The sequence below is a fragment of the Pseudomonas kurunegalensis genome, from assembly GCF_030291635.1.
Taxonomy (GTDB): Bacteria; Pseudomonadota; Gammaproteobacteria; order Pseudomonadales; family Pseudomonadaceae; genus Aquipseudomonas; species Aquipseudomonas monteilii.
On sequence record NZ_CP127871.1, the window covers coordinates 2755161 to 2869474 of the forward strand.

The following is a 114314-nucleotide window of genomic DNA, read 5'->3' on the forward strand; positions in this document are numbered from 1 at the left end:
GGTGGACGAGGACGGCTGGAGCGGGCGGACCGGCCTGCAATACGACTTCAACGACAACCTGACCGGTTACGTCACCTATTCGCGCGGCTACAAAGGCCCGGCCTACAACGTGTTCTTCAACATGCAGCCGCGCGACACCGAGGCGCTCAAACCCGAGACCTCCGATGCCTATGAAATCGGTTTGAAAAGCACGGCGCTGGACAATCGCCTGACCGCCAACCTGGCCATATTCCACACCGACTACGACAACTATCAGGCCAACTTCTACGACACCGTGGCCAACCAGGTGGTGACCCGCCTGGTCAACGCGGGCAAGGTCAAGACCCAGGGGGTGGAGCTGGATGCCAGCTTCCAGGCCACCTCGCGCCTGAAACTGTCGACCGCCGTGGCGTACACCAAGGCCCGCGTCGATCACTTCAACTGCCCGGCGGGTGCGGCGGCCAGTTGCAACATCGATGGCGGCCGCTTGCCGTTCACGCCGGACTGGAAGACCTACCTGCGTGCCGATTACGTGATCCCGCTGGACAACGGCCTGGATGTGGAACTGAGCAGCGATTACAGCTGGCAGGACGCGGTGCAGTTCAGCCTCGACCAGAACCCGGACACCGTGCAGGGCGCCTACGGCATCTGGAACGCCAGCATCGCCCTGGCCGACTACAACGACGGCTGGCGCGTGGCGCTGCTGGGCAAGAACCTGGGCGACAAGTCATATGCGCAGATGCTGGCCAGTGGCGGTGACTACATCTACCGCTCGGTACCGCGGGATGACGGGCGCTACTTCGGCGTGCAGCTGCGCAAGGACTTCTAAGCCTCGCATGATCCCTGTAGGAGCGGCCTTGTGTCGCGAAGGGCCGCACAGCGGCCCCAGATTTCAGCGTTTGCACCTAAATTGCCGGGGCCGCTTTGCGGCCCGATCGCGACACAAGGCCGCTCCTACAAAAAGCGACCTGGTTTTCAGGAGAACTCAATGCCCCGCCAAATGAACCTGGGTGCCTTCCTCATGGCCACCGGTCACCATGTGGCCGCCTGGCGCCACCCGGACGTACCCGCCGACCCGCTGGACTTCGCCACCTACAAACGCACCGCGCAAATCGCCGAAGCCGCGTGCTTCGATGCCTTGTTCGTCGCCGACAGCGTGGCTGCGCCCAGTGACGCACTCGCCAGCCACAGCGCCCGTTCGGTGTACTTCGAGCCACTGACGCTGCTGTCGGCACTCAGTGCTGTTACCGATCGCATCGGCCTGATCGCCACTGCCACCACCAGCTACAACGAGCCGTATCACGTGGCACGCAAGTTCGCCTCCCTGGACCACCTGTCCGCAGGCCGTGCCGGCTGGAACATGGTCACCTCCGACGCTGCCGCCGAAGCCGGCAACTTCGGCCGCCAGGCGCATATCCCGCATGCCGAACGCTATGCCCGTGCCCGGGAAATCCAGCAAGTGGTGCAAGGCCTGTGGGACAGTTGGGCCGATGACGCGTTCGTGCGTGACAAGGCCAGTGGCCTGTTCCACGACCCGCAAGCCGTGCGGGCCATCGACCATGTCGGCGAACACTTTCGTGTCAAAGGCCCGCTCAATGTCGCCCGCTCGCCACAGGGGCGGCCGGTGCTGGTGCAGGCCGGTTCGTCCGAAACCGGCCGCGAGCTGGCGGCCCAAAGCGCCGAAGTGGTGTTCACCGCCCAGCCCAGCCTGGCACGCGCACAGGCCTTTTACGCCGACCTCAAGGGCCGCCTGGCCCGCCATGGGCGGGATGAGCAATCGCTGAAGATCATGCCCGGCGTATTCGTGGTAGTGGGGCAAAGCCAAGCGCAGGCCGAGGACAAGTACGAACAGTTCCAGGCGCTGGTCGACCCGCGTGTCGGGGTTGGCCTGCTTGGGCGCATGCTCGGCAACTTCGACCTTTCCGGCTACCCGCTGGATGGCCCGCTGCCCGAGTTGCCGCCGACCGAAGACGGCCAGCGCAGCCGCCAGCAGTTGCTCACAGAACTGGCCGGCAACGAGCAATTGACCCTGGCCCAACTGGGGCGGCGTATTGCCGGTGGGCGAGGGCACTACAGCCTGGTCGGTACCCCGGTGCAGATTGCCGATGAGTTGCAAGCCTGGTTCGAAGGCAGCGCCGCCGATGGCTTCAACGTGCTCGTGCCGCACCTGCCCCTGGGCCTGGAAGACTTCGCCCGCCATGTAGTGCCCGAGTTGCAGCAGCGTGGGCTGTTCCGCCGCCAGTACCAGGGCCACACCCTGCGCGAACACCTGGGCTTGCAGCGCCCAGCCAACCCTTACTTTGCCGAACGAGGCCAACCATGAGCTACACCGCCAACCCCGAGCGCTATGCGCGCATGCCATACCGACGTGTAGGCCGCAGCGGCCTGGTGCTGCCGGCCCTGTCCCTGGGCTTGTGGCACAACTTTGGCGATGCCACGCCTATCACCACGCAGCGTGCCTTGTTGCACACCGCCTTCGATGCCGGCATCAACCATTTCGACCTGGCCAACAACTATGGCCCGCCCTATGGCAGCGCCGAGACCAACTTTGGCCGGCTGCTGCGTGAAGACCTGCGCAGCTACCGCGACGAGCTGATCATTTCCAGCAAGGCCGGCTGGGACATGTGGCCGGGGCCATATGGGCAGGGCGGCAGCTCGCGCAAATACCTGATTTCCAGCCTGGACCAGAGCCTGGCAAGGCTGGGGCTGGATTACGTCGACATCTTCTATTCGCACCGCTTCGATGCCGACACGCCGCTGGAAGAAACGGCCATCGCGCTGGCCGACATCGTGCGCCAGGGCAAGGCACTGTACATCGGCATCTCGTCCTATTCCGCCGGCAAAACCGCAGAAATTGCGGCATTGCTCGATGAGCTGAAGGTGCCGCTGCTGATCCACCAGCCGTCGTACAACCTGTTCAACCGCTGGATCGAGCGCGACCTGCTCGATACCACGGATGCCTTGGGTGCCGGGGTGATCGTATTCACAGCGCTGGCGCAGGGCCTGCTCAGCGACAAATACCTGAATGGCATTCCGGCTGACGCCCGGGTGAACCGCGCGGGTGGTGGTTCTTTGCTTCCCCAGCACTTGTCGGAAGCCAACATCGCCCGTGCACGCGCCCTGAACGACATCGCCCGCCAGCGTGGCCAGAGCCTGGCCCAACTGGCCCTGGCCTGGACACTGCGTGACCCAAGGGTGACCTCTGCCTTGATCGGCGCCAGCCGGCCCGAGCAGATCATCGAGAACGTTGCAGCGCTCGACAACCTGGTGTTCACCGCCGAAGAGTTGGCTGCCATCGACCAGTACGCCGTGGAAGGCGGGATCAACCTGTGGGAAAAACCCTCGACCGACTGGAAGGAGTGACCGATGCGCGTGCTACGCCTTGCCATGCTGTTGTGGGTGGCCCTGGCCGGAGCGGCCCAGGCTGCAGACCCGGCTACCTTGCGTATTGGCTACCAGAAGGGCTCGATCAGCCTGGTGCTGGCCAAGCAGCATCGTCTGCTGGAGCAGCGATTTGCCAATACCCGCGTTGAGTGGATCGAGTTCCCGGCCGGCCCTCAGATGCTGGAGGCGTTGAACATCGGCAGCCTCGCCCAGGCTGCCGGTGCCGACCTGTTGTACATCGGTGCCGAGCCGGCCAAGCCCCAGGCCGAGGTGATCCTGGTGCCGAAAGACAGCCCGATCCGCGCAGTGGGCGAGCTCAAGGGCAAGCGCATTGCCCTGCAGAAGGGGTCCAGCGCGCACAACCTGCTGCTGCGTGCCTTGGCCAAGGCGGGGCTCGGAATTCGCGATGTTCAGCCGGTGTACCTGGCGCCCGCCGATGCCCGGGCGGCGTTCGAGCGGGGCAGTGTGGATGCCTGGGCGATCTGGGACCCGTTCTACTCGGCCATCGACCTGGAGGGTAAGGCGCGGCTGTTGGCCGACGGCCAAGGGTTGGGGCTGATCGGGCCGTTCATGCTGGGCTCACGGACCTATGTCGAAGCCCATGGCGCCTTTGTCGGCCAGCTGCTCGATGAAATCAGCCGGGCCGAGGCGCTGACCCGCAGCGATGAGGCTGGAAGCATCCGCTTGCTGGCGCAGTTCATGGGCTTGCCGGAGGCGGTGGTGCAGCGCAGTTTCAGCCACCGGCCAGCGTCACCGATATCGCCGGTGACTGCTGAAATCGTGGCGGCGCAGCAGCGCACGGCGGCGTTGTTTTTTGACAACAAGATCCTGCCAAAACGGGTCGATATTGCCGGAGCGGTGTGGCGGCGGGAATGAGATACCTGCGAGACACTGGGGGCTGCAAAGCAGCCCCCAGTCCGTTCACCCTTGGGCAAACGCCGTCAGCTTCTCGCCATCCAGCCGGTAGCGCACCCACTCGTCCTGCGCCTCGGCACCGAGCTTCTCATAGAAGCCGATCGCCGGCTCGTTCCAGTCCAGCACGCTCCATTCCAGGCGGCCACAGTTGTTTGCCACCGCTTCGCGGGCAATGTGCCGCAGCAGTTGCCGCCCGGCACCGTCGCCTCGCTGCTCAGGCGTCACGTAAAGGTCTTCCAGGTAAATGCCGTTGCGCCCGAGCCAGGTCGAATAGCTGTAGAAGTACACGGCAAAGCCGACTGCCCGGCCATCGCGTTCGCACATCAGGCTGTGCACCGTGCTGCCCTCGCCAAACAGGCTGTGCTCGATGTCGGCAAGGGTGGCGACCACCTCGTGGCGGGCGCGTTCGTATTCGGCCAGCTCGGTGATAAAGGCGAGGATCTGCCCGGCATCGGAACGAACGGCAGGGCGAATGGTGAGGCTCATGGTGACGGCTTCCTTGATCCGGGTTTGCAGTACAGTGATGTGTATTCACAAAATTTAATGCAACTGTACAGGTCGCAGGGAAGGGCGACTCCGCTAGTGTGACAGCACCTATAACGAAAGTGGAATGCCCGCCATGCTTGCCTCTGCCGATCTGCTGACCGCCTTCGTGCTGTTTGCCTTCGTGTCTTCCATCACCCCTGGCCCCAACAACACCATGTTGCTGGCCTCGGGGGTGAATTTTGGTGTGCGCCGCTCAATCCCTCACGCCCTGGGCATAAGCGTCGGCTTCATGGTGATGGTGCTGGCTGTCGGCCTGGGCCTGGGTGAAGTGTTCAAGGCCTGGCCGCCGCTTTACACCGTGTTGCGCTATACCGGCGCGGCCTACCTGCTTTACCTCGCCTGGAAGATCGCCACCTCCGGGCCGGTCGGCACGGCCTCGTCCAGCACCCGAAAACCGCTGGGTTTCTGGGGGGCGGCGGCGTTCCAGTGGGTCAACCCCAAGGCCTGGGTAATGGCAGTGGGGGCGATCACCACCTACACACCCGCGCAAGGCTATGTGACGAACGTGATTGTGATCGCGGCCTTGTTCGCCTTGGTCAACCTGCCCAGCGTCGGCGTGTGGGTGATGTTTGGCAGCGCCTTGCGCAATCTGTTGCAGAACCCCCGCTGGCTGATGCTGTTCAATGTCCTGATGGCCTTGTTGCTGGTGATTTCACTGTACCCGCTGCTGTTTGTAGAATCAGCGTTTTCCTAGCCCCGCGAGTACAGCAAACCGATGCAGTTGATTCCCTGGTCCCACGAATGCGCCGAAGGTTTCACCCTGCGTGGCTGGCGAACCCCGGCCAGTGGCAAGCCGCTGCTGCATTTCTTGCACGGCAACGGTTTCTGTTGCCTGGCCTACCAGCCATTACTGATGGGCCTTGGCGAGCATTTTGACCTGTGGCTTTGCGACGTTCAGGGGCATGGCGACAGCGATCACGGCGGGGTGTTTCGGGGGTGGAACCGTACAGCCGAGCTGGCAGTGGAAGCTTTTCAGGCCGGGCGTGGCGAATATGGCGATGTTCCCCGGTTTGCCGTGGGCCACAGTTTTGGTGGCGTGCTCACCGGGCTGATCCTGGCCAGTGAGCCGCAACTGTTTACCCGTGCGGTGCTGCTTGACCCGGTACTGTTCAGCCGACGCATGATCGGTGTGATGGGGGCGGCTGCTCTGGTTGGCCTGCACCAACGCCATGCCCTGGCGCGCAAGGCTGCCAGCCGCCGCAGCCACTGGCCCGATCGCGAGGCAGCCCTGGCCTCGCTGAAAGGGCGGGGCATTTTCAAGGGCTGGGCCGATGCGGCGCTGCAGGCCTATGTCGAACATGCCATCGGCGATTGCGGTGATGCCGTGGTACTCAAGTGCCGGCCCAGCCGGGAAGTGGAAATTTTCAGTTCATTCCCCAGGCGCATGTGGGCAAACCTGGCCGCAATCAGCACACCGACGCGGGTGTTGTATGGCGAGCACACTTATCCCTTCGTGCCGCACTCAGTGAACCGTCTGGCGGCGCTCAACCGCAGCGTGACTGCACAGCAAGTTGCGGGTGGGCATTGTTTCATGCAGGAAGACCCGGCTGCGGCGGCTCAGCAGGTGCTCGCCTTCTTGCAGGGCTAACTGTTCCATTTATGGAACGATGCATGCCAATTCAGCTGGCTACCGCCAGATTGTCGTCATTGATAAGGTTAACTCAGCCAAGAGAGGAGCCTTCTCATGAAACAGATTCTGGGTATCCACCGCAGCCCGCACGCCCATTGGGTGGGTGACGGCTTCCCGGTGCGCAGCCTGTTCACCTACGACAACCTGGCCAGCCGAATCAGCCCGTTCCTGCTGCTGGACTACGCCGGGCCCCATGACTTCACCCCCACCAACGCACGGCGCGGCGTTGGTCAGCACCCGCACCGCGGCTTCGAGACGGTCACCATCGTCTACCAGGGAGAACTGGAGCACCGTGACTCCACGGGCGCTGGCGGCCTGATCGGCCCTGGCGACGTGCAGTGGATGACCGCAGCCAACGGCATCATCCATGAAGAGTTCCATTCCCCGGGCTTTGCCCGCAGTGGCGGTACGCTGGAGATGGTGCAGCTGTGGGTCAACCTGCCAGCGCGAGACAAACGTGCAGCGGCCGGTTATCAGACGTTGCTGGCGCAGGACATCCCTGAAGTCCCGCTGGACGGCGAGGGCGGTAGCTTGCGGGTAATTGCCGGTAGCTACCGTGGGCATGCCGGCCCTGCGCGGACGTTTACCCGCATGGATGTATGGGACCTGCGGCTGAACGCCGGCGTGGCCCTGCAATTGCCAGTGGCTGCCGGGCGCAACGCGGCGCTGGTGGTGTTGCGCGGTAACGTGCAGGTCAACGGTGAGCGCGAAGCCGGGCCATCAAGCCTGGTGCTGCTGGACCGAGGTGGCGAGGATGTAACGGTCGAAGCGCTGGAAGGTGCCAGCGTGCTGCTGCTCAGTGGCGAGCCTATCGATGAGCCGATCGTCGGTTATGGCCCGTTCGTGATGAACAGCCAGGCGGAAATTGCCGAGTCGTTCGACGACTTCCATGCCGGGCGGTTTGGGCAGATGCAGGATGAACGTGGAGGTGCGGCGCACTGAGCGGTAGCCAGCCGTACTGAACGCTGCCAAGACCACTCGTCGCCAAGTGTGCGATTGCGACCGAACACGCGGCCCCTGCTGGCAATCTTCCACTAAGGTGCTAAAGGATTCCCCGCATCATCATTGCCCCGGCGCATGGACGCCTGCCCGGGCATGCGCAATATCAATTGGCGCTCCGCCTCACAAAGGCGTAATTCCACACAACAGGCCATCCCACAGAGAGGGTCGTACCATGTCGTTGATTGGAGTTTCGATGCTAGAGATGCGGCAGTTGATCGAGCAGGCCTGCTTGCCTGATCGCTGTGAAGTCAGCTGCCTGGATGGCACCAACCTGACCATCCGCCTGGGTCAGGGTCAGCGTCTCGACGAGGGCGTGACCCTGAGCGGGGTCCCGCTGCAAAGCCTCAACAGCTGCCGTGACCTGGTCCACCTGGTGGGGCAGCTGCACGCGCTGCGTGACAGCCACCCGGTGCCACTCAAGGCCATTGCCTGAGTGAGCCGATGTATACCCGGCCGGCTTGAGCTGGCCGGGTGTATTTGCGTTATCCGACTTATTGCAGCTCCAGCAACAGGTTCAGACCACCATCCCCGCACTTGCCTTGGTCACGTACGACACCGTGGTAACTGCGCCCGTCCCAAACGAACGCCACGCTGTGGGCCCGGTCGACCTTGTCGGGCAGTGGCGGACAAATGTGCAAACGCAACGCTGGCCGGCCCTGCAGGTTGAGGGCGGCGAGTTGGCACTGGCACTCCACGCTTTGCGCCACCGGGCCAAACAGGGTGTCGCGCACGTAATCGAGTTGCAGCGAGGCATTGGGTGCACGACCGGGCATTTTCATGAGCGTGCGGCTGATGAGTCGTGTGGGGGCATCGGGCAAGGTAGGTACGGCATGGCAGGCTCCTGGGTGTGAGAACGCGGCTTATCGTTTGAAGCTTGCCAGACCAAGATGTTCAACGTGTTTCATGCACGTTCATCGTGTTTGTGTCAGCCACCGGCCTTGCGCAAGGTGAGGTTGATCCGCCGCTCGCCCATGCGCGGGTGCACACCGGGCTTGATGGGCTGCACCCCGTGAAAGCGCAAGCGGTCTTCGCCGCCCCAGATCAACACATCGCCATGGCTCAGTGGTACGCGCTGGGTCTTGTCGGCGCGCTGCAGGCCCCCAAGCAGGAACACGGCCGGTAACCCCAGCGACACCGACACGATCGGCTGGCCGAAGTCCTGCTCGTTACGGTCCTGGTGCAGGCTCAGGCGGGTGCCGGGCAGATAATGGTTGACCAGGCAGGCGTCGGGGACAAAACCCTCGAAACCGGCCATTGCCGCAGCGCGGGCGGCCAGGCTCAGTATCACCGGGGGCAAGGCGGGCCAGGGCTTGCCGCTGAGCGGGTCGGTGGCGCTGTAGCGATAGCCGTGTTCATCACTCACCCAACCCAGCGTGCCGCAATTGGTCAAGGCCACGGCCATGTGCAGGCCTCCCGGTGTGCGCATGTGCCGGAACGGCGCGGCACGCAGTACCGGGCGCAAAGCGTCCAGCAGGGGTTCGATTTCGCCCAGCGCGAAGCCGGGCAGCAGCACGGTATGGCTGGCCAGGCGTTGTGGCTGAGGGCCGAACAGGTCGAGGTCGGACTGGATCATGGCACTGCACATGTTCAAGGGTTACGGCATTGTATCCCGGCATGTGCAATCGAGAAAAAGGAACCGCGGCACCAGGGAGAGGAGCACCGCGGTTCAAGGGGGGAGTCGTTTACTTCTGGGTCACGGTGGCCAGGTTCGCGCTGCCCAGCTGGGTGATGGTGGCGGTTTGGGCGATACCGCTCTGGTCGACGTACGCCTTGTTGCCCTGGCCTCCCTGGGTCACGTAGGCGACGTTGATGCTGTCAGTCTGCTTGATGGTGGCTTCGTTGCCGCTACCGTACAGCTGGTTGGTGTAGCTCTGGTTGCTGTACCCGGACTGGTCCAGCGTGATGGTGTTGCCAGTCCCCTGGCTGTTGCCGTAGGCGTAGTTGTCGGTACCGCGCTGGTCGGCGATCAGGATGTTGTCCGTACCGTTCTGCTCGAAATACAGCTCGTTGTTGCTGTCGGCCTGCTTGGTCTGCATCTGGTTGCCTTTACCCGTCTGGGTCAGCGTGGCCAGTTGGTCAGACCCGTTCTGGGTCAGGTTGACGCCGTTGCCGTTACCGTTCTGGTTGATGGTGGCGTTCTGATTGGTGCCGAACTGGCCGCCCATCTTGGCGCCTTTCCAGTTGCTGGCCGTGATGCTGTTGCCATTGCCTTTGGTATTGATGGTCAGGTTGAGGTTTTCACCATTCTGATAGGTGAAATGCAGGTTGTTGTTGCCTGTCTGGGTGATGGTGGTGGTCGAGTTGTTGGTCTCGAACTGGTCCGACCAACTGGCGTTGGCGTTGCCTTGCTGCGACAGGCTGACCTTGTTGTTCATGCCAAAGCTCTGGTCGATATAGCCTTCGTTGGACTGGCCGGTCTGGACCACGGAGGCCTGGCTGCCAATCTGGGTGTCCTGCCACACTTCAACCGAGTTGCCGCCACCGTACTGGCCAATGCCAATGGTGCCACCGGTGCCTTCGCGCTGGTCGCCATAAGCCCAGTTGTCGTGGCCATCCTGGTAGACCTGGATGTCGCCGTCGACATGGTTCAGGTGCTCGGCGGCGGCGTAGTTGTCCTGGCCGGTCTGGTTGGCGGTACTGCGGTTGTTGCTGCCACCGAAGGTCTGTTCGATGAAGGCCTCGTTGCGCTGGCCGGATTGCCAGGTGGTGGCTTTGCTGCCTTCCTGAGTGTCCTGCCACACGGTGGATTTGTTACCGACACCTTGCTGGGTTTGCAGCGATTCGTTGTTCAGCCCTACCGACTGGCTGGCGAAAGCATCGTTGTAGCTGCCTGCGGCTTGCTGTTTGATCTGGCTGCCATTTTCGAACAACTGCTCGGCATAGCCGGCGTTGTACTGGCCGGTGGCACTCTGCTGGATATCACTGGTGCTTTCGGTTTGCACGGCCAGGTGATTGTGGCCCTTGCCGGTCTGGTTCTGGGTGGCCGAAGCGAAGGACGCCTGGGTCTGGCTGACTTCGGCGATGTTTTCCTTGCCGTCCTGGGTCTGGGACGAGGTGCTGTCAGCAGCCATGGCCTGACCAGCGAGGGCCAGGACGATAGCGGCACTTAACGGAGCGAGCTTGTACATGGTGGTGCCTCCAGGTCTATCGGTATTGGGTGATCTGAACATGCTGGCCATTGCCGGTCTGGGTCACGGAGCTGTTGAGGCCCGAGCCGGACTGCACGATGCTGGCGCTGTTGTCGTTGCCGATCTGCTCGATGGCTGCGCTGTTGCTGCTGCCGCTCTGGCGGATCGATGCGCTGTTGCCATTTCCCTGTTGGCTGATGCTGGCCATCAGGTCACTGCCTTCCTGCAAGATGTACGCTTCCTGCGCACCGCCGGCCTGGACGATGCGGCCCAGCAGGGCCTGGCCGTTCTGGTCGAGGGCGGCGCGGTTGCCCGACCCTTGCTGCTCGATCACCGCAGCCTGACCGGCACCGACCGGTAGCAGGCGGATGATCACCGGGTCACCGAGGTCGTTGCCGGGCGCAAGGTCGGCATTGTCCATCAGGTCGTCGGCCCAGCTGGCCTGGCCCACGAGGGCCAGGCTGAGCAGCAGTGGATACAGGCGTTTCATGGCGTTTCCCCGCCTTTACTGCACAACCACGTTGACGGTGCGGGTAGTACCCGGGCTGGTGGTGATGGTTGCCGTCGGTGCGGCGGTCGGGATTATCGTGGTGCTGTTGCTCACTGCCAGGCGCCAGCGGCCGTTAACCGGCACTGTGGCGGTACCCAGCGTCTGCACCCCGGTGGTGGTGGTGACCCGGACGGTGACAACGTTGCCCGTGGTAACCGATGAGGTACCGCTGATATCCCAGTTGTAACGGTTGTTGGAGCGTGCCGTGACGGTGGCTGCCGTGACCGTGAAGGTTTCGGCGGCTGGCCGCGGCGACACGTTGACGGTGACCGTACCCGGGGTGGACAGCGCCCCCAGCGAGTCACGTGCCTGGTAGGTGAAGGTGGTGGTGAAGGCTGCGGTTACCGTGGCCGGTGGGGTGTAGGTCACCGTGGTGCCGTCGGTGCTGACGGTGCCTCGGCCTGCCGCCGGTTGGGTGACGGCCGCAACAGCCAACGGCACGTTGCCTTCCGGATCGGTGTCGTTGGCCAGCACGTTGATGGTCAAAGGCACGCCCAGGGTGGCGACGGTTTCCGGGTTGGCGGTGGGTGCCCGGTTGGGTGCAACGTTGATGGTGACCGTGGCCGGTTCCGACTTCAGGCCCTTGGCGTCCACCGCCCGGTAGCTGAAGGTGGCCACCAGTGGTTGGGTAGCCCCGGCTGGCGGGGTGTAGGTGACCGAGGTGGTACCGTTGAGCACCACGCCGCCAAGGCCGGTGCCTGGTTGGGTGAGGTCGCTGATGGTCAGCGGCACGTTGCCGTCCGGGTCGCTGTCGTTTTGCAGCAGGTTGAGGGTGATGGGCACACCGACACTGGTGCTACCGATATCGGCCTGGGCCAGCGGCGGCTGGTTGGCCGCTTCAACCGGTGCGTTGCCGACCACGATCACCGGTTCTACATCGCTGCCCCCGTGGGCAGACTTGACCGTAACGGTGGCCGGCGGTTGCGCCACGTCGTTGACCGTGATGCTTTGCAGCGTGCCTGCTTTCGACATGCGGCCGTAGCCTTGGGCGAGCATGTCGGGGATGACGACCTCGTCACTGGACCTGGCCTCGATCAGCAGGCGTTTGTTGGCCCAGTCATAGCGTGCAGTGCTGACCTTGACCACATCGGTCAGCTTGCTCGACAGCGCGGTCGGCTGGGTGCCACCAGCACTGTTGCTGGCGGTAACCACCACCACCGCAGGCGGTACGGCCTGGCTAAGCTGCTGGCTGAAGAACAGGCCGTTGTTGTCCGCCGTCAGGTTGAACTGGCAAGGCGAAGGGGGCGTGCCGATCAAGGCCAGGCCATTGCGCATGCACAGGCTGGCCTCTCTCGGGGCCTTGGCGAACACTTCTACACGGGTGCCGCCCCCGTTGCGCGAGTAGGTGGCTCGCTCCAGCGTGACCGGCGTTTGCGCGCGTTGGTCCAGCACCTTGCCCGAAACGGTGAACAGCGCGGTCTCGATGCGCCCGGGCGGGCCGTCGATGCGGATGAAGTTGGTGTTGAACGGGCTGCCGACCACGGCTTCCGGGCGATTCGGGTCGCCGATAAAGGTTTCCGTGGCGCCGGTGTCCGGGTTGACCTCGGTGTAAGGCCCACCAACTCCGCGCAGCCATGGCCCGAGTGCGCCGTTGAGTGCCCCGGTGAAGTTGCCCGGTGCGCCGATGCCGATGTCGCGGGTGATGTTGATCGCCCGCCGGCCTGGCGTGGTGACGTTGACCGTTTCCACCCCATAGGGGTGGGTAATGGTGTAGGTACCGGCGCGCGGCACCGAGACGCGGATACGAATACGGGCGAAGCTCTGCTGGTCGCCGTCTACCGGGTTCTCGGCGGCAAAGGCCGCTTCCAGGCCGGCGACGTAGGCATCCAGCTCATAGCCGCTGTTGCCGACTGCCGGGATGGTGGCCTCGGCCAGGAACCAGAACATCTCTGGCGGCCAGTTGTCGGGGAATACCAGCGGCAATGCATCGTCGTAGATGCCGGGCTCTGGCAGCAGCGTGCACATGTAGGACGGCGCGGCGGGGGTGCCGGGTACCCGGGTGCTGGTGGCGCGTGACTGGCACAGCTCCAGCGACTGGTTGAGGCTGTCCTTGTACCACATGGGGTAGCCGCCCGTGGCGAAGGTGTAGGGCCCCGGGTCGACTGCAGACAGCGCAGCAAATGCGGCGCTGGTAACGGTAAGGGAAAAACCGGCGGCGAACAGCGCACGGCGCGACCAAGTGTTCATGCGGCCTCCTTGAAGGCTGAGCCTTTGTCTGTTCATGGCACCAGCACCACGTCTTCGGTGTCGCTACCGCCATTGGCACTGGTGACCTGCACCTTGGCCGGCGGGATGGGCGAGAGGGTCATGCTCAACGTTTTCACGGCGCCGGTGCCGCCAAGGTTGCCGATCAACGTGCCGTTGCCGGTGTGTGCGGTCAGCACTGGCGGGGTGGTTTCGTCGCTGGTGCTGGCCACCAGGGTCAGCTCGCCGGTGGACAGGCGATACTGGGCTTGGGTGATGGTGACCAGGTCGGTCAACGGCACGTTGCGGGTGGTCAGGCTGCTGGTCGGGATTGCCACGCTGTTGTCGGCAGTCAGCGTCACGATAGTGCCGGCCGCCGGGTTGAGGGCGGATTGGGCGTACCAGGCGCCAGTGCCGTTGGCCTCGGTGAGGTTCAGGCTGGGTGTCTGGCTGGTCAGGGTGACGTGGGCCGGTGGTGGTGGCGCCATCACGAAGATGTCTTGCTGGGCGCGCAGGTTGCCGTTTTCGGTGTGCCGCGAATAGGTACTGCGTTGTGGCATCAGCGGGGTTGGCAGGGCGACGGTCGAGAGCTTGCCGGATATCGAGAACAGCTCGGTACGCAGGTCGATGCCACCGGGGCCTTCGATGCGTACGAAGTTGGTGTTGAATGGGCTGCCGGTTACCCGTTCATCCAGGTTCGGGTCACCGATGAAGCGCTCGCTGCCTTCGGTGTAGGGGCCGTTGACACTGCGCAGGAACGGCCCGACATCGCCCTTGAGCGCGCCGGTGAAGTCGCCTGCGCCGGCAATGCCGATGTCGCGGGTCATGTTGATCGCCCGGCGCCCGGCGGCGGGCACGTCGAACACTTCGACGCCGTAGGGGTGGGTGACCACGTAGGTGCCAGCGGTAGGTACATCGACCCGGATGCGCACCCGGGCGAAGCTGACCTGGTCACCCTCGACCGGCTCTTCGGCGGCGAATGCCGCTTCGATCGCGGTACCGTAGCTGAGGTCGATGCCGCGGGCGGCGTCGACGATGGCGGCGTCTGCAGTGAACCAGAACGCTTCGTCAGGGAAGTTGGTGGGGAAGACAATAGGTTGCGTGTCGTCGAACACGCCCGGCGTGGGCAGCAGCGTACACATGTACGCCGGTGCGCCGGGCGCGCCGGCAACCCTGGAGCTGACCGCCTTGGTCAGGCACAGGTCGAGGGTACGACCGTGACTGTCCTGGTACCAGGCAGGGAAGCCGCCGTTGGCGGGGACGTAGGCGCCTGGATCGACAGCGTTCAGGGCAGCCTGCGCCGGGAGCTGGAGCATGCCGGCGAAAATCGCCACAGCCAGCGGGTGGGGTATCGGTCGGTGCATGAGTCTATTCCTCCTGCAAACGGGCCCATGGACTTGGGGCGTCTGGGAGGAGATCGGCAAGAGCTGTGCCAAAAGCGGGAAAGTGCCTTGCAGGCCTTGCGGCACAAGGGATCCAGTTTTTAAACGGGGCATTTCACAAGCTGTTGACGGTGGGCAGCCTTCCCCCAGGATTGGGGATTGGGGGGAGGCCTTTGCGACCCGACAGGCGGGTGCAGTCCCAACTTTGCTACAGTGCATCGGCCTTCCACCTCCCCACGCCGAGCGATGCAATGCAGCCCCTCGATCACTTGTCCCTGAACCTGTTCATCGTCGTCTGCGAAGAAGGCACCATCGCCCGCGCCGGCGAGCGTGCTTTCATGGCGCCGTCCGCCGTCAGCAAACGCATTTCGGACATCGAAGCGCGCTTTGGCACTGCCTTGCTCAAACGCAGCAAACGCGGGGTAGAGCCCACCCCGGCAGGGCTGGCCCTGCTGCGCCATGCCCGGGAGATGACCCGCGCCATGGAACGCCTGGACAGCGAGTTGAGCGAGTACGCCGAAGGTGCGCGTGGCCATGTGCGGGTGCTGGCGAACGTATCGTCGATCATGGAGTTTCTGCCCGAAGAGCTCTCGGCGTTCATGCTGGAAAACCCGCTGATCCAGGCTGACATCGAAGAGCGCTTCAGCCCCGACGTTGTGCGCGGTGTGGCGGAGGGCAATGCGGACCTGGGGATTTGCCGCAAGTCCATGGCGGTGGGGGACCTGGAGTTCGTGCCTTACCGACAGGACCACCTGGCGGTGGTGGTGGACGCCGAACACCCCTTGGCCGGGCGCAGCCAGGTTGCTTTCGAAGAGACGCTGGCCTACGAACACCTGGGCCTGTCGGCGTTTGCCACCTTGAACAGCTTCATGCGCAACAGTGCAGAGCAGGCCGGCCGGGAGCTGCGCTTTCGATCGTATGTGTCCTCGTTCGACGCTGCGTATCGCCTGGTTCAGTTCGGCCTGGGCCTGGCGGTGTTCCCGCAGGAGGCCGTCGCCCGCTATGCCGCGCTGTTCGACCTAAGGGTGATTCCGCTGACCGACGACTGGGCGCTGGGCGAATTCGTCATCTGCATGCGCGACAGGCACACGCTGTCGCTGTCTGCGCGGCGCCTGCTCGACCACCTGTTGCTGCGCGCACCGGCCTGGCAAGTGGCAGGCTGATCCATCGTGGCTGACGATGGATCAGCCCGTGAAACACGTCTTTTCTGCTTGCCATGCAGCTCTTAGTCTGGCGCAACGCTTCAGACAGAGAGACCGTGATGACAACAATAACAATCAACGAAGTCGGCATGCGCGATGGCTTGCAGAGCCTGCAGACAATCATGCCGACGGCCGCCAAGCGCCACTGGATCGACGCCGCCTACGCCGCTGGCGTGCGCCACATGGAAGTCGCCTCGTTTGTGCCGGCGCGCTTGCTGCCACAAATGGCCGATGCCCGCGAAGTGGTGGCCCATGCCCTCACATACCCGGGCTTGCACGTCACCGTGCTGGCCCCGAACCTGCGTGGTGCCCGGGACGCATTTGAGTCTGGCGCCCACCGCATCGTCGCCCCGGTATCGGTCAGCATGGCGCACAGCCTGGCCAACGTGCGGCGCACACCCATGGAAATGGTCGAAGAACTGGGGCGCATGTGCCAACTGCGTACCGAAATGGGCCTGCATGAGGTGCAGGTCATGGCGGGCATGTCAGTGGCCTTCGGCTGCACCCGCCAGGGTGAAGTGCCGCTGGCCGACCTCTGCGCACTGACCCACCACGTGATCGAAGCCGGTTGTGACCTGGTCTCGTTGGGCGACACCACGGGCTACGCCAACCCGGGCCAGGTGGCGACGGTGCTGCAGGCTGTGCGTGCGCTTGCCGGTGACCGTCTAAAGGCCGCGCATTTCCATGACACCCGTGGCCTGGCCCTGGCCAACAGCCTGGTTGCGGTGCAACAGGGCATCCGCGAGCTGGACGCCTCGCTGGCTGGCCTGGGGGGCTGCCCGTTTGCCCCTGGCGCGTCTGGTAACACCGTCACCGAAGACCTGGTGTTCATGCTGCAGAGCATGGGCTACGACACGGGTATCGACCTGTCTGCACTGATCGAATCACGCCGGATACTGAGCGAAGCGCTGCCGGGCGAGCCACTTTACGGCTGCATTGCTCGCGCCGGATTACCGCTTAATTTCGTCAACGCCGGCCACCACGCCTGACCCGTCCAAACGAGGAACACCACGATGTCCAGACTTCCCTTGGACGGCATTCGTGTCGTCGAGATTTCGCACATGGTCATGGGCCCTACCTGCGGCATGATCCTCGGTGACCTTGGCGCCGAAGTGATCAAGATCGAACCGGTGCGTGGCGACGGCACGCGCCGGCTGCTGGGCGCAGGGGCGGGTTTTTTCCGCACGTTTAACCGCAACAAGCAATGCATCGCCATCGACGTCGAAACGCCTGAGGGCCGTGAGGCCGTGCTGCAACTGATCGACACCGCCGACGTGTTCATCGAGAACTTCAAGCCCGGGCGCATGCGCAAGCTGGGCCTGGACTACGCCGCGCTTCGCCAGCGTAACCCTCGGCTGATCTACGCCTCGCACAAGGGCTTCCTCAGCGGGCCTTATGACAACCGCCTGGCGCTGGACGAGGTGGTGCAGATGATGGCCGGCCTGGCCTACATGACCGGGCCGGTAGGCCGCCCGCTGCGCGCGGGCAGCTCGGTGAACGACATCATGGGCGGCATGTTCGGTGCCATCGGCGTGCTGGCCGCGCTCAACGAGCGCCACACCACCGGCAGTGGCCGCGAAGTGCAAAGCGCCCTGTACGAGAACTGCGTGCTGCTGGCCGCCCAGCACATGCAGCAGTACGTGGTCACTGGCGAGGCAGCGGCGCCGATGCCCAACCGCATCAGCGCCTGGGCCATCTATGACGTGTTCACCTTCGCCGGTGGCGAGCAGATGTTTGTCGCCGCCACCGGTGAAGGGCAGTGGCATGCGCTGTGCCAGGTACTGGAGCAGACGGCCTTGCTCGATGACCCGGCACTGGCCAGCAACAACGACCGCGTGTTGCAACGGCCACGGTTGCTGGCGCATCTGGCCGAAGTGTTTGCGCCACTGGACGCCGGGCAACTGGCGCTTCAGCTGGAAGCCAACGGCATTCCCTTCGCCCCCATCCGCCGCCCGGAAGAATTGTTCGATGACCCGCACCTGCAACAGAGTGGCGGCATGGCCGACTTGCAACTGGAAGACGGCAGCCACACGCCGATGCCGTTGCTGCCGCTATCGCTGGACGGCCAGCGCCTGCAGCCGCGCCGAGCGATTGCGCGGATTGGCGAGCATACCCGGCAGGTGATGCGCGACCTGGGCTATAGCGATGCACACATTGCCGAGCTGTGCGCGGCGGGTGTGCTGAAAACCGACGACGCGGCGTGAGGAGGGCTTGAGATGGCGATCTATCAATACGACACCCTTGCGCCCAGCCTGCACCCGGAAACCTTCGTTGCCGAGGATGCCAGCGTGATCGGGGACGTTACCCTCGAACAAGGTGTCAGCATATGGCCACAGGCCGTGCTGCGCGGAGACAACGAACCGATCCGGATTGGCCAGCACAGCAATGTACAGGAAGGCGCGGTGCTGCATGCCGACCCGGGCTTTGCGCTGACCGTGGGGCAGGGCGTCACCATCGGCCACCAGGCCATGCTGCATGGCTGCACCATTGGTGATGGGGCGCTGATTGGCATCCAGGCGGTAGTGCTCAATGGCGCGGTCATCGGCAAAAACTGTCTGGTCGGTGCCGGCGCCATCGTCACCGAAGGCAAAGTATTCCCCGACAACTCACTGATCCTCGGGGCACCTGCCAAGGTGGTGCGTGAGCTGACGGCCGAAGCCATGGCCAGCATGCAGCGCAACGCCGCCGAGTACGTCGGCAAAGGCCAGGCCTTCAAGGAAAAGCTGATCCGCATCCGCTGAAAACCCTGCAAGTGGTGCCCGCCGAGGCGCTGCTGCTCTCCAATAATTACAAGAATGGAGATCCACCATGGTTGCCATGACCGGCGAACTGGCGCGTGAGCGCACCGACAGCCACATCAACGAACTGCTGCTTTACCGCCGTGTGGCCTGGCGCATCATGCCGCTGGCCATCATTTGCTTCCTGTTCTCGTACTTCGACCGTATCAACATCAGTTTCGCCAAAGCCCAGATGCAGCAGGAACTGGGCCTCAGCGATGCCGCCTATGGCCTGGCCGCAAGCATGTTCTTCGTCGGCTATGTGCTGTTCGAGGTGCCCAGCAGCCTGGGCCTGAAACGCTACGGTGCGCCGGCCTGGATCTGCCGGATCATGGTGTCGTGGGGCCTGGCCACGGCTGCACTGGTGTTTGCCTATACCCAGTACACCCTGTACTTCCTGCGTTTTCTGATCGGGGTGATGGAGGCCGGCTTCGGCCCGGCGATCCTGTTCTACCTGGCGTGCTGGTTCCCCCGCAAACACCTGGCAAAGATGAATGGCTTGTGGTTCCTTGCCGTGCCGCTGGCCGGCGCGGTGGGTGGCCCGGCAGCGGGTTTTTTGCTGGGGACGATGGACGGCGTGCTGGGCCTGGCCGGTTGGCACTGGCTGTTCCTGATGTCTGGCCTGCCGTGCGTGGTGCTGGGCCTGCTGGTGCTGTGGAAGCTGGACCGCGACATCGACGCGGCGAAATGGTTGAGCCGTGAAGAGAAAGACGTGTTGAAGGAAAACCTGGCCCAGGACAAACGCACCGAAAAACCCATCCTCGGCTCGATCTGGCGGGTACTGCTGACCCGTGAAGTCGCGATCATGGCGTTCATCTACTACGTGATCAAAACCGCGTCCTATGGCCTTAACTTCTGGATGCCACACCTGATCAAGTCATCGGGCGTGCAGGACATGCTCTGGGTCGGTGTGTTGTCGGCGTTACCCTATGCGGTGGCCTGTATCGGCATGGTGCTACTGACCCGGCGCTCCGACCGTACCGGTGAACGCAAGCGCTACCTGGTGTACTGCCTGCTTGCAGCGGCCATCGGCTATCTGCTGGCGTGCCTGTTTTCCGACTCGTCACTGGCGATGATGGCCGCACTGGTGCTGGCCACCGCAGGCACCTTCATCGCCATCCCGATCTTCTGGACCATTCCCCAGTCGACCTTCTCGGGGCTTGCGATCGCCACAGGCACCGCTGCGATCAACTCGGTGGGGCAACTGAGCGGCATTGTTGCACCGGTGATGGTGGGCAAGATCAATGACCTTACCGGCAGCACCTACATGGGCATGCTGTCGATCGCCCCGCTGATCCTGATCGCCTGCCTGGTGGTGATGCGCTATGTGCGCAACCCCAAAAGCTGATTGGCGCTGAGTCTTCGAACAACAACAAGAACAAGGCACACCCATGATCATTCTTTTCCGGCGAGCATCGCTGATGCTCGCGGCGCTTTGCTGCGCCTGCCAAACTGCACAGGCTGCCTTCATCGATGACGGCAGCGGTAACCTGGAACTGCGCAGTTTCTACTTCGACCGCGACTTTCACGGTGACAGCGCCACGCAATCGCGGCGTGCCGAATGGGCTCAGGGCTTCATGCTGCGCTTGCAGTCCGGCTATACCGACGGCGTGGTTGGCGTCGGCCTGGATGCGGCAGGCATGCTTGGATTCAAGCTCGACTCCTCGCCAGACCGCAGTGGCACTGGGCTGCTGCCCCGAGGCAGTGACAAGCGTGCTGCGGGCGACTACGCCAAGGCCGTCGCTACCTTCAAGGCCAGGCTGGCGCAGAGCGAACTGAAAATCGGTGGCCTGAGCCCTCAACTGCCGCTGCTGGCGTCCAACAACAGCCGGTTGTTCCCCCAGTGGTTCAACGGTGCGCAGTTGGTCAGCAAGGACCTGGACCGGTTTACTTTTACCCTGCTGCAAGTGGATGCCACCAAGTTGCGCGACTCCACTGATTACGAAGACCTGACGGCCATGGCGCAGCAAGGGGCCTATTCGGCAACGGTCACCACTGATCGGCTGTATTACGCCGGAGTCGACTACCTGCCATCGAACAACCTGACCCTCAGCCTGCACACCAGCACGCTCGAAGACCTGTTCCGGCGTGATTTTGCCGGGTTCAAATTCAAGATCCGCCTGGGGCCGGGGGATGTCTTCAGCGAGTGGCGCTGGTTCAATGCTCGCCAGCAAGGCCGGGCATTGCTGGGTGAAGTCGACAACCGGACCCTCAGCACCAACGTCGGCTACAGCATTCAGGGCCACACGTTCAGTGGTGGTTATCAGAAGGTGAGCGGTGACACGGCCTACGCCTATGTGGGAGGTACCGATACCTACCTGTTCAGTGAACAGCAGGTCAGCACCTTTGCCCTGGCCAACGAGCGTGCGTGGATGCTGCGCTACGACTACAACTTCGCCGCGTTGGGTATCCCGGGGCTTACGTTCAATGTGCGCTACGTGAAGGGCGACCAGGTGGAGCCGCAACGTATAACCAGCGCGAAGGGCAGGGCCCTGGCAGCAGGCGATGGAGAAGGGCGGGAGTGGGAGCGCACCACGGATATCACCTACGTGGTGCAGTCGGGGCCACTCAGGAATGTGTCGCTACGCTGGCGAAATGCGAGCATGCGCTCGAACTTCGCCGATGCGGCGGATGAGAACCGGGTGATTGTGGGGTATACGGTCGATTTCTGATGCTATACACGAGGTACTACGCGAAGTCTGGGGCCCTCGCACTAGCTGTTGCCGGGCTGTGTTCTGGCGCCTGCAACGCGATGCGGCCATAGAAGAACAACGCCGTTACCCAGGTTGTCAGCCAGACAAAGATCCCCGCCCAGAATGTATGGGACATATAGTGCCAGCCCTGCAGTACCCGTGTTGTGCCGTACACAAACCCGATCAGCAGAATGACCGCCAGCAACTTGCGCGCCTGTGCCCAGCGATGACGCAATGCCACGAAATACAGCGCCAGCAAGGTAAACCCGCTGGAGGCATGGCCACCCGGCCAGCAGCGGCCATCGCCGGCCTTGTTCCACCAGGAGAAGTTTTCGAACCATTCAACGCGGGCCTGCGTACCGCCATACAGTGTGGTTTCCACAGGGCAATACACACTGGTGTGGCTTTTCAGGTAATGAATCACGGTCGTGCTCAGTGCAAACGCCACGACCACGAACAGCAAGTCGCGGCGGTGTTGGGTGGTGAAGCGCAGCACGGGTGCGATACGGGCTTTTTCCAGCACCCGGGTCAGGCCCAGTTGAGGGCGGTTGGCCAGGCGCGGCCAGATGAACGACAGCAAGCTGCCGATGACTGCCAGTTCACCTGTCCAGTCCGGCAGGATGCGTGGCCACTTGTGGGTGACCTTCTCGAACCACTGATTGTGCAACAGCGGGAACTGACCGGTGGCGGGGTCGAGCAGCAGGTTGCTGATCCAGCGATCGAGCTCGGTGAGGTCGAATGCCACGAACACGATGGCGGCCAGCAACAGCGGCAGTAGCAGGTTGTTGCGGTAGAACGCGGCGCGGGAGGGCATGTTCACAGCTCCTTGGCATCAACGAGTTTGCGCCATTCACCGGCAGCCATCTGGCCCAGCAGCGTTGCCTTGCCATCGCTGCCCTGGGTGATGAACAGGGCACTGGCATAGCTGTTCGACGTCGCGCTGGCGGGTACCTGGAGCGCTTGCTCCAGCTGTTCCATGCAACCGCTGTGGCTGACCAGCACGAGGTTGTGGCCGGCCCGCTTGTGGCCAAAGGCGTTATCGGCAAAGTGCCCGTCACACTGATTAAGCCAGCTTTGCGTGGCAATGGTTTTACCAAACATGGCTTGCGCGGTTTGTCGGGTGCGCACCTCCGGGCTGGTCCACACGTCGGATGACGCCAGGCCAAGGTGTTGCAGGCCTTGGCCTACAGCGGCGGCCACCTGGCTGCCCGCAACCGTAATGCCGTTGGGGTCGCCCAGGCAGGCACCTCTGGACCGGTCGCAGCGTTCGGCATGGCGCAGTACCACAATCACCGAGCCTTTTGCCCAAGCAGCCTCCAGCCCACTGCGTTGCAGGTGGTGCGGGTTGCCCAGGTTGGGGACGGCCGTGCGGGCATGCGCCCATGATGCTGCCACGCCCAGGATGAACAGCAGGCACAAGACTGCGAATAGCGCCGTGCCCCAAGGGAACCGGTAAACCTGCACACGGCGTGAGGCGGGGGATTTGTCGATAACGCCTTGCAGCATGTTTGCCACTCCAGTCAGCTCGCTCCATTACGAGAGCGTCGGCACTGTAGGTAGCAGGATGTCGGTAGAGAGTGAGGCAGATGTGAAAAAAGCCTTGGCCCGACAGAGCCTTGGCCTTGCTGCAGAGATGAGAAGTCAGCCATGAAACCGGTTTCAAAACATTTCTGAACGCGCTAGATTATTCGGCTGTCTTCTTGATGGCCTATCAAGATCACCTCTCCATTGAAAATCAGATGGCGCTTATCAAGGCCGCCCCAAAGCCGATGAGGATTCCCAATGCCTGAGCATGCCCCAGACAACCCGCGCAGGGATTTTCTGCGCAAAACCTTGACCCTGATCCCTGTCGTTACCGTGGCCAGCACAGGGCTGGGCGTGGGTGCCAGCCAACTGCTTGCGGCCCCGCAACAGCAGCAACAGCCACCGAAAGTGCCGGCCACGCCACCGGCGGGTAACTATCAGCCGACATTTTTCAGCGCCGAAGAGTGGGCGTTTCTGCAAGCCGCCGTGTCCCGCATCATTCCGGCCGATGAGCTTGGCCCCGGCGCGCTTGAAGCCGGCGCTGCCGAATTCATCGACCGGCAGATGAACACGCCGTACGCCACTGGCGCGCAGTGGTACATGCAAGGCCCTTTCAACGCCGACGCAGCGCCAGAGCTGGGTTATCAGTTGCAGCTCAGCCCTCAGCAAATCTACCGCCTGGGCATCGCTGCCGTGGACGGCTGGTGCAAGGCCAATTCCGGGCAGGTTTTTGCTGAGCAAGATAGCGCTACCCGAGACCGTATTCTCGGCAAGATCGAGGCCGGAGAGCTGGTTTTAGACACCGTGCCGGCCAAGGTGTTTTTCAGCTTGCTGGTGCAGAACACCCGCGAAGGGTTTTTCTGCGACCCGATCCATGGCGGCAACAAAGGCATGGTCGGCTGGACCCAGATCGGCTTCCCCGGCGCCCGCGCCGACTTCATGGACTGGGTCGAGCGCAACGAGCCTTACCCGTTCCCGGCTGTATCGATCCGCGGCGAGAGGGCCTGAGGCATGGCGACTGTGTTGAAAAAAGTGGATGCGGTGATCGTCGGCTTCGGCTGGGCCGGGGCGATCATGGCCAAGGAGCTGACCGAGGCCGGGCTGCAGGTGGTGGCGCTGGAACGTGGGCCGATGCAGGACACCTACCCGGAAGGCAGCTACCCGCAGGTGATCGACGAGCTGACCTACAGTGTGCGCAAGAAGCTGTTCGTCGACGTGTCTAAAGAAACCGTCACTGTCCGCCACAGCATGAACGATGTGGCACTGCCCAATCGTCAGCTTGGCGCTTTCTTGCCAGGCAAGGGCGTGGGCGGCGCGGGCTTGCACTGGTCGGGTGTGCACTTTCGGGTAGACCCGGTCGAGTTGCGCATGCGCAGCCACTACGAAGAGCGATACGGGCGAAAGTTCATCCCCGACGACATGACCATCCAGGACTTTGGCGTCACTTACGAGGAGCTGGAGCCGTATTTCGATTTCGCTGAGAAGGTGTTCGGCACCTCTGGCCAGGCCTGGACCGTCAATGGCCAGGTCGTGGGCGAAGGGAAGGGCGGCAACCCCTATGCGCCGGACCGCTCCAGCCCGTTCCCGCTGCCCGCGCAGAAGAACGTGGTGTCGGCCAGGCTGTTCGAAAAGGCCGCCACCAGCCTGGGCTACAAGCCTTACAACCTGCCATCCGCCAACACCTCCGGGCCATACACCAACCCCTACGGGGCACAGATGGGGCCGTGCAACTTCTGTGGCTTTTGCAGCGGGTACGTGTGCTACATGTACTCCAAGGCCTCGCCCAACGTGAACATTTTGCCGGCGCTGCGCCAAGTGCCTAACTTCGAGCTGCGGCCCAATGCCCATGTGCTGCGGGTGAACCTGGACGACAGCAAGCGCAAGGCCACCGGCGTCACCTACATCGATGCCCAGGGGCGCGAGGTAGAGCAGCCGGCGGAGTTGGTGATCCTGGCGGCGTTCCAGTTCAATAACGTGCGCCTGATGCTGCTTTCCGGCATTGGCAAGCCTTATGACCCGGTGAAGAACGAAGGCGTGGTGGGGCGTAACTTTGCCTATCAGAATATGGGCACGGTCAAGGCGTTCTTCGACAAGGACACCTACACCAACAACTTCATCGGCGCGGGTGGCAACGGCATCGCCATCGACGATTTCAACGCCGACAACTTCGACCATGGCCCGCACGGCTTCGTCGGCGGCTCACCGATGTGGGTGAACCAGGCTGGCAGCCGGCCGATTGCCGGCACCGCCAACCCGCCGGGCACGCCGGCCTGGGGCAGCGCGTGGAAGAAAGCCACAGCCGACTACTACACCCATCAGGTATCGATGGACGCCCATGGCGCCCACCAGTCGTACCGTGGCAATTACCTGGACCTGGACCCGACTTATCGCGACGCCTATGGCCAACCGCTGCTGCGCATGACCTTTGACTGGCAGGAAAACGACATCAGGATGAACCAGTTCATGGTCGACAAACTGAGCAAGATCGCCCAGGCGATGAACCCCAAGTCCATTGCGGTACTGGGCAAGAAGGTCAAGGACCACTTCAACACCGCCAGCTACCAGACCACCCACCTGAACGGCGGCGCGATCATGGGCACCGACCCCAAGACCAGCGCACTGAACCGTTACCTGCAAAGCTGGGACGTGCATAACGTGTTTGTCCCGGGCGCTTCGGCGTTCCCTCAGGGCCTGGGGTACAACCCGACCGGGCTGGTGGCCGCGTTGACCTACTGGTCGGCCCGCGCCATCCGCGAGCAGTACCTGAAAAACCCCGGCCCGCTGGTCCAGGCTTGAGGAGCGATGAGCATGAAGACAATGTTGATCGCAACCCTGCTGCTGGGGGCCACGACGGCTGTACAAGCCACCGCGAATGATGATGCCCTGGTGCGCCAGGGCGAGTACCTGGCCCGCGCCGGTGACTGTGTGGCCTGCCATACCGCCAAGGGCGGCCAGCCCTTTGCCGGCGGCCTGCCGATGGAAACGCCGATCGGCACGGTGTACTCCACCAACATCACCCCGGCGACCAGCGGCATTGGCCAGTACAGCTTCGAAGACTTCGACCAGGCCGTGCGCAAGGGCATCCGCAAGGACGGCAGCACCCTGTACCCAGCCATGCCATACCCGTCTTATGCGCGCGTCAGCGAGCAGGACATGCAGGCGCTGTACGCCTACTTCATGAAGGGTGTGGCGCCCGTCGAACAGGCGAACAAGGCCAGCGACATCCCCTGGCCGCTGAGCATGCGTTGGCCGCTGGCTGTCTGGCGCGGCCTTTTCGCGCCCGAGGCCAAGCCGTGGCAGGCAACGGCTGCTGCCGACCCGGTGGTGAACCGTGGTGCGTACCTGGTCGAGGGCCTTGGCCATTGTGGTGCCTGCCATACACCGCGGGCGCTGACCATGCAGGAAAAGGCCCTTAGCCCGGCAGATGGCGAGCAGTTTCTGGCCGGCAGCGCTCCGCTGGAAGGCTGGATTGCCAAGAACCTGCGTGGCGACCACAAGGACGGTCTGGGCAGCTGGAGCGAAGCGCAGCTGGTGCAGTTTCTCAAGACTGGGCGCAGTGATCGCAGCGCCGTGTTCGGTGGCATGAGCGACGTGGTCGAGCACAGCATGCAGCACCTGAGTGATGCCGACCTGACCGCGATCGCCCGTTACCTGAAGACCCTGCCGCCGAGCAACCCTGAAGACCGGCCGCAGGTCTATGACAAGCAGGTGGCAGATGCGCTGTGGAAGGGCGATGACAGCAAGCCAGGGGCTGCGGTGTACATCGACAATTGCGCGGCCTGCCACCGTACCGATGGCCAGGGCTACACCCGCGTGTTCCCGGCTTTGGCCGGCAACCCGGTGGTGCAGACGGCGGATGCCACGTCGCTGATCCATGTGGTGCTGGCAGGGGGCACGGTACCGGCGACGCACACGGCGCCTTCGAATTTCACCATGCCGGCGTTTGGCTGGCGCCTGAGCGACCAGGAGGTTGCCGAGGTGGTGAACTTCATCAGGAGCAGCTGGGGCAACCAGGGAAGCGCCGTCACGGCCGGTGATGTGAAGTCGCTTCGCTGACTTCTCCAGCTGCAGCCTGATCCACTGTGGGAGCGGGTTTACCCGCGAATGCGATGTCGAATCTACCGCCGCATTCGTGGGTGAACCCGCTCCCACAGTTTTTGGTTGAAATTGTATTTGCATCAATCAGTTAATTTGCTTATCTAACCTCGAATATCATGTCTGTTGCAGCATTGCCGACCAACGGAAGGTTGACGAACTGCCGCAGTTTTGCTGTATTGAAACCGGTTTCATCGCAATCACAACAATCATAAGGACTGCCCATGACCGACGCGCCTGCCCATGCCCGCGAACGGGTCACCATCAGCGAAGTAGCGCGTGTCGCTGGCGTTTCCAAGGCCACCGTTTCCCGTTACATCGGTGGTGATCGCCAGTTGCTGGCCGAAGCCACGGCCAAGCGCCTGGAAGAAGTCATCGAGCGGCTTGGCTATCGCCCCAACCAGATGGCCCGCGGCCTCAAGCGCGGCCAGACGCGACTGATCGGCATGCTGGTAGCCGATATTCTCAACCCCTACTCAGTGGCCGTGATGCATGGCGTGGAAACCGCCTGCCGTCAGCACGGTTACAGCCTGGTGGTGTGCAACACCAACCGCGACGACGAGCAGGAGCGTCACCACCTGGTGGCCCTGCAGAGCTACAACGTCGAAGGGCTGATCGTGAACACCCTTGGCCATCACCCCGGCGAGCTGCTCAACCTGCAGCGTGACATCCCCATGGTGCTGGTCGATCGCCAATTGCCCGAGCTGAATGTCGACCTGGTTGGCCTGGACAATGCCGATGCGGTCGAGCAGGCCCTCGACCACCTGCAGGCACAGGGCTACCGCGATATCCTGGCGGTCAGCGAACCCCTCGATGGCACCAGCTCACGCCTGGAGCGGGTGCAGGCATTCGGCATGTCGGTCAGCCGTCGTGCCGGCATGCGCCAGCAGGTGCTGGAAATCGGCGCCGGGCTGGAGGGGCAGCTGGCGTCATTCCTGGCCAGCCGTGGCCATGGCCCGCAAGCCATTTTCACCTTCAACGGCGTTGCAACCTTGGCGGTGACCCGGGCCTTGCACGAAGCCGGGCGCAACCTGTTTGCCGACGTCGGGCTGATCGCCCTCGACGACCTTGACTGGTACCCCTTGGTCGGTAATGGCATCACTGCACTGGCGCAACCCACCGAGCGTATCGGCGTGGCGGCTTTCGAAAGCCTGCTTGGCCGCCTGCGCGGCGACAGCGGGGCGGCTCGGCGCATCGACTTCAAGGCCGAGCTGATCATCCGAGGTTCAACCCAACCCCAATAAGCAACGGCAGGCTGGCGCCTGCTGCTGCCGACTAAAAATGAAACCGGTTTCATAAGGACAAGAACAATGCACACGAACCCCGTTTCCATCAGCCTCTCCAGCTACGGCGCCGACTTCGTGCGGCAACGTGGTCAGGAGCAGTTCCTTGACCTGCTGGCCGCCGCTGGCGTTAGCCGTGTGGAGTTGCGCGAAGAACTGTTTGCCAGTGCGCCGGACGCGACAGCGCTGGGTGCTGTCATTGCCGCATTGCGCCTGGAATGCCTGTACTCGACACCCCTGGAGTTGTGGACCGCGCAAGGCGTACCCGACCCACTTGTGGTGCAGAAGCTGGAGCTCGCCCGCGCGTTTGGCGCGGTAGCGCTCAAGGTGTCCCTGGGGCACTTCAACGCGCGTTGCGATGTCACCGCCCTGGCAGCGCTACTGCCCGCACATGGGCCGCTGTTGCTGGTGGAAAACGACCAGACTGAACACGGTGGCAAGATCGAGCCGCTGCTGCAGTTCTTCCGGCACGCCGACCCGCTTGGGCTGCGCCTGGGCATGACCTTCGATATTGGCAACTGGCAATGGCAAGACGAGTCTGCAAGGCAAGCCGCGCGTCAACTGGGCCGCTGGGTGCGCTATGTGCATTGCAAGGCTGTGGAGCGCCGGGCCGATGGCCGACGGGTTGCCATACCGCCGCAAGCGGCTGACCTGCAAGCGTGGGCAACGCTGATGGCCGAGTTCACCCCCGGTGTGGTGCGCGCTGTCGAATACCCCCTGGTTGGCGAAGACCTGCTGGCGCTGACCCGTGCCCAGGTGCGTAGCCTGTCTGCGCTGGGGGCGGAGGTGGCCCATGCATGAGCATGACGTGCTGTGTTTTGGTGAAACCATGGCCATGTTCGTTGCCGAGCAAACCGGCGACCTGGCCAGTGTCGGCCAGTTTGGCAAGCGCATTGCCGGCGCAGACAGCAATGTGGCGATCGGCCTGGCGCGGCTGGGCTTCAAGGTGCGCTGGCTGAGCCGGGTCGGTGACGATTCACTGGGCCGTTTCGTGCTCGACAGCCTGCAACGCGAAGGCCTGGACTGCTCCGGTGTCGAAGTGGATAGCACCTGTCCCACGGGCTTTCAGCTCAAGGCCCGCTGCGATGACGGCAGCGACCCGGCTGTGGAGTACTTCCGCCGTGGTTCGGCGGCCAGCAAGTTGTCACCCGAACGGCTGCGTGCAGACCTGTTGCAAGCGCGTCACCTGCACGCCACTGGCATTCCGCTTGCGCTGTCGGACAGCTGCCGGGCCCTGTCCCACGCGTTGGTCGACGCCATGCGTGCAGCCGGTCGCAGCATCTCGTTCGACCCCAACCTGCGCCCCTCGTTATGGCCTGATCAAAACAGCATGGTGCGCGAAATAAATGCCCTGGCGGTCAAGGCCGACTGGGTTTTACCGGGCCTGGAAGAAGGCCGGTTGCTGACCGGCCGGCACACCCCGGCAGACATCGCCGCGTTCTACCTCGACCAAGGGGTTGAGTTGGTGGTGATCAAGCTGGGCGACGCCGGTGCCTACTTGCGCAGTGCCAAAGGGGAAGGCCAGGTAGCAGCCGTGCCCGTCAGCCGTGTCGTGGACACCGTCGGCGCCGGTGATGCCTTTGCCGTTGGCGTGCTCAGCGCGCTGCTGGAGGGCCGCGCAGTGGCCGAGGCGGTGGCGCGCGGCAACTGGTGCGGCAGCCGTGCCGTGCAGTCACGAGGCGACATGGAAGGGCTGCCGCTGCGCCACGAGCTGGAGGCCTTCGACCTGCGCAGAAGCGCGTGACCCCTTAACCCCGAATCACCTGTTGCAACAAAAACAACAAGCTCAGGAGAAACAAACCATGCAAAGCCAAAGCCTGGCACCTCGCCGCTGGTGGTACATCATCCCGATTGTGTTCGTCACTTACAGCCTGGCGTATCTGGACCGCGCCAATTACGGTTTCGCTGCAGCGTCCGGCATGGCCGAAGACCTGCACATCACCCCTGTGTTGTCCTCGCTGTTGGGCGCGCTGTTCTTTCTCGGTTACTTCTTCTTCCAGGTGCCTGGCGCCATCTACGCCGAAAAGCGCAGTGTTAAGAAGCTGATTTTTGTCTGCCTGATCCTCTGGGGTGGCCTTGCCACACTCACGGGCATGGTCAGCAACGTCTACATGCTGATTGGCATCCGCTTCCTGCTCGGGGTGGTGGAGGCCGCCGTCATGCCGGCGATGCTGGTGTACCTGTGCCATTGGTTCACCCGTGCCGAGCGTTCGCGTGCCAATACCTTCCTGATGCTGGGCAACCCGGTGACCATTCTGTGGATGTCGGTGGTGTCGGGTTACCTCATCAAGCATTACGACTGGCGCTGGATGTTCATCATCGAAGGCCTGCCAGCCGTGATCTGGGCGTTCTTCTGGTGGCGCTTGGTCGACGACCGCCCGGCCCAGGTGAACTGGCTGAGCGAGCAGGAAAAAGAAGCCCTTCAGCAGGCGCTGGCTGCCGAGCAGCAGGGCATCAAGCCTGTGAAGAACTACCGCGAGGCGTTCCGTTCGCCGCAGGTGATCATCCTGGCGCTGCAGTACTTCTGCTGGAGCATCGGCGTTTATGGCTTTGTGCTGTGGCTGCCGTCGATCCTCAAGCAGGCGGCCAATGTCGATATCGTGCAGGCCGGCTGGCTGGCCTCGGTGCCATACCTGGCGGCGGTACTGGCGATGGTGGGCGTGTCCTGGGCCTCCGACCGCCTGCAAAAGCGCAAGCGCTTTGTCTGGCCGCCGCTGCTGGTGGCCGCGGTGGCGTTCTATGGCTCGTACGCCTTGGGCGGCGAGCATTTCTGGCTGTCGTACGCGTTGCTGGTGCTGGCCGGCGCCTGCATGTATGCCCCCTATGGCCCGTTCTTCGCGATCGTGCCCGAGATCCTGCCGGCCAACGTCGCAGGCGGGGCCATGGCGCTGATCAACAGCATGGGCGCGCTGGGCTCGTTCGGCGGTTCGTGGCTGGTGGGCTACCTCAATGGCGCGACTGGCGGGCCGGGCGCTTCTTACCTGTTCATGTGCGGCGCGTTGCTGACCGCCGTGGCGCTTACCGCCGCACTCAACACGTCACAGACATCTGGCCGGGCCAAGCGCAACAGCTCGCGGCTGGCCATGAACCCTTAGGAAACCTGCAATGAAGAAGCGAATCGTCCTGTATAAACGCCTGTCTGACGACTTGATGACCCGCCTGCAAGATCGCGTCGAGGTCACCTGGGTGGATACCGCCCGGCCCGATGGCCTGGCCCGCCTGCGCGACGCGTTGCCGGGCGCGCATGGCTTGCTGGGTGCCAGCCTGCGCCTGGATGCCAGCCTGCTCGACCTGGCGCCACAGCTGGAAGTGGTGTCCAGCGTTTCGGTCGGCGTGGACAACTATGACATTGCCGAGCTCAGCCGGCGCGGCGTGATGCTGACCAACACGCCCGACGTGCTGACCGAAACCACTGCCGACACGGGTTTTGCCTTGATCCTGGCCACTGCCAGGCGGGTAGTGGAATTGGCGAACTGGGTACGCGACGGCCACTGGCAGGCCAACCTGGGCCCGGCGCATTTTGGCTGTGACGTGCATGGCAAGACGCTGGGCATCGTCGGCATGGGCCGCATCGGCGAGGCCTTGGCCCGGCGAGCGGCTGCCGGCTTCGGGATGCGCGTGCTTTACCACAGCCAGCGGCCCAAGCCCGAGGTGGAGGCGCGCTACGCCGCGCGCCAGTGCAGCCTGGATAAGTTGTTACAGCAGGCGGACTTCGTGTGCCTGACCGTGCCGCTGAGTGCCAGCACCGAAGGCCTGATTGGCGCACGGGAGCTGGCGCTGATGAAACCTGAGGCGATCCTGGTGAACATCTCGCGTGGGCGCGTGGTGGATGAGCCTGCGCTGATCGATGCGCTGCGGGCCAAGCGCATTCGTGGGGCGGGGTTGGACGTGTTTGTGCAGGAACCGCTGTTGACAGATTCGCCGCTGTTGCAGCTGGATAACGTGGTAGCGACGCCACATATCGGCTCGGCAACCCAGGAGACACGCCAGGCCATGGCGCGTTGCGCGGTAGACAACCTGCTCAGCGCGCTGGCCGGCGAACGGCCGGCGAATCTGGTCAACGGCTGACTCGCATCCGAAGGCTTGCGCAACGCCCTGTAGGAGCGGCCTTGTGTCGCGAAAGGGCCGCAAAGCGGCCCCCGGTTTCAGCAGAGATGCATAGAATTCTGGGGCTGCTTTGCAGCCCTTTCGCGACACAAGGCCGCTCCTACAGGGGACCGTGTGATCTCCGATGAATTCTGGTTAACGGCAGTTACCTGCCTTGCGATAGCCAGCTGCCTGCGCTTCACCTTCCGTAGCAAAGGTCACCTGGTTCTTCGCGGCTACCTGGTTGTAGCCCGGGCAGCCAACAGACAGGTGATAAACATGGCTGTTGCGGTTGCCAAGCACAGCCCCGACCGACGCGGCGCTGGCCAGGCTCGGTTTGGCCTCCGCCTTGGCGGCTTTCGCTGGCACTGCCTGAGCAACGCCACTGCCAGCCGGCTTGTAGTCGGCAGTCCATTTGCGTTCGCCACTCACGAACGGGTTGGCATGGCCCATGATCGCGGCAATACGGCGGTCGCGTTCTTTTTCCCAGGCCGACACCGGGTGCTGCTTGTCCCACGCCATCAACAGCTGTTGCTGCTGGCGCGACATGCTCAGTTGGTAGCGGTCGAACATGTAGAACGTGGTACGCGCCACCAGGCCTTTCACTTCATCACGCGGCTCTGCAGCGCGCTGGACGAAATCGACCTTGGTGGTGCACTGGCCGTATTCGCCGGCATTGCCGGCAACCATGCCGTAGTTGAAGTTGCTGCGGTCACCATTCACCTCGCCCACCGCCGGGTACAGGTTGAACAGGTCGGCTTCCATGGCACGGAACACCGGGTCGTTGTCCACGCAGTGCTCGCGGCCGCCGTTTTTCCAGCACTGACGCTGGTTGCCGAAGGTGTAGGCGGGCACGATGTGTTCCCACTCGGTACGCTCGGCGCGGTTCTGCTGCTTGCGGGTCTGGTAACCACACGAGGCCGCATCGATGCGCCCGCCGGACTTGCCCACCCAGGTCCACTTGCAACCGCAGTACAGGTCGCCCATGGCGCTGCTGGCCTGGTCAAGGTACACCTTCTGCTTGGCCACCACCTTGGCTTCGGTGAAGGTTGCCGGCGGGTTGGCCAAGGCGGGCAGGGTAAAGGAAAACAGTAAGGTTACGGCGTAAAGCAGTGATTTCATGAGAAAAACATATTTCAGGATGGGGCGCGCATTGTAATGGTTTCCCCGGGGCTGGCCAGCTCGCGCAGCCACACCAAGGGTCGGCCTGGGTCGTCGCTGGCCATACGGCTGAACGTGGTTGAGTCGAGCATGTCCCTGACCTGGGTGCCCATGCGCAGCAGGCGCTCGATGAAACCGGCGCCGACGTCGCCATAGTCTTCCAGTGAAACGCCGCTCTGGTTGTGCTGGATGGCCAGGTGGTAGTGGCTGACCCCGGCACCGTTGCCACTGCCGCCCAGTACCACCGTGAAGCGCGGGCCGAGCAGGCTGGCCAGGCGCTGCTGGACCAGGTCCAGTAGCGCGAGCGGGACTTCATCGTGTCGCAGTGCGTTGGGAAAGCAAGGTGTGAAAGGTGGCATGGGGGTGTCCTGCTGGGCAGCGTTCGAATGCTGGCCAGCTTAGGCAAGGTGACTGTCAACTTGGGTTAAGCCGGGGTAAAAGCAGGTAATGTGTACCGTCGGTGATCAGAAGGTCTGCCCCAGCGAGAACTGGAAGATCTGCGTTTCTGCGTTGTCCGGTTTTTTCAGCGGTGCCGCCAGGCTGAAGCTCAGCGGCCCCATCGGGCTGTACCAGGTCACGCCAACCCCCAGCGACACGGCCATCTGCGCCAGGTCCACGCTGCCGCAGCCCTGGGTGGTCGACAGATAGCAGGTGTCGGCATACACGTTGCCGGCATCGATGAACACCGAACTGCGCAGCTGGCTCTGGTCCTTCACGAACGGCAACGGGAAGATGTACTCGGCGCCGCCGGTAATCAGGATATTGCCCCCCAGCACATCGGTATCGCGGTCGGAGTAATAGGCTTGGCCGGCGCTGGCATAGGTGCCGGTGGCCGGCGTGTTGCGCGGGCCGAGGCCGCCGTCCTTGAAGCCGCGCACCGAACCCAGCCCACCTGCGGTGTAGCTTTCGTAGAACGGCAGGCCGTCGGTGGAGCCGTAACCGTTGCCGTAGCCCAGGCTGGTGTGCAGGCGCAGCGAGGTTTTGCTGGTCACCGGCAGGTAGGTCTGGCCGTTATAGTCCAGTTTGTAGAACGACAGGTCGCTACCGGGGGTGGTGGCCATCAGCGTCAGGCTTTGCGAGTGGCCACGGGTGGCCAGCACGCCTTTGTTGAGGGTGGATTCAGACCAGCCGATCGACGCCTTGAGGTTGTTGAAGCTCTTGCCCTCGCGAGCGATGAAGTCGTAGATCTCGTCGGCGCTGTAGGTGCCGGGCGAGATGTCGTCGTGTTGCAGGGTCAGTCCATAGGTCAGGCGCGATGTTTCGTTGATCGGGTAGCCAAAGCTGACCCCGGCGCCGTAGCTGTTGATTGCGTAGTACGAAACGCCATCGTCGTAGTAATCGCTGTAGTCGGTGCTGCTGTAGAAGGCGTTGTAGCCCAGGCTGACGCCGTCGGCGGTGAAGTAGGGGTCGGTGAAGCCGAAGTTGTACTTGGTCTGGTATTCGCTGCGGGTCAGGCCGACCGACACCTTGTTACCGGTACCCAGGAAGTTGCTCTGGCTGATCGAACCACCGAGGATCAGGCCGGCGCTCTGAGCGAAACCGACGCTGGCGGTGATCGAACCGGAGGCCTGCTCTTCGACGCTGTAGTTGACGTCGACCTGGTCGTCGGTGCCCGGCACCGGCGGGGTCTCTACGTTGACTTCCTTGAAGAAGCCCAGGCGCTCCAGACGGGTCTTGGACTGGTCGATCAGGTAGGTCGAAGCCCAGCCGCCTTCCATCTGGCGCATTTCGCGACGCAGCACTTCGTCTTCGGTCTTGGTGTTGCCGCGGTAGTTGATGCGGTTGACGTAGGCACGCTTGCCCGGGTCGACCACGAACATGATGTCGACCGTGTGCTCCTGGTCGTTCGGCTGAGGCACGCCGTTGACGTTGGCGAAGGTATAGCCTTCGTTACCCAGGCGGCGGGTGATCAGCTCGGAGGTAGTGGTCATCACCTTGCGCGAGAACACCTGGCCCGGCTGCACCAGCAGCAGCGACTTGACCTGGTCTTCCGGCACTTTCAGGTCACCGGACAGCTTCACGTCGCGAACGGTGTACTTCTCGCCTTCGTTGATGTTGACGGTGATGTAGACGTGTTTCTTGTCTGGCGTGATGGACACCTGGGTGGAGGCGATGTCCATGTTGATGTAGCCGCGGTCCAGGTAGTAGGAGCGCAGACGCTCCAGGTCGCCGGACAGTTTTTCGCGGGCGTACTTGTCGTCGTTCTTGAAGAACGACAGCCAGTTGGTGGTCTTCAGCTCGAACAGCTGCCCCAGGGTTTCATCGTCGAACACGTTGTTGCCAACGATGTTGATGTGCTGGATGGCAGCGACGGTGCCTTCGTTGATCTTGATCTTCAGCGCGACGCGGTTGCGCGGTTGCGGCACCACTTCGGCGTCGACCTCGGCCGAATAGCGGCCCTGGGCCACGTACTGGCGCTGCAGTTCGTTACGCACGCCTTCGAGGGTGGCACGCTGGAAGATCTCGCCTTCGGCCAGGCCCGATTGCTTCAGGCCCTTCATCAGGTCTTCGGTGCTGATCGCCTTGTTGCCTTCGATCTCGATGCTCGACACCGACGGGCGCTCGACCACGTTGATGATCAGCACATTGCCATCGCGGTTCAGCTGAATGTCCTGGAAGAACCCAGTCTTGAACAGGGAACGGGTCGAGTCCACCAGGCGGCGGTCATCGGCCTGGTCGCCGACGTTCAGCGGCAGGGCACTGAACACACTGCCGGCGGAAACCCGCTGCAGGCCGTTGACGCGGATGTCGGCGATCCTGAAGGGGGAGGCCTGAACCAGTGTGGTTTTCAGCAACAGGATGGAGAGCAACAGGCGCGGGTAGTTCATCGGGGGTTCCAGACAAGCGGATTCGGAGGGGAGCAAGCGCGGGCAACCCGCAAGCAGCGGGCGATGAGGATACGGGCGGGCTGTGTACGGCGCGGTTAGCCGAGGGTAAAGATGTGTAAAGTCCGACCGGCCGGCGGTGACAGTGCCGCCGTGGGGGGCGATCATTAACGCCCCTGCAATTGCGATATCTGGCCCCGATGATCCCCGTGCTGCTGGTCGACGACGACCGCGAACTGACTGAAATGCTCTCTTTGTACCTGGCGCGCGAAGGCTTCCAGGCCACGGCCGTGGACACTGGCGAGGAGGGCGAGGCCCAGGCGTTGTCCGGCCAGTACCAGGCGGTGGTGCTGGACGTGATGCTGCCGGGTATCTCGGGTATCGAAGTGCTGCGGCGCGTGCGTGCGCGCAGCCAGGTGCCTGTGCTGCTGCTGACTGCCCGTGGCGACAACATCGACCGCATTGCCGGCCTTGAGCTGGGGGCCGACGACTATGTGCCCAAGCCCAGCTCGCCGGGTGAACTGGTAGCACGCTTGCGGGCGATTCTGCGCAGGGTACAGCCGCAGCTGATGGGCGAGGCCAGTGCACCTGAGCAAGTGCGCACGGGGGCCTTGAAAATGTGGCCGGGTCGTCGCGAAGCGCACTGGGGCGATGCCACGCTGGAACTGACCGGCTCGGAGTTCAGCCTGCTTGAGGCGTTGGCCCGCCAGGCTGGACAGCTGGTCAGCAAGCAGGACCTGTCGCTCAATGCCTTGGGCCGGCCGCTGACCCGCTACGACCGGCGCATCGATGTGCATGTCAGCAGCATCCGGCAAAAGCTCGGCCCGCGCGCTGACGGCAGCAGCTGGATCCAGAGCGTGCGTGGCATGGGCTACATGCTGATAGTCGAATGATGCGCCGGCGCCTGTTCTGGAAGCTGTTCCTGGCATTCTGGCTGGCCAACAGCCTGACCTTTCTGGTGGGCGCAGCCACCTTCATGCTCAATGACTGGCGTGGAGACAGCCCGGCACTGCGTTCGCTGCTGGGCACCGAGCTGCAGCTGTTGCAGCGCTATGGCGAACAGGCCGGCCGGCAGTTGCTGAACGTGTCGCCGCAGCCACCCGATGTGCAGGTGGGGCTTTACGATAGCCAAGGGCAACTGCTAGCTGGGAAGGCGGTACAGGTGGCCCGTTTCGAGCAAGCGTTACGCGACAGCGAGGGCCGCCCGCTGGTGCTGCGGGCCTCGGTGGCCACAACCGTTGGCGAGCCACCCCGTCCGCGTGGCATGGGCCCTTTGTTTACCGGCACGTTGATGAGTGCGCTGTTTGCCTTCTTGTGCAGCCTGTACCTGACACGCCCGCTGGCTTGGCTGCGTGAGGCGATGGGCCAGGTGGCCCAGGGCCGGTTCGACGTGCGCGTGAAACCCCGGCTTGGCAAACGCCGTGACGAGATTGTCGAGCTGGCCGAAGACTGTGACCGTATGGCCGGCCAACTCAAGGCCCTGGTGCAGGCGCAACAGAACCTGCTGCATGATATTTCCCACGAGCTGCGTTCACCGCTGACCCGTATGCATGCAGCCATCGGCCTGATGCGTCAGCAACCCGACCGGCTCAATATGCTGGAACGGGTCGAGCGTGAGTCGCGGCGAATGGACGACCTGATCGAGCAGTTGCTGACCCTGGCCCGCGCCCAGGCGCGGCAGGGCGACAGCGACTTTGCCAGCGTGGATGTGGTCGAGTTGCTGGCGCAGATCGTCGAGGACGCCCGTTTCGAGGCGGGGATGAAACAGTGCCAGGTGTCCTTGCACGCCCAAGGTACGTTTCTCATCCACGGGCATGAGGAGCTGCTGTACCGGGCGTTCGAGAACATCATCCGCAACGCTGTGCGCTACACCGCAGCCGGTACGGAGGTGCTGGTGCAGGCCGCGCTGGCGCCGGGCGGGCAATGGTTGCAGGTCAGTGTCAGCGACCATGGGCCGGGCGTAGAGCCGGCCCGCTTGCAGCGCATTTTCGAGCCGTTCGACCGGGGCACCGATAACAGTGGCGATGGCTTTGGCCTGGGGCTGGCGATTGCACAGCGGGCTATTGCGTTGCACGGCGGCAGCATCACGGCGCTGGCTGCGGACAGTGGCGGGTTGCGGGTACGCATCGAGCTGCCGCAGGCCAGCCCTGCCTGAATGCAGGGCTGAGCTATCCAGGTCTGAGCTATCGGGCGTTTCGCGCACCCGCTGGGCGCGGGTATTTCAATGGCCGCCTTTCATCCGTCGCGCCACCAGATAAATCCCCAACCCGACCAGTGCCGTCGCCGCACCAATGTAGCCGGTACTTGTCCAGCCCATGCCTGCGGTAATCGCCATGCCACCCAGCCACGGCCCCAATGCATTGGCCAGGTTGAACGCCGCATGGTTCGATGCCGCTGCCAGGCTTGGTGCTTCATGGGCAATGTCCATCAGGCGGATCTGCAGCGGCGCTGCCAGGGCAATCATGGTACCCACCAGGCCGATACCCAACAGCAGGCTCCACAGCGCCTGGGCGGCGAAGGTGAAGAACAGCAGTACGGCAATCGACCACACCAGCACCAGCCCCACCGCGCGGAACTGCAGGCGATCGAACAGCTTGCCGCCAGCGATGTTGCCGACGATACCGCCCACGCCGAACGCCGCCAGGCCGAACGGAATCCACTGTGGTGACACCTGGGTTACTTGCAGCATGGTCGGTGCCAGGTAGCTGAATACACAGAACATGCCGGCAAAGCCGATCGAAGCGATGGCCAGCGCCATCCATACCTGCGGGAGGGCGAAGGCTTGCAGCTCCTTGCGCGGGTCGCTGCGGACTTCGTCGTGGCGCTGGGGCACGAAGCGCCACACCAGGGCGATGGTGCACAGGGCAATCGCGCCGACCAGCACGAATGCCGAACGCCAACCGAAGTACTGCCCCAGGAAGGTGGCCACCGGGTTGCCGAGCAACATGGCCAAGGTCAGGCCCATCATCACCCGGGCAACGGCACCCGCCCGATGGTCCTTCGCCACCATGCTCGAGGCCACCACTGCGGCAATGCCGAAGTAGGCGCCGTGGGGCAGGCCGCTGATGAAGCGGAAGGCGACCAGGCCGCTGAACGAGGGGGCAAAGGCCGTTGCCAGGTTGCCCAGCGCATACAGCAGCATCAACAGCAACAACATGTGCTTGCGCAGCAGTTTGGCACCCAGAATCGCCAGTGCCGGGGCGCCAACCATCACCCCCAGTGCATAGGCGCTGATGGCGTGGCCCACCTGCGGCTCGCTCAATTGCAGGTTGTTGGCGATGTCGGGCATCAGGCCCATGATGGCGAACTCGCCGGTGCCGATGGCAAAGCTGCCCAACGCCATGGCGGCTTCCATCTTGGCGACGGTGGTTTTGCTGGGGAGAGGGGGGTGTTCCTGGACTGACATCGGGATCCTTACTGAAACATGCTGAAACGTTCAAGGCGGGATCATAGTCAATCTGAGGCTGTAACGTCGAGGAAACTGGCCGGCTTCCTCGCGCGTCTGTGGGGTTCAGGCAGGTTCTGCTGACGGGGTGGCGAATGCCTCTGGAACGGCCTGAAGACGGGCGTGCAATTGGTCCACGTAGGCTTGGGCGTGGTGGATGTCGGTGAACGACACAGGATGCCCGTCGATGATCACCTTGCAGCCTGCGTCCTGCTCATTGCGTACGATTTCAATCTTCATGCCGGCTCCTTGATGTTGTTCTGGCGCGGGCGAGGGTAGCTTAATTAGCTCCCTAATGAAAATGAATTAACCGCTCTAACTAGCGACTTACAGCGTTTTTCATCCATGGCCTGTGAGTGGAGTACAAGTGTGCTCCTCTCAACGCTCCAGGTAATGCGTCTGCGCGGCAAAGTCGATGAACCGCTTGCTGGCCAGCGACAGGTATTCCCCCGACCGCCAGCACAGGCGGAAACTCATCAGTTGCGCTGGCCGGAACGGCACCCCGACGATGCCCGGTGTGCGCTGCTGCACCGAGCGCAGCAGGGTCGCCACGCCCATGTTGTCCAACGCAGCCTGCACCACCAGCGAGACAAAGTTGCTCTGCAGCGCCACCTGGTAAGTAATGCCATGTTCGGCGAAGAACGCGTCCAGCAGGTGGCGTTGTACGAACGTTCGGTCGAACACCACCATGTCGGTATTGCGCAGGTCTTCCGCCGTGAGGAAGGCTTTGCCGGCATAGGCGTGGTCGGGGTGCATGCACGCCAGCATCTCGTCACTGCCCAGCAGGATCGACTCCTTGTCGGGCGGCACGCGCCTGGACTCCAGCAGTGCAAGGTCGATTTCACGCTGTTCAAGGCGGTGGCCAATGTCCTCGGCACTGCCTTCGAACACGGTCATGGCAATGCCGGGGTAGAGCTTGCGAAAGGCATTCATCAAGCCGGGCACATAGTGCAGGCCGAACATCGGAGGAATACCCAGACGCACTTCACCGCGTTTGAGGTCGGACATGTCGCGCAGTTCTTGCCGGGCGACATCCATCTCACGCAGGGCCGATGCAATGCGCGGCAGAAACTGTTCGCCTTCGGCGGTGAGGATCACTTTGCGCGTGGTGCGGTTGAACAGGGTGACGCCCAGTTCTTCTTCCAGCCGGGTTACGGCCATGCTCAGTGCCGGCTGGGCGATGTGCAGGTGCTGCGCGGCTTTGGTGAAGCTGCCCTGGCGTACGATCTCGACGCAGCAGCGCAATGCCTTGAGGTTCATTGAGGCGTTCTACCATTCATAACAAGCTGTGATGCTAAGCATCATAACAATATATTTATTATTATTAACCAGAGGGCCTACGATGCGCGCCACTGAGACATCCTGCAACATCTCAGTCACGCAGTGTAATCACGCTGCAATCCCACAAAGATTTTGAGGTAGTACCCCAAATGGCCAAGGCCGCCGATGTCGTTGTGCAATGCCTGGAAAACGAAGGTGTCGAGTATGTGTTCGGCATTCCTGGTGAGGAAAACCTCGACCTGCTCGAATCCCTGCGCAAGTCGAAGATCAAACTGGTACTGACCCGTCACGAGCAGTCTGCAGGCTTTATGGCCGCCACCTATGGCCGTCTGACCGGCAAGACCGGCGTCAGCCTGTCGACCCTCGGCCCTGGCGCCACCAACCTGGTTACCGCCAGCGCCTACGCCTACCTGGGCGGCATGCCGATGATGATGATCACCGGCCAGAAGCCGATCAAGAAGTCCAAGCAGGGCCGCTTCCAGATCATCGACGTGTGCGGCATGATGGACCCCATCACCAAGTACACCCACCAGTTCGCCTCGGCCGACAACATCCCGTCGCGCATGCGCGAAGCCTTCCGCCTGGCCGAAGAAGAAAAGCCGGGTGCGGTACACCTGGAGCTGCCGGAAGACATCGCCGCCGAGCAGACCGATGCACTGCCGATCCCGCGCAGCCTGCACCGCCGCCCGCTGGCCGAGCATGTGGCCATCGAAGCCGCTGTCGAGAAGCTGCTGAACGCCCGTAACCCGATCCTGGTGATCGGTGCTGGCGCCAACCGCAAGATGACCGCCAAGGTCCTCAAGCAACTGATCGACAAGACCGGCATCCCGTTCATCACCACCCAGATGGGTAAAGGTGTGGTCGACGAGCGCCACCCACGCTTCCTGGGTAACGCCGCCCTGTCGTCCGGTGACTTCGTGCACCGCGCCGTCGAAGCCGCCGACCTGATCATCAACATCGGCCACGACGTGATCGAGAAGCCGCCATTCTTCATGGTGCGTGGCGGTACTGAAGTCATCCACATCAACTTCCGCTCTGCCGAAGTCGATGCCGTGTACTTCCCGCAGGTAGAAGTGATCGGCGACATTGCCAACGCCGTGTGGCAGATCAGCGAAGCGCTGAACGACACCTCGCACTGGGACTTCACTCGCCTGATGGCCATCCGTGAAGCCAACGAAGCGCAAATCGCCGAAGGCGCTGACGACAACCGCTTCCCGGTCTACCCGCAGCGCATGGTTGCCGATATCCGTCGCGTGCTGCCGTCCGAAGGCATCGTTGCCCTGGACAACGGCATCTACAAGATCTGGTTCGCCCGTAACTACAAGGCGCACAAGCCAAACACCGTGCTGCTGGACAACGCCCTGGCGACCATGGGTGCCGGCCTGCCTTCGGCCATGGCGGCGCACCTGGTACACCCGGACCGTCCGGTGATTTCGGTATGTGGCGACGGCGGCTTCATGATGAACAGCCAGGAGCTGGAAACTGCAGTCCGTCTGGGCATGCACATCACCGTGGTGATCCTGCGTGACGACGGCTACGGCATGATCCGCTGGAAGCAGGCCAACATGGGCTTCACCGATTTCGGCCTGGACTACGGCAACCCGGACTTCGTCAAATACGCCGAAGCCTACGGTGCCAATGGCCACCGCGTGGAAAGCGCCGAAGGCCTGCTGCCGCTGCTGGAGCACTGCATCAAGACCCCGGGCGTGCATGTGATCGACTGCCCGGTCGATTACAGCGAAAACGACCGCATCCTCAACAGCGAGTTGCGTGAGCGCGCGCTGGCGGTGTAACGCTTGACAGGTACGGCGCCACCTCAAGGCTGGCGCCGTACCCTGGAGCGGATTGCGCTCCCTCCTTCCGTTCAGGAATCCCTTCTCTCAGCGATCAACCAGGGCCTGCAGACTGGTCAGGATGCTGTTGGCGTCATATGGCTTGCGGGTGACGGGCACATCCTTCAGATGCTCGGGAATGCTGATGCCGTCGCCATAGCCGGTAGCGAACAGAAACGGAATTTGCCGGCGCTGCAGTTCATCGGCGACGGAAATCGACGTCCCTGTTCCCAGGTTCACATCCAGTATCGCGGCGTCCGGTGTGCGGCTGCTGATCAAGCGCATGGCCTCATCCTCGGAGCTGGCGGTCATCACGTCCTTGATCTGTGCATCGTTGAGAATCTGCTCAAGGCCAACCGCGATCACCAACTGGTCTTCAAGGATCAGCACGCACAAGCCCGTCCTGGCGGCAAAGGCATCGGCTGCACGGGTAACCGGCGCGGCTGTGCTCGCAGGGTCGGCCGCTTCGGCCACGGACAGGTGTTTTGCAGGAATTCTGAACAACCCTTGCACGCCTTCGGCGTGATATTCCACTGTGCTGGTGCCACCCAGGTCGAACGGAATACTGCGTTCTATCAGCACCGAGCCAAAGCCATTGCGGCTGGGCGGGCGAACCGTTGGCCCGCCGCTTTCGCGCCAGGTAATGCTGCAGCCGTTGGTGGCGTCGATGGCCCAGCTTACGGCAAGCTTGCCGCTCGCCCGTGACAACGCGCCGTATTTGGCAGCATTGGTCGCCAGTTCGTGCAGCACCAAGGCCATGACCGAATAGGCGCGGGCATCCAGGATAACGTTCGGGCCTTGCAGTTCAATCACTCCGGAGGCGGTGCGGTAGGGTGAAAGCTCTGCCTCCAGCAGCTTGGCCAGTCGCCCGCCACCGTCACCGCGTACCACCTGGTCGTGAGCGAGGGACAGCGCATGGATGCGCCCCTTCAATGTCGCCACGTAGTCCTGCAGTGTCTGGCTCTCCGAGGTCGGGTGGGCAACCAGCGCGCCAATCAACGACAGGATGTTCTTGACCCTGTGGTTGAGCTCTTCATTGAGGATGCGCTGGCGCACTTCTGCCTTCGAACGCTCGCTGGCCAGCAACTCGCTGTTATACAGCACCACCTCGACAATAGCGGTACGGATGGCGTCGCCAAACTGGCGGTCCTGCTCGGTCCAGGGCAGTGACTGCTGGTGAACGGTTTCTTTCCAGATCGCGAAGCTCTTGCGTGGTGTCAGGCGGTCGCCCAGTGCGCCGCTGTCATAGGTCTTGTTCGGGTCCCCGGCCCAGTCGAGTGTCTCGACCACTTCCTTGCGGAAGAAGATCAGGTAATCCCTCGGCTGCTGTGACATCGGTATGATCAGCACACCCGACACATCGGTAAAGTACGCCTGGGCCGCAGGCAGCACCATCGACAGGCGGTTGGACGCCCAGGTACGGCCAGAGCTGACGATATCTGCCAGGCGCAGCAGGTCGGGCACCGCCGATTTGGGCGGCGTCAGCCCGGCGGATGACCAGCGGCCTTGCAGCGACATGCCGATGCCGTCGCAGGGGATCAGCGACATAAGCCGGGGCAGGCGCGCACGGAAGAACCCATCGATGTCTGCAGCCTGGTTGGCGTCAAGCAGCATACTGTCCAGCGCTTTGTGAACGTGCACGGCGGCTTCAAGCTTTTGCCGGCTGCGCAGGGTCTCGATATGCAGCGAGAAGAATTCGCCGAACATTTCCGCCGCCACACGTTGCCCCATGGCCAGTGTGCGCGGAGCATAGTGGTGGCAGGCGATCATCCCCCACAGCTCTCCGTTGACGATGACCGAAATCGACATGGAGGCCCCCACGCCCATGTTGCACAGGTATTCGCAATGGATCGGCGAGACGCTGCGCAAGTGCGCATAGGAAAGGTCGAGCGGCTCGCCCGAGGGGTCGAGCACCGGGTCGATGGCGACCGTCTTGAACTGGGCATCCGAGATCACCCGGATCGGGTTGCGCAGGTAAAGTGCGCGGGCCTGCTGGGGGATGTCGGAGGCCGGGAAATACTGGCCCATGAAGCTTTCGAGGTCGCTGCGCCTGGCCTCTGCAACCACTTTGCCGGCGCCGTCGGCACCCAATTGGTAGATCATCACCCGGTCGTAACCGAGCACAGCCCGGACAAAGCGGGCAGCATCGCGGAACAGCTTGCTGGTCTGGTCGATTTCGCGCAGTTGGGCGATCAGCGTGCGGGCCAGTTCGATCGGCTCGGCGATGCTCGCGCCAGCAGGTTCGAACTCGAGGATAGCCGTGCCTTTGAACAAGTGGGCGGCAATGTCGACAGCCTCGCCGCTGGGCAGCTTCACACCGAAGCTGAGCGCCGGCCGCGAGGCCTCCCGGGTGCGGGCCAGCGCGTTGCGCAGGGTATGTGCCACCTCATCCCCGAGCACCGCATGCAGCTTCTGGCCGTTGATGTCGCTTGCTACGCCCAGCATTTGTGCAGCATTGGCCGAATGACGCAAAACGACGGTGGCCGAGGCATCGCATGCCAGCAGGCAGCCATGGGGCTGGATGCTGCCGGGTATCTGAATAGGCTCGCGGTCGCAGTTGGTCAGGTTTACTTGGGGGTTGAATGTCATTGGCCGTGCCTGTGGGGGGATGAGGAGGCTGCCAGCAGGGCCGCCAACGTCAGCCTAGCAGGCATGCCGGCCTTTGGCATAGCGAGGCGAAAAGGGCTGTACCGGCTTATGACGGGTGTTCGCCTCGATCATCAGCGAACCCCAGCTCACGGATGAACATCGAAAACAGCTCAGGGTGAGACGAGATATTCAGTTTCGCGTACAGGTGGCGCCGGTGCACCTTGATGGTTTCTGGCGAGATGCCCAGCCGTTGCGCCATCGCCTTCGACGAATAGCCGCGCAGGATCAGGCGGGCAATTTCCAGCTCCCGCTCGGATAACAGGCCCTGGGCAAACCTGGCCAAGGCGTCGCCAACCGGTGGCTGTGCCGGCACCGAGATGCCGCTACGTGCCCAGTGCTGCTCAAGCAAGGCCAGCACCCAGGCACTGACCAGGTTCAACTTGCCCAGCTCTGCTGCGGTGAACGCACGGCGCATGCCTAACGACAGCGACAGCACCCCTTCGGGCAACTGCAACAGGAACTGCACTTCGTCCACCAGTACGTGGTTTTGAAAGTAGTTCTGGTAATAGTCGGTTTGCCAGAAGTGGTCCGGCGCCACTTCTTCGAGGTGGTAGCAACCACTGGCCAGGCCTTCGCGCGCGGCCTGGTAGAACGGATCGAGCAGGTACAGGCCGTCGAGGTAAAGCTCACCCGCAGCGGGCGCTGGCGCGGCGTCGTATTCCTCCAGCACGTGAGGCGCGCCCTGGGCCGCGAAGTGAATCACCAGCGCGTTGTCGAACGGCACCCAATGGCGCAGTACCAGGATCAGCTGGCGCCAGAAGCGCGGGCCGCCAATCTGCTCGATCGTTCTGGCCAGCGCGGTGTGGCCGGCCACTTCATGAAAGAGAATGTCCACGACAGCATCCTTGAAAGGGGTAAGGCATTGGCGCCCGGTTTGCCGCAGCTGTCAACGGGGGTACCCCTTAGTGGGAATTGCCCGGCAGGGTGACGCCGCATAGATTCCATACCCATCAAGCGGGCCGTCGAGCTCGCCATGCTTCGCTTTCTGGTTCTGCCTCCTGACACTAACAACAACGTGAGGATGAACAAATGACGTCCTGCAGTGCACCCGTCCCAGTACTTAAACCGACGCTGAGCGTCGCAGATGTAGTTGCCATTACCGTCTCTTCGGTAACCCCCGCCAGTTCGGTCTTCGTCATCGCGCCATTTGCCATCGCCCAGGCCGGTACCGGGGTCATATGGGCCTTCATGCTGGGTGGCGTGCTGGCGCTGATGTTCGCGCTTTGCTATGCCGAACTGGGCCGTGCGCACAGTGCAGCAGGTGGGGAGTACGTGTTTGCCAAACGGGTATTTGGCGGCATGGTCGGTTACGCCACCTTTCTTACCGTGCTGGCGATGCTGGTGTTCATTCCACCGGTACTGGCCACCGGGGCTGCCACTTACCTGAATGCAGCACTGGGCACCCAGCTTGACGGGCAGACGGTGGCCCTGGTGATTGTGGCCTTGGGTTACCTGCTGGGTATCCTCAATATAAAGCTGAACGCGTGGGTCACCGGCGTGTGCCTGTTGCTTGAGGTGGCGGCGCTGATGGTGATCGTGGTGCTGGGCTTCGGCCATGCTCAGCAACCGGTCAGCAGCCTCGTCAGCCCGCTGGTACTCGACAACGGAATCCTTCACGCGGCGCCTTGGGCGCTGGTGGTTGGCGCTATTGGCACGGCGTTGTTCTCGTTCAACGGTTATGGCGGCGCAGTGCTGCTGGCCGAGGACATGAAGTGCGGTGGGCGCGGCATCCCCAGAGCGGTGCTGTGGTCGCTGGTGCTGGTGGTGGCCATCGAAGTGATCCCGCTGGTTGCGCTGCTGATCGGTGCGCCCTCGCTGGAGGCGATGCTGGCTAGCCCCGACCCGATCGGCCACCTGTTGACGGCGCATGGCAACGAAACCCTGTCGCGCCTGGTGAGTGCCGGTATCTTCCTGTCGGTGTTCAACGCCATCATCGCCCTGGTGATCCAGAGCGGGCGGGTGATCTACAGCAGCGGGCGGGATGCGTTGTGGATGCCGAGCCTGAACCGCGCCTTTACCCGCATTCACCCCAAGTGGGAGTCGCCATGGCTGGCCACGTTGTTCCTCGCGGTGCCGTCTGCGGCCCTGACGTTCAGTTCCAACCTGGCGGAGCTCACATCGTTCACCGTGCTGCTGATCTTGTGCGTATACCTGGTCGTCGGCTTGTGCGCACTGTTCAGCAGAGTCCTGCGCCGTGACCGCGAGCACCCGTACCGCATGCCGCTCTGGCCGCTGCCGGCACTGGCCGCCGTGACAGGTGCCGGATACCTGCTTTCGACACTTTTGAGTTCGGCTTCACCCCGGGACATTTTCATCATCGCTGGCATTCTGCTTACCTCCGTGGTGCTGTACGGCACCTACGGCAAGTTGAGCCCAGCCTTTCAGAAACTTTAAGCGAGAGACATGATGCGAGCACGCGATTTCGGGATCACGCTGGGCCTTGGCCAACCAGGCCCGCACAACGCAATCACCGATGTACCTGGCGTACGGGTAGGCCACGCGACCCTGAACAAGGCCCATGCGGGAAAACCGGTGCGCACCGGTGTCAGTGTCATCGAACCCCGCGAAGGCCCGGCGCGTTATCAGCCATGCTTTGCCGGTTGCCATGTGCTGAACGGCAATGGCGATGCCACGGGCCTTGAGTGGATCCGAGAGGCGGGTCTGCTGACCACCGCCATCGCGACCACCAACACGCACAGCGTTGGCGTTGTACGTGACGCGATGATCGCCCATGAGCATGCAACCTTGGGGGACAGTTCGACCTACTGGTGCATGCCGGTGGTAATGGAGACCTATGATGGCGTGTTGAACGATATCTGGGGCCAGCATGTCAATGCAGACCTGGTTCAGCAAGCGCTGGGCGCTGCCCGCAGCGGGCCTGTGGAGGAGGGTGCGGTAGGCGGGGGTACCGGCATGATCTGCCATGAGTTCAAAGGCGGCATTGGTACCGCGTCGCGGGTACTGCCGGCAGAGCAGGATAGCTGGACGGTGGGAGCCTTTGTCCAGGCCAACCATGGCCAACGCCGTGAGCTGCGGGTGGATGGCTACCCCGTCGGCCGGGTGTTGCTCGATTTGCCTTCACCGTTCGAGCAGCAGGACACCCCAGGCATGGGCTCGATCGTGGTGGTATTGGCCACCGATGCCCCGTTGTTGCCGCATCAGTGCCAACGCCTGGCGCAACGTGCTGCGCTGGGCATTGCCCGCACGGGGGGCGGCACCGATGACTCCAGCGGCGATATCTTCCTGGCGTTCTCGACGGGCAATACCGGGCTGGCGCCGGCCGATTACAACCGCCGCGATCTGCCGATGACAGCGCACGTGGCGATGGTCAATAACGACCACATTTCGCCGCTGTTCGCGGCGGCGGCCGAGGCGGTAGAGGAAGCCATTGTCAACGCCATCCTGGCCGGTCGACCCATGCAGGCTGAAGACGGGCGGGAGGTGCCTGGCCTGGAAGGGGCGCGCTTGCTGACCGCGCTCAAGCAAATGGGCTGGAAGGCCCAGGATTGATACCTGGGTAGGCAGACGCCAGGAAAGGACGAGAAGGCGGCATGTGCCGCCTTTTACCTGTGGAGTACAGATGTGCTCTTGTCGATATGCCTTGAAGGCAAGCGGCGATCAATGGTCTCATCCGCACCTGAGCCAACTGGTATTGAACGATGACCCGCCCGCTGTTTGTTTCCATTGATGGGCCTAAAGGCACCGGCAAGACCACGCTGCTGGAGGCCGTTACCCAAGCCCTGAGGGTGGGCGGGAAAAAGGTGATCCGCCTTTGCGAAAAAAAGAGCGATCCCTACCGGGGCGAAACCATGGCGCTGGTCAACAAGCTCGCCAGAAACCCGTGCCGAGATCTGGAGTTCAGGGTGTGCGAGCGCTTCGCTGAAAGCCGCGCCTGGATTTCCCGGCACGTACTGCCCAAGCAGCCAGCTGACAGCATCGTCCTGATTGATCGCTGGTACCCCTCTGACGCCGCGTTTCGCCGCACGGTGCCGTTTGACCAGATCTTGCGATTGAACCTCGACCTCAGCGTGCAAGTGCCAGATTTGCATGTCGGGGTTGTCACTGCCCCTGAAACCTCGTGGGCAAGGGCGGCGGCACGCACGCGTGGCCTGGGCAGTACGGTGATACACAACCTGAATGAACAGGTTGCCTGCACCGAGGCTTTCGAGCGGGCGCTCGTAAAGCACGGCTGGGTGTTGTGCCGTAATGAAGGGGCCATCGAAGACGCGACACGGCAGGTGGTTGGCGAGATTGACCGCGTACTGCTAACGCGTTGAGCACTCGTGCGCCGCTGCGCAAGCTGGCTTGCCGGCACAAAGGCCGGCCTGGACAACCATGCGTGGATGATCAGGCGCCCTGGCGGTCGATATCACGGCGCAGGACAACCGACGTGGTAATGTCATCCACCGATTCGTGACGTGCCACGTTGTCGCGCACCTGATTGAGGTCGTCGATTGTCCGGGTTTCCACCTCAACCACCAGGTCAAGCTGCCCACTCACCGAGGAAACCCGCCGCACGCGTGCGTCCGTTGCCAACTGGTCGAGCAGCCCCATGGCAGGTGTGCGCTGCAAGGTCACCAGCAGTATCGCGCGTATGACATTGGCGTCTATTTCGCCGATATCCGCACGGTATCCACGAATGATCCCGCTGCGTTCAAGGTTGGCCACACGCTCGGTAGTGGCGCTTCTGGAAAGGCCTATGCGGCCGGCTAATGCCTTCAGCGCAATGCGCGCGTCCTTCGAAAGTACTTCAAGAATCTCACGATCTTTTGCGTCCAGTTCACGCATTGCACCACCTGATAAGCTCGCCGTCTTTATGCCGGTCGGTACCGGCATAATGCCTGTCGATCCCGACCGTATGCAGGGTGTCGGTTTCGGCAGTGCATGACAAGCTATTGAAAAACAATTTGCTCGCTCGGAACGTGATGATATGACAGACCTTTCCCACCCGGCACCTCGGTTTTCGGCAAGCGATGCAGAGGGCCTCGCAAAAGATTTCTTCAATGTCACCGCTACAGCAACCCCCCTGGACGGGGAGCGTGACCGCAATTACCGGTTGCATACGGGCGTCGATGCGGGCTGGATACTGAAAATCGTCAATGCCAGCGAACCCCGGGTAGAAAGCGAGTTTCAAACCGCGCTGCTCGATCATCTGGCCGTGCATGGCGCGCACCTGGGTGTGCCTCACCTTCGCGCCAGCGTGGCGGGTGACTACCTGCCATCCGTGGCCAGCGCCACAGGTGAGCAGCATGCGATGCGCCTGGTCAGCTGGTTGGCCGGCACGCCGCTTGCCGAGGCCAAGCGCTCTTTCGCGCTGATGAGCAACTTTGGCCGGGCACTCGGTGAACTTGACCGCGCCCTGCAGGGGTTCATGCACCCTGGTGCCGTCCGTGACCTGGACTGGGACTTGCGCCATGCCGCACGCTCCCGTTCGCGCTTGCACCACATCAAAAGCCCCGAGCGCCGAGCCATTGTCGAGCGTTTTATCACCCGGTTCGAACACACTGTACAGCCCAGGCTGGCATCACTCAGGGCGCAGGTGATCCACAATGACGCCAACGACTGGAACATCCTGGTCGATGCCGAAACCACCCGCCATGTGACCGGCTTCATCGACTTTGGCGATGCCGTGCATACCGTGCTGATTGCCGAAGTCGCGATCGCCAGTGCTTACGCCATTCTCGACATGGACGACCCGATCGGCGCTGCCGCAGCGCTGGTGGCCGGTTTCCATGAAAAGTACCCATTGCAAGCGCAAGAGCTTGACGTGCTGTTCAACCTGATTGCCATGCGCCTGGTCATCAGCGTTACTTTCTCCGCTTCCCGGCAAGATCAGACAGAAGACAACCCTTACCTGGCGATCAGTGAAGCGCCAGCCTGGCGCCTGTTGGAACAGCTGGATTCGATGAATCCACGGCTGGCTACAGGCATCCTGCGCAAAGCCTGCGGTTTTGATGCCATCGAGGGGGCGGGTGCAGTGCGCCGCTGGATCGCCGATAACCACACATCATTTGCCGATCTGGTACGCCCGTCAGCCGCCATCCTCAACAAGGTGATCGCGCCGTTTGGCGACGCCAGCCACGAAATGACCATCGCCTCTGCCGAGCAGCGGCCTGCCGATGCCACGCGCTGGTGGAATGCGTTCTCTGCCGCGCACAACTTGCCGCTGGCCATCGGGCCATGGGGTGAGTTGCGTACCATTTATACGGACAGCGCTTTCGAGTCGCGCTTCATCAAGGGGCAGCGCCGCACCCTGCATGTGGGGGTCGATCTGGTGATGCCCGCCGGTACGCCGTTGTACGCTCCGGTCGCCGGCACCGTCAAAAGCGTTGAGGTTGAACCCGACCCGCTGGGCTATGGTGGGCTGGTGATGATCGAGCACAGCCCGCCAGGTTGCCCGCCATTCCTGACCCTGTGGGGGCACATGGCCCACGAGGCGCTCAGCCGCTTGAAGGCCGGTGACAAGCTCGAAGCCGGCGACCTGGTGGGCTACATGGGCACCGATAATGAAAACGGCGGCTGGATTCCCCACCTGCATCTGCAGATGACCACCGATACCCAGCTGAGCGCGAGTGAGGTCATTGGCGTTGGAGAGCTCGAATACCGCGAGGTGTGGGCTGACCTGTTCCCCGATGCGTCGACCTTGGCCGGCATCCCGCCAGAAACCTACAACCAGCAGGGAATGACCAAGGCCCAGATCATTGCCAAGCGTAAAGAGCTGCTGCTACCGAACTTGTCAATTTCGTACACCGACCCGATCAAGTTCGTGCGCGGCGATGGCGTATGGCTGATCGACAACTTCGGGCGGGCCTACCTGGACTGCTTCAACAACGTGTGCCACCTGGGCCATAGCCATCCCGACGTGGTCGACGCCTTGACCCGCCAGGCTGCACGACTTAACACCAACACCCGTTACCTGCACGACAACATCGTCGAGTACGCCGAGCGGCTGACCGGCACGTTGCCAGAGGGCCTTTGTGTGGCGTCATTCGGCTGCTCGGGCAGTGAAGCCAACAGCCTCATGCTGCGCATGGCGCGCAACTACACCGGTAGCGACCAGGCGATCGTGCTGGACTGGGCTTACCATGGCACCACGCAAGAACTCATCGACCTGAGCCCTTACAAGTACAAGCGCAAAGCCGGCAAGGGCAGGGCGGCGCACGTATACGAGGCGGTGGTTCCAGACAGCTACTACGCGCCCGAGCACTGGCCATTGGAAGAGCACGGCAAACGGTTTGCCGAGTCGGTGGCAGAGCAGCTGGACGCCATGCGCAAAGCCGGCAAGCGCCCGGGGTTCTTCCTTGCCGAGTCGATCCCCAGCGTGGCGGGGCAGGTGTTCCTGCCCGAACATTACCTCAAGGAGGTATACGCCATGGTTCGCGCCGAAGGTGGGCTGTGCCTGGCCGATGAGGTGCAGGTCGGGTTTGGCCGCGTTGGTAGCCACTGGTGGGCGTTCGAGACCCAAGGCGTAGTGCCGGATGCTGTCACCATGGGCAAACCGATTGGTAACGGCCACCCGATGTCGGCGGTGGTGACCACGCGCGAGGTTGCCGATGCTTTCAACAACGGCATGGAGTATTTCAATACGTTCGCCGGCAACCCCGTGTCGTGTGCGGTGGGCCTGGCGGTGCTCGATGCAATCGAGCGCGACCAGCTGAAAGAGAACGCCTTGAGCATCGGCAATTACCTGCTCGAGGGTTTCCGCAAACTTCAGCAGCAATTCGATGTGATTGGTGATGTACGCGGGTTGGGCCTGTTCCTTGGCATCGTGTTGGTCACGGACCGCACGTCGAAGGCTCCGGCCACGGCCTTGGCCAGGAAAGTTGCCGATGGCGCCAGAGAGCGCGGTGTGTTGATCGGTACCGAAGGCCCGCATGACAACGTGCTGAAAATGCGTCCTTCCATGATTTTCAGCCGGGCCAATGCGGACTTCCTTCTTGACGTACTGAAAGACAGTTTTATCGCGGCGCTGAAGTAACGGTTTGGCGAAACAGGGCGTGCCGATGGGCACGCCCTGTTTCGTTCGCTCAGGCCTTCTGCCTGTCAATATCACGCCGCAGCACTACTGCCGTGGTAATGTCGTCTACAGAGTCGTGGCACGCTATGGCGTCTCGTACCCGGTTTAAATCATCAATTGTCCGTGCCTCGACCTCGACCACCAGGTCAAGTTGCCCGCTAACCGATGAAACCCGTTTTACCTGGGCGTTCTCTGCCAGCAGGTCCAGCAGACCAAGCGCTGGTGTACGTTTTAGTGATACCAGGATGATCGCCCGTATTACGTTGGCATCAATTTCACCAATGTCCGCGCGATATCCCCGAATGATTCCGCTGCGTTCCAGGTGTAAAACCCGTTCGCTGGTCGCGCTTCTCGACAGGCCGATTCTTGCCGCAAGTGCCTTGAGTGCGACACGTGCTTCCTTGGAGAGTATTTCGAGGATCTCCCGATCTTTGACGTCTAATTCGCGCAATGCTGACACTCCTGTCTGATCGCCGGTAAATGGCCGCCCGCCCCAATAAAGTGCAGGGGAACGTTAGCCATTTGCTTCTTTTTTGTGCATTGCAAGACACTACTCCAGTTTCTCCAAGGGTCGAAGTAGCGCCGGCATTATGTCGGTCGATTCCGGCAATGTGCCAGTCATACATGCACTTTGCAGGGTGATTTCGAGGTTTCAGTGTGCAAAGCTTTCTGCGAAGGATGGGGCCTATGAGCCCGGTACAATAAGAAATACAAACTTCCAAGGAGTGCCTCGATGCTGGCAAGAAAAACCAGACTGCTACTGGCTTCCACTGCGGTAGCGGCTGTGGCCTTGTTCTCTCAAGGGATGGCATACGCCGACGACTTGCAGGCTGTTCAGGCGTCGAACGTGTTACGGGTGGCAATGAGCGGGCAATATTCCCCCTTTAGCTTTGCCAATGAAAAGAATGAAATTGTCGGTTTCGACGCCTCCATCGGAGAAGCACTTGCCCAGCGCCTGGGCGTGAATATAAAAATCATTACCACACCGTTTGACGGCATTATTGCAGGGTTATTGGCCAAGAAGTATGACGCTGTCATCGCCTCGATGACCATTACGCCCGAGCGCCTTAAAGCCGTTGACTTCGTCGGGCCGTATTACCATGCGGGCCGTACCATTGGTGTCAAGGAAAGCTCGCCGATTAAAGAACTTGATGACCTCAAGGATGTTACCGTTGGCGTCACGTTGGGTGATTCGCATGACAAATGGGCGCGTGCGCGCGGCAACCTTAAAGTGCGCACCTATAAAGGCTTGCCTGAAATGCTGGTCGACCTAGATGCCGGGCGTATCGATGCGGTGGTGATGGACAGCATCCCGGTCATGGTTGCGGTAAAGGAAACCGGGCAAAAAGTGCGGGTCATCAGTTTGCCGGACGAGCAGGGTGGCCGCGAAGGTCTGGGCATTGCCATTCGCAGAAACAACCCTGAATTCAAGGCCCAGTTGCAGAAGGCTCTGGACGAGATTCTGGCAGATGGCACGTACAAGGAAATTTCAATGAAATGGGTGGGCAGCGACATTCGCTGAAGCGCACCAGGAATGGCCTGGCCGCGAGGCCGGGCCGGGTTGGCAGACTTTTTGTGAGTGGTTTCATGGACCTGTCATTAATCCATCGCACTTACCCGTTTTTTCTGGAAGCCGCTTGGGTCACCGTGCAGATCTCGTTGCTTTCATTACTACTTGGCCTGGTTCTCGCCATTGCGCTGGTGACCTGCAGGTTATCGCCGTTCATTATCCTGCGATGGGTAGCAAGCCTGTACGTCAGTGTGTTTCGCGGCACACCTTGCCTGGTGCAGTTGTTCATCATCTATTTTGGCGGACCACAAATAGGCATAGAGCTGGAGCCATTCGCTGCTGCGGTAATCGGCTTGGGCATGAACATCGCGGCCTATATGTCGGAGTCCATTCGAGGTGCAATCGCCAACGTTGATCCAGGCCAGGAGGAGGGGGCACGGTCGATTGGCTTCAGCCGTAGGCAAACATTGTTATTCATCATCGTTCCCCAGGCACTGAAACTCATGATTCGGCCGCTTGGCGTCAATGCCATTGGCCTGATCAAAGGCTCCGCCTTGGTGTCGGCCATTTCGGTGGTTGAACTGACATACACCGCGCAGCGTTTCATCAGTTCAACGTACAAACCATTCGAGATATTCATGGTGTCGGCGTTGCTTTATATCGTCATGGTCTACTCGGTCAAGTATCTGGTGGAAGTGCTGGACAAGCGATACGCGACCAAGTGAGGGGTTGGCAGTGGAAGGATTAAACCTGAGTGTCATCGCACCTTATTACGACATGCTGGCGACCGGGCTGTGGTGGACGGTTGTCATGTTTCTCTGCAGCAGCGTCATCAGCCTGGTCGTGGGTGTGCTCATTGCCCTGATCGACTTGTATGCGCCTCACGTCATGGCGCTGCCTGTGCGTTTCATGACCTGGCTGTTGATGGGCACGCCATTGCTGTTGCAACTCTATTTGATCTACTACGGGCTGGTTCAGGTGGGTATCGATATTCCGGCGCTGGCTGCGGGAATCATCGGGCTCAGCCTGCATTTTGCCGTGTACAACGCCGACGTGATCAAGTCCGGTATCGAAGCGGTTGACCCAGGCCAGATAGAAGGCGCGCGCTCAATCGGCCTGAGCAGGGCCATGGCCCAGCGCTACATTATTGTTCCGCAGGCGCTCAGAAAAACCATCGCGCCACTGGGAAACAACCTCATCGTGTTGCTGAAGGACACGTCGCTGGTATCGATCATCGGTATTGCCGAACTCGTCTACAGCGCCCAGCTGGCCGTCAGCGAAACGTACAGCCCGTTTGAGTTCTACATCGCCGTCGCGGTGATCTACTACGTGGCCAACCTGGCGCTCGAAGCCGGGTTGCATCTTATTGAAGCAAGGGTCGAGATGTCACGATGAACAACAACGCTATGGTAGAAGTGAAGGGCGCTCGTAAAGCCTACGGTGCACTTGAGGTGCTCAAGGGGATCGATCTGTCGGTGTCGCGTGGGCAGATTTTCGCCATTATCGGCCCAAGCGGTTCGGGCAAAAGTACCTTGCTGCGCTCAATCAATCATCTCGAAGTGCTTAATGGTGGCGAAATCTGGCTTGACGGCGCTCAGGTCAATCAACCCCTGAAAGGCCGCGCCTTTGAGCAGCATATCAACAAGGTGCGCCAGCAGATGGGCATGGTGTTTCAGCACTTCAATCTGTTTCCGCACCTTACGGTCTGTGAAAACATCGCGATAGGGCCTGTGAAGCTCAAAGGCTATTCGAAACGTGCGGCCAGGGAGCTGGCCCTGGAGTACCTGCAGAAAGTCGGGCTGGGCAACAAGATCGACGAGTTCCCGTCGCGGTTGTCCGGCGGGCAAAAACAGCGCGTAGCCATTGCCCGGGCACTGGCCATGCAACCCAAGGTCATGTTGTTCGATGAAGCAACCTCAGCACTGGACCCCGAGCTTGTGGAAGAAGTGAACCTGGTAATGAAACAGCTGGCGGCCGAACACATGACCATGCTGATCGTCACGCATGAAATGCGCTTTGCCGGTGAAGTGGCCGATCAGATCGTGTTCATGGATGGCGGGGTTGTTGTGGAGCAAGGTGCACCCAGTGAGATGCTGAGAAATCCCGTTCAAGACCGCACCCGGGCTTTTCTGAAAAAACACCTGCATAACGACTGATGTTTAGATGTTGGCATAATGCTACTCAACGGCTTCTGCCGTTGTCATCCCGTTTGTGAGTGCATGGCATCGTCGTTGCTGAGTTTGGCAGCCCTGGCCCGTTTTCGGGGGCCGGCTTGCGAGAAAACTGCGCCAACAAAGGGCTTACCGTTGGGCATGTGCTTAATACGGCTCGAGATAGCCCCTGCGACAGATATGACTGAAGCCTCCATATCATCTAGTGATTTTAAGCCTTGCTTCTTCAGATCTCTGATTTCTAAATTTTAGCAAAAAGCTGATTCGCCCCTCCCTTCCTAGGCTTCTAGGTGTTACCAGGCGAACACCTTAGATAGCATTCGAAAGTAATTCGACTGCGCGAGCAGTAACCCCATCAATCAAGCTGGGGTCTTGATAGATGCGTGCGAGAAGGATCGCACCCTCGTAGTCGGCCACTAATTGTTTTCCGACGGACTCTGCACGGTCCGCCTCGAAAGGTCCGGTCAGGATGTGTGCGTAAGCCTGTGCCCATTCATCCATGAACGCCCGAATGGGCTCCATGAATGAAGCGTTACTGTAGCTCGCATCCATCGCAACGACACCCATCAGGCAGCCGATCGTATCGTCCTGGAAGAGCTTCTTGGCCCTTCGCCCCAACACCGAAATACGCTCGATCGGTGAGGAGTTGCTGTTGTATGCGGCAGCGAACAGCGTGTTCTTCATCCCGTCATGCATGGACTCCAACACATCCCGAAGCAGCGCCTCTTTGTTCGGATAGTGGTGGTAGAAGGATGCCTTGGTCAGGCCGCAGGCTGCCGACAGCATATCCATGGTGGTGCCGTTGTATCCGTAACGCTTGAATGTGCGTGCGCATCGTAGCAGCAGCTCTTCTCGACTGATTTTTAGCGGGCGCACGGGGATTTCCTGCACAAGATTCGGAGCATTGATTGTATGGCATAAGCGTTGCCCCCTCAATTTGACAGTTACCGAACGTTTGGTTAGTTTCTAGTAATCGAACGATTGGTCAGTAACTGTCCCGTCCGGCCGGTCTTTCCAAAACTCAGTGGAGATCAACGCATGAGCGAAGCGAACAGTGGTGTTGGACGTGTAACGCGTGAGCAACGGGGAAATGTGTTTCTCATCGGGTTGGACAGGGCAGGAAAACGGAATGCGTTCGATAGCGCGCTGCTGTCCGACCTCTCGTTGGCGCTCGGCGAGTACGAGCGGAACGGTGAGCTACGCTGTGCTGTTCTCTTCGCTCACGGTGAACATTTCACCTCCGGGCTCGATCTGATGGAGCTCACGCCGAAGCTTACTTCCGGTGCGTTCCATTACCCCGCGACAGGGATCGACCCCTGGGGCGTTGCCAAGCCGCGTCGGACCAAACCGTTGGTGATTGCCATCCAAGGAATTTGTTGGACGGCTGGCATCGAGTTGATGCTGAACGCGGACGTCGCGGTGATCGCCGGCAATGCCCGCTTCGCCCACCTAGAAGTGCTCCGTGGCATCGCACCTTCCGGCGGCTCAACAGTGCGCTTTACGCGTGCTGCAGGGTGGGTCGACGCAATGCGCTACATGCTGACAGGCGAAGAGTTTTCTGCCGCTGACGCTTTGCGTATGCGTTTGGCCAACGAAGTAGTGGAGCCTGGGCAAGAGCTGGGTCGCGCGCTTGAGTATGCGCAACGTATCGCGAAGGCTGCTCCCCTTGCGGTCAAGGCTACATTGCACTCGGCCTCTCAAGCCTTGGCTGAAGGTGAAGATGCGGCGCTGGCTAACCTCAACGATCTGCTGCTTTCGCTCATCAAGACAGAAGACGTACGCGAAGGCGTGATGGCCATGCTGCAGAAACGTGAGCCCATGTTTAAGGGGCAGTAATCGCGCTCACGAGAGGAACGTCGCTGCGGAGCCTCGAATCTCACCACCTCCTATTTTTCAGGACGACACTTCATGAAAGCCAGGCAAGACGAAAAAGCTGCTGCGGTTGAAGTCATTCGGCTGACAGTCCAGGCAGAGGATGGGTACAGACTCTGCGCTTATCGCTACTCGTCGGTGGGTACGCCAAGAGGCAACGTGCTGATGGCAGGAGCGACAGGCGTACAGCAGCGCTTCTATCGCCGCTTTGCAGAGCATGCCGCCAAGCAAGGCTTCAATGTCCTGACGATTGACTATCGTGGCGTCGGGGAGTCGAGGCCAGCGTCTCTGAAGGACTTCAAAATGTCCTACCTTGACTGGGGCTTTCTTGACCTTGCTGCAGCGGTGGAACTGCTGGGTCAGGAAGCTCTACCCATTTACTGGGTAGGTCATTCCTTCGGCGGTCACGCGATTGGGTTGCTGCCCAATCACCGTCGACTCACCGCAGCTTACAGCTTCGGAAGTGGAGCAGGTTGGGCGGGATGGATGAGTCAACTCGAAGCCCTGAAGGTGAGATTGCTCTGGACCTGCGTATTGCCCGTCATCGTACATTGCAAGGGCTACATGGCATGGAGTCTTCTGGGGATGGGGGATGATCTGCCACTTGGGGTCTACACCGATTGGAAGCGTTGGTGTGCCTACCCGCATTACTACTTCGATGACCCCGACATGCAGCACCTGGTCGATTTGTACGCTCAGGTCAGGATGCCCTGTGTTTTTGCCACCGCTATCGATGACCCGTGGGCACCGCCGCGCTCGCGGGATGCATTCGTGAAGGCCTATCGAGGTACCTCGGTGCTACGCCGAGACATTTCGCTCTCCAGCATACTCCCCCAGATTGGTCACATGGGCTATTTCCGCGCTAATGCACAGCCGCTCTGGGAGGAAGCGCTTGAGTGGTTTACGTCGTTGGAGCGTCCGCCGCTGTGTTAATAATCTCACCGCCTGCGCCGACTCGCTGCCACGGCAGGCCCAGTACCAAAGCCTGGAATTGTTCGCTGTCGAGTTCGACTTAGTAGCCTTTACGAATGCCGGCCAGTGGCACTTACCCTGATTCAGGCAACGCGCGGTAATTCAGATACCCATGCATCGTGCTCCAGCACCTTCATTAGGTTGGTCTGGCGATTGGCAATCAGGTGAGCGCAGTGCGGCTTCACCGCATCGGACGCCGAAATCAACCTTGCCAATGACGCCTCGGCACCCACGCACGTTTCCATCGATTCGCTAGGCTCTGTCTGATGAAACTCAAATGCGGCGCTGGAACGGCCTTGATTTTGTACAGTCGCCAACCATCTACGGAAAGGAATTTTGTGATGGCAAAGCGTTATGAACGCTCGGGTGAGGCGTGGGCACTGGTCGCCGATCTGTTCACCGCAGCGCACGTCAGGGTCAGGCCCCGCAATAGTGATCGCTTGATGCTCGATGGTGTGCTCTGGGTTTTCTGCTCGGGAGCAGCCTGGCGAGATATGCCTGAGCCATTTCTAAATCATGGAGCGCTCACCCACAGGTTGCCCAGGGTTACGGTCCCGTGAGTAGGGCCTTGGTGGTTGCGCTTAGCGGAACGAAAGCTGGCAGTGCTGCTGGCTGCTGTTCTCGGTGAAGGGGGATCAATTTGCGAACCACATTGGCGTTGATGCCTTAGCTGAAGGCGACTCTGGACGTGGCTGCTCTAGGTTGCAGGGCATATCCCGGTGATGAGGGTAATCGCGTCGGTATAAAAAATAAGTGGACACCATAGGCCTCAATGCTGAAGTTCGGAGGCTGATTAAGGCGAACTGAAGGCTAGCTGTCAGTCGCTAAGAAGCCTGGTTTTAAATAGCTAATAGGTCTGAAAATAATTTTTTTATGCTTTTCTGGAATTATCAGTTGGCTTTCTGCTGGTTCTTCAAATTTTTTTGAAGCAAAAAATTTTTTTGACATTCTGCCTGATGCTTGATAAATCTATTGAAATATCGGGAGGAGAATAAGAATGCTAAAGCACGATAAACCCCGCACCTCGACTACAGCGATAGAAATTAAGAACGTCGAAAAGCGTTACTTAGGATCTGGAGGGGCTGCGGGTACCTATGCGCTACGAGATGTCTCGCTGTCAGTGAATGCGGGTGAAGTCGTTGTGATCATTGGACCTTCGGGCTCCGGTAAAAGCACTTTACTTCGAACAATCAATGCGCTTGAGAGCGTGGACGCTGGTTCCATTACCGTTAACGGTGATGAAATCACGAGTTCTGTAACAAAACTCCATAATGTCCGTGCCAAGGTAGGAATGGTTTTTCAACATTTCAACTTATTTCAGCACATGTCAGCAATGCGGAATATCGTATTGCCACAGGTTGCTGTAAGAGGCGTCTCCAAAGCCGATGCTGAAAAGTCAGCCAATAGGTATCTTGCTCGTGTTGGAATGCTGGAACGAGCCCATGCATACCCGTCCCAACTATCAGGTGGTCAGCAGCAGCGTATTGCTATTGCCCGTGCTTTAGCAATGGATCCAAAAGTTATGCTGTTTGATGAGGCCACTTCGGCATTAGATCCAGAAGCAGTGAGTGGCGTTCTGGATTTGATGCGTGAATTGGCGAAAGACGGGATGACCATGGTCGTGGTTACTCACGAAATGAATTTTGCGCGTGAAGTGGCTGATCGCGTAGTGTTCATGGATGCCGGAGCGATTGTTGAAGTAGGAGCGCCTGAAGAAATTTTCAAAAACGCAAAAAATGAGAGGACGAAAAAATTTCTCTCGCTTGTTAAGGGTTCTTGATTAATTATATTTCCATTATCTAATAGGGTGTGTGCGATGAGAAAAATAATAAATTTGATTGCCGCAAGTGGTTTTTTTGTTGCTAGTCTGGTTGGCGTGCAGTCTGTGCGTGCCGACGATGTAATGGATCGGATTTTACAGCGCGGCGAGCTGCGCGTTGGCGTTCAAACTCAAGGCGAGCCTGTGAGTTTTGTCGATAAAAATGGTGAAAGAAGCGGCCTGGCCATCGATATTGCAAAGATGATGGCAGCTGATTTGAATGTGAAGCTTGTTCTTCAGGATTATGATTGGAAAGGCTTGATTCCAGCACTGTTGGCTGACAAATTCGATATTATAGCCGCCGACATGACTCCTACCCCACAGCGGACGGCTCAATTGCTTTTTTCTCGCCCGTTTTTCTATCAGGATACAATAGCGTTCGTAAAGAAGGATAGCGCTTTTAAAACGTGGCAAGAGTTGAATGTTAAAGGGCTGAATATAGGTGGAACGCAAGGGGGTAGTTTTGTTACTACAGTCCGTGACTACATGCCAGAAGCAACGGTGAAAGAGTTCGCCAGTGGGCCAGCATCTGCCCAGGCAGTGGCATCAGGTCGAATTGACGGGGCCGTCTCAAGCACGGCTAATGTGGCCAGTTACTCCGCCAGCTTCGATAACCTCCGCCCGGTTGAGGGAATCATTACGCGCGAGCCTCTCGCGTTCGCGACGCGTAAAGAGAACATCATGTTGAAATTCTGGATGGATAACTGGATAGAGCTGCATACTGCGGACCGCAAACTTGACAATATGGTTAAGTACTGGTGGACCAGTACAGAGTGGGAAAAAGACCACAAATAATGTAGTCACCCCTGCTCCGCAGTAGCCAGAGCCTGCGGAGCATTTGGCCCTCCACCGGGAGTGCGGGAATGTCAGAAGTACTAAGTGCTGTTCAGAGTGTTTTTAATTATAGATTCATCTTGCAGTATCAAGAACAGTTTTTGCTTGGTATAGAAAATACGGTGATTGCTGCTGGGCTCAGTTTGGTGCTGTCTCTTGTTTTTGGCTTCGTTATCGCCTTGATGCAAATGTCTGGGCGGTGGCCACTTACATTTGCGGCGAAGACGTATGTTCAAGTAATTCGCTCAACTCCGTTGCTGCTTCAGATTTACGTTATTTATTTCGGGCTTCCAGTTTTATTGCCGTCCATTGCGAAGGTCCCCGAAATAGTGCTAGGGACGCTTGCGTTAACGATACACACAGCAGCGTACATGTCTGAAATTATTCGATCTGGTCTTCAGGCCGTTCCTCGCGGGCAAAATGAGGGGGCTATCGCATTGGGTATGACTACCCTGCAGCGATACCGCTATGTTGTGGTGCCCCAAGGGATTGTAAACGTGATACCCGCGTTACTTGGGCAGACGGCCATTTTAATTAAAGACTCCTCACTCCTGTCGCTCATCACAGTCTTTGACATAGTGAGTGCTGGAATGTTGTTGAACAGTGACTTGGTTCGTCCTAACGAAGGGTTTTTGTCAGTCGCTGTGATTTTCTTTGTCTTCTACCTAATGATGGTGTTCTTCTCGCGCTACGTGGAGAGGAAGCTTGCAGGGCATGGCTGGAGAGCTGCACGATGAGTGACTACTTGGCTATTTTTTTCAGTGTGATGCCCGCATTATTATCTGGTTTTGTTCAAACCCTTAAGCTCGCGTTCATGGGTATTTTGTGGGGTTCACTTCTCGGTACTGGTCTAGGTGTTCTGCGAGGCCAGTACGTGAAATTCGCTACACCACTCATTGGTGGGTATTTACATGCTCTCCGTGGAACCCCATTTCTCGTGCAGCTGTACATAATCTATTTCTTGCTTCCGAATACGGGTTGGAAGATCTTTCAGTTTGACTCCTGGACGGCTGCAATAATTGGGCTTGGGGTTTACACATCGAGTTACGTGACGGAAATTGTTAGTGGTGCTATTCGGTCTATTCCTCGCGGGCAGTGGGAGGCCGCTTTTGCTCTTGGCTTTGACCGGATCAGAACCCTTCGGTTGATTATTTTGCCGCAAACGCTAGGGCTCATTCTTCCGTCGCTGGGTGGTGTGTATGTTGCACTTATCAAGGCAACGTCTATTGTTTCTGTTGTTGGCATTGTTGAGTTGTTGCGTCAGGCTGAGATTCAAATTGTTAGATTCCCGAGTGAGATAATATATATTTACGCATTGGCTGGGGCTCTTTATTTCTGTTTCTGCTTCCCTGTGCTGATGGTGGTCGATCGCCTTGAGAGAAGGGCTACGAGAGGGCTGCGCTTTAAAGGGTAAAAGGTGGTTTTTATGGTTAATAATAACGACGCGTCGGGGTGGTAACTCTAGAATGAGTGAGCCAAGATTAGAGACTGTTATCAACTTGATGTCTACGCTAGTCGCTCAATTTGGGGCGAACTGCCAGGCTTCATTTTATGAACTCATTAACGATGAGGCTTTGCTCCATAGTTCGGTAGGGACGGTGATGGATGTGCCACCAGGGGCCCGACTCCCTGGTGCGCTACTGGATAAATTCCGGGAAGTAACCAGGAATCGACCTGCCCGAATGCAGTTCACTGGTGCTACACCCGATGGTCGGCGGCTAAGTTCCTCGCTGACATCTATATGTGACACATCAAGTGGGCAAGAATTAGGGTTGTTGAAAATTGATTTTTGCATCGAACACCTGATCTCCAGTATTGATGTATTGCAAAGTTATTGCGGCATCGAAGATCAGCCTCGGCCAGAGGCTCCAGTTGAGGATGATATTGGCAGATTGGTTGATAGTATTATCGCAGAAGCTTTTAGTGGTGGTGGTGGTGCTAAAGAGAGACTTTCAGGGAAGGAGTATCGCATTCATATAGTGAGACGCCTGGAAGAAAAGGACGTTTTTCGAGTGAAGGGTGCGGTTGAAATAGTTTCTGGAAGATTGAATGTTTCGAAGTATTCTATCTATAATTATATAGAGCAGGTTCGCCGAGAGTCTCGCGGAAATTAATTAAAAAAATTATAAGTGGAGTTGATTTTATGGCTGGTCAAGCCCTGCCTTTCCAGGCTGCACGAAAGTTGATTCTTGAAAGCGCTACACCTTTTCGTCGTTTGAGGAGTTTTGAAAAAGCGATCGGGCGTCCAGGCTTGTATATCAAGCGTGATGACCATATGGAGATCGCATTAGGAGGCAATAAGCTCCGCAGTCTTGAGTTCTGGCTTGGTGCCGCTGAGCAGTCAGGTGCTGATGTGCTTCTTGTCGCGGGCGGGCCTATGTCTAACCTTTGCCGCTTGACCGCTGCAGCCGCCGCGATGTATGGATACAGGTGTGTTGTTTTCCATAACTCAGTTGCCAATGAAACGTCAGAGCACAAGTCATTCCTGAACAAGCTGTTTGGTGCGGAGGTTCGATTCCTTGGTAACGTCACAGAGGATCAGCGCGCAAAAGCTGTCAAGGATGCTGCGGATGAGTTACGTTGCACAGGTTACAATCCATATATTATTGGTGATGCAATCCTCGGCGCGTTAGGTTATGCCGTATGTGCACATGAACTTTATCAACAAGCAAAGGACGATGCGGTAAACTTACGTCACGTGTTTTTAAGCGGCTCCATGGGGCCGACCGAAGCGGGTTTTATTTTTGGTAATGCGATGTTGGGTAACCCATTTACGGTGCACCTTGTAAGTGTAGAATATGGACAAGCAGAGCTAGCGGCCCGGGTGGCGAGGATCTATGACGATCTGAAAATATCGACTCAACTGGCAGTGCCCAATGTAGAAGATCTGCCTATCCATTATCACATGGACTACTTGGGTGCCGGCTACGGTCGCCCAACATTAGAGGCAGAGTTGGCACTTATCACGCTGGCGAGGACTGAAGGTATTCTTACTGAATATGTGTATACTGCCAAGACGCTTGCGGGCTTTGCTGCTATTTCGAAAAGCGGTTGCTTTCCTGCCGACGATGCGGTGTGTTTCCTTCATACTGGCGGAGTTCCGTCCTTGTTTTCTCAATTCGATCTATTTCAATCTATGAGCTGAATATGCCTTTGTTCAGTGCTTAAACTATTCTCTGTGGGCTGGATTATTCATCACGCTAAGCTATGTGATGCCCTGCATCAGACCGTTAGCCGAAGGGGATTTTCCCTTGGCGGTTAACGGTGCTGAAATCGATACTGTCAGGTAGATTTACTCTACCATTGGTGTCAGCACAGCTCTCACTGAGTTGAACCTTGTAACCAAAATCCACATGCTCTGCGACGCCAACGGGACACCGTTGCTCTTCCTCATATCTGGCAGTCAAGCCAGCGACATCAGCTACGCGGAACCATTGTTGGACGAAGTAACAATTCCGTCGAGCCAACGAGGACGCCCGCGGAAACGCTGCAAGTGGTTGCTTGCCGACAACGGCTACGACGCCGAAGCGCTACGCCGCTACTGCGACCAATACCGAATGCAGCAGGTCATTCCGCTGTGCTCAATGAAGCGCAAACCCAAACCAGGCCTGCCCAGACTGTTTGATCGACCCAAGTACCGACAGCGCAACATCATTGAGCGTATGTTTGGCTGGCTGAAAGAGAGCCGCCGCATCGTGACACGCTTCGACAAGCTCGCGAAAAGTTACGCAGCCATGGTCACGCTGGCTTGCTCCACGCGGAGTTTGCGACATCTCTTTTCGTACGGAGCCTAGCATTACCAAAGTCATATCCGCTCTCAGGCGTGTTGCTTGGTTTCACCTGCACAGTCCCATGCGGCCATACAGGCGTCGACTGCGCCTAGTAATGCTTCTCTGGAAACCCCATCACGGGCTTGTAGGGCGATACCCTTGAGGACCACGTCGTAGAGTTCCAGAAGGTTGCTGGCTCGCTGGGAGTCTGCGATATCGCCGTTCTCCACCGCTCTCGCCAGACACTCCTCCATGGCCAGTCGGGTGCGATTGCGCGCATCGGCCACGGCGACGTTTACCGCATCGTTTTCTGACCCGCAGTTCATTCCCGAGAGCACGGCCATGCAACCCGTAGGCTGATCGATCGAGGTCTGTGAATGCACCGCGCGCGTCAGCATTGCCTGCATTGCGGCACGCGGCGATACACCAGGAGCATCGAGCTCCTCCGCCACACCACCACAGGTGCTCATGTACAGCTCGAGGCATTCCTCGAACAGCTGATCCTTCGAGCCGAATGCTTTGTAAAAGCTGGCGGCTGAGAGGTCGCCCAGTTCCTTGCGCAAATCGGCCAGAGAAGTGGGTTCGTAGCCGTTTGCCCAGAACAGCAGCATGGCCTGATGCACCGCTTCGGCGCGATCAAATTCCCGGGGACGTCCAGTTCGTGCCACGTCGTCGGTCTCCGTAAATGGGTGAAAGGGACTTGTAGACTAACCATTCCACAAGTCGTTGACCAGTGAAGAAGGGTATTGCTAGGATATTTGTGGATCAAGTGATCTACAAGTCATGAGGCCCTTCCGCGTACGCCCTCAACGGTCTCTGCGCACCGCCTCGGTAATTACCTCCGGTCCATGGTGATGCTTGCACTGGGTCTGCGCATACGCAGCCGGCCCGCCCCGCAGCACCCGCTTGAACAGCGGTTGGCGCGGGCCAGCCGCGCATCCCATGCCAAGCAAAGGTCTACAGCTTTGTCATGAAACCCACACGTAAGCACCTCGCCCTGATTATCGCCGCGCTTGCCATAGCCGGCGGTGTCGCGGCTGTCACAGCGGGACCTTCCCAGCCTGAACCAGCGGCCGCGGCTCAAGAGCAACGCACGGAAGTGGAAGTCGCCCAGGTTCAGCAACAAACCATCAACCAGTGGCACGAGTTCTCCGGCCGCCTGGAAGCGGTTGATCGCGTGGACATCCGACCAATGGTCCCGGGCACCATCACAGCGATTCACTTCACCGACGGGGTGATCGTGAAAAAGGGCGATCGATTGTTCTCCCTGGATGCTCGCCCCTATGCCGCTGCTGTGGAACGGGCACGTGCAGAGGTTGAGGCAGCGCAGACCAACGCGCTTTATGCCAAGGAAGAGGCTGATCGTGCTTCGCGGCTGCTGGCCGCCGACGCACTGGCCAAGAAGTCCTACGATGAAAAACGCAATGCGGTACGGGAAACCCAGGCCAGGCTGATGGCGGCCCAAGCAGCATTGAAAGCTGCCCAAGTTGACTTGGGATACACCGAGATCGTGGCCCCAATCACCGGCCGGGTCTCGCGTGCCGAACTGACCGTCGGCAACGCCGTGAACAACGGTGCAAACGCGACCAAGTTGACCACCATCGTATCCGTGAACCCCATCTACGCAGCCTTCAATGTGGATGAGGGCGTATACCTGCGCAACTTGCGCAAGATCGGCACCCGCAGTGTGCCGGTAGAAGTCGCGCTGGCCGATGAACAGGGCTACCCGCACAAGGGCGAAATCTTCTCCATCGACAACCAGATGGATGCGGTGACCGGCACCATCCGGGTACGCGCGAAGCTCAAGAACGACGAGGGCGAGCTGGTTCCAGGCCTGTTCGCCAAGGTGCGGATTGGCAGTGCCTCGGATACCCAGGCCGTGCTCGTGGACGACGCCGCAATCGGCACCGACCAGAACAAGAAATTCGTGTTCGTGGTTTCCGCTGATCAGCGCGTTCAGTACCGGCCGGTAACCGTCGGGGACCTGCACGAGGGTAAGCGCATCGTGCTTGAAGGGCTCAAGGACGGCGAAGACATCATCGTCAACGGTATCCAGCGTGTTCAGCCGAACGACAAAGTGCAGGCCAAGAAGGCGGACCTGTCTCTCACGAGCGCACAGAACTGAGCGCCCAAGCCTCCTGCAGATGACTCAAAATGAATATTTCCAAGTTCTTCATTGATAGGCCGGTGTTCGCCGGGGTGCTGTCCGTCCTGGTGTTTCTCGCAGGGCTGATCGCACTGAAACTGTTGCCGACCTCGGAATATCCCGAGGTGGTCCCGCCTTCTGTGGTCGTCCGAGCCCAGTTGCCGGGCGCCAACCCCAAGGTGATTGCCGAGACCGTAGCTGCTCCGTTGGAGGAGCAGATCAACGGCGTCGAGAACATGTTGTACATGCAGTCGCAGTCAAACAGTGACGGCAACCTGAGCGTGATCGTGACGTTCAAGCTCGGAACCGATCCTGACAAGGCGCAGCAGCTGGTACAGAACCGCGTAGCGCAGGCACTTCCGCGGCTACCGGAAGACGTGCAGCGCCAAGGCGTAACCACCGTGAAATCGACGCCTACCCAGACCCTGGGTATCAACCTGCTCTCGCCCGACGGTCGCTACGACCTCACGTACCTCAGGAACTATGCAGTGCTGAACCTCAAGGATCAGCTCGCCCGCCTGCCTGGCGTCGGCGAGGTAGCGATCTGGGGCTCGGGCGACTACGCCATGCGCATCTGGCTAGACCCACAGAAGGTGGCGCGCCAGGACATGACCGCAATGGACGTGATCAACGCTATCAGAGATCAGAACGTCCAGGTTGCAGCGGGTATCGTCGGTTCGTCGCCCATGCCGATCGAGGTGCCGCTGCAGCTCAACATCAACGCCAAGGGCCGGCTGAAAACTGAGGAAGAGTTCCGCAACATCATCCTCAAGACCAATCCGGATGGCGCCCTGACTCGACTGTCCGATGTTGCCCGAGTAGAACTGGGCGCAGCCGAGTTCGGCATGAAGGCCATGCTGGACAGCAAGCCGGCCGTGCAGATCAGTATCTTCCAGCAACCTGGTGCCAACGCGCTGCAGCTTTCAGACGATATCCGCGCCACGATGGAGCGGTTGTCCAAGAGCTTTCCCGAGGGTGTGGACTACGCCGTTCGGTATGACCCGACCCAGTTCGTCAGGGACAGTATCCATGCGGTGATTCACACCCTGATCGAGGCGGTTCTGCTGGTGGTAGTGGTCGTGATCGTGTTCCTGCAGACCTGGCGGGCTTCGATCATCCCCTTGCTGGCAGTACCGGTCTCGGTGGTCGGCACATTTGCTCTGCTGCTTGCCTTCGGTTTCACCATCAACACGCTGACACTGTTCGGCCTGGTTTTGGCCATCGGCATTGTGGTGGATGATGCCATCGTGGTGGTGGAGAACGTGGAGCGGAATATTGCCATGGGCATGACGCCCAGGGAGGCGACTTACCGGGCCATGGAGGAAGTGAGCGGGCCGATCATTGCCATCGCACTGACCCTCGTCGCGGTCTTTGTTCCGCTGGCTTTCATGCCCGGCCTGACGGGGCAGTTCTACCAGCAGTTCGCGATGACCATCGCCATCTCGACAGTCATTTCAGCTTTCAACTCCCTGACCCTCTCGCCGGCGCTGGCCGCCTTGCTGCTCCGTGAGCACGGTGCGCCCAAAGACTTGGTCAGCCGCTGGATCGACAAGCTGCTGGGTGGTTTCTTCAATCGCTTCAATCGACTCTTCCACCGTGGATCGTTGGCCTACGGCGGCGGCGTTCAGGGTGTGCTGGGCCGTAAAACGCTGATCATGGCCGTGTTCGCTGCGTTGATAGGAGCAACAGTGTTCCTAGGTAAAACGGTACCGGGCGGCTTCGTACCCGATCAGGACAAGGACTTCCTCGTCGCGATCATCCAATTGCCGAGCGGTGCTTCACTGTCGCGTACGGATGAAATCACCAAGCAGGTCAGTGATATCGCGCTTGCCGAGCCTGGTGTTGCCTATGTGCCGTCATTCGCTGGCCTGTCTGTGAACGGCCTGATGCTCTCGTCTAACAACGCCTTGGTGTTCCCGGTGCTCAAGCCTTCTGCCCAGCGCGGGAAGGGGCTGTCGGCCAAAGAAATTGCCGCGTCGCTCAATGCCAAGTTCTCGGCGATCAAAGGGGCCAACATCGCCATCTTTGAAGCGCCGCCAGTCTCTGGCCTCGGGACCGTGGGTGGGTTCAAGCTGCAGATCCAGGATCGTGGCGCACTCGGTTATGAGGCACTCGACAAGGCGACGAAGGAGTTCATCGCGCGAGCGGCGAAGGCGCCGGAACTCGGCCCGATGTTCTCCAGCTACCAGATCAACGTGCCGCAGCTCGACGCTGACCTGGACCGCGTGAAAGCCAAGCAACTGGGTGTGCCTGTCCGTGATGTGTTCGACACCATGCAGATCTACCTGGGATCGCTCTACGTCAACGACTTCAACACTCTGGGTCGAGTCTTCCAAGTGCATGCTCAAGCTGATGCACCGTTCCGCGCGAATGCCAGCAGCATCGGTCAACTCAGCGTGCGCAGCGCCGACGGGAAAATGATCCCATTGTCGACGCTGGTGAACGTGTCGCCGACCTATGGGCCGGAGTCGGTGGTTCGCTACAACGGGTTCGTCGCAGCGGACATCAACGGCAGCGCCGCACCTGGCTACTCGTCAGACCAGGCCATGGCGGCAGTGGAGCGTATCGCCGCCGAGGTGTTCCCCCGTGGCATCGACTTCGAGTGGACTGACCTGACGTATCAACAGATCCTGGCTGGCAACACTGCGCTTTGGGTGTTCCCCATCAGCGTGCTGCTGGTGTTCCTGGTGTTGGCCGCGCAGTACGAAAGCCTGACCCTGCCTCTGGCCATCCTGATGATCGTACCCATGGGTATCTTGTCCGCGCTGTTGGGTGTCTGGCTGACCGGAGGGGACAACAACATCTTCACCCAGATCGGCCTTGTCGTGCTGGTGGGACTGTCAGCGAAGAACGCGATCCTCATCGTGGAGTTCGCGCGGGAGCTGGAGATCGGCGGCCGCAGCATCGTGGAGGCAGCGATCGAGGCGAGCAAGTTGCGGCTGCGCCCAATCCTGATGACTTCAATCGCCTTCATCATGGGTGTGGTCCCACTTGTTCTCTCCACCGGTGCCGGCTCCGAGATGCGCCAGGCGATGGGTATTGCCGTGTTCTTCGGCATGCTCGGCGTGACCTTCTTCGGGCTGATTCTCACCCCCGTGTTCTACGTGGTGCTTCGCAAACTTTCGGGGAGAAAGCTTGCTGCTGTGGGCTCTGCGCCTATCGCGGCCATTCACTCGATGCCGGAGCACGCCCAATGAGTAATTCGATCATTCCCTCTGTGCGCAAAAGCTTGTCGGTATCGCTGCTCGCCGCAGCCATCGCTTTGAGCTTACCTGGTTGTTCGGTTGGGCCTACCTATGAACGACCCGATGCGTCAGCGCCGACTGCGTTCAAAGAGTCGGAGCCTTCCCTGGAATCCGCTCAAGCCAAGTCCTGGAAAGTGGCGCAGCCGTCGGACCACTTCGAACGCGGCCACTGGTGGCTCGTATTCGAAGACCCTCAGTTGAACGACCTTGAGCTGAAGGCCTTGGAAAGCAACCAGAACCTGGTTGCTGCCTATGCACGGTTGAAGCAGGCGCGCGCGCTGACAGCCGCCGCCAGGTCCGAGCTGTTCCCCAAAATCACGCTGAATGGGGAAGCCTCGCGGGAGCGAGAGTCTCCCGCCTCGAAAGAGGTGTCGTCCGACTCGTCAATCGCTCCTAAGACACTGCTTGGCCTTAAAAGCGAGATCAGTTACGAGCCCGACCTGTTTGGCCGGGTTCAGGCTGGAATTGATGGAAGCAAGGCGAGAACGGAGGCCAGCGAAGCGTTGCTGCGTGGGGTGCAGCTATCGTTGACTTCGGATGTTGCCGCGTCTTACTTCAAACTCCGCGGCCTGGATGCAGAGCTGGTGGTCTTTCAGCGCGCCATCGAAATCCGCGAACGTGCGGTGGGCATCGCCGATGCGCGGCACACCAACGGTGATGTCAGCGTGCTGGATGTTGCGCGGGCCCGCTCCGAGCTGGCCACCACGCAATCCGACGCACTGGCGTTAGCCAAAGACCGGGCAACAGAAGAGCATCGTCTGGCTATCCTGCTGGGCAAGGTGCCGGCAGATTTCAGCCTGCCGTCATCGCCCTTGGTAATGACGCCTGTGCGCATCCCCACGGGAATGCCGTCCATGTTGCTGGAGCGTCGACCTGACATCGCTGCAGCGGAGCGGAAAATGGCGGCAGCCAATGCTGACATCGGTGTCGCCAAGGCCGCGTTCTTCCCATCGATCAAATTGGGACTGACTGGTGGTTTTGAAGCCTCGCACCCCAACGAGATCTTCAACTGGAGCAGTCGCACATTCTTGCTCGGCCCGGTCGGGGGCACGATTATGAGCCTGCCGATCTTCGACGGCGGTCAACGCTCTGCCAAGCTCAAGCACGAGCGTTGGGCTTATGAAGAGCAAGTCGCCGCGTATCGGCAAGCAGTGCTGCAGGCGTTCCAGGAAGTCGAGGATGTCGCCTCGGATCTACGCATTGTTGATCAACAGCTAGAGCGCATGAACATTGCAGTAGACGCCTCGATGAAAGCGTCCGAGGTCGCCAATCTGCAGTATGCCGAAGGGGAAGTCCCGTACTTGGATGCACTGGATGCGGAGCGTGTAGTTCTGCAGAGTCGGCGTTCAAAGACCCAGCTCGAAGCCACTCAGGCTATTGCGACGGTGAAGCTCATCCAGGCACTCGGCGGCGGCTGGGATGCAACCTCGCTCTCTGCAGCTGAACCAGCAAAATCCGCCCACTGACCTGGTCATGGCGCCGTTCTTGGGCGGCGCTTACGTGAGGTCACGTACGTCGACGGTCTCGCTGGTCGAAGCCGTTGTCTAGGAAAGCCAAATGAATTTCGATGAGCAGGTGTTCAGGGGATTTGACCTAAATGCCCTGATAACTTTTTTGGTCGTGTATCGCGAACGAGGTGTGTCGCGAGCGGCACGTGCGCTCAATGTCACTCAACCTGCAGTAAGCAATTGCTTGAGCAAGCTGCGGCGGCAGTTCAATGATCCTCTGTTCGTACTTAGCGGCAGAACTATCGAGCCTACCGCCATGGCTGTTTCGCTTGCGCAGTCACTGGCACCTGCTCTGCAACAGCTTCAACAAACGCTCGTTAAGAGGCCCCGTTCGCTTTAAAGGTGATATCAAGAAGATTGGGATTACTTTGGCCAGAAAAAAGCCGCCTAAAAAGGCGGCAAAACTATAGTGCCAAAGGTCGGTGAAGCGGAGCTCTTCAAGGCTTGAGCGTGCATGACCAAGCCTATCCCAAATTTCTTCACCGGAAACAAATTTAGCAGAAGTTATTAGTTCAGAGAAATCACTCTGCGTGATACAGGGTATGCTCGGCGGCATCATTATAAGTTATATTTTGATAGGGGCGCCGGGGTAATGCATGTTAGCCCATAGCCAATAGGGTATTCAGGAGTTGGCTGTGCCAGTTGTAAGTTGGCGCTCAACGCCCTTGGGATCACCGGGCAGCATCTACCTTTTGCCCTGCAGCGATCCACTCAGAAATACCGCCAGCCAATCGCTTCGCATCGCGGCCACTTGACCTGAGAATCGCGACGGCTTCAACAGAAAGCACGCAATAGGGATCGCGGCAGTAGGCGACCACAGGGGTGTCGCCCGGAATGTCCGCAAGCCGCTGTGCCAGTTCATGGACTGGGATGCTGATTGCTCCGGGCACATGCGCGGAGGAGAACTCGGCGTCGGGCCGGACATCCACCAGAATCACGGAGCCGTCTGCCATTCGTCGGAGAAGCTCCTGTACCGATACGCCTTCCAACTGCACGGTAGGGTCTCGGCTGTCTGCAACCACTTGGCGTACGAGCTCTTGCTGAAAGTCGACAAAGTTTTTGAGGGCTGCCAGCACCTGTGCCAGCGGACCATCCCCCAAGCGATACAGCATGTGCTTACCTGAACGGCGTGCGATGACAAAGTTAGCGCGACGAAGGTGCTGAAGATGCTGGGAAGTATTGGCGATGGTTAGTCCAGACAGCTCGGCCAGTTTCTCAACGGCGTGCTCGCCCTGGGCCAGGTGCTCAAGGAGCATCAGGCGCTGCGGGTTGCCCAGCGTCTTGGCGACGTCGGCAATGGGGGCGAACCGCTCAGCGGTATGTGGGGCTGTGTGTGTGCTCATTGACAGCACGATATCATCGCCATAACATTCAATCAATCAATTGAACGTTGTTGCAGTGGGTCAGGACAGGTGGACCGTCCATGGAGCGATCACTGCCTCATCATCCAACCTATACGCCAGCCAGGAATAGACATGAGCACATTTGCTAACGACCCAACCTTGGGCGCCCTTTGGGCCTGCTTCGTGATCGCAGTAGCGGCCAGCAGCATCGCCTATACCATCACCATGACCGAGCTGTTCGTCCCTGTTCGAGCCTGGAGCCAGAAGCTGGGCCACATGATCGGCTACCTCTTCAACTGCTTCTATTGCATGAGTCACTGGATCGTGTTCGCCGGTGTTCTGATCTACAAGCCGGTTCTGCTGAACAGTGGCTATCTGGCTGTCGACCTCCTGGTCTCGATGTTCTTCACCATCACGCTGAGTGCCTTCATTTGCGGCTTCATCTTCAAGGTGTTCCTGGTCGCGATGGCCATGAAAATCAAAGAAAAAGAAATCAAGGAAATTATGTCCAAGAAGTGATGGTCGGCCATATAGCCACGCTCTGTTTACTCGCGGGCTACGGCCAAGAAGTAAAAGCTCAAGACCCCGCTCATCTCCAGGTTGGTCAACAAACTACCTGATGGGCGGGTGATTCAAATACTTTGCTTGGGCTCGAGATATCGAGAAGAGCTCCAGTTCTGTAGCGGTAAATAGACAGAATAAATTTCCGAACAGCCTAGATCATGCCACTCACTAATAGGCGGCGGGATCTGGGCATGCCTTGTTGCACCCAAATATAGCAGGTTGAATGTTATGAAAACTGTAGCTGATGAAGCGCAAGTTCAAAGGAGTGAGTTAAGCCTCTGGATGGCTATTTTGATGCTCGGTGTAGGTAGTTTCATATTTATCAATACCGAGTTTTTGCCAGTCGGTTTGCTCAGCGATATTGCAACGTTCTACAACGTGACCATCGGCCAGGCTGGACTAATGGTGACGGTACCTGGAGTGGCGGCTGCGCTCGCGGCACCAGCGCTCACCCGGTATCTGGGTAAAGTCGATCGCCGGAAGATTTTGCTGTCGATGTCCGTGCTGCTCCTGGTCTCGAATCTCCTGATGGCGTTCTCCAACAGTTTCGTGCTCTCGCTGTTTGGTCGGATGCTGCTCGGAATCGGCGTCGGCGGCTTCTGGTCCTTTGCGGTGCCCTACGGCGTAAACATCGTTAAGGATCACCAAAAGGGGCGAGCAACGACGATTATCACAGCCGGCGTTGCGGCAGGTACTGTGGCCGGTGTGCCATTGGGTACATTCCTGGGCCAAAGCTTCGGTTGGCAAAATGCGTTTCTGTTGAACGCTGCGCTCACCGGCATTGTGCTGCTCCTGCAGCTCAAGGTGCTGCCAGCGCAGAAGGGGGATACCTCCCTGAACTTCCGCCAGATGGTGGCCGTGATTCTAGAAGGGTCTGTTGCGAAGCGACTGCTCTCCACCATGTTCTTTGCTGGTGCGCATTTTTGCTCGTTTACCTACTTCGAAATGATTTTGACCAAGGAAGCCGGCGTCGAGCCTAGCTCGCTGCCCCAGATGTTCCTGCTCTATGGACTCATGGGCTTCGCGGCAACGTTCATTGCAGAGTTCCTGGTCAAAAAGATCGGAGCCAAAAGTACCTTCCGGTTTGCCACTACGCTCTTGGTAGTCGCTGTGGTGGCGATGCTGTCAGCCTCGTTGAACAGCACATTAGCGATTGCGATCACGATGCTGTGGGGGCTTGCCTATGGTCTCATGCCGGTCAGCATCAACATTTGGCTGTACGAGGCGAACGAGAAGGACTACGTGATTTCGACGGCTAGCAATGTAAGCCTGTACCAAGTAGCAGTCGCCGCTGGCTCGTTCTTCGGTGGAGTCGCCTACAGCATGGCTGGTGTCGAGGCCATGATCTTCATGAGCGCCGCAGTCGGCCTGATCTGTTTGTTCGTCGGTTTTGTAAAGACTACTCGCTGATCGGTGGCCAGCTTCCTGGGGAGGTGAGAAATCTACGCCTTCTCGGGAGACTGGCCTGGGATGTTCCTTAGGCTGCTTTACGTCGTGGTGCAGTCTATGCCATGAGACGGCTCAGTTGGCCCTACCAGAGCAGCAATTCGTAGGTGAGGTAAAGCCGGTAACTGTCCCAGTCGCTGGCATAGTTGCTACGCGACACAGCATGACGGACCTCAGCCCCAACACCCTTGAGCAGCCCGCTCTGGACAACGTACTTCAACTGGGTGTCGAGCTCATTTTCGCGGATGCCCTTGCCTCGGCTTTCACCACCATGTCCCTCGTAGTAGCGCGTAACGAAGGTAAGGCCCGGAATGCCGGAGGCAGCAAAATTATAGTCGTAGCGCACCATCCAGATGTGCTCGCCAGGTTGAATGAACTTACTCACACTGGCAGTACTGAACGAGTACACGGTGCTCCCAGCGATATGGGGAAGGGCGGTGCTCCCCCCATTCTTCTGGTATCCGTAGCCTAGGGCGTGGCCACCCAGACGATAGGTGAACAGGCCACTAAGGGTTTCGTTGTTCACCTTGCCGTTGTAAGCCGCTCCATCATCGTCGCTTTTGAAGTAACGTAAATCACTGACCAGTTTTCCTGGCCCCGCAGGCAGAGTGTGAACCGCGCCGAAAAATTGCTGTTGATAGAAGTCTCGCAATACCCCGCGGTAGCTGCTGAGGCTGAGGTCTTTGCTCACTTCGTAGCTCAGTCCAAAAAAGTCGAAGTCAGACCCTTTGTCACCTGTGTATCCGTATGGATAGATCGAAGTGCTATCGCTGGAGTTGCGTAGCTTGAACTGTTCTAGGCGCCCGGCATGCAGATACAGCTTGTCGATGCCTTTGTACTCGACCTGCGTGCCATTGAAGGTTTGTGGCAGCAGGCGGCCATCGTTGGAGACGACCACTGGAATTCTCGGAAGCAGCGTACCGCTGCTGATTGTAAGTTCGTTCCAGCGCATTTTGCCGGTGAGTCCAAGGCTAGAGAATTCGCGAGCTGCACGGCCGTCATCATGGACTGGAAGTAGCCCTGTTCCTGCATGGGCCGGACTTGAATCGAGACGAAAGCCTGAAAGGCCTAAAGCATCGACGCCGAACCCAACAGGACCGTCAGTGAAACCCGATTGGGCTTTGAGGATGAAACCCTGAGCCCACTCACGTCGGTCGTTTCCACCGTCTCGGTTTTCATCGTCGAAGTAGTAATTGCGCAAAAGAAGACGGCCTTCGGAATCTTCCAGAAAGCCTGCGTATGAAACACTGGGTACAAGGGCGGTGAAGACACTCGTGCAAGCGAGCGCGCTTCCGGCGAAGAAAGTCCGCATTACAAATCTCTGCTGGGTATTGTGGTTATTGGCAGAATCTAAGTGATCAAACGAGTCCGAGGTGCAGGTCTAACGCTGGACTCGGTGGGCTCGTGCGGCGGACACTAACGGCTTGTGAAACTGGCCACAACGTTATGAGAAATACGCATCATGGTATGCGTTTTGGCTGCTCAAACTACCTGGAGATACCTTTTGAACCTCAAGCAACTCGAAGCCTTCCAGGCCATCATGGCGACCGGCTCGACGATCGGTGCAGCGACGCGCATGGGGCTGTCCCAGTCTGCGATTAGCCGACTGCTCGCTCAGTTGGAGGAGCATTTGGGCTTCTCGCTGTTCTTGCGTCGTAAAGGGAGGTTGATGGCCACTCCAGAGGCGGACGAGTTGCTCAGCCAGGTCGCATCACTGGTTGACAATCTGCAGTCGGTACAGCGTTTGGCTGATGAGCTTAGGGTGGGGCGCTCTCAACGCTGTCTGCTGCGAGTAGCAGTGCCGACCAGTATGACCCAGCATTTACTTCCGCGAATTGTCGCCGAGTTTATGCAGGAGCGTGAAGATGTCGTCGTAGAGGTACTGACCGGGGGATACGACACCTTGGAGCGAGCGGTACTCAGCCGCAATGCAGACTTCGCGTTTGTACGACTGCCTACCGAATTGCAGGACTTCGAAGTCCTTCCCGTCCTGGAGACAGAGGGGGTCTGCGTGATGCCCAAAGGGCATGCGCTTGAGGCTTTGGAGGAGGTCGCCATTGAGGATCTGCGGGAACTTCCACTGGTCATGCTGGGGCGTCAACGAAACCTGCGCTCGGAGCTTGACCAGCGTTTCCGTGAGGCTCGCGTCATACCCCAGGTCCGGGTGGAGGTACACTCGGTAAGTGCAGCTTGTGCGTTTGTCGCTCAAGGCATGGGGGTGTCGATCATCAATAGCCTTCTGGTCAAGGAATTTGGTCCTGAGAAGCTGACCACAAGGCCTCTTCGACCTGTTCTCAGTTACCAATTTGGGTTGGTCTTCCGCAAGGACCAACCTCGCTCTGTGTTGGTCGATGCCTTTGCTGAGCACATGCGTAGCCGACTTGCAGATAGCGTCTGAGTACCCGTAAATCCAGTTAGTGCATAGGACAACCCGCTTTACTCATAACGTTGAGCGGCCTCCTACGATTGAACTAATGTGCGTCTCGATATGGGCATTTCGCACAACAACAATCGAGATCGCGCACCATGAACCGTACTCCTACCGCGTCGCCTCCGGGTGAATTTGCTGATGCGGCAAGTCCCTCCGCAGTCGCTACAAAACAGAGCAAGCAACTGAACCCCACGTTGATTCTGCTCAGCATTGTTTTCATTGCTCTCGCCTTGACGTACTTCGTTGACTCAGGGAGGTTCCAGCGTAACGACATCGCGGTTGTCCCAGGTTCTTACCAAGTCTTGGAGCGGGACAGCTCTCTTTCCCAGTTATTTTCCGTTGAGCCGCGCGTGGCAAATGCAGACGTAGCGCGTCCGGTTTCTCTGGTCGAAGGATTTATGTCCATCCCACAGGGCATCGAGAAGCGTGCCGGGCTGATCTTCATGGTGTTGTTCATCGGCGGCATGTTTGGCGTGCTGAACAAGGCTGGTGCCATCGACGCGGGCCTGGAGAGAATGCTCGGCCTCACCCGAGGGAATATCTACGTTCTGGTGCCGTGCTTGATGGTTGTGTTTTCCGCGGGCAGCACCTTCATGGGCCTGGCCAAGGAGTACATCCTGGTCGTGCCCTTGATGGTTGCTATGGCCAACCGCCTCAAGCTACCAAATATCATCGGTCTCGCGATTGTGGTGATCTCGGTGAAGATTGGTTACCTCGGCTCGATCACCAATCCATTGGCGCTTGCTGTCGCTCAGCCTTTGGTGGGAGTCCCCATGTTCAGCGGGCTGAACATGCGCATCGCTGCCTATTTGACGTTTTTGGTTGTGGGTATCGCCTTCATGCTGTTGAGCATCCGCAAGCATGGTTTCGATACCACTGCGGAGTTCTCCTTCAGGTCCGAGCCTCTGGCAAAGCGCCACGCCCTAAACCTCCTGTTGTTGGCTGTGGGCGTAGGATTCTTGGTATACGCATCCAACCGCTGGAACTGGAAGTACCCTGAACTCTCGTCGTATTACTTGGCCATGAGCGTTGTGTTTGCTGCTGTCGCCGGCCTCGGAGCTAGCGATGCCGCCGAGGCTTTCGTCGAAGGCATGAAAAAGGTCCTGATGGCGGGCGTACTGATCGGCCTGGCGACCGCAGTCGAGATTATCCTCAGTACTGGCCAGGTACTCGACACTATCGTGCAGAACCTCTCTGAGGTCGTGAGCGACCACGGTCCACTGGCATCGGCATTCGGAATGTTCTTCGCCCAGTTGAGTCTCGACGTGATGATTCCGTCGACGTCTGGCCAAGCGGCAGTGACGATGCCTATCTTTGGTCCGCTCGGGCAACTCTCTGGCGTCAGCCCTCAAACTACTGTGTATGCCTTCCTGCTTGGAAATGGCCTGACCAACCTAATCACCCCTACATCAAGTGGCCTGCTTGTTTTGTTGGCCACTGGGCAAGTCGGTTGGGGGCAATGGGCTCGTTACATTTGGCCGTTGTTCTTGATCTTTGGCGCCTGTGCTCTTGGCCTTCTGACTATCGCGGTATTCACCGGCTACTGAAACCTCCGGCCGCGCAAAGCGGCCCTCAGATTTGAGTTTACAGTTCATGCAAACCTTGAAAAGCGTGATGGTCCCGATGCGCGATGGCGTACGGTTGGCCACAGATGTCTACTTGCCTGATGGAACGGGCAAAGCTTGGCCAGTAATTATTGAGCGCACTCCATACGATAAGAGCGAGCCGTCCCGATCAGAAAAACGCTTTGATGGTTATCACCTCAGTCGCGAAGAGATGGCCGTCGCTTTTGCTGAGGCAGGGTTCGTTACGGTCTTCCAGGACTGTCGCGGCCGTTATGAATCCGAAGGCGAGTTCGTGAAATACACCAGGGAAGGTGAAGATGGCTATGATACCTTGGCGTGGATCGTAGAGCAGCCTTGGTGCAACGGCCGCATTGGCAGCATGGGACTTTCTTATGCGGCGCACACCCAGCTAGCGATGGCCTGCCTCAATCCACCTGGCTTGAGCGCCATGGTGCTCGACTCTGGTGGGTTCTCGAATGCTTTCCAGTGTGGCATCCGGCAAGGTGGAGCCTTCGAGCTCAAGCAAGCTACCTGGGCTTACCGTCAAGCCAAGGAGAGCCCAGCCGTCAAAGCCAATCCAGAACTACTGGAGGCGCTGGATCGGGAAGACATTCGGGAATGGTTTGCCCGTATGCCATGGCGCCCGGGCGATTCGCCTCTGCGTCATGTGCCTGAATATGAGGACTATCTGTTCGACCAGTGGGGGCGTGGCCAATTGGATGCCTACTGGCAGCAGTTGGGTATCTGCGCAAACCACTTCCGCGATCAGATTCCAGACATCCCGGTGCTTCATATGTCGAGTTGGTATGACGCATATGTGAGCTCTACCCTTGAGAACTTCGACGCATTCACCCATTGCGGCAGGGCGCCTCAGCGCCTGATTATGGGCCCATGGTTGCATGGTGACCGTAACATTACCCACAGTGGCGATGCTGAGTATGGCCGGGCCGCAGCTTTCGATGGCGAAGTCGCCGAAGACTGGATGGCGTGTCGATTGGACTGGTTTGAGCAGCATCTGAAACATAGCCAGACACCTGCACCTGCTCAACAAGTCCAGGTCTTCTTGATGGGAGGTGGTACCGGCACCAAAACCGCAGCTGGTCGCATTGACCATGGTGGTCGTTGGATGTCAGCCGATCAGTGGCCGTTACCAGGCAGTAAGCTGATCAACTTCTACCTGCATGCAGATGGAGCCCTGAGCCAGTCGAGGCCCTCCACTTCGCAGGGCGAGCGCAGTTACTTCTCCGACCCGTCCAATCCTGTGCCAACCATTGGAGGAGCACTGACCTCGGGGTCCCCAGTTTTTGAAGGCGGCGCATTTGATCAGCGCGAGACAGACAGATTCTTCGGAAGCACAGGAGATGGCCGGGCTCTGAGCGAGCGCTCCGATGTTCTTAGCTTCAAGACTGCTCCGCTTCAGGAGGACCTGGTTGTTGCTGGTGCAGTGACCATTGAACTGTGGGTAGAGACTGACGGCCGTGATACTGACTTCACCGCCAAACTGGTCGATGTATACCCTGCCTCTAAGGATTACCCAGAAGGCTACGCGATGAACATCACTGATGGCATCATTCGCTGCCGGTACCGTAAATCGTGGAGCAAGGCAGAGTCGACGGTGCCAGGCGAGTGCTTTCAGGTCACTATTGAACCTTTCGCTACCTGCAACCTGTTCAAGAAAGGACACCAGCTACGCCTGGATATAGCCAGCAGCAACTTCCCACATTTCGACGTGAACCCGAACAGTGGTGAGCCTGAGGGGCAGGCTGAGCAAAAGCGGGTAGCGCGTAACACAGTCCACATGTCTGCCAATCACGCTTCTAAAGTGGTGCTGACATGCGTTGTCAACTGATGTGCTGGCTGCTCAGTCCGGCTCTAGGGGTGTGTCGTGGATAGCGCTTCAGTAAAGAGCAAACACTCACTTTTAGATGATGTCCAGGCGATTTTAATCGCTACGACATTGATCGCTTTAGCGTTGAACATGTACGCCGGTTGCCATTTTGTGACTGGCGGTGCGGCGGGGTTGTCACTGCTGGCCCACTATGTAACCGGCTTGTCGATCGGAAGCTGTTTCTTTCTCGTGAGCCTCCCGTTCTATTACCTTGGTTATCGACAGCTGGGAGGACGTTTCATCCTCAGGACGTTCATATCCATCTGTTGTCTATCAATCTTGATCGATCAAGTAAATAGCTGGGTTAAATTCGAACAACTCGAACCTTTGTTTACGTCGATTTTGGGTGGGGGGCTGATCGGTGTTGGCTTTCTGTTGATTTTTCGTCACGGGGCTAGCCTGGGTGGTATCAACATCTTGGTGCTGTACTGGCAAGCACGTTATAAGCTGAACGTTGGAAAAACACAGATGGTCATCGACTCACTAATCATCTTGTGCTCCCTATGGGTGGTACCTGCCAGTGCGGTAGCGTATTCACTCATCGGCTGCGCAATGGTGAACCTTGTGATGTTCATGAACTTCCGCTCCGAGCGGTACCTAGGCTACAGCCAGTAGCAGCGTGATCGGGCCGCTAGCGGCCGGCAGTAACTCGACGGGCTGAACGAGTACAGCGTCGCCAGTCGAATTTGAACGACAGCATCGTTCATGAATCCACCCACCGCATAGAGCTAATGCCCGATCATCCCCTGCACCTGAAGTGCGGGGGTGATGAAGGTATCGGAGAACAGTCACAGTTGATCGTTGCGGGTTTTGGTACCGGTGTACACATCGCTAAGCGAGCGTTCGCCACCAAATCGACCGGAGTCCCCCACACTGAATGACGTACCGGGAGAGGATTTATAGATGACATAGGGCTGAAATTGATTGGCGGGGGCGCTGGCGTTATTCATGCCGAGAAGTTCTGAACGCGTTGATATTGCCCATAAAGCACGACCAGTTTTGTAGGCGCAACGCACATTTAGTCGATGCGCCTTCATGCTATCTACATTCGCTCAGCTGTCAATCTCAGCTCACCAAAGATTTAGCGTGTACCCGAGAACCAGTCTGTTCTCATCAATATTGTTTGTGAGCCCGCTACCCGACCGAAAGCTGCCGTAGCGCCATGCCAAAGAAAGATTTTTGAGAGGGCCGCTCTGTACAACGTATGAAAGATCCATATTCCGTTCCGACTCAGTGCCGCTTGATACTGCTGCGGTGCGTACGTGTTTTGCTTTCACATAGCGCGCCATCAAGGTTAATCCAGGGATGCCCAGGCCGGCAAAGTCATAATCATAGCGGTACTGCACAGCATCTGTATCTGCTTTAGTGAATGCGCCAATCAAGGAAAGGTTGTTGGAGTAAGGCACAACGCCTAGATATGGGAAGTCTCCATCGCCTGAGAGATTCTGGTAGCCAATGGTGTATTTGTGTGCTCCCCACGACAACGTTTCAAAAGCGCTGAAGAAATTGTTATTTATCTCTCCTTGATCGACACGGCTATTGCTTGTTAGGTTTTTGTCGCCGTAGTCGGTGGAGTGAAAAAGGCGCAGGTCTGATTTGAGTGAAATGCTATCAGTCAAACGATAAGTATGCACGAGGCCAGCAAATTGCTGCCGATAGATATTATCTAGCTGTGATGCGTAGTACGCTAGAGACAGGTCAGGATTTGGTGCATAGGCTCCACCGAGAAAATCAAGGTGTGAGGCGCCTACTTTTGCATATAGAAGATCATCGTTGCTCGTGGAGTCCCTAAGGTTTTCCTTCTCTATTCTGCCTGCATTAAGTGTGAAATGATCGAGTTCCTTCGAGCTTAGCATTGTCCCGGTATATGTAGAGGGGAGCATGCGACTGTCGCTAAAGTTTATCACGGGCAGCTTTGGTTGAAGAGTGCCAATCAAAAGTTCAGTTTTGCTTGTGCGGAATTTGCCAGTGATCCCCAATTCAGTGAAGGTGTCCTCCGGCCGACCGGATTCGTCGTAAGGCAATAGACCTGTTCCACGGCGGTCTGGGGACGAATCCAGCTTAAGTCCTGTAAGCACTAGTGCGTCGACCCCAAAGCCGATAGTGCCAGGTGTAAAGCCTGAATTGAATCGCAGAATCATACTCTGCGCCCACTCTTCAGCTTTATTTTGCGCGGCACTAGATTGTCTGAAATCTTTATTTATATAGAAATTTCTGAGTTCCACGCCTGCATGGCTACCCTCTAGAAAGCTGGCGCAGCTTGGCAGGCTGAAAGAAATAACAGGTAATGCGAGTAGTGCGGCGGATACGAGTTTTTCTGTCATAAAAATACCTTCTTATTGTTATGGCACTTATTACAGTTCAGCTTTGTCAGCGGACGACGCGAAAATTTGAGCACGCAGGCGGCCGCCCAGGTATTGAGCGTAAATCCATTCATTTCCAAAACAGGCGTCCTCACTGCAGGGTTCGCCGGCGCAGATGAATTGCGCAGCACCTATGGGATAGCTGGCTGGGCTCAGGTTGGTGCTCGCGTAGTCCTGGGCACTGCTTCCGTCTAAACCTTGGGTGCGATAAATGATTAACATGTTTACGAGGTTGCGTCATGCTTTTTTTGGTGCAAGTCACCACCGGTCGTCGTCTCAGCAAGGGGTGAACGAGATCTCTACGGCGACAAAAATTTGTTGAGAAAAACGGGCGTAGAGCGCTGAATCCCTTGTAATAGCTATATAAAACATCAAGATACTAAATTTGCATCAGCCCTCCCGCGGGCTTTCTCAGCTAGCCAGGCAGGGCCTGTTCCGCATCAAGGAGGCAAGTGAAAGCGCTCTGCTAATGCAAAAAATAGTGAACATGTTGACAAATTTTTTGCATCGGTATCTCCTAGGGTTGCCTGGGCGGCCCTCAGGAGCCACCCTCGATGCCCCTAGCCGGTGCAGCAGGGGTTGCGTGTGAACAACAACAAGAATCCCAAGCGGAGTACAAGAGATGGATAGTGCAACCTATGCACAAGAACGCCCTGCATCTGCAGAAGACCGTACAGCGCTAGACGAGGCAGTTAAGCGATCGTTCAGGCATCTTCTGCCCCTGCTATTTGCGTGTTATGTGATGGCCTATATCGACCGGATCAATTTCGGTTTTGCTGCCATCACCATGAACTCCGATCTAGGCGTTACACTCACTCAGTTTGGCCTGGCAGGAACGCTCTTCTACGCTGCATATTTCTTTTTCGAAATACCAAGTAATTTGCTTCTTGAACGTTTCGGCGCTAGACGCTGGATTGCGCGTATCATGGTTACCTGGGGCCTTGCGTCCATGGCAACGTGCCTCGCTACAGGCCCATGGGGGCTATACATCGCGCGCGTGGTATTAGGAATTGCGGAGGCGGGTTTTGTACCCGGTGTACTGCTCTATCTGACATTCTGGATACCGGCGGCAAAACGAGGCCGCGCAAACGCGCTATTTATGATTGCTCAACCGATGGCAATCATGGTCGGCTCTCCTCTTTCAGGGGCTATTCTGGCCTCGATGGATGGATATCTCGGGATGAAAGGTTGGCAGTGGATGTTCATCATCGAAGCTACTCCGACCATTCTCCTAGGATTAATGGTACTCAAGTACTTGCCAGATGGTCCTCACAAGGCTCGTTGGTTAACACCGGAACAAAAAAATGCCCTGACGGCAGAGCTGGCTTCTGAGCAAGTTACTGGGAAAGTGGAAAGCAGCCGATTCGCGATAAAGCCGCTGCTTAATGCCCCGTTCTTACTCACTTCGTTTGCTTATTTTGCCTTGGTAGCAAGCTTGAGCACGTTGGGTACGTGGTCGCCGTTGATCATTAAAGAGATTTTTAGTGGTTCAAGCGTATTAAATATTGGTCTAGCTGCAGCTATCCCTGGGCTTGCTGCAATCATAATGATGCCCCTCCTTAGTGGGTCGTCGGATCGTCGTCAGGAGCGCGCACACCATTTCGCATTCGCTGCAACCTTGTCCGCATTTGGTTGGTTCGCAACTACTCTGACGGGAAATCCGACACTTCAACTTATCGGCCTGGTAGCAGCGACTGCTGGAGGATTCTCTGCTATGCCAATCCTCTGGACAGTGCCGCCCACTATGCTATCTCGCTTGGCACGGCCAATGGGTATCGCGGTCATTAGTAGCTGCGGGATTCTTGGGTCGGTGATCAGCCCTACGGCCAATGGAATTTTGCGTGAAGCCACCGGCAGTTACGTTGCAACAGGGTGGTTGGGCGTATTCTGGATGTTAGCCACCGCTGCATTACTTGTAATCGCCGTGAAGTTGCAGCAGGGAATGAGGCGGTCGAATGCAGGCTAACTAAAATTAATTCTATTAAATGCATGCCAAGCCGCGAAGTTGCGATGCCGCTATCAAGCCTTGTCAGATTAAGGGGGGGTTGTGAGCAAATACTACGAACATCCGGAGCGGTTCAGTGACGCCGAGTGGACTGCACGCGTAAAACTGGCTGCCTGCTATAGAATATTTGACATGCTGGGGTGGAGTGAGTCCATTTATAATCACATTTCTGTGAAAGTTCCTGATGCAGGTGGGTGTTTCCTGGTTAATCCTTTTGGTCTTCATTATTCTGAAGTGACAGCTTCGAACTTAGTGAAGGTAGATGTTGATGGTAACGTTATCGGTCACTCGGACTGGCCAATCAATCCGGCGGGATTCACGTTTCATGGTGTGATTCATAAAGAAGTTCAGGAGGCTCATTGTGTGATGCATACTCATACAACAGCTACGATGGCAATCTGTTGTAGCGAGCGTGGACTCGAATTTACAAATTTTTACTCGGCGATGCTCTATGACAAGCTGGCCTATCATGAATTTGAAGGTATTACGCTGCATGCGGAGGAGGGGCGTAGAATATTGGAGAGCAGTAATGGTAAGCCAGTGCTGCTTTTGAAAAATCATGGCCCGGTGGTGATGGGGAGTTCAATTGCCAACGCGTTTTCGATGTTGTGGCGCTTGCAGCGTGCGTGTGAAGTTCAGTTGGCAACCGCATCACTTGGTAGAGGAATTTCAATTGATGAAAGTGTTCTGGAGCAGTGTGCCAAACAAACGCTAAGTAATAGCCCTAAATTTGGCGCGGGTGAAGATGTTTTTGCAGCTATGGTGCGGTTGGTAGATCGTATTGATACTAGGTATAAGCACTAGGTCTCGCACTTGGTCGTGTAAATTTATATTGGCGAATTAATTTTTAGTTGGATGAAGGAATGGGGTCGAGGACTATAAATTTCTGATCCCATTTATTTTTGAGTTGTTTATTTTTTCGTGCGGGGGTGTGCTGTTGAGTCTGGTGGTTTTTGCTATTGGATGATCGATTATTGATGCGTGGAGGTTAAATGCTTCAGAGGTACAGAAATATTGCCGACCTTCGCAGCGCCTCACGGCGTCTACTGCCTAAACCGATTTTTGAGTACATGGATGGCGGTGCTGAAGACGAAATTTCTTTGCGAGATAGTACAGGTGATTATGATTTACTAAAGATGAAGCCAAAAGTACTGACTGATGTCAGTAATATACGTCGTTGTGTTCAAATTTTTGGTGCTGAGATTTCAGCTCCAATCATGATATCCCCAACGGGACTCTCGGGATTGTACCATCCTGAAGGAGAGTTGGCAGTCGCGCGCGCTGCAAACGCAGTTGGAATCCCATATTCTCTATCCACCCTGAGTACCTACTCTGCTGAAAAAGTAGCAGCTTGTACTACTGGGCCAAAACTGCTACAGGTTTATATTTTCAAAGACCGAGGCCTCACGCGTGAGCTTGTCGAAAGGGCGGTTGAGTCTGGTTACGATGGCTTGATCGTGACTTTGGATACACCAGTAGGTGGAAATAGAGAGCGTGACTGGCGTAACGGTATGAGTGTGCCGCCTAGGCTCGGGCCTGCCAATATCCTGGAGTATGCCATTCGTCCTGCCTGGTCATTGCCCGCATTAGCGCAGCCTCATCGCTTCAAATTTGGTAATTTCAATAACGGTTCGTTCTCATCGGGCGGGCAAGGCCCAAGCGTCAGCCAATTTGTGAACAGTCAGTTCGATCGTTCCCTCACTTGGGGTGATATCGAGTGGCTGAAAGGGCTATGGGGTCGGTCGCTAGCAGTTAAAGGGATACTGTGCCCTGAAGATGCCGCTCAGGCCGTTAAGTCTGGATCAGACACTGTGATTGTATCTAATCATGGTGGGCGACAGTTGGATGGTGCGGTATCTCCCATTAACCAAATTGGAGCTGTAGCGGATAAGATCGGAGGATCGGCAGCAATCGTATGCGATGGTGGAGTTCGTCGTGGTTCGCACATATTGAAAGCTCTGGCAATGGGCGCTACGGTGTGTTCCATCGGCAGGCCCTATATTTATGGCCTGGCTGTCGGTGGAGAGGAAGGGGTTCGAAGATCGCTTTCTTTACTCATAGAAGAACTTGATAGAGCAATGACATTAGCAGGTGTAAAAGACGTTAAAGAGCTCAATCGCTCTATTATTATCTAAGCTCACTAAGAAATCCCAAGTTACCCAATGGTCTCCTCTCGGACGCTGCACTCTTAAGATTTCCAGCTATCTACAGAAAGGGATTCTTTGATTCAAAACCTTGCCAATTCTCGGACGAAGCCAGAACTGTCATTGTTCCATGCGGTGTTAGGCATCTCTTTCCGTACACAGGCCGAGAAAATAGGTGAGTGCGGATGGCGACGAGCAGTTGTTCACAGGACAGGCCAGGCTCCTGCATCAGCTTAGGGATCTTCCAAGGTTGGTTAACCAGAGAGGAATAGGGGGGTTAGACGCCGGGGCTCAAACGCCCCGGCGGTGCGGTTAACTCTCAACCGCCCTGAATAGATCTGAAGATCAACAAGTCCTCAATGCCGAACTTGCCATTTTCTCTGCCGAATCCAGAGTCTTTCCAGCCACCGAATGGAGTCGCCAGGTTCTGCGCTGCACCATTGATGATGACCTGGCCAGTCTCTAGCTGTTCGGCCACGATGGTCGCCCGCTTGATATCCCGAGACCAAACTGCGCCGGAGAGACCGTATTTGGTGGAGTTGGCGATTTCGATTGCTTCTTCCTCGGTGTCGTAAGGAAGCAGGCAAACGACCGGGCCGAAGATCTCCTGTTGAGCGATCTCAGATGTGGCTTCGACGTTACTCACTATGGTGGGAACAACGAAGTAACCATTTTCGAAGCCTGCAACGGGCAGCTCACCCGCAGAGCGAACGTCAGCACCGGTATCAAGCGCTGTCTGGATCATGCGCTGTATATGGCGGAACTGTTTTTCGTTGGCAACAGGGCCCAGTCGGGTGCCTGACTGGCAAGGGTCACCGAGCTTCCATTGCTTTGCTTCGCTCAGGTAGCGTTCGGTAATTTCACTAACGAGTTTACGTGGGGCAATAATCCGAGACTGGCTGACACAAGTCTGACCAGAGTTGGCCAGCGACATGCGGACGATGTGAGGTATGGCTGCATCGAGGTCGGCATCTTCCAGAACTACCGCTGCCGATTTACCGCCGAGCTCAAGGGTCAGGCGCTTAAGACTTTCAGCCGCCTTCACCATGATTGCCTTGCCAACAGGTGAAGAGCCCGTAAAGCTCACATGATTGATTTCAGGATGAGTGACAAGGTACTCACCCACATCGGCGCCGCCCCAGACCATGTTGAACACACCTGCCGGCAGTGAAGTCTCGGCTACGCATTCAGCAAAGATCTCAGCAACACCAGGGCTCACTTCGCTCGGTTTGAGCACCACCGAACAGCCAGCAGCGATCACTGCTGCAACCTTGGCCACGATCTGATGCAGTGGGAAGTTCCACGGGGTCAGCGCTGCTACAACGCCTGCACCGACGCGCTGAACGCGGCCATTACCAATGGTCTCTTCCCAGGTGATTTGATCAATGCCTTCGATTGCCAGCTCAATGCCCTTGGTCGCCATACCCAGCTGCATGCTTTGCCCCAGGAATTTAGGGCAACCGATTTCTAGTGCCAGAGCTTCAGCAATGTCTTCATTACGAGCAGAGAGCGCAACCGATAGTTCGGATAGTGCTTTTTTTCTATCCGAAAGCGAACTTTGGCTCCAGGTGCGATGGCCTTGCTTCGCGCTGGAGATGGCAATATCGACGTCTGCCAGCGAAGAAAACGTAACTCGGCCCACAACACGACCGAGCACAGGGGAGACCACATCATAGCCAGTACTGCCCGAGCAGCGCGAAGCGCTGCCCTGGCTGAAGAACTTGTTGTATTCGATCATGAGAATACGGCCTTGAGGGGGTTGGCTGGGGTGCTAGGAGCAACCACACCACCGAGCGGCTGCAAGCGCAGCAGGTGCCACGGGCTTGGCATCACTCCAACTTTTACCTCGATCATCAATGGACCATCTTTGGTGATCGACTCGCTGACTGCTTTGCCCAGGTCTTCTGGGTTGTCCACCGAGATGAAGTCGACGCCGAAGGATTGAGCCAGCAGTCCAAACTCAGGGTTGGCCAGCTCTACTGCCACCTCAGCACCAAACTGACGCTTCTGGATAGCACGAACGTTGCCATAGTGGCCGTCGTTGAACACGATCAGGGTGATTGGCAGGTTGTAGCGGTTAGCGGTCGCCAGTTCCTGGAGGTTCCAGCCGAAGCCGCCGTCACCGGTAATGGATACAACGCGACGGCCATTGCCACCCACTGCGGCGCCCAGGGCAACCGGGAAACCGTAGCCCAGAGTGCCTTGATAACCTGGGCCAATGTAGGTGTGGGGCTCGTATACCGGGAAGGCGATACGCGCGAGGTAGCCAATCTGGGTCAGTTCGTTGACGAAGATTGCATCATCAGGCATCGCGTTGCGCAGTTGAGCGACATAGCTAGCCTGCGGCTGGATTTCTTCAATTTGCTGCGAGGCCCACTCTTTTACGGACAGGGCTTGCTCATTGGTCAGCGCTTTACGAGCTTTGACCAGATTAGCGATCGCAGGAACGACATCGCCCACATCAGCTTCGATGGCAACGCTTGGGATACGAGGGGCTGTCATGTCATCAGCGTCGATGTTGACGAAGATGAACTTGGCTTTGTCCATCGGCCAGGAGGTGTCTGGGCTCAGCACGTCCATGAAGCGGCTGCCCAGCACGACAACCAAGTCTGCGTACTCGAATACAGCACGGCCAGCGAGCGAGTTCATTGCGAGGGGGTGACGATCACTGATGGCGCCACGACCGTTGTCACTCATGACCACTGGGGCCCCGATTTTTTCAGCCAGGGTCAGCAGGCCTTCACGCGAAGCGGTGGACAGCGATCCGCCGCCAGCATAGATCACCGGCAGCTTGGCCTGGTTGATCAGTGCTACAGCATCGTTGATCAGCGTCTGATCCAGTTTAGCGACAGCCAGGGTCGGTACCACCGGTGCTACTTCAGGCAGATCGTAGCTCTCTTGAAGGAAGTCGTGCGGGACTTCGACGCCGACCGGACGAGGACGACCTTGGTTGATCTGCGCGAATGCCTCATCCACAGCACCTGGGATGTCTTCACCTTTTTGAATCAGGGTGTTCCACTTGGTCAAGCCAGCAACGAAGCCGGTCTGATCTTTGATTTCGTGGAGCAGGCCGTAGCCTTTGCCGATGCCTTTGGAGCAGATCTGTCCAGTCAGGAACATGACCTTGGAGTTGGAGGCGTATGCAGTCGACAGACCTGCGCCTGCGTTAAGGGCGCCTGGGCCTGGTACCACCATCGCGGTGCCCACTTTGCCGGAGGCGCGGAAGTACCCATCAGCCATGTAGGTCGTGGTTTGCTCGTGCCGTGGGACGTACAGCTTGACCTCGCCATCCTTCTGGCGCAGGGCGTCTACCGCCCAATCGAGCTGGATGCCAGGGATCATGAAGAGATCTTTGACGCCGTTACGAATCAGGCTTTCCGTAAAGATCATTCCACCAGTTTTTTTCATTGCAAGGCACTCTCTAAGTATCGATTGTTTTTAAGATTGCGAGTTTTATGGACGCTCATGATGCAGTCCCCATTTGGAGCGCTTAGAGGCCTGGTGGGTATGTTTAAGTGCTTAGCCGCTCGGATTAAGAGCGACATGGTCGCATATACGGCTCACGGAAAGCACAGCGAAGCATAAACTACCCTGGTTGGCGTCTAATTTTTTCCAAGTCTTTCAAGAGCTCAAGTAGCAATTCGGCTTTCTTACGCCCGTAACGCTCAAACAAGTCGTCATAAATAGCTTGAGTCGCATCCGCCGCGCGTTGGGCTACTTTGCGTCCCTCAGTCGTCAACGAGACGTTATAGGCGCGCATATCTACTTGAGACTTTTGTTTCTCCATCCAGCCCAAATCGCTTAGAGCAGAAACAATTCGCGCCATGCTGACTTTATGAATACAGCTCAGTCGGCACAGCTCAGCGAAAGGTATCTCCTCATATTCAAACGTGATGCGCATCACTCGCCACTGCTGCTCTGTGACGTTCAGCTCTTGCAAGATGGGCGAAAAGTTTGAAACCACTGCATCCCTGGCACGTAGACACGCGAGAGCTAAAGAGTGCTCGGCGTATCTGAAGTCCAGATTCTGATCTGTGGGTGACATGCTTTATCCTGGTTTTCAAGTTATTTTCTGGCCGTCAGAGGACGTTCCTGTGCTGAATCGTACCGCAGCAGAAAAGTCAAGAAAACCAAGATGTCGGCGTTTATGAAAAGATTGTTTTCAGATCCTGGCTGCTGTCAGGCAGCTGTCCTTTTTTCGTCACCACAGTGCCTACGTATTTTTTGGCGAGCATGAACGCGCGCGGGTCGCTGATCGAATCGACGGCCTGCAGTAATTCGCCCTTGAAATACCAGAAGCTTGCGCTTGAGCCATCCGGAGAGATCCGTGATACGACATGGTCGTGATCGAAGCTCAGGCCAGCGATTTGCATTTTGTAGCTGTATTGGTCTGACCAGAACCATGGCTTCGGAGCATAGGTGCCGGCGAGGCCCACGATGTCTCGGGCCGTCGTGTCGGCTTGTTCCAAGGCGTTCTGAACGGATTCCAGTCGAATGGTTTTGCCGTGGAAATCGAAGCTCGTGCAGTCACCGATCGCGTAGATGGAGTCGACGGATGTGCGGCACTGCGGATCGACTTTGATGGCATCCAGAGCTAGCTCGACACCTGCGGCGCTAGCGATTTCGGCATTTGGAATGATGCCGATACCGACGACAACAACGTCTGCCAGCAGCTCTTCGCCGGACTGGAGCAATACGCTGGATACCGCTGCGTCCTGGATGTTGTAACGTTCAACTTCAGCGCTTTCGAAAATCCGCACACCACGCTTGCAGTGGAAATGGCGCACGAAGTCCGAGGTTTCCTTGCAGGCCACGCGTTGGAGAATTCGCTCGGCTCGCTCAAGCACTGCTACCTCTACTTCAGAGGCGCGAGCGACAGCTGCGATCTCGAGCCCGATGTAACCTCCGCCGATTATCACCATGCGCTTGCCAGGCAGCAGATAGCTGTTCAGTGCATCCGCATCCTTCAGGTCACGGAACGTAAAGACGTTGTTGAGACCTTCACTGGGAAGCCCGGGCAAGGGGCGTGCGCGCGAGCCCGTAGCGAAAACAAGCTTGTCGTAGGGGAAGGATTGGCCACCCTGGGTAATGACCTCTTTACGCTGAGGATCGACGCTCTCAACCTTGAGATTGAGATGAACGTTGATCTTTTCCTCATCGTAGCTGTTGGCAGGTCGGATGAAGAGGTCGTCAATAGGTGCAAGCCCATTAAGGTATTTCTTCGAGAGAGGAGGGCGTTGATAGGGATGAACTGCCTCCTCGCCGAGGATAGTGACCTCACCTTGAAAGCCGTGCTCTCTAAGGCGGAATGCACAAGTTGCTGCGGCTTGGCCTGCTCCGACAATCACAACTTTCATTTCTTATTCTCCGGACAGCAAGTAGCTATCGTCAAATTCACCAAACATGACTTTGGCGCGGATCTCCCCAACGTATCCAATCTCCAAGAAGCCCGAGCCGGATTTGTTACCAGAGTCGAGAGATTCTGTGATTTCTTCAGCAAACATGCCCGCAGTCTCCCGGTCGATCTCCCATTCGAGGCGAAGCTCTGGTGATTGGTGGAGGATTAGTCCGCGAGTCTTGTGGTCGCCCACCAGTTTGATGGTGACATCGTGAGTTGCCGAAGTGACAAAGGCGAGCTCCTTGATGCGTACATCGCGTGGGTTGATCGACAGTTCGTAGAAGAATTCTTGAAGCTGCGAGACATCGCTGCGCTCCCCTACAATTAGCAGCAATGGATGAAAGTCGCTCGGCATATAGTGGAAGCGCAGCATGGCTTTAGATCTCTTCTTGAGTTACGTGTTCGACGATGTCCTGGCTGTGAATAAGCTCGCGGCCATTGGAGTCTTCAACTTCAACCCACTGACCATCGCCCATATTTTCAACGCAAACAACGTCGCGCCCGCCTTTGATGACAAGTTTGTCGCCTGGTTTGATTTCGTAGAGATTGATCATGGTCTTAGAAGAACGCCGTCAGGTTTTTAACGAGCAAAACGTTTTGGTCGAGGATGATCTCTCGCTCGAGCACACGCCAGCCATCTTCGGTCTCAACAAGGGTGTCGTACCGCTTGCCCACCATCGTGTTCACCTCGTACTCTACTCGGTTGAGGTAAACCATGAAGCGGCAGCTGGTTTTGACGGTGCGCAGGCCATTTTCAGCCTTGCCTTGCTCAAGTACGCGAACGTTGGTGATCAGGTGAGAAATTCGCGACAGCGGCTCCTCGGCGTAGTGGACACCAGTAAGGATCTGCTCCACCCGCTTGGTGAGCGTCCACTTACCTTCGTCGAACCAGCTGATGTCCGAGCCCAGCTTGGTGTTCTCTTTCTCAGCATGCTGACCGAACTTGACGTTGCGACGCATTGGCATGAAGTACTTGATGTCTTCATGGAGAAGGTCAAGCCACTCGTTGTAGCGGCGCTCGTCCATGAGATCCGCTTCGTAGTAAAAGAAGCTGGCGATCTCTGGAGTGATGTCCAAATGCTCGGTCAGGAATTGTTTGGTGCTCATGAGTGTTTACCCAATGGAATAGAAGAGCCTTGGTGAGCGAAGCAGCCCACATCAATGATGGTGCCGCTGATCGCTTGGGCATCATCAGAAATGAGGAAGCGGATGGCTGCCATCATGTCCTCACCGGTGATCGCACGACCTGCCACTGATCCAACAAAGTTGGTCGGGAAGGCAGCGCCAGCTTCCTCGAGTCGGCCGCGAGTCATGCCGGCGTCGATGCCGCCACCACCAGGAATCACCATATTCACGCGAATTTTCTGCGAGAAATGGTCAAGTGCCAGGGCTGCGTTCAGGGCAACCAGGCCACCCTTGCTCGCTGAGTAGGCAGCCATGTTTGGCTTGCCCCAGCCTGCGCCGGATCCCACATTGACGATGCTTCCGCCACCTTGGCTTTGCATGTGAGGAATGGCAGCGCGTGCCATCAGGAATGGGCCACGCAGGTTGACTGCGAGAATCTTGTCCCAGAGTTCAGGGGCGGTATTCAGCACAGTACCCAGTGGGCCGATCGCGGCATTGTTTACTACCGCATCGATTCGCCCATAGGCCTCTAACGTCGCCTTGATAACGCGATCAACGTCTGCTTCGAGTGTGACGTCAGCTTCTAATGCGATGAGAGGCAGCTCTTCAGTTCGAGCTTCCTGGTTCATCGCCTCGATGGTATTCGTCGCAATGCTGCCCGCCTGCTTTTGGCCAATGCCGAAAGCTAATACCCGGTAACCCGACCTGGCGAGGCCCATGGCAACGCCATGGCCCAGGCCGAAAGTGCCACCGGAAACGATGACTACTTTGCTCATTTCACTCGCTCCGGTTCTGGAAGCGCGGATCGTGCTCGCCGCTCAGTACGCTCCAGTCCTTCTCGAAGATGTAGTCCTGCCAACGGAGGTAGAAACCACGTGCCATGTGCTCGGTGACGGAGGTGCTCACGTCGCCTTTGATGCGCAGGCCGTTCACGATTGGGTCTGTGGTGTTTTTGTTCAGCGACTGCTGGTAGTTGAACGGGTAGCGTTTGGAAATGGTGCCGCCGCACGCTTTCGTGGCGTACAGCCAGTTTTCCATGTCGTCCTGTTCGGTCATGCCGGCAGGGCCCGAGTAGCGCATGTAGTAGTGGCGCAGGAAGTCCTTGACCTTTTCAGGGGCGTCGGCGTCCACCAGGAAGAAGCGCCATCCTTCGGTCTCATTCGGGCTGTGCGGGTGCCATACGCAGAGGCTGCGGGGCTGGGTGCCATGGAATGAAGTGTTCGGGAAGATCGTGCCAACGAATGGGCGCAGACGATAGGCATCGCCCTTGGCAGCTTTGCGCTTGTTAAAGTTGTCGCGGAAATACTGCTCAATTTCCGGATCATTTTTGAACTGCTCGACGTATTCCTGACCTTCAGGCTGAACAGCCGAGTGCACACCGTGGCCATGCGGGAAGCTGACCCACACGTGTTTGGAGAACTCCAGTTCGTTGTCGCGGCGACCTTTCACGCCCTGTTCGGCCGATGGGCCAATGCCGATCAGGTCAACCGACCGGTGGCTTGGGTTGTGGTAGGTATCACCGAGGAAGTTCTCAGCAGCGTATTTCCAGTTGGCAGGGAAGATCCATTTGTGGACACCAACAACTTCCGAGCCGCCTGGTCGACCATCGCGGTGATCCAGGGCCAGATCCAAGTGGGTGACAGCGTCCCCCAGGTAGTCCATGAACTCAGGTGCTTCCGGATCCCACGTGGCCCAGACGGTGCCCTTGTAGATCGCCAGTTTGGCGACTTCAATCAGCGACCAGTCGGCCTTATCGAAGCAGTCGCCATAGATGTCCTTCGCCATCGGCACGCCACGCAGTTGGCCATCCGTCGAGAATGTCCAGCTGTGGTAAGGGCAGGTGAACAGCGAGGTGTTGCCGGACTCGTAGCGGCACACTTTCATGCCACGATGGCGGCAGGAGTTCAGGAATACGTGGACTTTCGAGGCTTTGTCACGAACCAGGAGAACCGACTCCTCGCCCATGCGGGAGGAGAAGAAATCGCCCGGGTTCGGGATTTGGCTTTCGTGACCAACAAACAGCCAGGCGCGAGCAAAAACCGTTTCCAGTTCTTTTTTGTAGATCTCTGCATCAGAGAAAATCTTACGATCGATAACGCCGTTTTCGACGTCAACAAATTTTCCTGTTGAAGCGATGATGTTCATTTGTCATGCCTATCGTGGATGAAATATTTAGGCTTTGCTCGACCAGTTGCTGATGTGTCAGGCAGCCACGCAACGATCACACCCTTAGCGCAATGCTGGGTGTTCAGAACGTTGATCAATCAAAAGCGCTGGGCTCAGCTTGATGACCTTTCCAGGCGGAGTGATCCGACTGTGGAAGGGCAGTGGCGCCGGCTGGCTTGGTAGCCAGCGGTTCGGGGGATGTCAGACAAACGCAACGGTTCATGGCAGTCCTTCCTGATTTTGAGGCCAGGATCTTGTTTTTTTTGGTTCTGCTCGCCGCCTCACTCGCCTGAGCAGGTACGGCTTGATTTCGAGGCTATTCCTGCAAAGGTCAAAAGTCAACATGTTAACTATATTGACCTTGGGTTCAGTGGTGATTTTAGGCGTTCACTGGCTGCTTTAAGAACTGCCGAAAGCCGTGTATTTATTGGCCTTAATGCGTTTTTCTCGATAGTTTATCGGGGCGGTATACGGTGAGGCTGGAGAGAAAAAGAGGTGACAAGTAGGGGGTAAAGGGGCTTGCCAGAATCTCGCGAATAGCGTTTACTTGGTTAACATGTTAACTGTGCAGGGGCGCAAAAAATGACAAAAATTACATTCATTCAGCCTGATGGGATTGAAAAGCAGGTTGAAGCCGCTGATGGCCACTCGCTGATGGATGCAGCTGTCCGAAATGGTGTGAAGGGCATGGAGGCCGAGTGCGGTGGTGCGTGTTCCTGTGCAACCTGCCATTGCTACATTGAGGAGCCATGGTTCGAGAAGGTTGGGCCTGCGGATGGTGACGAAGAGGGCATGCTGGAGTTCGCTTTTGAGGCGAAGGAAAACTCTCGGCTCGGTTGCCAAGTCAAGGTAAGTCCGAGTTTGGACGGCTTGGTTGTACGACTGCCATCCAGCCAAGGCTGAGTCATCGTTTGCCGTAGCCTTCGCTTTCGATTCAATACTGCTCAATGGGCCTGAATCAGTCGGCATAGATTTGTGTCGGAGATTCAGGCCCTTGATGTTTCAGGCTCTATCGCATTCGCGCTTGCGCAGACCGATACCGCGCTCGAATTCCTGGCATGCTCTCTGTGGATCCAAATGTCTAACGCAACCTATCGAATTTCCCTAACACTCGCCTTGCTCCAGGCTCGGGCTTCAGCAATGAGTTTCTTCCGGCCTGTACTTAATGCGCATGGCGTTACCAGTCAGCAGTGGAGGGTAATACGCGTGTTACATCAGAACGGCCAAACAGAGATCTATAGACTGGCTGAGCTGTCTTGTATTCTCCAGCCGAGTTTGACAGGGGTTCTGAAACGGATGGAGGCCCAGGGATTGGTGAGTCGGCAACGTTCGGAAGTCGATCAGCGATGTGTGCTGGTAACGCTTTCTGACTGGGGGCAGGAGCTCTATGGCCTAGTCGAGCAAGACATCAATCGGTGTTATGACCGACTGGAAATGGGACTGGGGAGAGACAGTCTTCGTGATCTTCTGGATTTGTTAGATGAGCTGAAGAGGGTCAGCCCCACCAACCAGGATTGAGGGGCTGCTCAGTTAACGGTCGGGGCAGGGGGGATTAGTAGACGCCACCGCCATTCTGATCTGGAAGCTGAGTGTCTTTGAAGCGTGCCGCGAGCGTCTGCAGCCCGCGCATCAAAACAGTCGTATCCACACCTACCGCGACGAACGTCGCGCCGAGTTCAAGATATCGGCGAGCTAGTTTTTCATCCGCGCTGAGAATGCCGGCGGCTTTCCCTGCCTTGCAGATTCGAACGATCGCATCTTCGATTGCGGCCTGAACCTCGGGGTGGCCAGGATTGCCTCGATACCCCATCGCTGCAGACAAGTCGGCGGGGCCGATGAAGACGCCATCGACGCCCTCTACTGCAGCGATCGCATCTAGGTTCTCCAGACCCTCGCGATTCTCGATCTGCACCAGAAGACAGATCTCTTCGTCAGCTTTGTTCAGGTAATCCGGCAGAGTGTTCCAGCGAGAGGCGCGGGCGAGGGCGCTGCCAACCCCTCGGATGCCCGATGGCGGATAGGTAACGGCGCGCACCAGGTGTTGTGCTTGTGCTGCAGTCTCGACCATCGGCACCAATAGGGTCTGTGCCCCGATATCCAAGACCTGCTTGATTAGCGCGGTATCGCCAACGACCGGACGAATTACGGGTTGCGAGGGATAGGGCGCTACCGATTGCAGCTGACCGAGCAGCGAGCGTATATCGTTGGGTGCATGCTCTCCATCCAGAAGTAGCCAGTCGAACCCTGCATTAGCAGCCAGTTCCGCGCAGTAGGCATCTGCAAGTCCGAGCCAAAGGCCAATTTGTGGCTCCCCAGACTTCAGGCGTGCCTTGAATGTGTTCTTCATCACCAGGGCTCCTACAATTAAACGAAGCGGCAGGCAATGCTGCCCAGCATGTCGTAGTCGACGTGGAAGGTGTCGCCTGGGCGTGCAGCAACAGGCCGGGTGAACGAGCCGCCCAAGATGATTTGGCCGGGCTCCAGCGTAACGTCGTAAGGCGCCAGTTTGTTGGCGAGCCAGGCCACACCTTTGGCCGGATGGTTGAGAACGGCTGCACTCACGCCAGATTCTTCGATCACGCCATTTCGGTAGAGGACTGCAGGTACCTTGCGCAGATCAATGTCGGTCGGGCGGACGGGGCGCCCGCCCATAACCACACCAGCATTGGCTGCGTTGTCAGAGATAGTGTCGAATACCTTGCGAGTTACCTGTGTCTGCGGATCTACCTGGTGAATTCGCGCGTCGATAATTTCCAGGGCCGGGATCACCCACTCGGTGGCTTCTAGTACATCAAAGACAGTGCAGTTTGGGCCTTTGAGGGGTTTGCCCAGGATGAAGGCCAGCTCGACCTCTACGCGAGGAACAACGAAACGATCAAACGGAATATCGCTGCCTTCCTCAAAAAGCATGTCATCGAGGAGCGCGCCGTAATCAGGTTCGGTAATGTTCGAGGAAACCTGCATGGCTCGAGACGTCAGGCCGATCTTGTGACCTACTAGCTTGCGGCCGGCTGCAATCTTCTTGGCAACCCACGCACGCTGGATGGCGTAGGCGTCTTCGATAGTGATGCTCGGGTAATCCAGCGAGAACTGGCGCACCTGTTCACGCGTGCGTTCAGCCTGGTCGAGTCGCTCAGCGGCCTGCTGGATGAAAGTGTTGTCAAGCATGATGGTTTCTCTTTAGAAGGTGAGCATCGCGCGGCGGATGTCAGGCCGGGCGATTGAAGAGGGGGTGCAAGGTGCTGTGCTTGGCATCGAACACTTGCTGAGTGCTCTCGTCGATTTGCAGGGTGATGCCGATTGGGCGCTCTTGCAGCACCCGGTCTAGGTGGTTTTTCAGTACCTGCAGCAGACTGTCACCAATGCTGTTATGCACCGTCGTACTGCGGCCACTCCCCATGCGCAGGTTGGCATACAGGAAGCCATAGTCACCGCGTCCGTCAGCCACAGCGCAGTGGGCTGCGGGGTAGGCCAGCACACGAGTGCCGCCGGTGGGAAACACAGCTTTGCCAGTGTCGTCGCGCTGTTCTAGCATGCAGTCCGCCAAGGCGCGGCATAGACCAGGAATGTCGGTATCGCGTTCCAGGTCGGGGGTGTAGAGCAGAACCAGGTGGGGCATGACGTAGTCCTCGTCAAGGCAGCGACCTGCCGTCCTCACAGACAGCAGGCGCGGACAGGTTACAGGCGGCTGGTTGATACCACTGCGCCCGGGTTGGCAGCCTGTGCTTGCGGAATGGCCGAGCCATCCTGCGGGGTGACCGGGAAGATGGCATTGATCTGACCGGTGCCTGAAGAGCCGAAGTAGGGCGTCACGACTTCTGCGTGGCCGTCGTATTTAGACCAGCCAAGAGCACCAAGCAGCATTGCGGTGTCGTGCATAAAGCCTTCGCCGTGGCCCTTGGCCGCGTACTCTGGCAGCATTCCGCAGAACTCATCCCATTCAGCGTTCTCCCACATCTGCACTACACGATGGTCGAGCGTTTCCAGGAATGGGCTCCATACCTTGGTTGCAAAGTCCGGCGCCTGGCCGTTTTGAGCAAAGCGATGCGAGAGCGAACCGCTGGCGAGGAACGCCACGGTGCCATCGTAGTGATCCTCAACCGCCTTGCGCATGGCCCAGCCGAGGCGGGCGCTGTCGGCAAGATAGTGGAAGGTGCAGAGGGCCGAGACCGAGATCACCTTGAAGTGTTGGTCTTGGTTCATGTAACGCATCGGCACCAAAGTGCCGTACTCAGGGCCCAGGGTGGTCGCATGGTGGGCCATGGTCTCGACACCAAAGCGATTGCATTCCTCGGCCAGGAGCTTGCCGAGCTCGGTGTTGCCGGGGAACTCGTATTCCATATTGCTGATGAAATGCGGCAACTCATTGCTGGTATACAGGCCCTTGAAATGGGGCCCGCAAAGCACGTGGTAGTTAGCATTGACCAGCCAATGGGTATCAAACACGACGATGGTGTCTACACCCAGCTCACGGCAGCGGCGGCTAATCTCATAGTGCCCATCGATTGCGGCTTGGCGGAAACCTTGGCGAGGCCCGGGCAACTCGGATAGGTACATGGAGGGGACATGAGTGATCTTGGCTGCGAGTGCCAGCTTGCCCATGATGAATCTCCTTCTTGTTGTGAGGCCACCGGCCCGGCACTTCGGCGATCCGTCAGAACTGCCTCAATCGCCGGCCCAGTGGAAAGAGTCACACCCCCCAGCGTGGGATGTGGTGGCTACCCATCGAGATGCAAACGTTCTTGATCTCGGCAAAGACCTCGAAGCTGTATTGTCCGCCTTCGCGACCGGTACCGGAGCCCTTCACGCCGCCGAATGGCTGGCGCAGGTCACGTACGTTGTGGCTGTTGATGAACACCATGCCGGCTTCGATGCCGCGTGCCAGGCGATGGGCCTTGCCGATGTCTTGAGTCCAAATGTACGAAGCCAGGCCGTACTCTGTGTCGTTAGCCAAACGCAGGGCTTCTGCCTCATCCTTGAATGTCATCAGGCACACAACCGGGCCAAAGATTTCTTCTTGAGCGATGCGCATCAAGTTGTCGACATCTGCAAAAACGGTCGGCTGTACAAATTGGCCTTTGGCCAGGTGCGCAGGCAGGTTGGCAGGACGTTCCAGTCCGCCAGCGACCAGGCGTGCACCCTCATCAATGCCGATCTGGATGTAGCCGGTCACCTTCTCATAATGCTGCTGGGTGATCATCGAGCCAACCTGGGTTTTCGGGTCGGTCGGGTCGCCGACAATCAGGCGTCTGGCGCGGGCTGCAAATTCTTCGACGAAGCGTGGATAGACACTTTCCTGAATAAAAATGCGGCTGCCAGCGGTGCAGCGCTCACCGTTTAGCGAGAAGATGGTGAACAGTGCTGCATCCAAGGCGCGCTCAAGGTCGGCGTCTTCGAAGATCAGCACCGGTGACTTACCGCCCAGTTCCATCGAGTACTTTTTAAGGCCGGCTGTCTGCATAATCTTCTTGCCGGTGGCGGTGCCGCCAGTGAAGGAAATGGCGCGCACATCCGGGTGGCGGACCAGTGCATCGCCAGCGGTGGCACCATAGCCCTGGATCACGTTCAGCACGCCGTTGGGGATGCCGGCTTCAACGGCCAGGCGGCCCAGTTCGTTGGCAGTCAGCGGCGACAGCTCGCTCATCTTCAATACGGCGGTGTTGCCCAGGGCCAGGCACGGCGCGGTCTTCCAGGTGGCGGTCATGAACGGCACGTTCCACGGGCTCACCAGGCCACACACACCCACCGGCTGGTACAGCGTGTAGTTGAGCATCTGGTCGTCGACCGGGTAGGTGTGGCCGTCCATGCGCGTGCACACTTCGGCAAAGAAGTCGAAGTTGTGCGAGGCACGCGGGATCAGCACGTTCCTGGTCTGGTGAATCGGCAGACCGGTGTCGAGGGTTTCCAGCTCGGCCAGTTTCGGCACGTTCTGCTCGATCAGTTCACCCAGCTTGCGCATCAGCCGGGCACGTTCCTTGGCCGGGGTGTTGGCCCACTTGGGGAAGGCTTCCTTGGCAGCTGCCACGGCCTGGGCCACTTCTTCGGCACCGCCGCTGGCGACTTCGCCAATGGCATCGCCGGTGGCCGGGTTGTAGTTGACGAAGGTGTCTTTGCTCTCGACCTCACGGCCGTTGATCCAGTGCTTGATCATGCTGCTCATGCCTTGTTGTTCTTGAAGAAGTCAGCTTCGCTGACGATACGGTTGACCAGGCGACCCACGCCTTCCACTTCCACCACCACTTCATCGCCTGGTACCACATCGGCCAGACCTTCCGGCGTGCCGGTGGCGATCATGTCGCCGGGTTGCAGGGTCATGAAGCTGGAGAAGTATTCGATCAGGTGCGGGATGTCGAAGATCATGTCCGCGGTGCTGCCTTCCTGTTTCAGTTCGCCGTTGATCCAGGTGCGCAGCTTCAGGTTGCTGACGTCTGGCACGTCGGCGGCATCGACGATCCACGGGCCGACCGGGGTGGTGGCGTCGCGGTTCTTCACCCGCAGGTTGGGGCGGTAGTAGTTTTCCAGGTAGTCGCGGATGGCGTAGTCGTTGCACACGGTGTAGCCGGCAACGTAGTCCAGGGCGTTTTCGCGCTTGACGTTCTTTGCCGGCTTGCCGATGACTGCGACTAGCTCGCACTCGTAGTGCATGTATTCAACGTTGTCCGGGCGCCAGGTGACCTGGTTGTGGCCGGTGTAAGTGCCTGGCGACTTGATGAAGGCCAGGGGCTCAGTGGGCGGGGCGAAGGCCAGCTCCTTAGCGTGGTCGGCGTAGTTCAGGCCCAGCGCGAACATGCTGCCGGTGGCAGGTGGGAGCCAAGTTACTTGCGTCTCCTCGAGCACTTTGCCATCGGCGAACCGCACACGATTTTCATCAATGACTTCTACGTGATGACGTTGCCCATCCACGTGAACGTAAGCGTGTTTCATGCAGATTCTCCTTGCTCCGCCACTACCGTGTTGGTCAGACGACCAAGGCCACTGATTTCAACTTCAACAATATCGCCGGGTTGAACATCAACTCGACCCTCCGGCGTGCCGGTGATGAGTACATCGCCTTCATCAAGCGTCATGAACTCGCTCAGCTCTGCGATCAGTCGAGCGACGGAGCGCACTTGGTTGGCAGTGGTGTTTTCCTGGGCAATCTCACCGTTTACATAGAGCTTGATTGTGAGGTTTTGAGGGTTCGCAATTTCGTCGGCAGGAACAATCTCTTCACCTAAAGCGCAGAATCCGTCACGGCATTTGGCTTTCACCGCTGGGCGGTAGTAGCTGTCTTCGGGAAGACTGAACTCATTGACAATCACATACCCTGCGACGTGCTGGAGGGCTGTCGTTTCGCTCACTCTGCTCGCACGTTTCCCAATGACGACTCCCAAAGCAGGGCCGGGCTGCAAGCGCTCGCCAGTAGGCCGTGCCACCACAGCGCGATGAGTGTTGCGTGTGTTCGGGGTCTTAATGAACAGCACCGGCTTTTTAGGGGGCTGCTTGTAAGGAGGGTTTTGGAAATCCTCAAGATTTTGCTCAAGCAAACCTTTGTAGTTGAGCGCGATCCCAAAGAGGGTTCCATTCGCTCTAGCGTGCGGAATAGGGGGCATCAAGTGGCTCCAGGTGAGGCTGATCGCAAGAAGTGAGTGGCGATTAGCAAGGTAAACATGTTTCCTTTATAGTTAATATGTTAACAATGGTCAAGCGTCCGTTTCGGGAGCGCGCTACGATTTCTGGTTTAGGTTGTGCTACGCCCTAGCGATGAGGGGCTTATGGCGGGGGAGGGTCATTGGGTCGGAGTTGCAGGAGAGGGTTGCGCAGGGGGGGAGACTTGCCTAAGCTATCAGGAAACTAGTTCACATGAATACTATATGTCTAGCCCCAGACCTTCGCTTACGCTGGCCCTCCTGCAGGGGAGAGAGGCTGCAATGGCCTTCTTTCGACCTTCTCTCAATGCGCGAGACCTCACAGAGCAGCAGTGGAGAATCATTCGGATCCTTCGGCAGCAGGGGGAATTGGAGAGCCATCAGTTAGCGAGTCTGGCCTGCATCCTTAAGCCAAGCATGTCAGGCGTTCTCGCTAGGCTAGAGAGGGATGGTTACGTGCGGCGATGGCGCTCCACTGAGGATCAGAGGAGGGTTTTTGTTCGGCTTACTGACCAAGGCCAGCAGCGTTTCGTCGAGATGTCAGGTGACATGGAGCGTAACTATCGGCGCTTGGTCGATCAATTTGGTGAGGAGAAGCTGACCCAGTTGCTGTCCCTCCTGGATGACTTGAAAACCGTATCACCATAATTCTCCTGCCTCAGTAACGGTGACGTGCAAGCATGCCGTCGCTGCTCCACTCTCTTGTCTGCATCTCCTCTAATAGCCTTCCCCGTCGCCATCCTGAAGAGGGTGGTGCTTCTTGTCTCTCCTGTCTTGAGGGTCGAAGAGCAGGGGTAGGCTTGATGTGCACATGTTAACCAATTTAACGCCTGGTCGCATATGTGTCCGGGCGTCCTGCGGTGATCCAGCAACGCTGAACCTCGAGCCCCATTGAGCTTGGTGGAGGCTCCGTGGGGCATAGATAGCATATTTCAATCTTCGGGCTATTGCGCGAGGAGCGGAAATCACGTTTACTAGGTTAACATGTTAACCATGTGGTGATCGATCTTGCTCCATGTGTGTGTTCGGCTAGGGCTTTCGATCAGTTGCGCAAAGGATGGTGCCATTGGCTCTCTTTGCGAGTTCGCTGGTCGCTGTGTTGCCCAGTGGGCCAGGGATTGGGCCCAGGTAGTGCTCCTGAGCACGAGCTGTAGCAGCCTGAGATTCGAAAGGTGGGGCATTCTCTGTGCCTACGCCTATGGATGCAGGGTTGAGATGGACTTATCCGTGGTTGAGCGTTGCAGATGGCGTATGAGTGCTTTTGGTCAATCGTAAAAAGAAGAAAAGGATATGAACCAAGCTACTGCTGTAGATCAGGCTTTCGGTGAGGGCGCCGTTCACATCTGGTGTAAGGTCTCCTTGCGGTTAATACCCCTGTTGCTATGAAAGGCTCAAAGTAAAGGCTAACGCTGTATCTGATTTTGCTGTTCCATGATTTGGGAAGCAGGACCGGTGGTCTCTTTGCGCCTGCATCATTTGAGTTTTTCACGCTTCTCAGGTGCTGTAGGTGCTTTTTTATAATTTTCATTTTCATTTATATTTTTTTGCACTTTTAAGGTGCGCCTAATTTACCGGAGTAATCTCATCTCGGTAGAGTACTTGGCCCGGGACGAGGCCTGAACTCAGCTTTTAACCTTGATCGCACTATTAGTGTGCATCTAGCGAAATGGAGCCCAAATGTGGGGCGCTCAAGGGGATTGACGTACAACTATAAGTAGGTAGGCTAACTAACAATGACAATGCAAGCCGTAGAACAACAGCAATCCGGAGAACAATATGAATACAACATCTGGGCTTAAGCCGTGGCGGGTAATCCTCGCAGCTACTATCGGGAACGCGCTCGAGTGGTACGATTTTATCGTATACGGTTTTCTCGCCGCTACGATTAGTAGGCTATTTTTCCCTACCGACGATCCATCGGCAGCTCTCTTGCTCGCGACATTGAGCGTGGGCATTGGTTTTGTGGCTCGACCTTTGGGGGCTATCATTCTTGGCTTGTATGCTGATCGCTATGGCCGGAAGCGCGCGTTGAACGTCGTAATCCTCTTGATGTTCATTTCCACCGCAATGATTGCTTTCGCCCCTACTTATCAGCAAGCAGGGATCTGGGCTGCGATTCTCATTGCTGTGGCACGTCTTATCCAAGGCTTTTCGGCGGGTGGTGAGTTCGGCAGTGCAACATCTTATTTGATTGAATGCGCTCCGACTCATCGGCGTGATTTCTACGGTAGCTGGCAGATGTTCGCACAAGCTTCCGGGGCTCTGCTGTCTACGATTGTCGGCGTGATGCTGTTTGAAGTCTTCACACAGGAAACAATCGATGATTGGGCTTGGCGGTTGCCTTTCCTTGTGGGGCTGCTCATCGGGCCAGTAGGTCTGTATATTCGACGTCACTTAGATGAGCCTGAAGCGTTTAAGAAGGTACAGGGTGTCAAGGTGCCCTTGAGTAAAGTGCTCATCACCTATCCTGCGCAACTGACTGCTGGTACTGTTGTAAGTGCTGCAGTGAACGTAATGTCATACGTAATTATTACTTATCTACCGTTGTACGCAAAACAAACGCTTGGTTTGAATCAGAGTGAGGCGTTTAAAGCGCTTCTGATCGCTGTTCTTCTTCGAATGGCGCTCATTCCGTTGTTCGGTATGTTGAGTGATAGGGTTGGGCGCAATAAGGTGCTTGTGACAGGTCTTACGCTATTTGCTTTGACGATTTACCCAGCCTACGGCTACATCATTGATAACCCTGGTTTCCTATCGTTGGTGCTAGTTGAATGCTGGTTCGCTATTTTGATTGCAGCTGTTTATGCTCCTAGCCCTACCTACCTTTCCGAATTGTTCCCAGTTGAGGTTCGAGGGATTGGGTTGTCAATTGCATACAACCTGGCCGCCACTGTGTTCGGAGGGTTCTCTCTTTTCTTTGTAACCCTAATTCAACAGTGGACAAATAGCGCGTTGGCGCCGGCTCACTACTGCGTCGTATTTTTTGTCGCAGCGGTTGTTGCTATCTTGATCACAAGGCCTAAAACCTGTCATGTAGCTGAGCGAACTTCGGAACTGCATGGGGAAGCTGTTTAAGGTATCTGCTTGGATCGTGGCGGGGCTAGTTTAGACCGCTGCGTTTTCTTTGCGCTGCAACATTGGTTGATTGAAAGCGATAATAAAAAATTTTGTCTGTGGTTTTGTTCGCTGCTATTGGCGAGCCTGATGCCTGTGCTTACTAAGTATGTGCTGAGTGAGGTTTACAGTGGGTTCAAGAACGGACAAATTCCAAGGGATTGCCTCTGACAGCGGTTCTATTGTCGTTTTGATGACCATGTGTGTTGCGTTAATGGTCTCGATGTTCAATGCGTCAATGATTGGGATATTGCTCCCTGGTATTGCCGAATCAACTTCTGCTGGCCCTACTGATTTACAGTGGGTTGCAACTATTTATATGCTTGCCTTGGCTGCATCATTAATGCCTGGCTCGGCAATTGGAAAGCGGTATGGGCGGCGGTCGGCGCTACTTGCAGGTCTTTTAGTTTTTCTTACAGGAGCTTTTTTATGCATGGTGGCGCAGAAATTGAGTTGGTTGTTGCTTGGACGCCTGGTCCAAGCCGTCGGCGTCGGTATATACATGCCGCAAACATTATCGATTTTGGCCGTTGAATACTCCGATCTGAAGAAGCGGGCTCGAGCAATCGGTGTTTGGTCTGGTGTGGCCAGCATCGGGTTGGTTGTAGGTCCTCTTGTTGGTGGCGTCGCAGTGATGCTAGTAAGTTGGAGAGCTGGCTTTTTCTTGTCAGTGGTGTTGAGTATTTGCGCTTTGATATCTGCATGGAGATGGCTGTCTAAGGAGCGCCATGGTAGGCCCGTTGACGTGAACGCATTCGATTTTTTGGGGACATCGTTTAGTGTGCTTTGGTTGTCCTGCTTGGTATTTGCGGTCAATGAGTCTAGCAGGCAAGGGTGGGGGGCAGAGGTAGTTTTACAAGCACTTATTGCGGCGTTTCTTGGTTTGGTGTGCTTCTTGGTAACGGAGAATTGGAAATCTCGCCGAGGCATCGAAGTGCTAATGCCGCTTGGGATATGGTGTAATCGAAAATTTGTTATGGCGAACATCGGTGGCGCTGTGTTTTTTATGTCCTTGTTCGGTGTTCTATTTTTTTACTCAATTTTTTTCTACGTTGAATTCGGATATCAACCAATTGCTGTTGGTGCCGCGTTCATACCCATGACCTTAATGATGGCTTTAGCTGCCTCTGTAGGTGGCAGGCTAATGGCGCGTATAGGAATCTTCAGGGTTTTTATTTGTGGAGCCGTGTGCGCCTCCGTTTCCATGTCACTTCTTTCGATCGCAACTTATTACAAGTCAGAAGTGTTCGTAGAGCTTGTCTTAGCCTCTGTAGGGGTTGGGTTCGGCCTTCTGAGCGCATCAACCAGCAATGGGGCCGTTTCAAGCGTCGCCCCATTATTGAGTGGCCTAGCGTCTGGCGTCCATACGACATGTAGGCAGATTGGAAGTGCTCTAGGTATTTCCCTTCTAGGGGTATTCGTGCATGGGGAGGGAGAATCCATGGGGGTCGAATATTTTGCAGAGGGTCTAGCCAAAGCAATGCAGTTTTCAGCTGCGGTAATTATTTTCATCGTGATCTTGACTTGGCGGTTGTTACGAAAGCGATGACGTGGTTGAGTGGTACTTGAAGTTTGATTTAATACAATAATTTCAGAGGTCGACTTTAATGAAAAAAATCAAAAATTGTGCGCTGGTCATGGTGCTTGGCTCGGGGGCGGTATTCGGCGCAGACCACAGTGCTCCTGTCATTGATGACAGTAAATTGAGCATACTGTTACGCAATGCCGTTTTTGATAGGGACTTTAAAAATGGCGTTCAAGATAGGCGTGAGTGGGGGCAGGCTGCTATTGCGAAGTTTACGTCAGGATACACTCCAGGGCTGATAGGCGTTTCGGCTGATATTTTTGGTATGTATGCTATTCGGCTTGATGGCGGCGGTGGGCGCACTGGCAGTAGCTCCATTGACATGTTCAAGCAGGATAGTAGTGGTAATCCTGCAGATAATTTGGCGCGAGCGGGTGCTGCTGTTAATTTCAAGCTGTCAAATACGGTCATTAAGTATGGTGACCAGATGCCTGACTACCCAGTTCTGAGCTATTCAAATACTCGATTGTTGCCTGAAACCTACACAGGTGTTTCGATTAATTCCAAGGAAATTAAAGGGCTAGAGCTTAATGCTGCTCACTTTACCGCTGAGGTTCGAAAAGGGGCGGAGGGCCATGACAGCGCAGGGCTAAAGCAAATTGATCTGTTAGGTGGTACTTACGCGCTGGCGGACAATCTGCAGGCGACCGCATACCAATCTTGGGACAGAAATTATTTCAAAAAGTCTTATGGGGCTGTTTATTACGCACACCCTTTGGATAAGAGCTCTTCTCTCACATTTGATTTGCGTGGTTATCATACTTTGTTGGATGATGAGTTTGCTGCTCGCCTGGGAAGAGGGGATGAGAATACTATATGGAGCCTGGCGACAACTTATAAGCTGGGTGGGCATTCGCTGATCTTGGCGTATCAGAAGAGCAGTGGTAGCGTCGGTTACCCGTATGGTGGCTATCAGAGCCTGGGGCGTCCTGGTGATGGTGGTTCCACATTTTTACTAGCGAATTCGTTCTTCTCAGATTTCAATGCTGAGGACGAGGCATCATGGCAGCTTGGCTATGGTTATGATTTTACCGCGATGGGTGTACCAGGCCTTTCATATCGTTTCGCTTACGTCAAGGGTGTTAACATCCGTACCCCTGATGGAGATGGGGACGAGCGTGAACTGTTCAATCAGGTTAAATACGTCGTTCAGAGCGGCAGCATGAAGGATTTGAGCTTCAAGGTTAGAAGCTCAATTCTGCGTGTTTCAAAAAATGCCGCCGCATATAATGTCAGTGCGAACGAGGTTCGAGTATACGTCGAGTACCCAATCAATATTTTTTAAAGCAGTTGCTGGGCATCGCTTGGCGATGCCCAGTAGAAAGGATGATTAGCACTTCGGAGCTCCCATCAGCTTGTCAAGTAGCGCCAGGGTCGATTGCAGATTGTCTAAATCATTTTTACTTAAAGATTTGAAACGTTGCTTGAGCGCATGATTGCGTTTTGTCCGGACTTCTTCGCACATGAGTTTGCCCGCGGTCGTCAAGCAAATTGGTTTTCCTTTGCCCGCCCCTTGGGGGCGTTCAATCCAATCTGACTCTTCCATCCGAGAGAGAATCTGACTCATGGTTGGGGTCCTGATTCCCTCTGCCGCTGCAAGTTCGCTCACTGTCATGGGGGAGACTTGCAACAAGCTGAGCACTGCGCCCTGGGTCGTTGTAATCGGCAACGCTTCAGCTTCTCGGCGCATAATCTGGCTTATGACTAAAAGTCTCTTGCGTGTTTCATCGATTAGTCTCATTTGCTCGGAGTTCAAGCTTTTCTCTCCAGTCCAATAGGTGTATAGTTAGGTTGGCTAACAAAAGCTTTTCAATCTCTTATCATCGCACAGTCGATGACTGAAATGAAGATCCTGGTTCACTGATGATCCATTGGGATACGCTTTCGTCTGCTTTCTGTTCAGCACACAAAAATCTAATCCTGCTGGAGGGTTTCGCATGCTCGAAGTGCTTAAGGAATTGCCAAGCGACTCTGTGCTCGGCTTGATCAAGTTGTTTGCCGCCGACACTAATGCCGATAAAATCGACTTGGGTGTAGGTGTCTATAAGAATGAGCAGGGCAAAACGCCAGTCATGGCTGCGGTCAAAATGGCGGAAGCTCGGATCCTCGAGGCAGAAAACTCCAAAACTTACTACGGGTCTGATGGAAATAGCGCATTTCTGGAGGCGGTAGCGCCACTCGTTTTTGGGGCGTCCACGGCACTGGCTGATCGAATTGTAGGTTGTCAAACGGTAGGTGGAACTGGTGCGTTGCAGTTGGCCGCCAAGCTAGCCATCAGTTGCAACAAAGATGCAGCAATTTGGGTGGGCACTCCTACCTGGCCCAATCATCTGCCTTTATTCGCAGCTGCCGGCTTGGAAATAAAGACATATGAATATTATGATGTTAAGTCGCAGAAGATTAATTTCTCTGACATGATCAATGCCCTGCAATCCGGCCGGGCTGGAGACGTAGTTCTTCTTCATGCGTGCTGCCATAATCCTACAGGCGCGGATCTTGACCTCGACCAGTGGGCGCAAGTGGCCAGCTTGATCGCTGAGAAGGGCATGATTCCACTAATCGACTCAGCCTATTTAGGGTTGGGGGTTAGTTTGGAGCAAGATGTAAAGGCACTTCAATTAGTAATCTCTCGCGTGCCTGAAACACTGATTGCATTTTCATGCTCCAAAAACTTTGGGTTATACCGTGAACGTATCGGTGCTCTATTTGTAGTAGGGAAGGACGGTCACTCCTCTTCGGCTATCAAGTCTCATGTGCAGTATCTTGCGCGCACTGTCTACTCGACCCCACCTAATCACGGCGCGGCTATTGTAACCTCAATTCTGAGTGAGCCTGGGCTCAAGAAAATTTGGCTTTCCGAGCTTGTAGAGTCCACCCAGCGTATCAATGATATGCGTCAGCAACTTGCAGCTTCTAGTTCTGTGGGTGGAATTGATCTAGTCGCGCTCGGAAATCAGAAAGGCATGTTTGCCCTTTTGCCGCTTTCGGTCGACCAGGTCAACACTCTGAGGGATAGCTTTAGTGTATATATGGCACCCTCGGGTCGTATCAATTTGGCTGGGTTGAATCGTGAGAACATACCCTACTTCGTGAGCTCGTTAGGCAAGGTGCTCAACGAGTAATAGGATGGTTAGGCAGTTGCGTCGTAACTGCCTAACCTTTTCCTTGGCTGCGTCCTGGTAAGGGGTAATGAAAGTGGTAAGTGCTGTACGCAGCCTTGAACTTTGAGTGTGCGCACGGTTTTCATTTTTCGACTTTCGCACCCCTATGTTTAAGTCGCATTCAGTCTAGGGCACTCTTAAGAGGCTCAGTTTAGATTGCCAGCCCTTATCTCATCCTTTGGGCTTGATGTCGTGCTGACAGCATTGCGGTTAGCGAGCAATACGGTACTACAGCCAAGCACCATTGCCATGCCGTAGAGTATGAAGTCGGACTGTTCCTGCGACCATTGCGTTCCGTTTGGCTGAATGCAGGGTAAGCCTGACAAAACGCGGGCCTGCGTTGCTTCACAGCGGCTGAAGAAAATCACCAAAAATAAAATTAGTTGGCCGACACGTTATGAATAAATGTCTTAGAGTTAGCCAAAAAGTTCTTCTTGTTGCTTCATTGATTGTCGTGGTAACTTTCTTTTTGTTTGCTTTGTGTAATGATTTCTTACAGCGAAAGGCGATTCGCGAAAATCTAGAAAATTATCTATTCGAAGTGGGTGGAAGCACGTCGAGAAATATTAAAAGCCAGCTTGAAAATCGCATTCAATTGATACAAAACGTAGCGCAAAACATCAGTGCGCTCCCGGGCGCCGTGAATGCTGCGACTCTTCTGGATCAGCAAGCTTTGCTCTCGGGCTTTCGAAATGTTTACTTGGGTTACGTCGACGGTGGCTTTACTGTACGTCCACAGGTCAAGATGCCTGAGGGTTATGATCCACGTGGTCGCTTGTGGTACAAGGACGGCATGGTCGCCAATGGCCCGATCCTGACGGAACCGTACAAACTAAGTACCGGCGAGATGGTGATCTCTGTAGTGGCCGCCGTCGGAAGCAAAGTCGGAGTAGTGGGTGCTGACATGACACTTAATGGCTTGAATGAAATTATCCACTCGGTGGATTTTGGTGGTATGGGCTATGCCTTCT

General features: G+C 58.1%; 103 protein-coding genes and 3 pseudogenes (2 of these 106 cut by a window edge). 64 read left to right on the forward strand and 42 right to left on the reverse strand.

Annotated features, from left to right (window positions below; translation table 11 throughout):
• The 4 genes from QQ992_RS12280 to QQ992_RS12295 form a co-directional block, all read left to right on the forward strand.
• Positions 1-808: the 3' end of a TonB-dependent receptor gene (locus QQ992_RS12280; protein ID WP_286113580.1), read on the forward strand. It extends 1409 nt beyond the left edge of the window; only the last 808 of its 2217 coding nucleotides appear in the window; its start codon lies off the left edge, out of view; the stop codon is at positions 806-808.
• 159 nt (positions 809-967) lie between these two features.
• Positions 968-2302 carry an LLM class flavin-dependent oxidoreductase gene (locus QQ992_RS12285; RefSeq protein WP_286113582.1) on the forward strand — a complete coding sequence of 445 codons (1335 nt, stop codon included), beginning with the start codon at positions 968-970 and terminating at the stop codon, positions 2300-2302.
• Complete coding sequence (gene mgrA / locus QQ992_RS12290; RefSeq protein ID WP_286113584.1) at positions 2299-3342, forward strand: L-glyceraldehyde 3-phosphate reductase; 1044 nt, start codon at positions 2299-2301, stop codon at positions 3340-3342. The genes QQ992_RS12285 and mgrA overlap by 4 nt, the downstream gene beginning before the upstream one ends.
• Before the next feature lie 3 nt (positions 3343-3345).
• The gene (locus QQ992_RS12295) at positions 3346-4239 is read left to right on the forward strand and encodes an aliphatic sulfonate ABC transporter substrate-binding protein (RefSeq protein ID WP_350157533.1); all 894 of its coding nucleotides are present in this window, start codon (positions 3346-3348) and stop codon (positions 4237-4239) included.
• Between the two features lie 45 nt (positions 4240-4284).
• Here QQ992_RS12295 and QQ992_RS12300 read toward each other — a convergent pair whose 3' ends face one another.
• The gene (locus QQ992_RS12300) at positions 4285-4764 is read right to left on the reverse strand and encodes a GNAT family N-acetyltransferase (RefSeq protein WP_286113585.1); all 480 of its coding nucleotides are present in this window, start codon (positions 4762-4764) and stop codon (positions 4285-4287) included.
• 124 nt (positions 4765-4888) lie between these two features.
• On the opposite strand from QQ992_RS12300, the gene QQ992_RS12305 reads away from it, so the two are divergent.
• From QQ992_RS12305 to QQ992_RS12320, 4 genes are all read left to right on the forward strand, one after another.
• On the forward strand, positions 4889-5518 hold the full coding sequence (locus QQ992_RS12305; protein ID WP_286113587.1) for a LysE family translocator: 630 nt from the start codon (positions 4889-4891) through the stop codon (positions 5516-5518).
• A 21-nt stretch (positions 5519-5539) separates the two neighbouring features.
• Positions 5540-6412, forward strand: coding sequence for an alpha/beta fold hydrolase (locus QQ992_RS12310; protein WP_286113588.1), 873 nt, complete (start codon positions 5540-5542; stop codon positions 6410-6412).
• A 96-nt stretch (positions 6413-6508) separates the two neighbouring features.
• Positions 6509-7396 carry a pirin family protein gene (locus tag QQ992_RS12315; RefSeq protein ID WP_286113589.1) on the forward strand — a complete coding sequence of 296 codons (888 nt, stop codon included), beginning with the start codon at positions 6509-6511 and terminating at the stop codon, positions 7394-7396.
• A 232-nt stretch (positions 7397-7628) separates the two neighbouring features.
• Positions 7629-7889 (forward strand): DUF1652 domain-containing protein, encoded by a 261-nt coding sequence (locus QQ992_RS12320; protein WP_284356040.1) that lies wholly within the window; start codon positions 7629-7631, stop codon positions 7887-7889.
• A 58-nt stretch (positions 7890-7947) separates the two neighbouring features.
• Here the strand turns inward: QQ992_RS12320 and QQ992_RS12325 are convergent, their stop codons facing one another.
• The 6 genes from QQ992_RS12325 to QQ992_RS12350 form a co-directional block, all read right to left on the reverse strand.
• Positions 7948-8235, reverse strand: coding sequence for a hypothetical protein (locus QQ992_RS12325; protein ID WP_016714040.1), 288 nt, complete (start codon positions 8233-8235; stop codon positions 7948-7950).
• Between the two features lie 146 nt (positions 8236-8381).
• Positions 8382-9029 (reverse strand): DNA oxidative demethylase AlkB, encoded by a 648-nt coding sequence (gene alkB, locus QQ992_RS12330; protein ID WP_286113590.1) that lies wholly within the window; start codon positions 9027-9029, stop codon positions 8382-8384.
• A gap of 109 nt (positions 9030-9138) precedes the next feature.
• Positions 9139-10584 (reverse strand): curlin, encoded by a 1446-nt coding sequence (locus QQ992_RS12335; protein WP_286113591.1) that lies wholly within the window; start codon positions 10582-10584, stop codon positions 9139-9141.
• A gap of 16 nt (positions 10585-10600) precedes the next feature.
• Entirely contained in the window at positions 10601-11074 is a 474-nt protein-coding gene (locus QQ992_RS12340; protein ID WP_105947645.1) for a curlin, read from the reverse strand.
• Between the two features lie 15 nt (positions 11075-11089).
• Positions 11090-13321, reverse strand: a complete 2232-nt coding sequence (locus tag QQ992_RS12345) for an Ig-like domain-containing protein (RefSeq protein ID WP_286113592.1) — start codon at positions 13319-13321, stop codon at positions 11090-11092.
• Positions 13322-13353: 32 nt separating this feature from the next.
• A complete protein-coding gene (locus QQ992_RS12350; protein WP_286113593.1) occupies positions 13354-14682 on the reverse strand; it encodes a hypothetical protein in 1329 nt (442 codons plus the stop codon).
• A 269-nt stretch (positions 14683-14951) separates the two neighbouring features.
• On the opposite strand from QQ992_RS12350, the gene QQ992_RS12355 reads away from it, so the two are divergent.
• The 6 genes from QQ992_RS12355 to QQ992_RS12380 all read left to right on the forward strand — a co-directional run bounded on the left by QQ992_RS12355 (position 14952) and on the right by QQ992_RS12380 (position 21351).
• A complete protein-coding gene (locus QQ992_RS12355; protein ID WP_286113594.1) occupies positions 14952-15863 on the forward strand; it encodes a LysR family transcriptional regulator in 912 nt (303 codons plus the stop codon).
• A gap of 98 nt (positions 15864-15961) precedes the next feature.
• Positions 15962-16891, forward strand: a complete 930-nt coding sequence (locus tag QQ992_RS12360) for a hydroxymethylglutaryl-CoA lyase (RefSeq protein ID WP_286113595.1) — start codon at positions 15962-15964, stop codon at positions 16889-16891.
• A 24-nt stretch (positions 16892-16915) separates the two neighbouring features.
• Complete coding sequence (locus tag QQ992_RS12365) at positions 16916-18106, forward strand: CaiB/BaiF CoA transferase family protein (protein WP_286113597.1); 1191 nt, start codon at positions 16916-16918, stop codon at positions 18104-18106.
• Between the two features lie 12 nt (positions 18107-18118).
• Positions 18119-18643 carry a gamma carbonic anhydrase family protein gene (locus tag QQ992_RS12370; protein WP_286113599.1) on the forward strand — a complete coding sequence of 175 codons (525 nt, stop codon included), beginning with the start codon at positions 18119-18121 and terminating at the stop codon, positions 18641-18643.
• A 67-nt stretch (positions 18644-18710) separates the two neighbouring features.
• Positions 18711-20027 carry an MFS transporter gene (locus tag QQ992_RS12375; protein ID WP_286113600.1) on the forward strand — a complete coding sequence of 439 codons (1317 nt, stop codon included), beginning with the start codon at positions 18711-18713 and terminating at the stop codon, positions 20025-20027.
• Between the two features lie 43 nt (positions 20028-20070).
• The gene (locus QQ992_RS12380; protein ID WP_286113601.1) at positions 20071-21351 is read left to right on the forward strand and encodes an OprD family porin; all 1281 of its coding nucleotides are present in this window, start codon (positions 20071-20073) and stop codon (positions 21349-21351) included.
• A 16-nt stretch (positions 21352-21367) separates the two neighbouring features.
• On the opposite strand, the gene QQ992_RS12385 is transcribed toward QQ992_RS12380, so the two are convergent.
• Positions 21368-22186 carry a phosphatase PAP2 family protein gene (locus tag QQ992_RS12385; RefSeq protein WP_286113603.1) on the reverse strand — a complete coding sequence of 273 codons (819 nt, stop codon included), beginning with the start codon at positions 22184-22186 and terminating at the stop codon, positions 21368-21370.
• Between the two features lie 2 nt (positions 22187-22188).
• A complete protein-coding gene (gene pmrG / locus QQ992_RS12390; protein WP_286113605.1) occupies positions 22189-22878 on the reverse strand; it encodes a lipopolysaccharide core heptose(II)-phosphate phosphatase PmrG in 690 nt (229 codons plus the stop codon).
• A gap of 276 nt (positions 22879-23154) precedes the next feature.
• On the opposite strand from pmrG, the gene QQ992_RS12395 reads away from it, so the two are divergent.
• The 8 genes from QQ992_RS12395 to QQ992_RS12430 all read left to right on the forward strand — a co-directional run bounded on the left by QQ992_RS12395 (position 23155) and on the right by QQ992_RS12430 (position 32342).
• Positions 23155-23904, forward strand: a complete 750-nt coding sequence (locus tag QQ992_RS12395) for a gluconate 2-dehydrogenase subunit 3 family protein (RefSeq protein WP_286113606.1) — start codon at positions 23155-23157, stop codon at positions 23902-23904.
• A gap of 3 nt (positions 23905-23907) precedes the next feature.
• Positions 23908-25692 carry a GMC family oxidoreductase gene (locus QQ992_RS12400; protein ID WP_286113607.1) on the forward strand — a complete coding sequence of 595 codons (1785 nt, stop codon included), beginning with the start codon at positions 23908-23910 and terminating at the stop codon, positions 25690-25692.
• A gap of 12 nt (positions 25693-25704) precedes the next feature.
• Positions 25705-26952: a cytochrome c gene (locus QQ992_RS12405; RefSeq protein ID WP_286113608.1), complete on the forward strand. Its 1248-nt coding sequence runs from the start codon at positions 25705-25707 to the stop codon at positions 26950-26952.
• 263 nt (positions 26953-27215) lie between these two features.
• Positions 27216-28235 (forward strand): transcriptional regulator PtxS, encoded by a 1020-nt coding sequence (ptxS, locus tag QQ992_RS12410; RefSeq protein WP_286113609.1) that lies wholly within the window; start codon positions 27216-27218, stop codon positions 28233-28235.
• 66 nt (positions 28236-28301) lie between these two features.
• Positions 28302-29075, forward strand: a complete 774-nt coding sequence (locus tag QQ992_RS12415; protein WP_286113610.1) for a sugar phosphate isomerase/epimerase family protein — start codon at positions 28302-28304, stop codon at positions 29073-29075.
• Entirely contained in the window at positions 29068-30018 is a 951-nt protein-coding gene (locus QQ992_RS12420; RefSeq protein ID WP_286113611.1) for a sugar kinase, read from the forward strand. The genes QQ992_RS12415 and QQ992_RS12420 overlap by 8 nt, the downstream gene beginning before the upstream one ends.
• A 58-nt stretch (positions 30019-30076) precedes the next feature.
• Positions 30077-31369 carry an MFS transporter gene (locus QQ992_RS12425; protein ID WP_286113612.1) on the forward strand — a complete coding sequence of 431 codons (1293 nt, stop codon included), beginning with the start codon at positions 30077-30079 and terminating at the stop codon, positions 31367-31369.
• Between the two features lie 10 nt (positions 31370-31379).
• Complete coding sequence (locus QQ992_RS12430) at positions 31380-32342, forward strand: 2-hydroxyacid dehydrogenase (RefSeq protein WP_286113614.1); 963 nt, start codon at positions 31380-31382, stop codon at positions 32340-32342.
• A 174-nt stretch (positions 32343-32516) separates the two neighbouring features.
• On the opposite strand, the gene QQ992_RS12435 is transcribed toward QQ992_RS12430, so the two are convergent.
• The 3 genes from QQ992_RS12435 to bamA all read right to left on the reverse strand — a co-directional run bounded on the left by QQ992_RS12435 (position 32517) and on the right by bamA (position 36349).
• The gene (locus tag QQ992_RS12435) at positions 32517-33482 is read right to left on the reverse strand and encodes an endonuclease (protein WP_105947663.1); all 966 of its coding nucleotides are present in this window, start codon (positions 33480-33482) and stop codon (positions 32517-32519) included.
• Between the two features lie 14 nt (positions 33483-33496).
• Complete coding sequence (locus QQ992_RS12440; protein WP_286113616.1) at positions 33497-33880, reverse strand: hypothetical protein; 384 nt, start codon at positions 33878-33880, stop codon at positions 33497-33499.
• A gap of 105 nt (positions 33881-33985) precedes the next feature.
• The gene (gene bamA, locus QQ992_RS12445) at positions 33986-36349 is read right to left on the reverse strand and encodes an outer membrane protein assembly factor BamA (protein WP_286113617.1); all 2364 of its coding nucleotides are present in this window, start codon (positions 36347-36349) and stop codon (positions 33986-33988) included.
• Positions 36350-36546: 197 nt separating this feature from the next.
• Here bamA and QQ992_RS12450 point away from each other — a divergent pair, with 197 nt between their 5' ends.
• Together QQ992_RS12450 and QQ992_RS12455 are read left to right on the forward strand one after the other, a co-directional pair.
• Positions 36547-37239, forward strand: a complete 693-nt coding sequence (locus QQ992_RS12450) for a response regulator transcription factor (protein WP_025755066.1) — start codon at positions 36547-36549, stop codon at positions 37237-37239.
• A complete protein-coding gene (locus QQ992_RS12455; protein ID WP_286113618.1) occupies positions 37236-38501 on the forward strand; it encodes a HAMP domain-containing sensor histidine kinase in 1266 nt (421 codons plus the stop codon). The genes QQ992_RS12450 and QQ992_RS12455 overlap by 4 nt, the downstream gene beginning before the upstream one ends.
• 66 nt (positions 38502-38567) lie before the next feature.
• On the opposite strand, the gene QQ992_RS12460 is transcribed toward QQ992_RS12455, so the two are convergent.
• From QQ992_RS12460 to QQ992_RS12470, 3 genes are all read right to left on the reverse strand, one after another.
• Positions 38568-39752, reverse strand: coding sequence for an MFS transporter (locus tag QQ992_RS12460; protein ID WP_286113620.1), 1185 nt, complete (start codon positions 39750-39752; stop codon positions 38568-38570).
• A gap of 105 nt (positions 39753-39857) precedes the next feature.
• A complete protein-coding gene (locus QQ992_RS12465) occupies positions 39858-40031 on the reverse strand; it encodes a hypothetical protein (RefSeq protein WP_286113622.1) in 174 nt (57 codons plus the stop codon).
• Between the two features lie 138 nt (positions 40032-40169).
• The gene (locus QQ992_RS12470) at positions 40170-41051 is read right to left on the reverse strand and encodes a LysR family transcriptional regulator (protein WP_105948200.1); all 882 of its coding nucleotides are present in this window, start codon (positions 41049-41051) and stop codon (positions 40170-40172) included.
• Positions 41052-41221: 170 nt separating this feature from the next.
• Here QQ992_RS12470 and QQ992_RS12475 point away from each other — a divergent pair, with 170 nt between their 5' ends.
• Positions 41222-42865, forward strand: a complete 1644-nt coding sequence (locus QQ992_RS12475) for an acetolactate synthase large subunit (protein ID WP_105948199.1) — start codon at positions 41222-41224, stop codon at positions 42863-42865.
• Between the two features lie 87 nt (positions 42866-42952).
• Here QQ992_RS12475 and QQ992_RS12480 read toward each other — a convergent pair whose 3' ends face one another.
• Both QQ992_RS12480 and QQ992_RS12485 read right to left on the reverse strand, forming a co-directional pair.
• Positions 42953-45493: an HWE histidine kinase domain-containing protein gene (locus tag QQ992_RS12480; protein WP_286113623.1), complete on the reverse strand. Its 2541-nt coding sequence runs from the start codon at positions 45491-45493 to the stop codon at positions 42953-42955.
• 106 nt (positions 45494-45599) lie between these two features.
• A complete protein-coding gene (locus tag QQ992_RS12485; RefSeq protein ID WP_105948197.1) occupies positions 45600-46388 on the reverse strand; it encodes a helix-turn-helix transcriptional regulator in 789 nt (262 codons plus the stop codon).
• Between the two features lie 194 nt (positions 46389-46582).
• On the opposite strand from QQ992_RS12485, the gene QQ992_RS12490 reads away from it, so the two are divergent.
• From QQ992_RS12490 to QQ992_RS12500, 3 genes are all read left to right on the forward strand, one after another.
• The gene (locus QQ992_RS12490) at positions 46583-47947 is read left to right on the forward strand and encodes an APC family permease (RefSeq protein ID WP_286113624.1); all 1365 of its coding nucleotides are present in this window, start codon (positions 46583-46585) and stop codon (positions 47945-47947) included.
• Positions 47948-47959: 12 nt separating this feature from the next.
• Positions 47960-49063, forward strand: coding sequence for a DmpA family aminopeptidase (locus QQ992_RS12495; protein WP_286113626.1), 1104 nt, complete (start codon positions 47960-47962; stop codon positions 49061-49063).
• A 149-nt stretch (positions 49064-49212) separates the two neighbouring features.
• Positions 49213-49830 (forward strand): dTMP kinase, encoded by a 618-nt coding sequence (locus QQ992_RS12500; protein WP_286113627.1) that lies wholly within the window; start codon positions 49213-49215, stop codon positions 49828-49830.
• 70 nt (positions 49831-49900) lie between these two features.
• On the opposite strand, the gene QQ992_RS12505 is transcribed toward QQ992_RS12500, so the two are convergent.
• Complete coding sequence (locus QQ992_RS12505) at positions 49901-50341, reverse strand: Lrp/AsnC family transcriptional regulator (RefSeq protein ID WP_016714074.1); 441 nt, start codon at positions 50339-50341, stop codon at positions 49901-49903.
• Between the two features lie 142 nt (positions 50342-50483).
• Between QQ992_RS12505 and QQ992_RS12510 the strand changes: the two genes are divergently transcribed.
• Entirely contained in the window at positions 50484-53531 is a 3048-nt protein-coding gene (locus QQ992_RS12510; protein WP_286113628.1) for an aminotransferase class III-fold pyridoxal phosphate-dependent enzyme, read from the forward strand.
• A gap of 49 nt (positions 53532-53580) precedes the next feature.
• On the opposite strand, the gene QQ992_RS12515 is transcribed toward QQ992_RS12510, so the two are convergent.
• The gene (locus QQ992_RS12515) at positions 53581-54021 is read right to left on the reverse strand and encodes an Lrp/AsnC family transcriptional regulator (protein ID WP_286113629.1); all 441 of its coding nucleotides are present in this window, start codon (positions 54019-54021) and stop codon (positions 53581-53583) included.
• A 282-nt stretch (positions 54022-54303) separates the two neighbouring features.
• Here QQ992_RS12515 and QQ992_RS12520 point away from each other — a divergent pair, with 282 nt between their 5' ends.
• The 4 genes from QQ992_RS12520 to QQ992_RS12535 all read left to right on the forward strand — a co-directional run bounded on the left by QQ992_RS12520 (position 54304) and on the right by QQ992_RS12535 (position 57236).
• Positions 54304-55092 (forward strand): ABC transporter substrate-binding protein, encoded by a 789-nt coding sequence (locus tag QQ992_RS12520; RefSeq protein WP_286113630.1) that lies wholly within the window; start codon positions 54304-54306, stop codon positions 55090-55092.
• 65 nt (positions 55093-55157) lie between these two features.
• Entirely contained in the window at positions 55158-55805 is a 648-nt protein-coding gene (locus QQ992_RS12525; RefSeq protein WP_286113631.1) for an amino acid ABC transporter permease, read from the forward strand.
• A 10-nt stretch (positions 55806-55815) separates the two neighbouring features.
• On the forward strand, positions 55816-56475 hold the full coding sequence (locus QQ992_RS12530) for an amino acid ABC transporter permease (protein ID WP_286113632.1): 660 nt from the start codon (positions 55816-55818) through the stop codon (positions 56473-56475).
• 11 nt (positions 56476-56486) lie between these two features.
• Positions 56487-57236 carry an amino acid ABC transporter ATP-binding protein gene (locus QQ992_RS12535; protein ID WP_119370070.1) on the forward strand — a complete coding sequence of 250 codons (750 nt, stop codon included), beginning with the start codon at positions 56487-56489 and terminating at the stop codon, positions 57234-57236.
• Between the two features lie 324 nt (positions 57237-57560).
• On the opposite strand, the gene QQ992_RS12540 is transcribed toward QQ992_RS12535, so the two are convergent.
• Entirely contained in the window at positions 57561-58127 is a 567-nt protein-coding gene (locus QQ992_RS12540) for a TetR/AcrR family transcriptional regulator (RefSeq protein WP_286113634.1), read from the reverse strand.
• A gap of 162 nt (positions 58128-58289) precedes the next feature.
• Between QQ992_RS12540 and QQ992_RS12545 the strand changes: the two genes are divergently transcribed.
• The 10 genes and pseudogenes from QQ992_RS12545 to QQ992_RS12590 all read left to right on the forward strand — a co-directional run.
• The gene (locus QQ992_RS12545) at positions 58290-59087 is read left to right on the forward strand and encodes a crotonase/enoyl-CoA hydratase family protein (protein ID WP_286113636.1); all 798 of its coding nucleotides are present in this window, start codon (positions 58290-58292) and stop codon (positions 59085-59087) included.
• 72 nt (positions 59088-59159) lie between these two features.
• A complete protein-coding gene (locus tag QQ992_RS12550; RefSeq protein WP_286113637.1) occupies positions 59160-60056 on the forward strand; it encodes an alpha/beta hydrolase family protein in 897 nt (298 codons plus the stop codon).
• A 380-nt stretch (positions 60057-60436) separates the two neighbouring features.
• Positions 60437-60604, forward strand: a pseudogene (locus tag QQ992_RS12555) (transposase); the annotation flags it as partial.
• Between the two features lie 488 nt (positions 60605-61092).
• Positions 61093-61875, forward strand: a complete 783-nt coding sequence (locus QQ992_RS12560) for an amino acid ABC transporter ATP-binding protein (RefSeq protein WP_286113639.1) — start codon at positions 61093-61095, stop codon at positions 61873-61875.
• 36 nt (positions 61876-61911) lie between these two features.
• Positions 61912-62709, forward strand: a complete 798-nt coding sequence (locus tag QQ992_RS12565; protein ID WP_286113640.1) for a transporter substrate-binding domain-containing protein — start codon at positions 61912-61914, stop codon at positions 62707-62709.
• A 68-nt stretch (positions 62710-62777) separates the two neighbouring features.
• The gene (locus QQ992_RS12570) at positions 62778-63485 is read left to right on the forward strand and encodes an amino acid ABC transporter permease (protein ID WP_286113641.1); all 708 of its coding nucleotides are present in this window, start codon (positions 62778-62780) and stop codon (positions 63483-63485) included.
• Positions 63482-64162, forward strand: coding sequence for an amino acid ABC transporter permease (locus tag QQ992_RS12575; protein WP_286113642.1), 681 nt, complete (start codon positions 63482-63484; stop codon positions 64160-64162). Before QQ992_RS12570 ends, QQ992_RS12575 begins: the two co-directional genes overlap by 4 nt.
• A gap of 52 nt (positions 64163-64214) precedes the next feature.
• Positions 64215-64862, forward strand: coding sequence for a helix-turn-helix domain-containing protein (locus QQ992_RS12580; protein WP_286113643.1), 648 nt, complete (start codon positions 64215-64217; stop codon positions 64860-64862).
• Between the two features lie 29 nt (positions 64863-64891).
• Entirely contained in the window at positions 64892-65893 is a 1002-nt protein-coding gene (locus tag QQ992_RS12585) for a pyridoxal-phosphate dependent enzyme (RefSeq protein ID WP_286113644.1), read from the forward strand.
• Between the two features lie 190 nt (positions 65894-66083).
• Positions 66084-66542: pseudogene (locus QQ992_RS12590) on the forward strand (IS5 family transposase); the annotation flags it as partial.
• Positions 66543-66565: 23 nt separating this feature from the next.
• On the opposite strand, the gene QQ992_RS12595 reads toward QQ992_RS12590, so the two are convergent.
• A complete protein-coding gene (locus QQ992_RS12595; RefSeq protein WP_286113645.1) occupies positions 66566-67186 on the reverse strand; it encodes a TetR/AcrR family transcriptional regulator in 621 nt (206 codons plus the stop codon).
• Between the two features lie 302 nt (positions 67187-67488).
• On the opposite strand from QQ992_RS12595, the gene QQ992_RS12600 reads away from it, so the two are divergent.
• From QQ992_RS12600 to QQ992_RS12615, 4 genes are all read left to right on the forward strand, one after another.
• Positions 67489-68643, forward strand: a complete 1155-nt coding sequence (locus QQ992_RS12600; protein ID WP_286113646.1) for an efflux RND transporter periplasmic adaptor subunit — start codon at positions 67489-67491, stop codon at positions 68641-68643.
• A 29-nt stretch (positions 68644-68672) separates the two neighbouring features.
• Positions 68673-71861 carry an efflux RND transporter permease subunit gene (locus tag QQ992_RS12605; protein ID WP_286113647.1) on the forward strand — a complete coding sequence of 1063 codons (3189 nt, stop codon included), beginning with the start codon at positions 68673-68675 and terminating at the stop codon, positions 71859-71861.
• Complete coding sequence (locus tag QQ992_RS12610) at positions 71858-73375, forward strand: efflux transporter outer membrane subunit (protein WP_286113649.1); 1518 nt, start codon at positions 71858-71860, stop codon at positions 73373-73375. The genes QQ992_RS12605 and QQ992_RS12610 overlap by 4 nt, the downstream gene beginning before the upstream one ends.
• Before the next feature lie 91 nt (positions 73376-73466).
• Positions 73467-73757 (forward strand): LysR family transcriptional regulator, encoded by a 291-nt coding sequence (locus QQ992_RS12615; RefSeq protein WP_286113651.1) that lies wholly within the window; start codon positions 73467-73469, stop codon positions 73755-73757.
• A 331-nt stretch (positions 73758-74088) separates the two neighbouring features.
• Here the strand turns inward: QQ992_RS12615 and QQ992_RS12620 are convergent, their stop codons facing one another.
• Positions 74089-74760 carry an ArsR/SmtB family transcription factor gene (locus QQ992_RS12620; protein ID WP_286113652.1) on the reverse strand — a complete coding sequence of 224 codons (672 nt, stop codon included), beginning with the start codon at positions 74758-74760 and terminating at the stop codon, positions 74089-74091.
• Positions 74761-74892: 132 nt separating this feature from the next.
• Between QQ992_RS12620 and QQ992_RS12625 the strand changes: the two genes are divergently transcribed.
• Positions 74893-75279, forward strand: a complete 387-nt coding sequence (locus QQ992_RS12625) for a DUF1360 domain-containing protein (RefSeq protein ID WP_286113654.1) — start codon at positions 74893-74895, stop codon at positions 75277-75279.
• 273 nt (positions 75280-75552) lie between these two features.
• On the forward strand, positions 75553-76734 hold the full coding sequence (locus tag QQ992_RS12630; RefSeq protein WP_286113656.1) for an MFS transporter: 1182 nt from the start codon (positions 75553-75555) through the stop codon (positions 76732-76734).
• Between the two features lie 121 nt (positions 76735-76855).
• Here QQ992_RS12630 and QQ992_RS12635 read toward each other — a convergent pair whose 3' ends face one another.
• Complete coding sequence (locus QQ992_RS12635) at positions 76856-78082, reverse strand: OprD family porin (protein ID WP_286113657.1); 1227 nt, start codon at positions 78080-78082, stop codon at positions 76856-76858.
• A 192-nt stretch (positions 78083-78274) separates the two neighbouring features.
• Here QQ992_RS12635 and QQ992_RS12640 point away from each other — a divergent pair, with 192 nt between their 5' ends.
• From QQ992_RS12640 to QQ992_RS12655, 4 genes are all read left to right on the forward strand, one after another.
• Positions 78275-79168 carry a LysR family transcriptional regulator gene (locus tag QQ992_RS12640; RefSeq protein WP_286113658.1) on the forward strand — a complete coding sequence of 298 codons (894 nt, stop codon included), beginning with the start codon at positions 78275-78277 and terminating at the stop codon, positions 79166-79168.
• Positions 79169-79296: 128 nt separating this feature from the next.
• On the forward strand, positions 79297-80748 hold the full coding sequence (locus QQ992_RS12645) for a YfcC family protein (protein WP_286113659.1): 1452 nt from the start codon (positions 79297-79299) through the stop codon (positions 80746-80748).
• Between the two features lie 46 nt (positions 80749-80794).
• Positions 80795-82615 carry a CocE/NonD family hydrolase gene (locus QQ992_RS12650; protein ID WP_286113660.1) on the forward strand — a complete coding sequence of 607 codons (1821 nt, stop codon included), beginning with the start codon at positions 80795-80797 and terminating at the stop codon, positions 82613-82615.
• Between the two features lie 36 nt (positions 82616-82651).
• Complete coding sequence (locus QQ992_RS12655; RefSeq protein WP_286113661.1) at positions 82652-83269, forward strand: YitT family protein; 618 nt, start codon at positions 82652-82654, stop codon at positions 83267-83269.
• 173 nt (positions 83270-83442) lie between these two features.
• On the opposite strand, the gene QQ992_RS12660 is transcribed toward QQ992_RS12655, so the two are convergent.
• Together QQ992_RS12660 and QQ992_RS12665 are read right to left on the reverse strand one after the other, a co-directional pair.
• A complete protein-coding gene (locus QQ992_RS12660) occupies positions 83443-83604 on the reverse strand; it encodes a hypothetical protein (protein ID WP_286113663.1) in 162 nt (53 codons plus the stop codon).
• Between the two features lie 120 nt (positions 83605-83724).
• The gene (locus QQ992_RS12665) at positions 83725-84978 is read right to left on the reverse strand and encodes an OprD family porin (protein WP_286113665.1); all 1254 of its coding nucleotides are present in this window, start codon (positions 84976-84978) and stop codon (positions 83725-83727) included.
• Between the two features lie 661 nt (positions 84979-85639).
• Here QQ992_RS12665 and QQ992_RS12670 point away from each other — a divergent pair.
• The 3 genes from QQ992_RS12670 to QQ992_RS12680 all read left to right on the forward strand — a co-directional run bounded on the left by QQ992_RS12670 (position 85640) and on the right by QQ992_RS12680 (position 89157).
• Positions 85640-86983 (forward strand): MFS transporter, encoded by a 1344-nt coding sequence (locus QQ992_RS12670; protein WP_286113666.1) that lies wholly within the window; start codon positions 85640-85642, stop codon positions 86981-86983.
• An 81-nt stretch (positions 86984-87064) separates the two neighbouring features.
• Positions 87065-87826 (forward strand): class II aldolase/adducin family protein, encoded by a 762-nt coding sequence (locus QQ992_RS12675; protein ID WP_286113668.1) that lies wholly within the window; start codon positions 87065-87067, stop codon positions 87824-87826.
• Between the two features lie 188 nt (positions 87827-88014).
• Entirely contained in the window at positions 88015-89157 is a 1143-nt protein-coding gene (locus QQ992_RS12680) for an alpha-hydroxy acid oxidase (RefSeq protein WP_286113670.1), read from the forward strand.
• A gap of 328 nt (positions 89158-89485) precedes the next feature.
• Here the strand turns inward: QQ992_RS12680 and QQ992_RS12685 are convergent, their stop codons facing one another.
• The 9 genes from QQ992_RS12685 to QQ992_RS12725 all read right to left on the reverse strand — a co-directional run bounded on the left by QQ992_RS12685 (position 89486) and on the right by QQ992_RS12725 (position 97834).
• Positions 89486-90904, reverse strand: a complete 1419-nt coding sequence (locus QQ992_RS12685; RefSeq protein ID WP_286113671.1) for an aldehyde dehydrogenase family protein — start codon at positions 90902-90904, stop codon at positions 89486-89488.
• Entirely contained in the window at positions 90901-92574 is a 1674-nt protein-coding gene (locus tag QQ992_RS12690) for a thiamine pyrophosphate-dependent enzyme (protein WP_286113672.1), read from the reverse strand. The genes QQ992_RS12685 and QQ992_RS12690 overlap by 4 nt, the downstream gene beginning before the upstream one ends.
• A 178-nt stretch (positions 92575-92752) precedes the next feature.
• On the reverse strand, positions 92753-93211 hold the full coding sequence (locus tag QQ992_RS12695) for a MarR family transcriptional regulator (RefSeq protein ID WP_286113673.1): 459 nt from the start codon (positions 93209-93211) through the stop codon (positions 92753-92755).
• A 100-nt stretch (positions 93212-93311) separates the two neighbouring features.
• On the reverse strand, positions 93312-94523 hold the full coding sequence (locus tag QQ992_RS12700; RefSeq protein WP_286113675.1) for an NAD(P)/FAD-dependent oxidoreductase: 1212 nt from the start codon (positions 94521-94523) through the stop codon (positions 93312-93314).
• Between the two features lie 3 nt (positions 94524-94526).
• Positions 94527-94937 carry a hypothetical protein gene (locus QQ992_RS12705; RefSeq protein ID WP_286113676.1) on the reverse strand — a complete coding sequence of 137 codons (411 nt, stop codon included), beginning with the start codon at positions 94935-94937 and terminating at the stop codon, positions 94527-94529.
• 4 nt (positions 94938-94941) lie between these two features.
• Positions 94942-95118, reverse strand: a complete 177-nt coding sequence (locus tag QQ992_RS12710; protein ID WP_286113677.1) for a hypothetical protein — start codon at positions 95116-95118, stop codon at positions 94942-94944.
• A gap of 4 nt (positions 95119-95122) precedes the next feature.
• Entirely contained in the window at positions 95123-95671 is a 549-nt protein-coding gene (locus QQ992_RS12715) for a 3-phenylpropionate/cinnamic acid dioxygenase subunit beta (protein ID WP_286113679.1), read from the reverse strand.
• Positions 95668-96465 (reverse strand): SDR family NAD(P)-dependent oxidoreductase, encoded by a 798-nt coding sequence (locus tag QQ992_RS12720; RefSeq protein ID WP_286113680.1) that lies wholly within the window; start codon positions 96463-96465, stop codon positions 95668-95670. The genes QQ992_RS12715 and QQ992_RS12720 overlap by 4 nt, the downstream gene beginning before the upstream one ends.
• A 1-nt stretch (position 96466) precedes the next feature.
• Positions 96467-97834, reverse strand: a complete 1368-nt coding sequence (locus QQ992_RS12725) for an aromatic ring-hydroxylating oxygenase subunit alpha (protein WP_286113681.1) — start codon at positions 97832-97834, stop codon at positions 96467-96469.
• A 603-nt stretch (positions 97835-98437) separates the two neighbouring features.
• Here QQ992_RS12725 and QQ992_RS12730 point away from each other — a divergent pair.
• Positions 98438-98758: a 2Fe-2S iron-sulfur cluster-binding protein gene (locus QQ992_RS12730; RefSeq protein WP_286113682.1), complete on the forward strand. Its 321-nt coding sequence runs from the start codon at positions 98438-98440 to the stop codon at positions 98756-98758.
• A gap of 174 nt (positions 98759-98932) precedes the next feature.
• A complete protein-coding gene (gene hpaR, locus QQ992_RS12735; RefSeq protein WP_286113683.1) occupies positions 98933-99373 on the forward strand; it encodes a homoprotocatechuate degradation operon regulator HpaR in 441 nt (146 codons plus the stop codon).
• Between the two features lie 34 nt (positions 99374-99407).
• On the opposite strand, the gene hpaI is transcribed toward hpaR (QQ992_RS12735), so the two are convergent.
• The 7 genes from hpaI to QQ992_RS12770 form a co-directional block, all read right to left on the reverse strand.
• Positions 99408-100202, reverse strand: a complete 795-nt coding sequence (gene hpaI, locus QQ992_RS12740) for a 4-hydroxy-2-oxoheptanedioate aldolase (RefSeq protein ID WP_286113684.1) — start codon at positions 100200-100202, stop codon at positions 99408-99410.
• Positions 100203-100219: 17 nt separating this feature from the next.
• Positions 100220-101023: a 2-oxo-hept-4-ene-1,7-dioate hydratase gene (gene hpaH / locus QQ992_RS12745; RefSeq protein ID WP_286113685.1), complete on the reverse strand. Its 804-nt coding sequence runs from the start codon at positions 101021-101023 to the stop codon at positions 100220-100222.
• Between the two features lie 40 nt (positions 101024-101063).
• The gene (locus QQ992_RS12750) at positions 101064-101474 is read right to left on the reverse strand and encodes a 5-carboxymethyl-2-hydroxymuconate isomerase (RefSeq protein ID WP_286113686.1); all 411 of its coding nucleotides are present in this window, start codon (positions 101472-101474) and stop codon (positions 101064-101066) included.
• A gap of 59 nt (positions 101475-101533) precedes the next feature.
• The gene (gene hpaD / locus QQ992_RS12755) at positions 101534-102457 is read right to left on the reverse strand and encodes a 3,4-dihydroxyphenylacetate 2,3-dioxygenase (protein WP_286113687.1); all 924 of its coding nucleotides are present in this window, start codon (positions 102455-102457) and stop codon (positions 101534-101536) included.
• 88 nt (positions 102458-102545) lie between these two features.
• The gene (gene hpaE / locus QQ992_RS12760) at positions 102546-104006 is read right to left on the reverse strand and encodes a 5-carboxymethyl-2-hydroxymuconate semialdehyde dehydrogenase (RefSeq protein WP_286113933.1); all 1461 of its coding nucleotides are present in this window, start codon (positions 104004-104006) and stop codon (positions 102546-102548) included.
• A gap of 5 nt (positions 104007-104011) precedes the next feature.
• On the reverse strand, positions 104012-104779 hold the full coding sequence (locus QQ992_RS12765; RefSeq protein ID WP_286113689.1) for a fumarylacetoacetate hydrolase family protein: 768 nt from the start codon (positions 104777-104779) through the stop codon (positions 104012-104014).
• The gene (locus tag QQ992_RS12770) at positions 104776-105447 is read right to left on the reverse strand and encodes a fumarylacetoacetate hydrolase family protein (protein WP_286113691.1); all 672 of its coding nucleotides are present in this window, start codon (positions 105445-105447) and stop codon (positions 104776-104778) included. The genes QQ992_RS12765 and QQ992_RS12770 overlap by 4 nt, the downstream gene beginning before the upstream one ends.
• Before the next feature lie 261 nt (positions 105448-105708).
• Between QQ992_RS12770 and hpaR (QQ992_RS12775) the strand changes: the two genes are divergently transcribed.
• From hpaR (QQ992_RS12775) to QQ992_RS12790, 4 genes are all read left to right on the forward strand, one after another.
• Entirely contained in the window at positions 105709-106131 is a 423-nt protein-coding gene (hpaR, locus tag QQ992_RS12775; protein WP_286113692.1) for a homoprotocatechuate degradation operon regulator HpaR, read from the forward strand.
• 1128 nt (positions 106132-107259) lie between these two features.
• Positions 107260-108558, forward strand: coding sequence for an MFS transporter (locus QQ992_RS12780; RefSeq protein WP_286113694.1), 1299 nt, complete (start codon positions 107260-107262; stop codon positions 108556-108558).
• A gap of 169 nt (positions 108559-108727) precedes the next feature.
• Complete coding sequence (locus tag QQ992_RS12785) at positions 108728-110146, forward strand: MFS transporter (protein WP_286113696.1); 1419 nt, start codon at positions 108728-108730, stop codon at positions 110144-110146.
• Positions 110147-110204: 58 nt separating this feature from the next.
• Positions 110205-111467 carry an OprD family outer membrane porin gene (locus QQ992_RS12790; protein ID WP_286113698.1) on the forward strand — a complete coding sequence of 421 codons (1263 nt, stop codon included), beginning with the start codon at positions 110205-110207 and terminating at the stop codon, positions 111465-111467.
• Between the two features lie 45 nt (positions 111468-111512).
• Here QQ992_RS12790 and QQ992_RS12795 read toward each other — a convergent pair whose 3' ends face one another.
• On the reverse strand, positions 111513-111938 hold the full coding sequence (locus tag QQ992_RS12795) for a MarR family winged helix-turn-helix transcriptional regulator (RefSeq protein ID WP_286113699.1): 426 nt from the start codon (positions 111936-111938) through the stop codon (positions 111513-111515).
• 181 nt (positions 111939-112119) lie between these two features.
• Here QQ992_RS12795 and QQ992_RS12800 point away from each other — a divergent pair, with 181 nt between their 5' ends.
• Together QQ992_RS12800 and QQ992_RS28105 are read left to right on the forward strand one after the other, a co-directional pair.
• On the forward strand, positions 112120-113304 hold the full coding sequence (locus tag QQ992_RS12800; RefSeq protein WP_286113700.1) for an amino acid aminotransferase: 1185 nt from the start codon (positions 112120-112122) through the stop codon (positions 113302-113304).
• A gap of 436 nt (positions 113305-113740) precedes the next feature.
• A pseudogene (locus QQ992_RS28105) lies at positions 113741-114314 on the forward strand (HAMP domain-containing protein) (its annotated part continues 398 nt past the right edge of the window); the annotation flags it as partial.

Coding starts and splice junctions, on each gene's coding strand:
- hpaR (WP_286113683.1), top strand. CDS start 98,933: ATGTCTAACGCAACCTATCGAATTTCCCTAACACTCGCCTTGCTCCAG.
- QQ992_RS12335 (WP_286113591.1), bottom strand. CDS start 10,584: ATGTACAAGCTCGCTCCGTTAAGTGCCGCTATCGTCCTGGCCCTCGCT.
- QQ992_RS12340 (WP_105947645.1), bottom strand. CDS start 11,074: ATGAAACGCCTGTATCCACTGCTGCTCAGCCTGGCCCTCGTGGGCCAG.
- QQ992_RS12510 (WP_286113628.1), top strand. CDS start 50,484: ATGACAGACCTTTCCCACCCGGCACCTCGGTTTTCGGCAAGCGATGCA.
- QQ992_RS12305 (WP_286113587.1), top strand. CDS start 4,889: ATGCCCGCCATGCTTGCCTCTGCCGATCTGCTGACCGCCTTCGTGCTG.
- QQ992_RS12650 (WP_286113660.1), top strand. CDS start 80,795: ATGCAAACCTTGAAAAGCGTGATGGTCCCGATGCGCGATGGCGTACGG.
- QQ992_RS12610 (WP_286113649.1), top strand. CDS start 71,858: ATGAGTAATTCGATCATTCCCTCTGTGCGCAAAAGCTTGTCGGTATCG.
- QQ992_RS12355 (WP_286113594.1), top strand. CDS start 14,952: ATGCAGCCCCTCGATCACTTGTCCCTGAACCTGTTCATCGTCGTCTGC.
- bamA (WP_286113617.1), bottom strand. CDS start 36,349: ATGAACTACCCGCGCCTGTTGCTCTCCATCCTGTTGCTGAAAACCACA.
- QQ992_RS12380 (WP_286113601.1), top strand. CDS start 20,071: ATGATCATTCTTTTCCGGCGAGCATCGCTGATGCTCGCGGCGCTTTGC.
- QQ992_RS12665 (WP_286113665.1), bottom strand. CDS start 84,978: ATGACAGAAAAACTCGTATCCGCCGCACTACTCGCATTACCTGTTATT.
- hpaI (WP_286113684.1), bottom strand. CDS start 100,202: ATGAAGAACACATTCAAGGCACGCCTGAAGTCTGGGGAGCCACAAATT.
- QQ992_RS12500 (WP_286113627.1), top strand. CDS start 49,213: ATGACCCGCCCGCTGTTTGTTTCCATTGATGGGCCTAAAGGCACCGGC.
- QQ992_RS12525 (WP_286113631.1), top strand. CDS start 55,158: ATGGACCTGTCATTAATCCATCGCACTTACCCGTTTTTTCTGGAAGCC.
- hpaR (WP_286113692.1), top strand. CDS start 105,709: ATGTCTAGCCCCAGACCTTCGCTTACGCTGGCCCTCCTGCAGGGGAGA.
- QQ992_RS12715 (WP_286113679.1), bottom strand. CDS start 95,671: ATGAGCACCAAACAATTCCTGACCGAGCATTTGGACATCACTCCAGAG.
- QQ992_RS12470 (WP_105948200.1), bottom strand. CDS start 41,051: ATGAACCTCAAGGCATTGCGCTGCTGCGTCGAGATCGTACGCCAGGGC.
- QQ992_RS12505 (WP_016714074.1), bottom strand. CDS start 50,341: ATGCGTGAACTGGACGCAAAAGATCGTGAGATTCTTGAAGTACTTTCG.
- QQ992_RS12370 (WP_286113599.1), top strand. CDS start 18,119: ATGGCGATCTATCAATACGACACCCTTGCGCCCAGCCTGCACCCGGAA.
- QQ992_RS12460 (WP_286113620.1), bottom strand. CDS start 39,752: ATGTCAGTCCAGGAACACCCCCCTCTCCCCAGCAAAACCACCGTCGCC.
- QQ992_RS12615 (WP_286113651.1), top strand. CDS start 73,467: ATGAATTTCGATGAGCAGGTGTTCAGGGGATTTGACCTAAATGCCCTG.
- QQ992_RS12545 (WP_286113636.1), top strand. CDS start 58,290: ATGAGCGAAGCGAACAGTGGTGTTGGACGTGTAACGCGTGAGCAACGG.
- QQ992_RS12780 (WP_286113694.1), top strand. CDS start 107,260: ATGAATACAACATCTGGGCTTAAGCCGTGGCGGGTAATCCTCGCAGCT.
- hpaE (WP_286113933.1), bottom strand. CDS start 104,006: ATGATCAAGCACTGGATCAACGGCCGTGAGGTCGAGAGCAAAGACACC.
- QQ992_RS12480 (WP_286113623.1), bottom strand. CDS start 45,493: ATGACATTCAACCCCCAAGTAAACCTGACCAACTGCGACCGCGAGCCT.
- hpaD (WP_286113687.1), bottom strand. CDS start 102,457: ATGGGCAAGCTGGCACTCGCAGCCAAGATCACTCATGTCCCCTCCATG.
- QQ992_RS12770 (WP_286113691.1), bottom strand. CDS start 105,447: ATGCCCCCTATTCCGCACGCTAGAGCGAATGGAACCCTCTTTGGGATC.
- QQ992_RS12705 (WP_286113676.1), bottom strand. CDS start 94,937: ATGCTGCGCTTCCACTATATGCCGAGCGACTTTCATCCATTGCTGCTA.
- QQ992_RS12685 (WP_286113671.1), bottom strand. CDS start 90,904: ATGATCGAATACAACAAGTTCTTCAGCCAGGGCAGCGCTTCGCGCTGC.
- QQ992_RS12440 (WP_286113616.1), bottom strand. CDS start 33,880: ATGCCACCTTTCACACCTTGCTTTCCCAACGCACTGCGACACGATGAA.
- QQ992_RS12730 (WP_286113682.1), top strand. CDS start 98,438: ATGACAAAAATTACATTCATTCAGCCTGATGGGATTGAAAAGCAGGTT.
- QQ992_RS12520 (WP_286113630.1), top strand. CDS start 54,304: ATGCTGGCAAGAAAAACCAGACTGCTACTGGCTTCCACTGCGGTAGCG.
- QQ992_RS12660 (WP_286113663.1), bottom strand. CDS start 83,604: ATGAATAACGCCAGCGCCCCCGCCAATCAATTTCAGCCCTATGTCATC.
- QQ992_RS12790 (WP_286113698.1), top strand. CDS start 110,205: ATGAAAAAAATCAAAAATTGTGCGCTGGTCATGGTGCTTGGCTCGGGG.
- QQ992_RS12570 (WP_286113641.1), top strand. CDS start 62,778: ATGTCAGAAGTACTAAGTGCTGTTCAGAGTGTTTTTAATTATAGATTC.
- QQ992_RS12600 (WP_286113646.1), top strand. CDS start 67,489: ATGAAACCCACACGTAAGCACCTCGCCCTGATTATCGCCGCGCTTGCC.
- QQ992_RS12465 (WP_286113622.1), bottom strand. CDS start 40,031: ATGAAGATTGAAATCGTACGCAATGAGCAGGACGCAGGCTGCAAGGTG.
- QQ992_RS12710 (WP_286113677.1), bottom strand. CDS start 95,118: ATGATCAATCTCTACGAAATCAAACCAGGCGACAAACTTGTCATCAAA.
- QQ992_RS12400 (WP_286113607.1), top strand. CDS start 23,908: ATGGCGACTGTGTTGAAAAAAGTGGATGCGGTGATCGTCGGCTTCGGC.
- QQ992_RS12315 (WP_286113589.1), top strand. CDS start 6,509: ATGAAACAGATTCTGGGTATCCACCGCAGCCCGCACGCCCATTGGGTG.
- QQ992_RS12630 (WP_286113656.1), top strand. CDS start 75,553: ATGAAAACTGTAGCTGATGAAGCGCAAGTTCAAAGGAGTGAGTTAAGC.
- QQ992_RS12350 (WP_286113593.1), bottom strand. CDS start 14,682: ATGCACCGACCGATACCCCACCCGCTGGCTGTGGCGATTTTCGCCGGC.
- QQ992_RS12435 (WP_105947663.1), bottom strand. CDS start 33,482: ATGAAATCACTGCTTTACGCCGTAACCTTACTGTTTTCCTTTACCCTG.
- QQ992_RS12765 (WP_286113689.1), bottom strand. CDS start 104,779: ATGAAACACGCTTACGTTCACGTGGATGGGCAACGTCATCACGTAGAA.
- QQ992_RS12800 (WP_286113700.1), top strand. CDS start 112,120: ATGCTCGAAGTGCTTAAGGAATTGCCAAGCGACTCTGTGCTCGGCTTG.
- QQ992_RS12285 (WP_286113582.1), top strand. CDS start 968: ATGCCCCGCCAAATGAACCTGGGTGCCTTCCTCATGGCCACCGGTCAC.
- QQ992_RS12395 (WP_286113606.1), top strand. CDS start 23,155: ATGCCTGAGCATGCCCCAGACAACCCGCGCAGGGATTTTCTGCGCAAA.
- QQ992_RS12375 (WP_286113600.1), top strand. CDS start 18,711: ATGGTTGCCATGACCGGCGAACTGGCGCGTGAGCGCACCGACAGCCAC.
- QQ992_RS12635 (WP_286113657.1), bottom strand. CDS start 78,082: ATGCGGACTTTCTTCGCCGGAAGCGCGCTCGCTTGCACGAGTGTCTTC.
- mgrA (WP_286113584.1), top strand. CDS start 2,299: ATGAGCTACACCGCCAACCCCGAGCGCTATGCGCGCATGCCATACCGA.
- QQ992_RS12345 (WP_286113592.1), bottom strand. CDS start 13,321: ATGAACACTTGGTCGCGCCGTGCGCTGTTCGCCGCCGGTTTTTCCCTT.
- QQ992_RS12585 (WP_286113644.1), top strand. CDS start 64,892: ATGGCTGGTCAAGCCCTGCCTTTCCAGGCTGCACGAAAGTTGATTCTT.
- QQ992_RS12560 (WP_286113639.1), top strand. CDS start 61,093: ATGCTAAAGCACGATAAACCCCGCACCTCGACTACAGCGATAGAAATT.
- QQ992_RS12725 (WP_286113681.1), bottom strand. CDS start 97,834: ATGAACATCATCGCTTCAACAGGAAAATTTGTTGACGTCGAAAACGGC.
- hpaH (WP_286113685.1), bottom strand. CDS start 101,023: ATGCTTGACAACACTTTCATCCAGCAGGCCGCTGAGCGACTCGACCAG.
- QQ992_RS12365 (WP_286113597.1), top strand. CDS start 16,916: ATGTCCAGACTTCCCTTGGACGGCATTCGTGTCGTCGAGATTTCGCAC.
- QQ992_RS12495 (WP_286113626.1), top strand. CDS start 47,960: ATGCGAGCACGCGATTTCGGGATCACGCTGGGCCTTGGCCAACCAGGC.
- QQ992_RS12415 (WP_286113610.1), top strand. CDS start 28,302: ATGCACACGAACCCCGTTTCCATCAGCCTCTCCAGCTACGGCGCCGAC.
- QQ992_RS12565 (WP_286113640.1), top strand. CDS start 61,912: ATGAGAAAAATAATAAATTTGATTGCCGCAAGTGGTTTTTTTGTTGCT.
- QQ992_RS12430 (WP_286113614.1), top strand. CDS start 31,380: ATGAAGAAGCGAATCGTCCTGTATAAACGCCTGTCTGACGACTTGATG.
- QQ992_RS12620 (WP_286113652.1), bottom strand. CDS start 74,760: ATGAGCACACACACAGCCCCACATACCGCTGAGCGGTTCGCCCCCATT.
- QQ992_RS12455 (WP_286113618.1), top strand. CDS start 37,236: ATGATGCGCCGGCGCCTGTTCTGGAAGCTGTTCCTGGCATTCTGGCTG.
- QQ992_RS12720 (WP_286113680.1), bottom strand. CDS start 96,465: ATGAGCAAAGTAGTCATCGTTTCCGGTGGCACTTTCGGCCTGGGCCAT.
- QQ992_RS12300 (WP_286113585.1), bottom strand. CDS start 4,764: ATGAGCCTCACCATTCGCCCTGCCGTTCGTTCCGATGCCGGGCAGATC.
- QQ992_RS12690 (WP_286113672.1), bottom strand. CDS start 92,574: ATGAAAAAAACTGGTGGAATGATCTTTACGGAAAGCCTGATTCGTAAC.
- QQ992_RS12405 (WP_286113608.1), top strand. CDS start 25,705: ATGAAGACAATGTTGATCGCAACCCTGCTGCTGGGGGCCACGACGGCT.
- QQ992_RS12550 (WP_286113637.1), top strand. CDS start 59,160: ATGAAAGCCAGGCAAGACGAAAAAGCTGCTGCGGTTGAAGTCATTCGG.
- QQ992_RS12450 (WP_025755066.1), top strand. CDS start 36,547: ATGATCCCCGTGCTGCTGGTCGACGACGACCGCGAACTGACTGAAATG.
- QQ992_RS12385 (WP_286113603.1), bottom strand. CDS start 22,186: ATGCCCTCCCGCGCCGCGTTCTACCGCAACAACCTGCTACTGCCGCTG.
- QQ992_RS12360 (WP_286113595.1), top strand. CDS start 15,962: ATGACAACAATAACAATCAACGAAGTCGGCATGCGCGATGGCTTGCAG.
- QQ992_RS12320 (WP_284356040.1), top strand. CDS start 7,629: ATGTCGTTGATTGGAGTTTCGATGCTAGAGATGCGGCAGTTGATCGAG.
- QQ992_RS12605 (WP_286113647.1), top strand. CDS start 68,673: ATGAATATTTCCAAGTTCTTCATTGATAGGCCGGTGTTCGCCGGGGTG.
- QQ992_RS12295 (WP_350157533.1), top strand. CDS start 3,346: ATGCGCGTGCTACGCCTTGCCATGCTGTTGTGGGTGGCCCTGGCCGGA.
- QQ992_RS12310 (WP_286113588.1), top strand. CDS start 5,540: ATGCAGTTGATTCCCTGGTCCCACGAATGCGCCGAAGGTTTCACCCTG.
- alkB (WP_286113590.1), bottom strand. CDS start 9,029: ATGATCCAGTCCGACCTCGACCTGTTCGGCCCTCAGCCACAACGCCTG.
- QQ992_RS12625 (WP_286113654.1), top strand. CDS start 74,893: ATGAGCACATTTGCTAACGACCCAACCTTGGGCGCCCTTTGGGCCTGC.
- QQ992_RS12670 (WP_286113666.1), top strand. CDS start 85,640: ATGGATAGTGCAACCTATGCACAAGAACGCCCTGCATCTGCAGAAGAC.
- QQ992_RS12490 (WP_286113624.1), top strand. CDS start 46,583: ATGACGTCCTGCAGTGCACCCGTCCCAGTACTTAAACCGACGCTGAGC.
- QQ992_RS12700 (WP_286113675.1), bottom strand. CDS start 94,523: ATGAAAGTTGTGATTGTCGGAGCAGGCCAAGCCGCAGCAACTTGTGCA.
- QQ992_RS12535 (WP_119370070.1), top strand. CDS start 56,487: ATGGTAGAAGTGAAGGGCGCTCGTAAAGCCTACGGTGCACTTGAGGTG.
- QQ992_RS12680 (WP_286113670.1), top strand. CDS start 88,015: ATGCTTCAGAGGTACAGAAATATTGCCGACCTTCGCAGCGCCTCACGG.
- QQ992_RS12695 (WP_286113673.1), bottom strand. CDS start 93,211: ATGTCACCCACAGATCAGAATCTGGACTTCAGATACGCCGAGCACTCT.
- QQ992_RS12325 (WP_016714040.1), bottom strand. CDS start 8,235: ATGAAAATGCCCGGTCGTGCACCCAATGCCTCGCTGCAACTCGATTAC.
- pmrG (WP_286113605.1), bottom strand. CDS start 22,878: ATGCTGCAAGGCGTTATCGACAAATCCCCCGCCTCACGCCGTGTGCAG.
- QQ992_RS12575 (WP_286113642.1), top strand. CDS start 63,482: ATGAGTGACTACTTGGCTATTTTTTTCAGTGTGATGCCCGCATTATTA.
- ptxS (WP_286113609.1), top strand. CDS start 27,216: ATGACCGACGCGCCTGCCCATGCCCGCGAACGGGTCACCATCAGCGAA.
- QQ992_RS12475 (WP_105948199.1), top strand. CDS start 41,222: ATGGCCAAGGCCGCCGATGTCGTTGTGCAATGCCTGGAAAACGAAGGT.
- QQ992_RS12750 (WP_286113686.1), bottom strand. CDS start 101,474: ATGCCCCACCTGGTTCTGCTCTACACCCCCGACCTGGAACGCGATACC.
- QQ992_RS12645 (WP_286113659.1), top strand. CDS start 79,297: ATGAACCGTACTCCTACCGCGTCGCCTCCGGGTGAATTTGCTGATGCG.
- QQ992_RS12580 (WP_286113643.1), top strand. CDS start 64,215: ATGAGTGAGCCAAGATTAGAGACTGTTATCAACTTGATGTCTACGCTA.
- QQ992_RS12425 (WP_286113612.1), top strand. CDS start 30,077: ATGCAAAGCCAAAGCCTGGCACCTCGCCGCTGGTGGTACATCATCCCG.
- QQ992_RS12420 (WP_286113611.1), top strand. CDS start 29,068: ATGCATGAGCATGACGTGCTGTGTTTTGGTGAAACCATGGCCATGTTC.